At 38.6% G+C, this 115343-nt stretch carries 109 protein-coding genes (1 of these 109 running past the window's edge); 67 read left to right on the plus strand and 42 right to left on the minus strand.

The window, feature by feature from the left end; genetic code table 11:
* The first annotated feature begins 116 nt into the window (after nt 1-116).
* Complete coding sequence (locus VB715_RS16070) at nt 117-467, plus strand: hypothetical protein (protein ID WP_323302231.1); 351 nt, start codon at nt 117-119, stop codon at nt 465-467.
* A 69-nt stretch (nt 468-536) separates the two neighbouring features.
* Here the strand turns inward: VB715_RS16070 and clpB are convergent, their stop codons facing one another.
* From clpB to VB715_RS16105, 7 genes are all read right to left on the minus strand, one after another.
* Entirely contained in the window at nt 537-3203 is a 2667-nt protein-coding gene (gene clpB / locus VB715_RS16075; RefSeq protein WP_323302232.1) for an ATP-dependent chaperone ClpB, read from the minus strand.
* Nucleotides 3204-3416: 213 nt separating this feature from the next.
* A complete protein-coding gene (locus tag VB715_RS16080; RefSeq protein ID WP_323302233.1) occupies nt 3417-4043 on the minus strand; it encodes a sulfotransferase in 627 nt (208 codons plus the stop codon).
* Nucleotides 4030-5649 (minus strand): tetratricopeptide repeat protein, encoded by a 1620-nt coding sequence (locus VB715_RS16085; protein ID WP_323302234.1) that lies wholly within the window; start codon nt 5647-5649, stop codon nt 4030-4032. Before VB715_RS16085 ends, VB715_RS16080 begins: the two co-directional genes overlap by 14 nt.
* 188 nt (nt 5650-5837) lie before the next feature.
* Nucleotides 5838-5930 (minus strand): element excision factor XisH family protein, encoded by a 93-nt coding sequence (locus VB715_RS16090; protein ID WP_323302344.1) that lies wholly within the window; start codon nt 5928-5930, stop codon nt 5838-5840.
* A gap of 18 nt (nt 5931-5948) precedes the next feature.
* Nucleotides 5949-6407 (minus strand): PEP-CTERM sorting domain-containing protein, encoded by a 459-nt coding sequence (locus VB715_RS16095; RefSeq protein ID WP_323302235.1) that lies wholly within the window; start codon nt 6405-6407, stop codon nt 5949-5951.
* A complete protein-coding gene (locus VB715_RS16100; RefSeq protein WP_323302236.1) occupies nt 6343-6525 on the minus strand; it encodes a hypothetical protein in 183 nt (60 codons plus the stop codon). Before VB715_RS16100 ends, VB715_RS16095 begins: the two co-directional genes overlap by 65 nt.
* 180 nt (nt 6526-6705) lie before the next feature.
* A complete protein-coding gene (locus VB715_RS16105; RefSeq protein ID WP_323302237.1) occupies nt 6706-6861 on the minus strand; it encodes a hypothetical protein in 156 nt (51 codons plus the stop codon).
* 168 nt (nt 6862-7029) lie between these two features.
* Between VB715_RS16105 and VB715_RS16110 the strand changes: the two genes are divergently transcribed.
* The 3 genes from VB715_RS16110 (at nt 7030) to VB715_RS16120 (ending at nt 9062) form a co-directional block, all read left to right on the plus strand.
* The gene (locus tag VB715_RS16110; RefSeq protein ID WP_323302345.1) at nt 7030-7191 is read left to right on the plus strand and encodes a DUF433 domain-containing protein; all 162 of its coding nucleotides are present in this window, start codon (nt 7030-7032) and stop codon (nt 7189-7191) included.
* Nucleotides 7172-7372 carry a hypothetical protein gene (locus VB715_RS16115; RefSeq protein WP_323302238.1) on the plus strand — a complete coding sequence of 67 codons (201 nt, stop codon included), beginning with the start codon at nt 7172-7174 and terminating at the stop codon, nt 7370-7372. The genes VB715_RS16110 and VB715_RS16115 overlap by 20 nt, the downstream gene beginning before the upstream one ends.
* Nucleotides 7373-7640: 268 nt before the next feature.
* Nucleotides 7641-9062, plus strand: coding sequence for an LCP family protein (locus VB715_RS16120; protein ID WP_323302239.1), 1422 nt, complete (start codon nt 7641-7643; stop codon nt 9060-9062).
* Here the strand turns inward: VB715_RS16120 and VB715_RS16125 are convergent.
* Nucleotides 9056-9493, minus strand: coding sequence for a Bdr protein (locus VB715_RS16125; RefSeq protein ID WP_323302240.1), 438 nt, complete (start codon nt 9491-9493; stop codon nt 9056-9058). The two genes, VB715_RS16120 and VB715_RS16125, sit on opposite strands and share 7 nt — an antisense overlap.
* Before the next feature lie 39 nt (nt 9494-9532).
* Nucleotides 9533-10993 carry a DASH family cryptochrome gene (locus VB715_RS16130; protein ID WP_323302241.1) on the minus strand — a complete coding sequence of 487 codons (1461 nt, stop codon included), beginning with the start codon at nt 10991-10993 and terminating at the stop codon, nt 9533-9535.
* Between the two features lie 47 nt (nt 10994-11040).
* Between VB715_RS16130 and VB715_RS16135 the strand changes: the two genes are divergently transcribed.
* Nucleotides 11041-12540, plus strand: a complete 1500-nt coding sequence (locus VB715_RS16135; RefSeq protein WP_323302242.1) for an NAD(P)/FAD-dependent oxidoreductase — start codon at nt 11041-11043, stop codon at nt 12538-12540.
* A 131-nt stretch (nt 12541-12671) separates the two neighbouring features.
* Nucleotides 12672-12824, plus strand: coding sequence for a hypothetical protein (locus VB715_RS16140; RefSeq protein ID WP_323302243.1), 153 nt, complete (start codon nt 12672-12674; stop codon nt 12822-12824).
* Here VB715_RS16140 and argJ read toward each other — a convergent pair.
* From argJ to VB715_RS16155, 3 genes are all read right to left on the minus strand, one after another.
* Nucleotides 12817-14061, minus strand: coding sequence for a bifunctional ornithine acetyltransferase/N-acetylglutamate synthase (argJ, locus tag VB715_RS16145; RefSeq protein ID WP_323302244.1), 1245 nt, complete (start codon nt 14059-14061; stop codon nt 12817-12819). The two genes, VB715_RS16140 and argJ, sit on opposite strands and share 8 nt — an antisense overlap.
* Before the next feature lie 127 nt (nt 14062-14188).
* Entirely contained in the window at nt 14189-14989 is an 801-nt protein-coding gene (locus VB715_RS16150; protein ID WP_323302245.1) for a YwqG family protein, read from the minus strand.
* A gap of 191 nt (nt 14990-15180) precedes the next feature.
* Entirely contained in the window at nt 15181-17421 is a 2241-nt protein-coding gene (locus VB715_RS16155) for an MASE1 domain-containing protein (RefSeq protein ID WP_323302246.1), read from the minus strand.
* Nucleotides 17422-17615: 194 nt separating this feature from the next.
* On the opposite strand from VB715_RS16155, the gene VB715_RS16160 reads away from it, so the two are divergent.
* From VB715_RS16160 to VB715_RS16190, 7 genes are all read left to right on the plus strand, one after another.
* A complete protein-coding gene (locus VB715_RS16160) occupies nt 17616-18248 on the plus strand; it encodes a response regulator transcription factor (RefSeq protein WP_323302247.1) in 633 nt (210 codons plus the stop codon).
* Nucleotides 18249-18342: 94 nt separating this feature from the next.
* A complete protein-coding gene (locus VB715_RS16165; RefSeq protein WP_323302248.1) occupies nt 18343-19809 on the plus strand; it encodes a hypothetical protein in 1467 nt (488 codons plus the stop codon).
* Nucleotides 19810-19890: 81 nt separating this feature from the next.
* Nucleotides 19891-20961, plus strand: coding sequence for a hypothetical protein (locus VB715_RS16170; RefSeq protein ID WP_323302249.1), 1071 nt, complete (start codon nt 19891-19893; stop codon nt 20959-20961).
* Nucleotides 20962-20983: 22 nt separating this feature from the next.
* Nucleotides 20984-21808, plus strand: coding sequence for a glycosyltransferase family 2 protein (locus tag VB715_RS16175; protein ID WP_323302250.1), 825 nt, complete (start codon nt 20984-20986; stop codon nt 21806-21808).
* Between the two features lie 83 nt (nt 21809-21891).
* Complete coding sequence (locus VB715_RS16180) at nt 21892-22725, plus strand: FkbM family methyltransferase (protein ID WP_323302251.1); 834 nt, start codon at nt 21892-21894, stop codon at nt 22723-22725.
* A 46-nt stretch (nt 22726-22771) separates the two neighbouring features.
* Nucleotides 22772-23743, plus strand: coding sequence for a glycosyltransferase (locus tag VB715_RS16185; protein ID WP_323302252.1), 972 nt, complete (start codon nt 22772-22774; stop codon nt 23741-23743).
* A gap of 19 nt (nt 23744-23762) precedes the next feature.
* Nucleotides 23763-24398, plus strand: coding sequence for a cyclase family protein (locus tag VB715_RS16190; protein ID WP_323302253.1), 636 nt, complete (start codon nt 23763-23765; stop codon nt 24396-24398).
* A 15-nt stretch (nt 24399-24413) separates the two neighbouring features.
* Here VB715_RS16190 and VB715_RS16195 read toward each other — a convergent pair whose 3' ends face one another.
* The 4 genes from VB715_RS16195 to VB715_RS16210 are packed head-to-tail and all read right to left on the minus strand — an operon-like array spanning nt 24414 to nt 27721.
* Nucleotides 24414-25256 (minus strand): 6-hydroxymethylpterin diphosphokinase MptE-like protein, encoded by an 843-nt coding sequence (locus VB715_RS16195; protein WP_323302254.1) that lies wholly within the window; start codon nt 25254-25256, stop codon nt 24414-24416.
* Between the two features lie 38 nt (nt 25257-25294).
* On the minus strand, nt 25295-26032 hold the full coding sequence (locus tag VB715_RS16200; protein ID WP_323302255.1) for an SDR family oxidoreductase: 738 nt from the start codon (nt 26030-26032) through the stop codon (nt 25295-25297).
* Nucleotides 26029-26988, minus strand: a complete 960-nt coding sequence (locus tag VB715_RS16205) for a phosphoglycerate dehydrogenase (RefSeq protein ID WP_323302256.1) — start codon at nt 26986-26988, stop codon at nt 26029-26031. Before VB715_RS16205 ends, VB715_RS16200 begins: the two co-directional genes overlap by 4 nt.
* Before the next feature lie 37 nt (nt 26989-27025).
* Nucleotides 27026-27721, minus strand: coding sequence for a cytidylyltransferase domain-containing protein (locus VB715_RS16210; RefSeq protein ID WP_323302257.1), 696 nt, complete (start codon nt 27719-27721; stop codon nt 27026-27028).
* Nucleotides 27722-28017: 296 nt separating this feature from the next.
* Between VB715_RS16210 and VB715_RS16215 the strand changes: the two genes are divergently transcribed.
* The 4 genes from VB715_RS16215 to VB715_RS16230 all read left to right on the plus strand — a co-directional run bounded on the left by VB715_RS16215 (nt 28018) and on the right by VB715_RS16230 (nt 31559).
* Nucleotides 28018-28497: a hypothetical protein gene (locus VB715_RS16215; protein WP_323302258.1), complete on the plus strand. Its 480-nt coding sequence runs from the start codon at nt 28018-28020 to the stop codon at nt 28495-28497.
* A 15-nt stretch (nt 28498-28512) separates the two neighbouring features.
* On the plus strand, nt 28513-30006 hold the full coding sequence (gene pap, locus VB715_RS16220) for a polyphosphate:AMP phosphotransferase (protein WP_323302259.1): 1494 nt from the start codon (nt 28513-28515) through the stop codon (nt 30004-30006).
* A gap of 276 nt (nt 30007-30282) precedes the next feature.
* Nucleotides 30283-30933 carry a PEP-CTERM sorting domain-containing protein gene (locus VB715_RS16225; RefSeq protein ID WP_323302260.1) on the plus strand — a complete coding sequence of 217 codons (651 nt, stop codon included), beginning with the start codon at nt 30283-30285 and terminating at the stop codon, nt 30931-30933.
* Nucleotides 30934-31133: 200 nt separating this feature from the next.
* Entirely contained in the window at nt 31134-31559 is a 426-nt protein-coding gene (locus VB715_RS16230) for a DUF29 family protein (RefSeq protein ID WP_323302261.1), read from the plus strand.
* Between the two features lie 41 nt (nt 31560-31600).
* Here VB715_RS16230 and VB715_RS16235 read toward each other — a convergent pair whose 3' ends face one another.
* Nucleotides 31601-32161, minus strand: coding sequence for a Uma2 family endonuclease (locus VB715_RS16235; protein WP_323302262.1), 561 nt, complete (start codon nt 32159-32161; stop codon nt 31601-31603).
* A gap of 99 nt (nt 32162-32260) precedes the next feature.
* Here VB715_RS16235 and leuC point away from each other — a divergent pair, with 99 nt between their 5' ends.
* Nucleotides 32261-33664, plus strand: coding sequence for a 3-isopropylmalate dehydratase large subunit (gene leuC / locus VB715_RS16240; RefSeq protein ID WP_323302263.1), 1404 nt, complete (start codon nt 32261-32263; stop codon nt 33662-33664).
* Between the two features lie 295 nt (nt 33665-33959).
* Here the strand turns inward: leuC and acsF are convergent, their stop codons facing one another.
* Nucleotides 33960-35036 carry a magnesium-protoporphyrin IX monomethyl ester (oxidative) cyclase gene (gene acsF / locus VB715_RS16245; RefSeq protein WP_323302264.1) on the minus strand — a complete coding sequence of 359 codons (1077 nt, stop codon included), beginning with the start codon at nt 35034-35036 and terminating at the stop codon, nt 33960-33962.
* A 322-nt stretch (nt 35037-35358) separates the two neighbouring features.
* Between acsF and VB715_RS16250 the strand changes: the two genes are divergently transcribed.
* From VB715_RS16250 to rsmG, 7 genes are all read left to right on the plus strand, one after another.
* The gene (locus VB715_RS16250) at nt 35359-36210 is read left to right on the plus strand and encodes an MBL fold metallo-hydrolase (protein WP_323302346.1); all 852 of its coding nucleotides are present in this window, start codon (nt 35359-35361) and stop codon (nt 36208-36210) included.
* A 38-nt stretch (nt 36211-36248) separates the two neighbouring features.
* Complete coding sequence (locus VB715_RS16255) at nt 36249-36890, plus strand: cofactor assembly of complex C subunit B (protein ID WP_323302265.1); 642 nt, start codon at nt 36249-36251, stop codon at nt 36888-36890.
* 72 nt (nt 36891-36962) lie between these two features.
* Nucleotides 36963-37577 carry a gamma-glutamylcyclotransferase gene (locus VB715_RS16260; protein WP_323302266.1) on the plus strand — a complete coding sequence of 205 codons (615 nt, stop codon included), beginning with the start codon at nt 36963-36965 and terminating at the stop codon, nt 37575-37577.
* A gap of 14 nt (nt 37578-37591) precedes the next feature.
* Nucleotides 37592-38206: an SDR family NAD(P)-dependent oxidoreductase gene (locus VB715_RS16265; protein ID WP_323302267.1), complete on the plus strand. Its 615-nt coding sequence runs from the start codon at nt 37592-37594 to the stop codon at nt 38204-38206.
* A 356-nt stretch (nt 38207-38562) separates the two neighbouring features.
* A complete protein-coding gene (locus VB715_RS16270) occupies nt 38563-39114 on the plus strand; it encodes a DoxX family protein (RefSeq protein WP_323302268.1) in 552 nt (183 codons plus the stop codon).
* Nucleotides 39115-39363: 249 nt separating this feature from the next.
* On the plus strand, nt 39364-42207 hold the full coding sequence (locus VB715_RS16275) for a cation-translocating P-type ATPase (protein ID WP_323302269.1): 2844 nt from the start codon (nt 39364-39366) through the stop codon (nt 42205-42207).
* Between the two features lie 24 nt (nt 42208-42231).
* Nucleotides 42232-42960 (plus strand): 16S rRNA (guanine(527)-N(7))-methyltransferase RsmG, encoded by a 729-nt coding sequence (rsmG, locus tag VB715_RS16280; RefSeq protein WP_323302270.1) that lies wholly within the window; start codon nt 42232-42234, stop codon nt 42958-42960.
* A 32-nt stretch (nt 42961-42992) separates the two neighbouring features.
* Here rsmG and VB715_RS16285 read toward each other — a convergent pair whose 3' ends face one another.
* The 3 genes from VB715_RS16285 to VB715_RS16295 all read right to left on the minus strand — a co-directional run bounded on the left by VB715_RS16285 (nt 42993) and on the right by VB715_RS16295 (nt 46212).
* On the minus strand, nt 42993-43595 hold the full coding sequence (locus tag VB715_RS16285) for a DUF3782 domain-containing protein (protein WP_323302271.1): 603 nt from the start codon (nt 43593-43595) through the stop codon (nt 42993-42995).
* A gap of 386 nt (nt 43596-43981) precedes the next feature.
* Nucleotides 43982-45067, minus strand: coding sequence for an alanine/ornithine racemase family PLP-dependent enzyme (locus tag VB715_RS16290; protein WP_323302272.1), 1086 nt, complete (start codon nt 45065-45067; stop codon nt 43982-43984).
* 23 nt (nt 45068-45090) lie between these two features.
* A complete protein-coding gene (locus VB715_RS16295; RefSeq protein ID WP_323302273.1) occupies nt 45091-46212 on the minus strand; it encodes a DUF1611 domain-containing protein in 1122 nt (373 codons plus the stop codon).
* A gap of 284 nt (nt 46213-46496) precedes the next feature.
* Between VB715_RS16295 and VB715_RS16300 the strand changes: the two genes are divergently transcribed.
* Both VB715_RS16300 and VB715_RS16305 read left to right on the plus strand, forming a co-directional pair.
* On the plus strand, nt 46497-47096 hold the full coding sequence (locus VB715_RS16300) for a DUF1517 domain-containing protein (protein WP_323302274.1): 600 nt from the start codon (nt 46497-46499) through the stop codon (nt 47094-47096).
* Nucleotides 47097-47108: 12 nt separating this feature from the next.
* Nucleotides 47109-47966 carry a hypothetical protein gene (locus tag VB715_RS16305; RefSeq protein WP_323302275.1) on the plus strand — a complete coding sequence of 286 codons (858 nt, stop codon included), beginning with the start codon at nt 47109-47111 and terminating at the stop codon, nt 47964-47966.
* A 57-nt stretch (nt 47967-48023) separates the two neighbouring features.
* Here the strand turns inward: VB715_RS16305 and msrP are convergent, their stop codons facing one another.
* The gene (gene msrP, locus VB715_RS16310; protein WP_323302276.1) at nt 48024-49007 is read right to left on the minus strand and encodes a protein-methionine-sulfoxide reductase catalytic subunit MsrP; all 984 of its coding nucleotides are present in this window, start codon (nt 49005-49007) and stop codon (nt 48024-48026) included.
* An 82-nt stretch (nt 49008-49089) separates the two neighbouring features.
* Nucleotides 49090-49341, minus strand: coding sequence for a hypothetical protein (locus VB715_RS16315; RefSeq protein ID WP_323302277.1), 252 nt, complete (start codon nt 49339-49341; stop codon nt 49090-49092).
* 593 nt (nt 49342-49934) lie between these two features.
* Between VB715_RS16315 and VB715_RS16320 the strand changes: the two genes are divergently transcribed.
* Together VB715_RS16320 and hisD are read left to right on the plus strand one after the other, a co-directional pair.
* Entirely contained in the window at nt 49935-52010 is a 2076-nt protein-coding gene (locus VB715_RS16320) for a DICT sensory domain-containing protein (RefSeq protein ID WP_323302278.1), read from the plus strand.
* 149 nt (nt 52011-52159) lie between these two features.
* Nucleotides 52160-53464 (plus strand): histidinol dehydrogenase, encoded by a 1305-nt coding sequence (hisD, locus tag VB715_RS16325; RefSeq protein WP_323302279.1) that lies wholly within the window; start codon nt 52160-52162, stop codon nt 53462-53464.
* Between the two features lie 99 nt (nt 53465-53563).
* Here hisD and VB715_RS16330 read toward each other — a convergent pair whose 3' ends face one another.
* Together VB715_RS16330 and ispG are read right to left on the minus strand one after the other, a co-directional pair.
* A complete protein-coding gene (locus VB715_RS16330) occupies nt 53564-54646 on the minus strand; it encodes a hypothetical protein (RefSeq protein ID WP_323302280.1) in 1083 nt (360 codons plus the stop codon).
* 706 nt (nt 54647-55352) lie between these two features.
* A complete protein-coding gene (gene ispG / locus VB715_RS16335) occupies nt 55353-56561 on the minus strand; it encodes a (E)-4-hydroxy-3-methylbut-2-enyl-diphosphate synthase (protein WP_323302281.1) in 1209 nt (402 codons plus the stop codon).
* A 156-nt stretch (nt 56562-56717) separates the two neighbouring features.
* On the opposite strand from ispG, the gene VB715_RS16340 reads away from it, so the two are divergent.
* Nucleotides 56718-56990, plus strand: coding sequence for a PepSY domain-containing protein (locus tag VB715_RS16340; RefSeq protein ID WP_323302282.1), 273 nt, complete (start codon nt 56718-56720; stop codon nt 56988-56990).
* A gap of 41 nt (nt 56991-57031) precedes the next feature.
* On the opposite strand, the gene VB715_RS16345 is transcribed toward VB715_RS16340, so the two are convergent.
* Both VB715_RS16345 and VB715_RS16350 read right to left on the minus strand, forming a co-directional pair.
* On the minus strand, nt 57032-58114 hold the full coding sequence (locus VB715_RS16345; RefSeq protein ID WP_323302283.1) for a class I fructose-bisphosphate aldolase: 1083 nt from the start codon (nt 58112-58114) through the stop codon (nt 57032-57034).
* Nucleotides 58115-58380: 266 nt separating this feature from the next.
* The gene (locus tag VB715_RS16350; protein WP_323302284.1) at nt 58381-59337 is read right to left on the minus strand and encodes an MBL fold metallo-hydrolase; all 957 of its coding nucleotides are present in this window, start codon (nt 59335-59337) and stop codon (nt 58381-58383) included.
* A gap of 112 nt (nt 59338-59449) precedes the next feature.
* Between VB715_RS16350 and VB715_RS16355 the strand changes: the two genes are divergently transcribed.
* From VB715_RS16355 to larE, 3 genes are all read left to right on the plus strand, one after another.
* A complete protein-coding gene (locus VB715_RS16355) occupies nt 59450-60223 on the plus strand; it encodes an ABC transporter permease (RefSeq protein ID WP_323302285.1) in 774 nt (257 codons plus the stop codon).
* A 106-nt stretch (nt 60224-60329) separates the two neighbouring features.
* On the plus strand, nt 60330-61655 hold the full coding sequence (locus VB715_RS16360; protein WP_323302286.1) for a HAMP domain-containing sensor histidine kinase: 1326 nt from the start codon (nt 60330-60332) through the stop codon (nt 61653-61655).
* 50 nt (nt 61656-61705) lie between these two features.
* Nucleotides 61706-62530, plus strand: coding sequence for an ATP-dependent sacrificial sulfur transferase LarE (larE, locus tag VB715_RS16365; protein WP_323302287.1), 825 nt, complete (start codon nt 61706-61708; stop codon nt 62528-62530).
* Nucleotides 62531-62901: 371 nt separating this feature from the next.
* Here larE and acnB read toward each other — a convergent pair whose 3' ends face one another.
* Nucleotides 62902-65511 carry a bifunctional aconitate hydratase 2/2-methylisocitrate dehydratase gene (gene acnB / locus VB715_RS16370; protein WP_323302288.1) on the minus strand — a complete coding sequence of 870 codons (2610 nt, stop codon included), beginning with the start codon at nt 65509-65511 and terminating at the stop codon, nt 62902-62904.
* Nucleotides 65512-65715: 204 nt separating this feature from the next.
* Here acnB and VB715_RS21980 point away from each other — a divergent pair, with 204 nt between their 5' ends.
* The 7 genes from VB715_RS21980 (at nt 65716) to VB715_RS16400 (ending at nt 71169) form a co-directional block, all read left to right on the plus strand.
* On the plus strand, nt 65716-65895 hold the full coding sequence (locus VB715_RS21980; RefSeq protein ID WP_416336949.1) for a DUF6888 family protein: 180 nt from the start codon (nt 65716-65718) through the stop codon (nt 65893-65895).
* The gene (locus VB715_RS16375; RefSeq protein WP_323302289.1) at nt 65888-66130 is read left to right on the plus strand and encodes a DUF6887 family protein; all 243 of its coding nucleotides are present in this window, start codon (nt 65888-65890) and stop codon (nt 66128-66130) included. The genes VB715_RS21980 and VB715_RS16375 overlap by 8 nt, the downstream gene beginning before the upstream one ends.
* A 12-nt stretch (nt 66131-66142) precedes the next feature.
* Complete coding sequence (locus VB715_RS16380) at nt 66143-66403, plus strand: hypothetical protein (protein ID WP_323302290.1); 261 nt, start codon at nt 66143-66145, stop codon at nt 66401-66403.
* A gap of 138 nt (nt 66404-66541) precedes the next feature.
* Nucleotides 66542-66823, plus strand: coding sequence for a hypothetical protein (locus tag VB715_RS16385; protein WP_323302291.1), 282 nt, complete (start codon nt 66542-66544; stop codon nt 66821-66823).
* Nucleotides 66824-66922: 99 nt separating this feature from the next.
* Nucleotides 66923-68185 (plus strand): exonuclease subunit SbcD, encoded by a 1263-nt coding sequence (sbcD, locus tag VB715_RS16390; RefSeq protein ID WP_323302292.1) that lies wholly within the window; start codon nt 66923-66925, stop codon nt 68183-68185.
* Between the two features lie 19 nt (nt 68186-68204).
* Nucleotides 68205-68615 carry a hypothetical protein gene (locus tag VB715_RS16395; protein ID WP_323302293.1) on the plus strand — a complete coding sequence of 137 codons (411 nt, stop codon included), beginning with the start codon at nt 68205-68207 and terminating at the stop codon, nt 68613-68615.
* Between the two features lie 148 nt (nt 68616-68763).
* Nucleotides 68764-71169: a GH116 family glycosyl hydrolase gene (locus VB715_RS16400; protein ID WP_323302294.1), complete on the plus strand. Its 2406-nt coding sequence runs from the start codon at nt 68764-68766 to the stop codon at nt 71167-71169.
* Between the two features lie 250 nt (nt 71170-71419).
* Here VB715_RS16400 and VB715_RS16405 read toward each other — a convergent pair whose 3' ends face one another.
* Entirely contained in the window at nt 71420-71563 is a 144-nt protein-coding gene (locus VB715_RS16405) for a hypothetical protein (protein WP_323302295.1), read from the minus strand.
* 154 nt (nt 71564-71717) lie between these two features.
* Nucleotides 71718-73085, minus strand: coding sequence for a guanitoxin biosynthesis MATE family efflux transporter GntT (gene gntT / locus VB715_RS16410; RefSeq protein ID WP_323302296.1), 1368 nt, complete (start codon nt 73083-73085; stop codon nt 71718-71720).
* A 226-nt stretch (nt 73086-73311) separates the two neighbouring features.
* On the opposite strand from gntT, the gene rpmH reads away from it, so the two are divergent.
* From rpmH to VB715_RS16445, 7 genes are all read left to right on the plus strand, one after another.
* Entirely contained in the window at nt 73312-73449 is a 138-nt protein-coding gene (rpmH, locus tag VB715_RS16415; protein WP_323291868.1) for a 50S ribosomal protein L34, read from the plus strand.
* Nucleotides 73450-73504: 55 nt separating this feature from the next.
* The gene (rnpA, locus tag VB715_RS16420) at nt 73505-73888 is read left to right on the plus strand and encodes a ribonuclease P protein component (RefSeq protein WP_323302297.1); all 384 of its coding nucleotides are present in this window, start codon (nt 73505-73507) and stop codon (nt 73886-73888) included.
* Nucleotides 73860-74252: a PH domain-containing protein gene (locus tag VB715_RS16425; protein WP_323302298.1), complete on the plus strand. Its 393-nt coding sequence runs from the start codon at nt 73860-73862 to the stop codon at nt 74250-74252. Before rnpA ends, VB715_RS16425 begins: the two co-directional genes overlap by 29 nt.
* A gap of 218 nt (nt 74253-74470) precedes the next feature.
* Nucleotides 74471-75487, plus strand: coding sequence for an adenosyl-hopene transferase HpnH (hpnH, locus tag VB715_RS16430; protein ID WP_323302299.1), 1017 nt, complete (start codon nt 74471-74473; stop codon nt 75485-75487).
* 112 nt (nt 75488-75599) lie between these two features.
* Entirely contained in the window at nt 75600-76196 is a 597-nt protein-coding gene (locus tag VB715_RS16435) for a Uma2 family endonuclease (protein WP_323302300.1), read from the plus strand.
* 22 nt (nt 76197-76218) lie between these two features.
* Nucleotides 76219-78375, plus strand: a complete 2157-nt coding sequence (locus VB715_RS16440) for a Tex family protein (protein ID WP_323302301.1) — start codon at nt 76219-76221, stop codon at nt 78373-78375.
* Between the two features lie 93 nt (nt 78376-78468).
* Nucleotides 78469-78699, plus strand: a complete 231-nt coding sequence (locus VB715_RS16445; protein ID WP_323302302.1) for an EF-hand domain-containing protein — start codon at nt 78469-78471, stop codon at nt 78697-78699.
* Here the strand turns inward: VB715_RS16445 and VB715_RS16450 are convergent.
* Complete coding sequence (locus tag VB715_RS16450; RefSeq protein WP_323302347.1) at nt 78685-78999, minus strand: hypothetical protein; 315 nt, start codon at nt 78997-78999, stop codon at nt 78685-78687. The genes VB715_RS16445 and VB715_RS16450 overlap by 15 nt on opposite strands.
* 2 nt (nt 79000-79001) lie before the next feature.
* On the minus strand, nt 79002-79178 hold the full coding sequence (locus VB715_RS16455; protein WP_323302303.1) for a hypothetical protein: 177 nt from the start codon (nt 79176-79178) through the stop codon (nt 79002-79004).
* Between the two features lie 299 nt (nt 79179-79477).
* On the opposite strand from VB715_RS16455, the gene aspS reads away from it, so the two are divergent.
* The 10 genes from aspS to VB715_RS16505 all read left to right on the plus strand — a co-directional run bounded on the left by aspS (nt 79478) and on the right by VB715_RS16505 (nt 92793).
* Nucleotides 79478-81274, plus strand: coding sequence for an aspartate--tRNA ligase (gene aspS / locus VB715_RS16460; RefSeq protein WP_323302304.1), 1797 nt, complete (start codon nt 79478-79480; stop codon nt 81272-81274).
* Nucleotides 81275-81348: 74 nt separating this feature from the next.
* On the plus strand, nt 81349-82530 hold the full coding sequence (locus VB715_RS16465; protein ID WP_323302305.1) for an 8-amino-7-oxononanoate synthase: 1182 nt from the start codon (nt 81349-81351) through the stop codon (nt 82528-82530).
* The gene (locus tag VB715_RS16470) at nt 82520-83215 is read left to right on the plus strand and encodes an alpha/beta hydrolase (protein ID WP_323302306.1); all 696 of its coding nucleotides are present in this window, start codon (nt 82520-82522) and stop codon (nt 83213-83215) included. Before VB715_RS16465 ends, VB715_RS16470 begins: the two co-directional genes overlap by 11 nt.
* A complete protein-coding gene (locus tag VB715_RS16475) occupies nt 83202-84020 on the plus strand; it encodes a methyltransferase domain-containing protein (RefSeq protein ID WP_323302307.1) in 819 nt (272 codons plus the stop codon). Before VB715_RS16470 ends, VB715_RS16475 begins: the two co-directional genes overlap by 14 nt.
* Nucleotides 84021-84186: 166 nt before the next feature.
* Nucleotides 84187-84474, plus strand: coding sequence for a hypothetical protein (locus VB715_RS16480; protein ID WP_323302308.1), 288 nt, complete (start codon nt 84187-84189; stop codon nt 84472-84474).
* Between the two features lie 247 nt (nt 84475-84721).
* A complete protein-coding gene (locus VB715_RS16485; RefSeq protein ID WP_124971481.1) occupies nt 84722-84925 on the plus strand; it encodes a hypothetical protein in 204 nt (67 codons plus the stop codon).
* Nucleotides 84915-85193, plus strand: coding sequence for a type II toxin-antitoxin system RelE/ParE family toxin (locus VB715_RS16490; protein WP_323302309.1), 279 nt, complete (start codon nt 84915-84917; stop codon nt 85191-85193). The genes VB715_RS16485 and VB715_RS16490 overlap by 11 nt, the downstream gene beginning before the upstream one ends.
* Before the next feature lie 111 nt (nt 85194-85304).
* Nucleotides 85305-88265 carry an aminomethyl-transferring glycine dehydrogenase gene (gcvP, locus tag VB715_RS16495; RefSeq protein WP_323302310.1) on the plus strand — a complete coding sequence of 987 codons (2961 nt, stop codon included), beginning with the start codon at nt 85305-85307 and terminating at the stop codon, nt 88263-88265.
* Nucleotides 88266-88411: 146 nt separating this feature from the next.
* The gene (locus VB715_RS16500) at nt 88412-89803 is read left to right on the plus strand and encodes a serine/threonine-protein kinase (protein WP_323302311.1); all 1392 of its coding nucleotides are present in this window, start codon (nt 88412-88414) and stop codon (nt 89801-89803) included.
* A gap of 257 nt (nt 89804-90060) precedes the next feature.
* Entirely contained in the window at nt 90061-92793 is a 2733-nt protein-coding gene (locus VB715_RS16505) for a glycoside hydrolase family 10 protein (RefSeq protein WP_323302312.1), read from the plus strand.
* 37 nt (nt 92794-92830) lie between these two features.
* On the opposite strand, the gene VB715_RS16510 is transcribed toward VB715_RS16505, so the two are convergent.
* Both VB715_RS16510 and VB715_RS16515 read right to left on the minus strand, forming a co-directional pair.
* Entirely contained in the window at nt 92831-93541 is a 711-nt protein-coding gene (locus VB715_RS16510) for a YdcF family protein (RefSeq protein WP_323302313.1), read from the minus strand.
* A gap of 10 nt (nt 93542-93551) precedes the next feature.
* Nucleotides 93552-94211, minus strand: a complete 660-nt coding sequence (locus VB715_RS16515; RefSeq protein ID WP_323302314.1) for a DUF2301 domain-containing membrane protein — start codon at nt 94209-94211, stop codon at nt 93552-93554.
* Nucleotides 94212-94609: 398 nt separating this feature from the next.
* On the opposite strand from VB715_RS16515, the gene VB715_RS16520 reads away from it, so the two are divergent.
* Nucleotides 94610-95290 (plus strand): COP23 domain-containing protein, encoded by a 681-nt coding sequence (locus VB715_RS16520; RefSeq protein WP_323302315.1) that lies wholly within the window; start codon nt 94610-94612, stop codon nt 95288-95290.
* Nucleotides 95291-95429: 139 nt separating this feature from the next.
* Here VB715_RS16520 and VB715_RS16525 read toward each other — a convergent pair whose 3' ends face one another.
* Together VB715_RS16525 and VB715_RS16530 are read right to left on the minus strand one after the other, a co-directional pair.
* Nucleotides 95430-98594, minus strand: coding sequence for an efflux RND transporter permease subunit (locus VB715_RS16525; RefSeq protein ID WP_323302316.1), 3165 nt, complete (start codon nt 98592-98594; stop codon nt 95430-95432).
* 110 nt (nt 98595-98704) lie between these two features.
* Nucleotides 98705-99382: a cobalt transporter gene (locus VB715_RS16530; protein WP_323302317.1), complete on the minus strand. Its 678-nt coding sequence runs from the start codon at nt 99380-99382 to the stop codon at nt 98705-98707.
* 130 nt (nt 99383-99512) lie between these two features.
* Between VB715_RS16530 and rppA the strand changes: the two genes are divergently transcribed.
* Both rppA and rppB read left to right on the plus strand, forming a co-directional pair.
* A complete protein-coding gene (gene rppA / locus VB715_RS16535) occupies nt 99513-100214 on the plus strand; it encodes a two-component system response regulator RppA (protein WP_323302318.1) in 702 nt (233 codons plus the stop codon).
* A gap of 28 nt (nt 100215-100242) precedes the next feature.
* Nucleotides 100243-101625 (plus strand): two-component system sensor histidine kinase RppB, encoded by a 1383-nt coding sequence (gene rppB, locus VB715_RS16540; RefSeq protein WP_323302319.1) that lies wholly within the window; start codon nt 100243-100245, stop codon nt 101623-101625.
* Here rppB and VB715_RS16545 read toward each other — a convergent pair.
* The gene (locus tag VB715_RS16545; RefSeq protein WP_323302320.1) at nt 101622-103442 is read right to left on the minus strand and encodes an alpha/beta hydrolase; all 1821 of its coding nucleotides are present in this window, start codon (nt 103440-103442) and stop codon (nt 101622-101624) included. The genes rppB and VB715_RS16545 overlap by 4 nt on opposite strands.
* Nucleotides 103443-103682: 240 nt before the next feature.
* On the opposite strand from VB715_RS16545, the gene VB715_RS16550 reads away from it, so the two are divergent.
* Nucleotides 103683-105044, plus strand: a complete 1362-nt coding sequence (locus VB715_RS16550) for an ABC transporter substrate-binding protein (protein ID WP_323302321.1) — start codon at nt 103683-103685, stop codon at nt 105042-105044.
* 2 nt (nt 105045-105046) lie between these two features.
* Nucleotides 105047-107005 carry a SpoIIE family protein phosphatase gene (locus tag VB715_RS16555; protein ID WP_323302322.1) on the plus strand — a complete coding sequence of 653 codons (1959 nt, stop codon included), beginning with the start codon at nt 105047-105049 and terminating at the stop codon, nt 107003-107005.
* A 1-nt stretch (nt 107006) separates the two neighbouring features.
* Here the strand turns inward: VB715_RS16555 and VB715_RS16560 are convergent, their stop codons facing one another.
* Together VB715_RS16560 and VB715_RS16565 are read right to left on the minus strand one after the other, a co-directional pair.
* The gene (locus tag VB715_RS16560) at nt 107007-107360 is read right to left on the minus strand and encodes a slr1659 superfamily regulator (RefSeq protein WP_323302323.1); all 354 of its coding nucleotides are present in this window, start codon (nt 107358-107360) and stop codon (nt 107007-107009) included.
* Between the two features lie 52 nt (nt 107361-107412).
* Complete coding sequence (locus tag VB715_RS16565) at nt 107413-108015, minus strand: DUF6272 family protein (protein ID WP_323302324.1); 603 nt, start codon at nt 108013-108015, stop codon at nt 107413-107415.
* A 258-nt stretch (nt 108016-108273) separates the two neighbouring features.
* On the opposite strand from VB715_RS16565, the gene VB715_RS16570 reads away from it, so the two are divergent.
* The 4 genes from VB715_RS16570 (at nt 108274) to VB715_RS16585 (ending at nt 111615) form a co-directional block, all read left to right on the plus strand.
* Nucleotides 108274-109149, plus strand: a complete 876-nt coding sequence (locus tag VB715_RS16570; protein ID WP_323302325.1) for a 6-carboxytetrahydropterin synthase — start codon at nt 108274-108276, stop codon at nt 109147-109149.
* 236 nt (nt 109150-109385) lie between these two features.
* Nucleotides 109386-109796 carry a CAAD domain-containing protein gene (locus tag VB715_RS16575; protein WP_323302326.1) on the plus strand — a complete coding sequence of 137 codons (411 nt, stop codon included), beginning with the start codon at nt 109386-109388 and terminating at the stop codon, nt 109794-109796.
* Between the two features lie 114 nt (nt 109797-109910).
* Nucleotides 109911-110453, plus strand: coding sequence for an EF-hand domain-containing protein (locus VB715_RS16580; RefSeq protein WP_323302327.1), 543 nt, complete (start codon nt 109911-109913; stop codon nt 110451-110453).
* A gap of 70 nt (nt 110454-110523) precedes the next feature.
* Nucleotides 110524-111615 (plus strand): glycosyl transferase, encoded by a 1092-nt coding sequence (locus VB715_RS16585; RefSeq protein ID WP_323302328.1) that lies wholly within the window; start codon nt 110524-110526, stop codon nt 111613-111615.
* Between the two features lie 61 nt (nt 111616-111676).
* On the opposite strand, the gene VB715_RS16590 is transcribed toward VB715_RS16585, so the two are convergent.
* The 3 genes from VB715_RS16590 to VB715_RS16600 form a co-directional block, all read right to left on the minus strand.
* A complete protein-coding gene (locus VB715_RS16590) occupies nt 111677-113371 on the minus strand; it encodes a mechanosensitive ion channel family protein (RefSeq protein ID WP_323302329.1) in 1695 nt (564 codons plus the stop codon).
* A gap of 425 nt (nt 113372-113796) precedes the next feature.
* Nucleotides 113797-114018: a DUF6887 family protein gene (locus tag VB715_RS16595; RefSeq protein ID WP_323302330.1), complete on the minus strand. Its 222-nt coding sequence runs from the start codon at nt 114016-114018 to the stop codon at nt 113797-113799.
* Entirely contained in the window at nt 114002-114214 is a 213-nt protein-coding gene (locus VB715_RS16600; protein ID WP_416336950.1) for a DUF6888 family protein, read from the minus strand. Before VB715_RS16600 ends, VB715_RS16595 begins: the two co-directional genes overlap by 17 nt.
* 91 nt (nt 114215-114305) lie before the next feature.
* On the opposite strand from VB715_RS16600, the gene pheT reads away from it, so the two are divergent.
* Nucleotides 114306-115343 carry the 5' portion of a phenylalanine--tRNA ligase subunit beta gene (gene pheT, locus VB715_RS16605; RefSeq protein ID WP_323302332.1) on the plus strand. 1404 nt of this gene lie beyond the right edge of the window, so the window shows 1038 of its 2442 coding nt (coding positions 1-1038); its start codon is at nt 114306-114308; its stop codon lies beyond the right edge, outside the window.

The raw sequence follows: 115343 nt of genomic DNA on the forward strand, positions 1-115343 counted from the left end.
TCTAGAAGTTTTCTTGTTTCTGTATTTAATTCTCTAATAAATCGCATAAACTTTCTGATTTTAAACTACAGTTTATAGTTTATATTATTTTGTTTGATCTGTGTAATTAATTTTGTGTGTCTACTTATGGTATTGTGGTTGCTAGTAGTCGAGGATTTAGAGTTGCTCATTTCTTTACTGGAGAAACCGTAAAGGCACAAAATAGTCTCGTTGAAAAAGGGTTTGGATATATTCATGAAGTTCGTTATTCATTAGAATGGCTGGTTCAAGAACATTTACCCAAATCTATTCCTTATAGTGATGTTGAAGAGAGAATAAAAGCCTCCAGAAAAATCAATCGAAGAGTTTGGAATAAACTTAGTTATAATTGTGAACATTGGGCCAGAGAAATGTTTACAGGTCAACCTGAATGTACACAACTTAAACAATGGAAAGAAGAAATAAGAAATAAGAAAAATAAACAGTAGGGTGTTCATTTTCCTCATAATTATAGTTTAGAGTCTTGTAAGGTGGGCAATGCCCACCCTAGGATAAGTTTAAGGGGAAACTACCTCAACCTCTACCGTAGAAACATCTTCATCTTGCTTCTTATCAAACAATAAATTATTCTCTTTACAATCTATTAAAATGGTATCTCCAGCAGCAAAAGTCATCTCTAATATTTTGGTAGCGATAGGATTTTCTAATTTCCGTTGAATGGCCCGTTTTAAAGGTCTGGCCCCATATACGGGATCATAACCAGAATTGACGATATAATCAAGGGCAGCATCAGTTAATTCTAAACTAATACTTTGTTCCTCTAATAACCGTTCAATACGCTTAATTTGCAACGTAACAATGCGTCTTAACTGATCTTTCTTGAGGGTATGGAAGATAATTAAATCATCAATACGGTTCAAAAATTCAGGACGGAAATGTTTACGCAATGCTTGTAAAACTTTCTTTTGCATTTCCTCATAATTATCGTCATCCCCTGCTAAATTTAAGATATATTCACTACCAATATTACTGGTCATGACAATAATAGAATTACGAAAATCTACAACCCGACCTTGAGAGTCCGTAATACGCCCATCGTCAAGCACTTGTAATAAAATGTTAAAAACATCAATATGGGCCTTTTCTACCTCATCCAAGAGGATAACAGAATAGGGACGACGACGCACCGCTTCTGATAATTGTCCCCCTTGATCGTAACCCACATAACCAGGAGGGGCCCCAATTAACCGCGAAACGGCATGTTTTTCCATGTATTCTGACATATCTATGCGAATCATGGCATCTGGTGAGTCAAAGAGGAATGAAGCTAAGGCCCGCGCTAATTCTGTTTTTCCCACTCCTGTCGGCCCCATGAACAAAAAGGAACCAATGGGACGAGAGGGGTCTTTCATACCGGCCCTAGCGCGACGTATCGCAGCAGCAACCGCAGCAACCGCTTCTTCTTGACCAATAACTTGTTGATGTAAATGACCTTCTAATTCGAGGAGTTTTTGCCGTTCTGACCCTAATAATCGATTAATAGGAATACCAGACCATCCTGCTACAATTTCCGCAATATCTGACTCGGTTACTTGTTCTCTAAGGAGGGTTTGTCCTTGAGATTGAATATCAATTAATTTGCTTTCTTTTGCTTCTAATTCCCTCTGTAATACTTCTAATTTACCATACTTTAATTGGGCCGCTTTATTAAGATCATAGGCCCGTTCTGCTTGTTCAATTTGTACCCTTAAATGTTCTTCTTCTTCTTTGAGGGAATTAATATCTTCTAGCATTTGCTTTTCAGCTTGCCATTGTGATCCTAAACTTTCATGAATAGCTTCTAATTCTTTGATTTCTTGGGCAATTTTTTCTAACCTTTCTTTAGAAGATTTATCTATCATTAAACCTTGTCTTTTTTCTTCCCCTTCTAAGGAAAGTTTTTCCATTTGTAGCTGCATCAAACGACGATCTACATCTTCTAATTCCACAGGTTTAGAAGTAATTTCCATCTTTAATTTGGCCGCAGCTTCATCAACAAGATCGATCGCCTTATCCGGTAAAAATCGATCAGTAATATAACGATCAGAAAGGTTAGCAGCAGCAACTAAAGCGGAGTCCGTAATTTTCACCCCATGATGGACTTCATAACGTTCTTTCAGTCCCCTTAAAATAGAGATGGTATCTTCCACAGTAGGTTGCTTAACATATACCTGCTGAAAACGCCGTTCTAGGGCAGGATCTTTCTCAATATGCTTGCGATACTCATCCAGGGTCGTTGCACCGATACAGCGCAATTCTCCCCGTGCTAACATAGGTTTTAAGAGGTTCCCCGCATCCATAGAACCCCCTTCCCGTGAACCGGCCCCAACAACGGTATGGACTTCATCGATAAAGAGGATGATATGACCTTCCGAGTTGGTCACTTCCCGCATGACGGTTCGTAGACGTTCTTCAAATTCTCCCCGATATTTGGCCCCTGCGATCAAACTTCCCATGTCTAAGGAGATTAATTGCCGATTTTTCAGTGATTCTGGGACATCAGCATTTATAATACGTTGGGCCAACCCTTCGGCGATCGCAGTTTTACCGACCCCTGGTTCTCCAATTAATACAGGATTATTCTTAGAACGACGGGATAAAACCTGAATAACGCGACGTATCTCCTCATCACGCCCAATTACAGGATCTAGCTTACCTTGTTTTGCTGCTTCGGTGAGATCTCGGCCATACTTTTCTAAGGCTTCATAACGGTCTTCTTGATCGGGTTCCGTCACTTTTTGGGTTCCGCGAACCGCTTTAATTTCCTGTTCCAAGTCTTGGGGATCAAGGTTAAAGGTTCGTAAACAACGCCGTCCAAGGCGATCATCTTCAGCAAACCCGATCCAAAGATGTTCCACAGAGATATATTTATCGCCCCAACTTTCACGGGAAGCTTCAGCCCGATCCAGCATAACATCTAAACTACGGCCCAAATATAACTGATCAATACTAACAAATTTAGCTTGTCGATTGGTAAAGGCTTCTATTTGCTGTTGCAACCGAGGGATATCAATATTTGCCTTTTCTAAAATCCGCAAAGTTAAGCCTTTTTCTTGTTCAAGAAGGGCCAGCATGACGTGTTCTGCTTCTAGGGTTTGATTTTTGAAGCGACGGGCCACATCTTGAGATTTTACGATAGCATCCCAGGCTTGTTCGGTAAATTTATTAGAATCGGTTGGTTGCATTAGTGGCTAAATAAATCCCTCAATGTAATAGCAATTCCCAAGAATAGTATATCAATGTTACCAGTCACCAGTAAGCAGTAGGTTTTTTCCTTGAAATTGGGAATCCTAAGTATAAGGAACACCCTCATACTGCTGTTTATGACTAACTTCGACAAAAAAAGCCTCAGTGAACGGGATATCTGTCTGCTCGATTTAGCGGAAAATCACGCACCTTTATGCTAACGAATTGGAAAAATTTAGGCGTTCTAACAAAGGTTGTAAAGTGTCTTCATAGCGTCGCCAACGTTCAACGGATCTTTTGTAGATGGGTTGTCTGACTTGAGTAACACTAGCAGTACGCACAAGACGTTCTGTTTTATGGAAATTTAAACAAGCATCATCCCACTCTAAACCAATAAACTCTAAAAGTCGTCGGGTTTGTCCCACTTGATCAGCCACAGTTTCCTCGTAGTCAATTTCTAACATGGGAATAGGCAGATTTTGCCGCCAATGCTCCATAATACGCCCATATTCATTAATCCTTTCAGCAATATGGGTCAAATCAAATGCCCAACGCAAAACCTTAAACTGAGTTATCCAACAAGATACCGCCACATCACGCACATCACGACGACAATGGATAATCTTAGCATTGGGGAAAATTGTTACCAACCAACCAAGAAGGCTATAGTTATCGGGCATTTTATCGACAATACGCTGATATTGAGAGCTATTAAGGCCCGCTTTTTCTGCTAAAGCTTGTAACTGGGCTAAATGCCAATCCGCTAAAGGATGAATTTCGGCGGTAGAAAGTTGAGAAAGACAGTCCCAAATGGAGGGAATGGTATTAGTTGCCATCATTGCAGGTAAATGATGAAAGAAAGCCTTGAGTTGCAAAGTTGCGTTCTCCTACACCAAAGACAAGGGGATGACTGGCTAAAATTTGCTCGGTTAAGGTTGTGCCACTGCGAGGCATTCCGACGACGAAAACAGGAACTTGAGAAGAATTGCCCATTTCTTGAGTGCGTTGGAAGAAATCCCGATTAAAATGGGCGATCATTTGATCAATATAATTGTGGTATTCTTGGGGGTCATAGTCCCAACCCCGTGCTTGTTTATGGATAGTGTGTAGTTTATTCGCATTAATCGTATGATGTGCTGCTAAATCATAATTTTTACAGCCATCGTAGTAATGAGCAAGACCAAAATGCAGAGAAGCTTTAGCCCCGTCTTTTACCCATTTTGTTGTTAACAAATGCTCCATTTTTTGCCCGTCTTCTTCGGATAATTTGCCTCGTAAATTTTGGGCAAGATTGACTAAGGCAGGAATACAATTAGGATTGATCTCAAGTGCTTCTCGGTTGACTTCATTGGCTGATTCCACGTCTCCAGCAGAAGCTAAAATATTACCTAATTGGGCAAGAATGCTGGTATCTTCGGGTTTAAGGGTGACTGCTTGCTGTGCAGATTCAATGGCTTCTTCTGCGTTGCCATCTTCCCAAAATGCTTGACTTAAACCTAGATGAGCTTGGCAATGATCAGGATGTTGTTGGAGAAGGTCTTGATAGCGGATAATGGCAGTTGTAAAGTCGCCTAATTCCACTAAGGTACTCGCCAAGGCGCAAAGGGTGTCAATGTGTTTTGGTTCGAGGGCTAAAGCTTGTTCATACCACATTTTGGCTTGGGGAAAATCACTCACTTCTTGCCAAACTTGACCAATTAGGGTACAAAGTTGCGCTGATTCGGGATTAAGCTCATAAGCTTTGTCATAGGCTTCCATTGCTTCTTCTAGTTGCTCTAAGGTGCGCCAGAGAGTCCCTAAGTTAATCCAGTTAATACTATTACTCGGAGCTTTTTCTGTTGCTTTTTGGCAATAGTCTAAAGCCTTTTCCGGTTGGCCAATCTGTAGTAGAGTTACGCCATAATTCCCCATTGCATAGGGTAAATCAGGACTTAAGGTTAAGGCTTGTTCATAAGCTGCGATCGCTTGACGAATTTTCCCTAATTCTCGCAGTGCGTCGGCTTGGTAAGCGTAAAGTTGGGCATGGTTAGGAGCAATCGCTAAAGCTTGATTATAGGTGTCTAAGGCTTGATTATAGTCTTCTAGGGTAAAATAAGCACTTCCCAAGGTGATTAAAGCGTTGAGGTAGTCAGGGCGCAATTTTAAGGCTTTTTCACAGGCGGCGATCGCGTCTTTTGGGTTATGATTTTGTAGATAAGCTGCCCCTAAATTACAAAGATAAATGGGTTCTTTGCGATTGAGTTTTTTAGCCCTTATAAAGAGTTTAATGGCTTTTTCTGGTTCTCCCTGTTGCAATGCGACCAATGCTGCCAAATTAATCGCCCCATCATGGTTAGGGTTAATCTTTAAGAGTTGATCAGCGATCTGATTGGCTTCTATCAGATAACCTGTGCGTAAATAATTAAAACCGTTTTCTAAGAGAAGATTAGGGGGAGGGGTAAGCATGATAATAATTTTAATGACGGTTTGAATAAATCGAAACTCAAAAAAACGGCCCTCCGATATTTGTGGTGATTAGCAAAACTCATCTAAAAGAGGGCGAAAGCTTTTCGCCCCTACAATTAATCACTTTTCACATAATGTAGGGGTTAACGGCGTTAACCCAAAAGGTAACAGTATGAACATTTTACACCTTAATAAAGGAAGAACCCTTTAATCCTTAAAGGGTCATCCGTAATCAGCCAATTCTCTCTTTCTAATCCTTTTCTCACTGCATTGTGAAAAATATCTTTAGTTCAAGAAAACTACTTTTGATCCCTGTTTTCTGCATTTTTACCCTTTCGTTTAGATAAACCGCCCAAAAGTAACAAACTTCCTAACCCTAACAGCGTGGAAGGTTCAGGGGTGCTTTGAGTTCCCACCGGCTCCCAGTTAACGATTTCACCTTGCTCAGTCGTAGAAAGTCCTGATAAAAGACTGGTACTCCCCAAAGTGCTAAGACTATCAAAAACCGCTTGTACTGATCCCATACCATAGCGCACAAAGGTTAAGATCGGATCGGTTTCTGCTCCCTGATCCGAGCTAATAAACCAGCGATCTGCCTGTTGGAACACAGCATCCCCACTACTGGTGGCTTCAATAATAGTATTGCTGTCAGAACCTAATTCACCACCATACAACACCTCAACCCCTTGACTGCTACCAGTGGTATTGAGTGGTATTGGTAAAGGTTGCCAGTATGCGTGCAGTAGGACTCGATCCATCAAAGAAATAGTCAAGACTGGTATTAATGCCACCAATATCAACAGGGGCGATCGTATTGAGGAAAGTTCCTGTTCCAGTGGTTGTCTGATCCACTTGGGCGTTGGGCTGGTTGAACAAAGTTCCATTGACACGAATCCCCGCAAAGCGATCAAAAGCATCTGTAAAACTGCCACCCCCAGTAATGAGGACAGCCTCACCAATTCCATAAGCAGGATCAATTGTCGTTGTGCCACCTGGAGCAACAACTAGGGAGGCCGAGGCGTTGTTAATTCCTTGGTAACTGGAGAAACTACTACCTCACACAGCATTGCCAGTAGTCACAGCAAGGGGTAAACCGACGGTTGCCGCTTTAGCGGGGAGTGCTGCCATTCCTAAAGCCATCCCTGCACCAGCAACGGCAGCGACTACTTTGGGGGCGAGTCTTAGTTTCTGAAAAGCTTGGTTTTTGAGCATGATAATCCTTAAGTTTTTATTTTGAAGCAAGAATAACGAATAAACAGTGTAATTCTACCCCCCCCCGTTGATTTTGTCAACATATTGACGATTTTCGGCATAATCACTTATGAGAAGTCAATAGAGGAGTTTGAAACGGAAAAAGCTTGTACGTTTAACAAAAATATTATGGGAGGTACAGCTTGTATTCGAGGGATGAGAATACCTGTTTCTTTGGTAGTTAATTTGATAGCTAATGGCATGAGTTTTGAGGAAATTATTACAGAATATTCTGATTTGGAAGGGGAGGATATTCGTCAATCTCTACAATATGCTGCATACCTTTTTTAATCACTTTGAGTTATTAGCAGATGCACCCAATGGAGTGCAGAAGTTAAGAGAGTTAATTTTACAGTTAGCGGTACAGGGTAAGTTAGTTCCCCAGGATGAAAATGATGAACCTGCTGCTATTTTATTAGAGACAATTAAGACCGAGAAAAACTCACAGAAACCGCCATTCATCAACTATTAACAGCCTAAAATATTCAAACCTTGTTGCCTAGGGGTAAACGGCCGTTTACCCCTAAACTTGCATTCCCCATCACCTCATGCCCCGATCCCCGTCTTTTCAAAAATAAGTTACAGTAAAGTTTAGTTAAGTTATCCCACTTATGGCATAATTTGCCGAATAGGGTTCATTGTCCGACCCCAAAGCCAGTTAAAGCCATAGTACCCTTAAGATAGCGTTTTCGGACGAGATCCCCAGGGACAAAAACGACATTACAGGTGTGAGGAAAGCTGTGTCAGTTAAAAAAAGCCATCCTAAAAATCTCTCCCCCAAAAAATCCCCTACCAAAAAGAAGCCCAAGGGTGTCAGTTGGATGTTACTGGGTTTAGGGTTAACAAGCGTTTCTTTCGCTTCAGCAGCGACGGGCGCATTTTTGGCCGTTTCTTTGTCAGCAACCCCCCTTAAACAAGGTTCCCTGACAGCAGAGGAAGCAAAAGTCTTTAGTCAAGATGATGCGATCGCCTATAAAAGTTTACGTCTTCCTGAATTAAATCGCCCCGTTAATGTATTAGTATTGGGGACAAAAGTTTTAACCTCAGATCTTGAAGAAAAAGTCACAGAAGATGTGGGTTATCATGCCTTAGTTAACTCCTTTAAAGGGTTATCTGATACCATGCTTCTCCTCAGATTTGATCCCCTTGACAAAAAGCTAACAGTATTATCAATTCCTAGGGATACTCAAGCTAAAATTAATGAAAAAATCAAAAAAATTAATGAAGCTAACTATGACGGTGGCCCTGCATTAACAGCAGAAGTGGTTAGCGAATTATTAGAAGGAGTTCCCATTGATCGTTATGTTAGAGTCAATGTGCAAGGAGTTGAGAAAGTAATTGATGCTTTGGGAGGGGTCAAAGTTTATGTTCCCAAAGATATGAAATATAAGGATGATAGTCAACATCTTTATATTGATCTGAAGCAAGGGGAACAACATTTAGGCGGGACAAAAGCAGTTGAATTTTTACGTTTTCGTTACGATCAATATGGGGATATTGGACGAGTACAACGGCAACAAATGTTTATGAGAGCTTTAGTTGAACAGGCATTGAAACCCCAAACATTATTAAAAATGCCGGAAATTTTTTCGATTATTAGTGCTTATATTGACACCAATTTAAGCGTCGAGGAATTAGTCGCTTTATCGGGTTTTGCCTCTCAAACAAAACGATCTAATATGCAAATGTTGATGCTTCCCGGCCAATTTAGTGGAGATGGTAGACACGAAATTAGTTATTGGTTGCCTAACCATAATCAAATTCAAAATATGGTAGCTACCTATTTTGATCAAGGCCAAGCTAATCTAGAGCTTGAAGAAACGGATGCTACTCGTTTAAGAATTGCCATTCAAAACAGCACAGAAGATCCAGAAGTAGCTCGTAATATGGTTCGTTATTTACGAGAGGCTGGTTATCGTCGGATATTTATTAGCGATCAATGGTCAGAACCTGTGCAAACTACCCGCATTTTAGCACAAAATGGTGATGATTTGGGTGCAGCAAATTTACGGGCCGATTTAGGTATGGGTGAAGTATTAGTAGAAAGTACCGGAAATTTAGCTTCTGATATTACTATTGTTTTAGGGAAAGACTGGCAGCAAAAATATCCTAGTTCTTCAGTTCCCTTTAAGGAAACTTCGACAAAGACTCGCTATCAATGAGGAAAATTAGGAAAAAATAACTTAACGGCCCCTGTCCCAATAGCTAAAACAAAGCCCACAACAACCGAACGATTAATAAATTCTTGAGTGTCTAAGCGTTTGCCAATTCCCTCTACTTTAGCATCTAATGTTTTGACATCCCCTGTTAAAGAAATTACGTCTTTTTGGAGGTGATCAACTTTCTCATCAAGTATTTCAAATTTTGCATCAAACTTCTCATCAAGCTTATCTAGTTTAGTTTCAAATTTGTTTTCAAGCTGCTCAAATTTAGTTTCAAATTTGTCATCAAGCTGCTCAAATTTTGCCTCAACTTTGTTTTCAAGCTGCTCAAATTTATCCTCAAATTTGTCATCAAGCTTATCTAATTTACTGTTAATTTGCCCTAAAATTTCTTCTAGAGAGTAAGTGACGGTTATCGGAGTTTGACTCATGATATGACATTCCTATTTAGGTATAAAATTTGTCTGATTTTAGGAACAAGCCTGATTATAAACTTTTTCATTAGCCTTGACTGATGTAAAAAAGTCTACAATTGGACGGGGATAATTAACCCCAATAATTACATTATAGCGTTTTTGTTCTTCTGGGGATAGTTGCCAAGGTTCATGAATTTTATCTCCTGGAATGGCTTTTAATTCTGGCAACCAATGTTTTAAATAGTCACCTTTAGGATCATAATCTTTTGATTGTTTGGTAATATTAAAATAGCGAAATCCTCTGGCATCATTACCTACTCCTGCCGTATAATTCCAGTTACCATAATTACTACAAACATCATAATCAATTAATAATGACTCAAACCATTCTGCCCCCATTATCCAATTAATTCCTAAGTTTTTAGTCAAGAAACTAGCAACATTTTGTCTACCTCTGTTTGACATAAATCCTGTGGCGGATAATTCTCTCATATTGGCATCAACTAAAGGATAACCTGTCTTTCCTTCTTGCCATAATCTGAATCTTTCTGAGTCTTCTTTCCAAGGTATTTCTAATCCTTGTAACCCTGATGGATAAAATATTTTATTACCATGTTTGGCACAAATAAACCGGAAATAATCACGCCAAAGTAATTCAAAAATGAGCCAATAAGTTGAATTATTTTTAACTCTTTCTTCTTCATATTTTTGTACTTCTTCGTAAATATAACGAGGGGACAGACAACCCTTTGCTAACCAAGGAGATAATTTAGAAGAATAGTCTGTCCCTAACATTCCATTTCTGGTTTCTTTGTAATTTTTAAGACAATTATTATCCCAAAAATAGTTATTTACCCGTTTAATACCTTCAGTTTCTCCTCCTTTAAAATTCAAGACACTTCTGGTATCAAAAATAGAATTTTGTAAGCCTAATTCTTCAATACTTGGAATTTTACCTAAATCTATTTCAGGTAATTTTGGTAATGTTTTAGGTGTGGGAAAGGTAGGATTTATAGTAGAATTTTTTTCTACTTTTTTACGAAAATTGGTAAAGAGTTCAGGAATTTGATCAACTTTAAATGGTAAATTATCCCAATGATATAAGGTTGAACCCCAAAACCCTTGAAACTTAACCCCAAGACTTGATAAGTTTTGCTGCAAAGCTTTTTCTATGTTGATTTCTTCTGCGGTAACTTCTTGATGAAAATAAACAGTATCAATAGATAATTCTTTCACTAATTGCGGGATTATGTTTTCAGGATATCCTTTTCTAATAATTAAATCACTACCAGCTTTTTGTAGAGATTTTTTTAAATTGTCAAGACTTTCCAATAAAAATTTACCTCGAAAATTGCCTGTTTTTGGAAAGCCACAAGAAGTCGTTTGAAATTGTCTAGTATCAAAACAATAAAAAGGAATAATTAGGGCTTTTTCTTGAATTGCTTGACCTAAGGCTTCATGATCGTGAATTCGTAAATCATTACGATACCAAATTAAAATAGTTTTGTTAGACATAATAAAAGTTATAAGGTATTTTTTGCAATTTAGGATAACATTTGACAGTGTATAAAATCCATTATATAATATTATATCTAGTAATATTTGAAATATTTTTAAAAATAGCCATGAATTATCAAGTAGAATCTAGTAAAAGTGAGCATATTTATGATGTTGTAATTGTTGGTGCTGGCCCGGTAGGTTTGGGGATAGCTTTAGGACTAAAAAAACGAGGTGTTGATAATATTTTAGTTATTGATCAAACCCGTGAATTTCGCCAAGTCGGACAAGTTATTGATCTGCTACCTAATGGGTTAAAAGCTATTAAATATCTCGATCCTATTGCTTATGATAGAGTTAAAGAAGCGAGGTTTGATATCTCAGGATCTAAGCAAGAAAATCAGAAAGATAATTCAAGATTTTGGCATAATAGAAATCTACAAGGAGAGATTATACGTTCCATTCCTTTAAGGTTTGAAGACTGGTTTAAGCAATACGGTGAAGGTCGAATTTCTATTCGTTGGTATGATTTACAAACAACCCTCAGAAAAATGTTACCAACAGAATCAGTTAAAGCTAATCATCGTTGTATTAGTATAGAGGAAAATGCTGATTTTATAACCGTTAATTGTGCTTCAGACACAAGCATTGAGAATAATCCCTTTGCTAATTGGAACCTAGAAAAATCAGCAAAAAAAAGCAATAATTCAGGGGATACTCAAGTAGAGAAAATCACACAAAATCAAAAAATTAAAGCAAAAATTATTATTGGATCTGATGGAATTAATTCAACAATTCGCAACCAAATTTACGCCCATACAGAACTAGAAAAATGGTCAAAACCAGAATATTCTGGATGGACAGGAATTAGTTGTTTTTCTATTGACAATGTTCCTGATTCAATTATAAAAGAACTGGCAGAAAAATATCTCAAAGACAATAAAATTGTTAGTATTATTAGCGATACCAAGAAAAGTAAAAGCACAGAAAATATAGAAGCTAGAATTATCTTAATACGTCATCAATATAATTCTATGGGATTTTTATTTCATGGAACTCTAGATTTAAAATTAGTTCAAGAACAACCCAATGAATTTATTATTAAATATTTGGTTGAAATAGTAGAAAAATCAGATTATCCTGACAGTATTGCCCAGCTAATAAGATTAACTCCACTTGATAAAATTATTAATCGTCCCTATTATATTCATTCTGCAAATATTCCTGTTGAAAACCAAATTTTGTGGACGAAAGGACGTATTATATTAGTAGGAGATGCTGCCCACGGAATGCCACCTTTTGCTGCACAAGGAGCAAATCAAGGGTTTGAAGATGCTGCAATAGTTACTACTTTAATCAATAAAATTGTTAAAAATAATGATTTAGATAATCAAACAATAATCACCAAAGAATTTGCAAAATATGAAGAAATTCGCCGTCCTTTTATGGTTAAAATGCAAACAGCAACAATGAATAATCAAAAGTGGTCAAAACAGCAATGGGATGATTATCAAACAATGGTTTATAGTCGTGATTTTGAAAATTTTTGTAATAGCATTTCTTAAGATTTTTTAGACCAGGACAACCTCCCCCAAAAGCATGAAAATACTTTCATCTGTTATGGGGAGGTGACAAATTAAATTCTCTTGTTTGAATAGAAATAGCTCGAATCTCGCCTAGTCTGAGGAGTGCTATTATGCTTTATCGACCCCTAAAACTAACAATTATTGCCGCTACAGTTTTTGTTTGGATGAGACTGCTTTTAGGAACAGCAGCCGTCATCAACGACCCTAATCAAAGCTTTATAGATCATCAAACCATTGCCAGCCAAACAACTCAAATTAGGTAGTATATTCGGCGTTGATTTTAACATAATCGTAGCTTAAATCACAACCCCAAGCGATGCCAGTTCCCGAACCATTGCCAATACAAACTGATATCAATACGGTATCCTCTTTGAGGTAAGCACCGGCCGCCGCTTGTTTCATATAATTACTAGCAGCTTGACGATCAAAAGGTAGGGGTTGACCATTTTCCATCATAATAAAATCCCCCAATTTAATCTGGAGATCTTCTTGATGAAAGGTAACACCGGCCCGGCCCGCAGCACCCGCAATTCTTCCCCAGTTGGGATCACGACCAAAAATGGCTGATTTTACCAAAGATGACCCCGCGATAGTCTTAGCAATGCGTCGCGCGGCCTCATCATCAGGGGCCCCCGATACTTGCACTTCCACTAAACAGGTGGCCCCTTCTCCATCTCTGGCGATCGCCTTAGCCAAATATTGACAAACCTCTGTTAACATGGCTTGTAATTTTTGAGCATTTTTACTGCCCATTTCCGTAATAGCTGCGGTACGGGATTGACCATTAGCCAAAGCAATTAAACTATCATTGGTACTGGTATCCCCATCTACCGTAATTTGATTAAAACTTTGGTTAGCCGCTTGGGTTAACATTTGTTGCCACAACACGGTAGAAACCGCCGCATCACAGGTGACAAAGGATAACATAGTAGCCATATTAGGGTGAATCATCCCCGACCCCTTAGCAATGCCTCCAATGCGGACAGGACGGTCATCCATTATGGTTTCTAGGGCGATAGATTTGGGGACTAAATCTGTGGTTATAATCGCTTTAGCGGCCGCTGCGCCCCCATCTTCTGAGAGACGTTCTACTAACTGGGGAATACCGGCCTTTAACGCATCCATCTTGATCCGTTGCCCGATCACTCCTGTAGAGGCTAAAAGCACTGAGTCAGGGGATATATTGAGGGTTTGGGCCAAAAGTTCCGCACTTTCCACCGCATCCTTCCATCCTTGTTGCCCTGTGGCCGCATTTGCTTGACCGGCATTACAAAGGATCGCCCTCGCACTGGCTTTTTTTTGCAGACGTTGACGACAATAGTCCACACAAGCAGCCCTTACCTGAGAAGTGGTAAACACCCCTGCGGCGATCGCGTCTATTTCTGAAACAATCAAGGCTAAATCCGGCGATCCTGATGGTTTTAATCCGGCCGCCATTCCTGCTGCTTTAAACCCCTTGGGGGCTGTAATACCGCCTGTAATCTCTTGCCAGTCCGTCATACTTGTTACCTATGGGAGCAAATGCCATAATTGATTGTATCAAGGGTTGACCCTTCCATATCTTAAGTGCCTAAACAAAATTAATTGCACGGTGGGCATTTCCCACAATAACTTCTTATTACATTTTTTAGCAACAATCATAATAATAAATAACCCGACTAAAATCTAACTTTTTTAGGGCAGAAGGTTGAATAAAAAAGTTACCAACTCCTGCATCTCCCCACATAATATCAGCCTCGTCATCCGACCTCATTTGGAATAATAATTCATAGGGTTCTGTATCTTCATCCAAGTCCATTCTAGGATCATCTTGAGTAAAAAAGGGATAACCTCCTAATTTATGTTCTTCTCCATCATAAAATTCTAAATATTCATCTGCTAAGTCACAAAAATCTAAGCCTTCTCTTGACTCATCAGCAAACTCTTCAATTAAATTTTCCAAGCGATAATCACAGCCACTTATGGGTTCATGTTTTTGTTCAAATATCAAGGAAAAACTGCCGATAAAAGGCAAAAATGTTTCCAAATCGTCGATGTTTGGTAAAAAGCTAAAGTCTGTAATTAACTTACTTTCATCAAACTCAATTTTATCAAAATAAAGTACCCGAAAATGAGCTTGATTAGTCATATCTTCATCATCAAACCCATATAAATCATGATGACTATCAATATAAAATTGTAGGATTCCTTCTTTGGGAAATCCTTCTAAAAGTAAGGTATCAGAAAAATTTATTTGAGCTAATAAAACTAAGGGTTGTCCTTGAGGATTTTTAGGATAATCTAAGGTTTTGGGAAAATAGGGATATCCTCCAAATTTACTTTCCCATAGGGTTAAATCATGACTAAAAGAAGGTTTGATTTTTAGATAAGATTTAACCGTTGCTTCAAGCTCTTTTCTCAGGGGTTCTAGTTGGTTAGGGAGTTTCATGATTGCTTAAGGAATAGAAAATATCTTAATCTTTAAGGTGACTGTTATGTTTATTATTTTACATCATGACTTCTTTTAGGGAATTTTTAAGGTTTAATTAACTTCTCGGTTTTATCTAACAATAAACCTAATTAAAAGCTACAGTTGTTAAAGAAAAATTGATTCTCGACTCTCCTTTTCCTGTTTAATTATTACTTTGAGCCCACGGCTGAGGGTTGACTTATAGCGATGGGTAATGTAAACCAAAACTGACAACCCTTTCCTGGGGTACTATCAACCCCAATCTGGCCCCCATGAGCTTCAATAATCTGGCGACATTGGTAAGATCCTAACCCAATTCCTGTCCTGCGTCTATCATGTAAACTACGAAGATACAATTTAAACAATTGCTCACATTGTTGTTGTCCCATCCCAATGCCATTATCACTTAACCGACAGCAAATCATTCCTTGCTCAACCGTCGCTTCAATGGTTAACTGAATACCAGGAGGATTATGTTTCAAAGAATTGGCTAAAAGCTGATCGAATACTTGATGTAATTGTTCAGCATCGCCATAAATTTGGGGTAAATCATCAGAAATCATCGGCGTTAAAGTCGCTTTATTTTCTCCTAATAACGGCTCCCAATCTTGAGTCAGTTTATCAATAAAATCTTTTAAGGATAGGGGTTGACAATGTACCACTAATTGTCTTTGTTCTGAAAAATGATCTTCTGATAGGGCATTAATTAAAGCCAATTGGCGATCGCTACTATTAATCATCCGTTCCAAAATACAACGGGAGAGCATTAAACTCTCCCCAGGGCGATGTTGTAAATTTTTTAATAACATTAACAGTCCCATAATAGAAGTGCGTAAATCATGGGAAACCGCTTGTAAAAAAACGGCTTTCATCTCATGTAATTGCTGAACTTCTTGCATTTTCTCTTGTAATTGACTTGTGCGTTCTTCTACTTGTTTTTCTAAGTTACAATTGAGTTGTTGCACTTGTTGATAAAGTTGTGCTTGACTCATGGCAATCATCACTTGACCGGCCAATTGTTCTAACAATCTTACTTCTTGTTTCTGCCAATGACGTACTCCTGAACATTGATGGGCCACTAATAATCCTAGGGGTTTCCCTTCTAGATGTAAAGGCACTACCAAGGCCGCTTTAATCTGATAACGTTGGATATATTGTTCCACCCCTGATGATAAATTTAACTGAGTAATATCATCAGTAATAAAGGTTTGCGCCTGAGTAAATAAAGAAGGTAAATCTGTTAATAAATCATCCCTAGCACTGCCCCCCAATAAACTAGGGTAATCAGAAAATACTGATTCCGCCACCACTTCAATGCGTCCCCCATCTTGCCAAGAAGCGATAAACACCCGATCAGCGTGCATTAATTGACGGATTTCTTCGACTGTTGTTTGAAAAATCTGGTCTAAATCCAAAGATTGACGAATTCGCAAAGCCACTTCAGCTAAAAGGCGATCGCGTTCTAAAGTCACTCTTAACTGTTTTTCAACCAGTTGCCGTTCTGCTACTGCCGCTGATAATAGTAAGGCCGTTGCACTGACAATAATAATAAACATTTGTAATAATAGCGTCGCCTGGGGCAAATTAGCCGTTTGCATCACAAAAGGGCCAACCCCTTGACTGGTTCCAGCGATCGCCAACAATGAGACAAAAAGACTGCCTAAAACCGCCCCCCAAGTTTGGAAACGAATAGCAGCCCAAACCACGATAGGGAAGGGTAAATATTCCAAGTATTGAGCATTACTTAAGCCTCCATCTAAGAGATTAGCCGCTTTCCCGTGGTAGTCAAACACCAGCCAACCTAACCCCAGTAAGAGACTACTACAAATGGCTACTTCTATAATGCGCTCTCGGTTGTGTTGACGGAATAAAGCCCCATGGGCCAGTTGTAGACGCAAGAGAAAAGGGGTGATGACCAAAATTCCGCTACAATCTCCGAGCCATAACATCCACCATTGTTGGCCAAGATTTTCCCAAGTCAAATACCCCATCAACAACCGAGAGACTGCATCAAGAGTTCCGTTGAACAAAGAGGCTCCCACTCCTGCCAATAAGATTAAAGCAGTTACATCTTGAATTCTAGTGAGGCGGGGAGAAAACTTAAACCAGCGCAGTAACTTCAGCCCCATTAAGCCAGCAAGGGTACTCCCTGCGGCCGAACTGAGGGCTAGTCCGAAACTGGCTCCCAGACTTAACATTAAAAGGGCATCGCCGAGAAAAATACCAAGCCAAATCTCCTCTCCATAGATTAATAGGGCGGTTAAGGCAATTCCGGCCGGAAGCCATAACGGAGACACTTCTGCTCCGAGTCCCATTCCCCACTGAGCTAAACCCCCCCCACACCAGTAAGCGAGGGTAACAAGAGCGAGGTTGACCCACTTGGACGAAAATTGATGACGGTCTAAGGTCATAAGATTAAACATCTCACTCTAACTAAAGAGTGCCTAACTTGAGAATTGTTTTACCTCCCCTAGATGGGTGAATTTAAGCATAACTCAGAGATTCTCTGAAGATCTGCCCTCAAAAATTACTGATTTTTTTTAGTTTTTGGGACAGGATTACAGGAACAGGCTAAAGTAATAACATCAATACTCATTCAGGAACAATGCGTATCTTAATTGTAGAAGACGATCCCTTGATGCAGTTAGGCTTAGAGCAAGCTCTGAGCGAATATCCTGACTTTGAAATCGTGGGACAAGCTGAAGACGGCTATACTGGGGTACAGAAGGCGTTGGAACTGAAACCAGATTTAGTGGTCATGGATATTGGTTTACCGCGCTTAGATGGCATTGCGGCCACGAAACAAATTAAGGAAAAGTTGCCGAATACTCATGTGGTAATGTTAACCTCTCATACGTTACAAACGGAGGTAGTGGCAGCTTTATCTAGTGGGGCTGATGCTTATTGTATTAAGGGGGCCAGTTTAGAGCGGTTATTAGCGGCGATCGAAGCGGCCCAAGATGGGGCCACTTATCTTGATCCACAAATTGCTAGATTAGTATTAGATAATCTTAAACCGCCTACCCCAGAAGTTAATCAAAATATTAGTTTACTTTCTGAACGAGAGTTAGAGGTTTTAAAGTTAATTGTTGAAGGAAAAAGTAACAATGAAATTGCTGAACACTTATATCTTAGTACCAATACCATTAAAACCCATGTGAGAGGTATTATGAATAAATTGGCGGTTGATGATCGAGTACAAGCTGCGGTTATTGCTTTGCGTTCTGGACTGGTATAGTCACCCTTCAATTAACTTAACAGCTAAATTCGCCCATAACCATCATTGAAATAGATTAAAATATGTATAATATTAAGGAATTTTTGGTAAAATAATGATGTTTGAAGACTTTTCTTTTCCCAAAAAAGGACAAGCCGAAGCGTTTTGGCTATCACAGAAGATTTTAGGTGAAGTGAATTCAAGGTTCAACTACTACTTCAGTGAATTGATTTACAGAGTTAAATTTTCAGATTCTTTGAGTCCTAAAAAACATATTTTAAGAAATCTTAATGGGGACATATTAATTAAGATCATTATATTTTTAATTAAGATAAAAACCCCAAAAAATATTACAGATAAATTTGATTTTGTCATCAACCCATCATTTTGTACTTTTGCTCGTAAGCCAGAACAAGAATTACTCTGTAATCTTCTAGAACTACTCCTTCAGGAAGATTTTAAAATATGTGTAATTTTTAGAGATGAGATAATACCCAGAACTATTAAAAAAAAGCTTATCAATACAAACATCCAAAACCTTTCATTTATTAATCCCGAAGATGACATTGAATCTCACAATAAGAAAATATTAAAATTTATCTCTAAAATAATAGCAAAGCTAGATTATAATTATATTGCTAATTTACTTGCTCAACATAAGATACATCTACAACTTTCTTCTGATTTACTGCAAACTAAAATTTATACCATGTTGGCTTGGTTTTGGGTTGCTAGAAAAATTGAATTTGATATAGCAATTTTGCGAGTTGAGTGGGAAACTTATTCATTCCCAATTAAAGAAACAGCAAGATGGAGAGGTAAAAGAACTATAGCTTTCCAACATGGAGTTATTAGTCACACATTAGATGTTCCTGTTACTGTCAGCCGATTTCTTACATTTGGTGAACAGTCAGCTAAGTTTTTACAAGTATTGAATCAAGAGTTTTCTAGTATAACTGGACAGACCAATATTTGTAATGACTTCAGAGTTTGTGGAGCAATTATTGATGACATTAAAATTCAGACGAATAATTTTGAAAAACGGACTATTTTAATTCTTGATCAATCTGTGGATAGAGCAGTTAAGTTTAACGGACTAAATTCTCAAATCAAAGCTCTTGAAATTCTACTTGAGAAGTTACTTATTCAGGCAGATATAGATAAAGTAATTATTAGACCTCATCCAGAAGCTAAAATTTCTGATTTTTGGATTTGTTGTAAAAATAACTATCCAGAAAAATTGGAACTTTCACATTCTCAATTTAAACTTGAGATGGATATTAATCGGAGTTCTGTAGCGATTGGTTTATTTAGCGGAGCTTTGGCCATTGCTGCTGCTAGTGGTTTGCCTAGTTATTGGCTTAGAACTCCCGATTGTTACCATACCCCTGATTTAAGTTGCTTTGACGAGTTTGCTCTTTCCGAAAATCAAATTTTAGAAGATATTAAACAAATAATGTCCTCAGAAATGCTATATTTGAAAAGGCAAGAAAGTACATTAAAAGTAAGTAAAGTATACTATAATGAAAACAAAAAAATAAGTTTAAATAGAAATTTTTTGAATCTTTTTTTAGAAAATTAAATTCTGAATTTTCTGAGAAACATCTTCAAAAGCAAAAGTTACAATCTTAGTCAACTATTACTGAGTAATACCAAAATCACAATGATTACTGTCTTAACCCTTTGTTCAGCCAATTATTTAGCACAAGCGAAAACTCTAGGGGATTCACTATTGTTTCATAATCCTAGCTATAAGTTTGTGATTGGATTAGTGGATAGAATTGATGATAAGCTAGATTCTTATTATTGGGAACCTTATGAGCTAATCGAGTTAGAGCAGATAGGAATTCCCGAACTTGATAAGATGAGCGATAGGTATAATATTGTAGAACTTAATACAGCGGTCAAACCATTCTACATGGAATATCTTTATCAGCGTGATCCTAATATTGAATCGGTGATTTATTTAGATCCTGATATTTTTATTTACAATGATTTCAAAGATTTAGAAAATAAATTAAAGTCATACAATATCATCATAACACCCCATAGCTTTACGATGGATAATGCTGATATCAATATTTACTATGAGAAAATAATGCTCAGAACAGGGTTATATAACTTGGGATTTATAGCAACAGCAAGAAGCGAAGAAACATTTAGATTGTTAAACTGGTGGAAAAAAAGACTTGAAAAATATTGCTTTTATCAACCTGGTTCTGGATTATTTGTTGATCAAATTTGGGGAAACTTTATTCCTTTATATTTTGAGAAAGTTTACATTGAAAAGAACCCTGGTTATAATGTATGCTACTGGAATTTCTTTGAAAGAAGTCTTAGTTATTCAGACGATCAATATTGGGTTAATAGTGAAACAAAATTAACCTTTTTTCACTTTAGTGGATATAATCCATTAAAATCGGATAAAGTAGCAAGTAGAGGTTACTTAATACCAGAAAATTTTCAAGAAAAAGTTAAGCTTATCTATGAGAATTATAGACAAAAATTATTAGATAACAATTATGAAAACTTAATCAGACTAGAATGTTATTTCATCACAGAACAACAGAGGAGAAAGCTAGAGAAAACTAGACAGAAAGAAAATCAATTAAGTCAGGGAGAAAAATTTAATAAAAACCTCAAGGAAAACTTTAAACAACTTGTTTCTGGTCTTCCTAATCCCATGAAAAAAGTGTTAAAAAAAGTCAACACCCTAATTTTGGATAGTCTGTAATTGTCACTAAAACTTAATTATCATGAATGAAAAACCATTAATTTCTGTGATCCTTTGTAACTATAATTATGGTAAGTTTATTGGAGAAGCGATTGATAGTGTATTAGCTCAAACTTATCCAAACTTTGAGCTAGTTATCGTCGATGATGGTTCAACAGATGATTCTAAAAAAGTAATTAACTCCTATAAAGATCATCGTATTCAGACAGTTTTTAAAGAAAATGGTGGACAAGCTTCTGCATTTAATGAGGGGTTTACTTTAGCGAAAGGGGAGATTATTTCTTTCCTAGATAGTGATGATTGGTGGAAACCAGAAAAACTAGAAATAATTGTTAAATGGCACAATTTTCTAGAAGGACGTTATGCAATACTTCAACATGGACTTGAGATCTGGTCAGATGGAAAAACAAAGCCATATAAGTTAGTTTTGCCAACAGGAGACTGCTTTGAAGAAATGAAAAGAACCAAAAATATTGATTTCTTTGTTCCGACATCAGGACTTTCTTTTCCTAAAAGTATCCTTGAAAAAATTTTTCCTCTACCAACAGAATTTCGGATTTGTGCAGACGCTTATATAATGAGAACAGCCTTTGTATTTGGTCTAGTTTACTCAATTCCTGATTACTTAAGTTTCTACCGAAAACATAACAACACAACTTTCAAAAATAAAAAATTTGACCATCAAGAATTCTTTAAAACCATTCTTTTTCCCAAACTTTATGAATTCTATAAGAATCAAGAACTTGATTATCCCCCTAATTTATTTGAAAAACAATTTAAACATCAGAAAAAAACCAGAAAAGTTGACCAATTACTTCAGAGAATAAAACTAATGTTGCAAGTTTAAATTAGCCCTTATCCAAAAATCTAGAAAAAATAGAGATAAATATGTTTCAATTGTAAAGTAAGATCAAAACAATAGAGGTTATCATGCAATTTTCAGAGGAAACATTATTAGCGACCTATCCCTTTAAAAGTTCTAACCCTTTTTTAGTGGATGTAGGGGCGCATCAAGGGACTGTATCGACTCTTTTTGCCAAAAAAGGTTGGCAAGTGTTAGCCTTTGAACCAGAAGCCAAAAATAGGGCAGTATTTGAGCAAAAACTCAAAAGATTTGAACAAGTAACTTGTATTCCTAAAGCGGTTTCCAATATTGGGGGGGAGAAAGTTCCCTTCTATGTTAGTAATGAACACTACGGAATTCATTCTCTCAAACCTTGGCACGATACCCATCAATTAGCTTATGAAGTTGATACGGTAAGACTCGATGATGCTTTAGCAGAACAGCAAATTTCCTCGGTAACACTGCTTAAGATAGACATAGAAGGGGCTGATTTTTTTGCCCTAAAAGGGTTTGATTTTCAGAACTATTTTCCTGAACTGGTAATGACTGAGTTTATGGATGAGCGAACACAACCTAATTTTAGTTACACTCATCATGATGTCGCTTTGTATATGAAAGAACGGGGCTACACTACGTTTATTTCTGAATGGCAAGCTATCAAAGAATATGGTCGAGAAGGGGTAAAAACTGACCCCCATGTTTGGATTCAATGTCTTCCTTATCCGCTTGATCATCAACCAGCATGGGGTAATCTAATATTTGTCCCCGATGGTGAGCAAGAAAAATTTCAAGTCACTTTAGACACTTATTTAAAGGAACTACGCCAATTACAAAAAGCTCAGAAAATCACTCAACTGCGCCAAAATATCAAAAATATTCCTGGGGTTCAACGCTTATATAATTTCATCAAAGGTCGTTAACTGTCAAAATAGTAGAAACCGTGAGCATCCATTAAGGATTAAGAAAATGTCTAAAGTATCTATCGTCATTCGCTGTTACAATGAAGAACAACATATTGGTCGATTACTTAGCGGTTTGATACAGCAAACAACCCAAGATTTAGAGATTATTGTGGTTGACTCTGGTTCCACAGATAGCACTGTTTCAATTGCCTCTCGTTATCCCATCAAACTATTATCAATTAAGCCGGAAGATTTTTCTTTTGGACGGGCCCTTAATTTGGGGTGTCAAGCAGCAACAGGAGAATTTATTGTCATTGTCAGCGCGCACGTTTATCCTGAATATCAAGACTGGTTAGAAAAATTAATTGCCCCTTTTGATGATCCCGATATTGCCCTAACCTATGGAAAACAAAGAGGAAATGAAACCACAAAATATGCAGAACAACAAATTTTTATGACTTGGTTTCCTGATCATCAAACTATTGTTGATCAAACTCATGCTTTTTGTAATAATGCTAATGCTGCTATTCGGCGATCGCTTTGGAAACAAATTCCCTATGATGAAAGTTTAACAGGATTGGAAGATTTAGATTGGGCTAAAAAAGCGATTTCTTTAGGATATCGTATTACTTATGTCCCCGAAGCAGAAATTATTCATGTTCATGATGAAACCCCTAAACGGATTTATAATCGTTACCGTCGAGAAGCGATCGCTCTTAAAAATATCTATCCCCAAGAACATTTTTATTTTCGGGATTTCTTGCGTTTATTTATCACAAACTTAATTAGTGATTATTTTCATGCTTGGCATGATAGAGTATTGCTAGAAAATTTTTTTTCAATTCCCATCTTTCGGTTAATGCAATTTTGGGGAACTTATCAAGGGTTTACACAACAAGGAAATATTAATATTAAACTTAAGGAAACTTTTTATTATCCTCGTCGTTTATCTCGTCAAAATAAGTCATCCCAATTGGATAATAACCGTCCAACAATTGACTATTCTAATCAGTCAAAACCCCTAGAAAAAATTTAGTAATCTAAGGAGAATAATTTTGCCTAACTATATTGATGTTTCCGTGCCTGTTTCCCCTGAATTACCCAGTTGGCCAGGTAGTCCCCCTGTTAAGTTTAGCCGTGATTTAGATTTAGAAAAAGGGGATATTGCCAATGACACCAGTATTCAGTTTAGTGTCCATACAGGAACCCATATTGATGCTCCTTTACATTTTGTTAAAGGGGGAAATAGTGTCGATCAAGTATCTTTAGAGATATTAATTGGTAAAGTTTATGTGGCTGATTTATCTACCGTTGATGTGATTACAACGGAAACCCTTGAAGGGTTAGACTTACCCACGGGAATTGAGCGGTTATTATTGAAGACCAAAAACTCCCAATTATGGGAGAATAAAGTGAGAGAGTTTAACCGTGATTTTGTGGCAATTACCGCCGATGCAGCCCAATGGTTAGTGAATCAAGGCATTAAATTAGTTGGCATTGATTATCTGTCCATTCAACGCTTTTATGATGGGCCAGAAACTCACCAAATTTTATTACAATCATCTGTGGTTATTATCGAAGGACTAAACTTAACTAATGTGTCTGCGGGAGTCTATGAATTAATCTGTTTACCCATTAAATTAGCCGGAGTAGAAGGTGCGCCAGCTAGAGTAATTTTACAAAAAATTTGAATCACTATGGAGTCTTTATTTTTTATTACACATACTTAAGGCTTCTTCATAGGAAATCTTCGGAAAAATGTCTAATTTCCCGTCAACTGTGGCATCATAAATAATGCGGCCAGAACGTTCATAATTAAATTTAGCGATTCGATAGGACAATTCCGAGCCTTCTAAATCAGGTAATTGCCATTCCTTATTAGCAAAATAATTAGGACTAAAATGATTCATATCATCCCCTTTTAATGTTTGCTTTTCATTGGGTTTTCCAACAGCTTTAAAATTATGATCTACCCCAATTAAAAAAACTTGCTTAAAGCCCATATAAAAAGCAATTTGCATTGCGACATAAGTCACTGTATAGCCTTCGTTAATTTTCTGGGCAATATTAGATGAAAAATGACAAGTTGATGAGGTGAGAACAAAATAAAGATTGTCGGGAATGTTTAAGGAATTTTCTTGCTTTTTGCGATATTCACAAAAGGATTTAAAAGAGAGAAATGAAGGACAAGAAAGGGCAGTAAAATTGTTAACACTTTGTTCAATCACTAAAGGATTAACAGACACATGATAACTTAAGTTTAAATTGACTTTTTCAAAGATTAAATAAATCTTATTAAGTCCAAAAGTATGAACCTCTTTTAAAGGATTAAGATCCATTTGATTGAGGGATGGGCCATTACCAATAATAAAACAACTTTCTCCTCGATGACAATTTTTAAATTGTTGTAACCGTTTAGAGTGTTTTAGGTACCATTCATAATACTCTGCTCTTTCAATTCCATAATCGTAAACATCATGGCTATAATTAAGGGCTAATCTTACTCTCTCTTTGAGGGGTTCAAGGCTTTTGCTTAATATGGTATTCATGGGTTAATCTTTGCTTGGTTGGTTAATAATAATAAACTTTATTCTGTACTTAATCTAATGGTTGCTCCTCCATCTACAACTAAAGTTTGACCTGTCATAAATGAAGACATTTCATGACTAATTAAAAAGAAGATTCCTTGAGCAATTTCTGAGGGTTTCCCTACTCTACCAATCACCGTTTTAGCCGCTAATTGATTCATTAACTCATCCACATTATTGCCTGAAAGATGACCCCTTTCTAACCCAGATTTTAACATGGGAGTATCCACAGCCCCTGGTAAAATTGCATTGACGCGGATCTGATCTTTCGCCCATTCAATGGCTAAAGCACGGGTAAACGCCACTAACCCCCCCTTACTCGCAGCATAGGCCGCAATATTGGCCGAGGTGGCGATCGCATGAACAGAACTCACATTGACCAAACTCCCCTGACTGGCTTTTAATAAGGGATAGGCCGCTTTAGCGAATAAAAATGCTGACCGCAAATTCACCGTCATCACCTGATCCCATTCTGTCACATCCATCTCAACCAGAGGTTTACAAATTTGCACGGCTGCATTATTGATTAACCCGTCTACTCTATCAAGTTTCTGCACCACTGACGCAATTTGAGTCTCATCAGAGACATCCGTTATTATATAATCATCAATATCGGTCAATTGGACATTTTTTTGACGATCTACCCCAATTACTAACCATCCTTGATGGGTAAAATATTGGGCCGTTGCTTGGCCAATACCTCCCGCGACTCCGGTAATTAAAACAACAGGTTTCATGAGTTTTCCTCAGCAGCGCGTTTTAAATCTCGCACTAAATTATCAATGGCAATTTGATTAACTCGTAGCACAGCTTCTCTGGTATTAGAACCGTTATGACTGCCCATAATTACCTGTTCATAGTTTACCAAAGGATTCTCGGTGGTCATGGGTTCCGACTCAAAAACATCGAGGGCGGCTTTAGCTATTTTACCACTATCTAAGGCAGAGATGAGAGCTTTTTCATCTACAATGGGGCCGCGAGCAACATTCACTAACCATGTGCCATCTTTCATCAGGTTAAATGCTTTTTCATTCAACAAATGATGGTTTTCTGGGGTTAAATTGCAGGCTAAAACAATACAGTCTGCTTCTTGAAATAATTCGTCTAAATCAACTTGTTTTAAGTTAATTTCTTGACATAATTTTTCATCAATTGGGCGCACATCATAACCTAATAAATTCATACCCATGACATGAAACCGACGAGCGATCGCCGCTCCAATACTACCCACCCCAATAATACCCGCAACCTTACCCCGTAAAGAAGTGCCTTGAATTTTTAGCCAGTTTCCTTGACGGACTGCTGCATCAATTTTATGTAATTGTCGTGCCAGTAATAGGGTATAACTAAGAGCGACATCGGCTACTTCATCCCCAAAAACATTGGGGGTATTTGAAGTATAAATTCCTAAATTTTTAGCGGCTTTTAAATCAATAGCATCGACTCCAATACCCCATTTAGCTAAGACTTTTAATTTGCCTTTTTTACCGATTTCTAACACTTTCGCACTAAAGGGATCATCACCAGCAATCACACCATCAAAATCAGCAATAATTTGACAAAGTTCCTCTTCACTAAGTTGTTGAACAATGTTGGGAGTGACAACTTCAAGATTTTCCAGTTTAAAGCGTTCTTGACAGCTATCAATCGAGGCCAACATGGGGGGACAAGTAATCAGAATTTTCCAAGTCATCTGAGTTATAATTGTTTAATTGGATTATTTTTTATTGTTAATCATTAGTGGCTTTTTGTCTAGTCTGATAGAGTAATTCCGCAATCCGAAAATCTACCTCTTCATCTATGTCCCAAGCTTCATCTCGTTCAATTTCAATCATGAGAGGTTTATAACCAATCCGATTTTTTCTCTCTTCTAAGATAGTTTTAGTAAAGATATAGAGATTAGAATTCTCTTCATAAACTGGGGGTAGATCTTGGGTTCTTAGTAAAACATTTGGATCATGATTCATCGCTTTACCCTCTGCATCATATAAGCGGGTTTGTAAACGAGTTACCCCAAATAAACTATCATAGTCAGGACTTTTAAAAAATAAATCAATTGCTTTAGAAATCGTTGTCGATTTTAATAAAGGGTTAGTGCTGTGGGTTTGTAAATAATAATCTGCGGGAACTTGCGCCACAGAATTCAGTAAAACATCATTCATGGGAGTCATTCCAGATCTTAAATGTTCGGGACGTAAAATAACTTTTACTGCAGGAAAATTTTGCTGAGCATCTTCAATTATATTTGGACTATCCGTATCAATACAAACTTGAGTAATCTGAGGACAGTTGAGTAAACTTTCAACCACATAATGATAAAGGGGTTTTCCCGCAAAAAGACGGTAATTTTTGCCAATGACTCGCTCACTAGAGTGACGCATGGGAACAAAAGCGACAATCGTTGGTTGTGGTGAATTAGCAGCCATAATGAAAATTTAATGCTTATAATTAATTCCTTTAGCATACACCCTAGAGGTCTGCTTTGAACCAGATTAACTTTGAAAAGTCTCAAGGGTTTAGGGCTTTTTACCTAATTTCTCATGTTTTGTCTAACCAAACTTTAGAAGTGGTATGATTATAGTTAATAGCCAATATTGGTTCCTGATAATCGAGAAAATCTTAATTTTTATTAAGAAAAATTAATTTACTTCACTAAAATTTTGCTTGATTTACAATCTGGGAAAATTAGTCAAATCGAAGGATAAGATAGAGGAATAAAATTATGCCTAAACCCACCCAAGCCCATATTACTCGTTCTCTGAAGCGCAAACAATCAACCCTATTAAGAGAAAAAACAAAAAATCAAATAGAATATTACATGGGAGCTAAACTGATTGAAGTGGGAATAAATCCCAAATCAGCTATTTATCGATGGTCCTTGGAAATGGAAGGGGAGCAAGAAATTTGGACTTATAGTGCTTATTGGGGCCAGTCAAAAGAGCAAATGTTGTCGGGACAATTTCCCCTCACAGGTACTGATTTAATTAATTGTGCCAGAGCGAATGCTGAACAAGGTATTGAAACCACGGCCAAGCTCTGTGGTTACGGTGAGGATATTGAACAGTTAAAAATAGCTTTAAAACAAGCAGGAGAACAAATGGGAATCACCCTCAACTCTCTGGGAGATTTATTAGAAGGACCTAAAAACCCCATGGGAAGACCGAGTATTGAAGTCGCACCTAATACCAATTCCTCTTTGTAATTGATTCGGAAAATAATGTTAGATACCCTTGATCTTAAATTAACCCTTGATAAAGAAACTTATCAGTCTCAAATAGAAGCATTGATGCGACAGTTGCGATCGCTACAAAAAGACTGTTGGGATAATAAGCTTCCTGTCGTCATTGTTTTAGAAGGTTGGGCCGCTGCGGGGAAGGGTAAGTTATTAGAGAAAACCATTGGTTATATGGACCCCCGTGGGTTTGCGGTTCATCCCATTTTAGCCGCAACAGAACATGAGACAAAATATCCTTTTCTCTGGCGATTTTGGCATAAATTACCCCCAAAAGGTAGCATCGGTATTTTTTATCATAGTTGGTACACCCATGTTTTAGAAGATCGTTTATTTGAAAGGGTGACAGATGGGGGTGTTTCCCTGTTAATGCGCGATATTAATGCCTTTGAACGTCAGTTAGTAGATGACGGCGTTGCGATCGCTAAATTTTGGATTCATTTGAGTCGTAAAGAGATGAAAAAGCGACTGAAAAAATATGAGTCTGATGAATTAGAATCATGGCGAGTCCGTAAGGAAGATTGGCAACAGGCCAAACGGTATAATGAATATGCGGCTTTGGCTGAGGAAATGTTAACCTATACCAGTACGGGTCATGCTCCTTGGACGTTGGTAGAAGGGGACTGTCAATACTGGGCGAGAGTTAAAGTATTATCCCAGATAGTTGCTACCATTACCCAAGCGTTAGACCGTCTAAAACTCCCGAAAACCGATATTCCGGCCCTACCCCCACAAACGGAATTACAACCCACAGAACCGGATTTTTTAGAGAAGGTAGACTTGAGTTTGCATCTCCCTAAAGAAGATTACAAACAACGGTTAGGGGAAGCGCAAATCAAACTGCGACAGTTGCAATTAAAGATTTTTAAAGAAAAGGTTCCCGTTTTAGTCTTATTTGAAGGTTGGGACGCAGCCGGTAAGGGAGGGGCAATTAAACGTCTTACTGATACTTTAGACCCCAGAAGTTATAAAGTCAATGCTTTTGCTGCTCCAACTTTTGAGGAGCAACAATATCATTATTTATGGCGATTTTGGCGACATATTCCGGGAGGGGGAACCATTGGCATTTTTGATCGTAGTTGGTATGGACGGGTATTAGTTGAAAGAATTGAAGGGTTTGCGTCTGAGTTAGACTGGAGACAATCTTATAAGGAAATTAATGAGTTTGAGATCCAATTAACTAGCGCAGGATATGTATTAGTTAAATTTTGGTTACATATTAGTTATGAAGAACAATTAAGACGGTTTGAAGAGAGAAAAGATAGCCATTTTAAAGGTTATAAATTAACGGATGAAGATTGGCGAAATCGGGAAAAATGGCCTCTATATTATGTGGCAGTCAATCAAATGGTTGCTCGTACCAGTACCCCTTCTGCACCTTGGTCTATTGTACCCGGAAATGATAAATATTATGCCCGTGTTCATGTTTTAGAAACGGTCATTAATGCCATTGAAGCTGAGTTAAAACGACGCAATTAATTAGTCGTAGGGGCATAATATATTATGCCCCTACTTGTTTCGAATGCTATCTTAACTTTAATTGCCCGTAAATTTACTGAGATCGAACTCAAGTTGTGTAGTCTTGCTCACCCGACTTCTTTGAAAAACAGACTCTCTTTAAGGATTTTTAACCATTAATTGTTCTAAATGACCTTGACTTTTCCGAAAATGTAAGCATAGTATAAACTATGTAATTTTACTGATGAACTTCATCAGTAATCTAAACAGTCGTTAACAATCATACATGAGGAGTCTATGAACCTTACACTCAAAACCCTGACAGCAGTAGCTTCTGGCTCCATTGCCGCCTCAACCATGGGCGGTATAGCTGAAGCTGCTCAACTGAACGCTAACATGGGCTTTACTGGATTTGGTACTGGTACCACCTTTGTGGGGCCCAACTTGGCAGCAGCTACCTCTATCGACTTTCCCGCACTAAATGTTGTTAACCTTAACACTCCCACCTACCAAGCACCTGGTAGTTCAGTGCTACCTAACGACTTTTATGATGCTTCTAGTGGTGGTACTGCTGGAGCTTTCCAGGTTAATCTCGCTTCTATAGTGGTTATCAATAACGATCCCTTAAACCTATCTGCTGCTTTACCTTTCTCAGTTGACTTTACCGCAGGGGGAAATCCTGCAACCTTCACAGCTAGCAGCTTCTTTCGTAGCTCTGCTAATAGCAACTCCCTTGATTTGTTCTTCTTAGGCACAATCACTGGTACAGGCTTTGATGATTCTAATGCTAGTCTTAGCTTTGCCTTCACCACTGTTGGCGGTATTGTAAACTACTCTGCAACTCTAGCTTCCCCTCCTGATATTGTTCCTACTCCTGAACCTACCACCATTGTTGGTTTATTAGCTGTGGGTGCTGCTAGTTTAGCGAGTCGTCGTCGTAAGTCCTAGTTTTAGTTGCCTATAATTCTTTTGTTTATAATTAACATTAAGATAATCCTAGAGTAGACAGTATGCACTCTAGGGTTTTTGCTTAAAAAAATGCTAAGTTTTTCATCTTAATGATCCACAATGGCGGTTTGTGTAATTAATTTTGTGTGCTTACTTAAGAAAAAAATAGTTTAAAATTTAAACAAATAGGGTTAAAAATTATGGAAGAATTACTAGAACTCAAAGAGAAATTGTTAAAGGGAGATCTGCAAGGATCATTGCTTATTGTTGAAGAATTGGAAGAAATGAGCAAAGACGACAAAATTAGTAATATTATTAGTTATGCTGTTGTTTTGTTAATTCATTTAATAAAACAAACAGTTGAAAAGCGAACGACTCATTCTTGGGATGTTTCTATTCGTAATGCGGTGCGACAAATTAAACGAAAGAATAAACGCCGCAAAGCAGGAGGATATTATTTATCTTCAGAAGAGTTAAAATTAGCCTTAATTGAAGCTTATCCAGAAGCCATTGATGGGGCATCCTTAGAAGTAGAAAAAGGACGTTATCAACCTCAACAATTAGAAAAAATGATTGATCAAGAAACATTAATTAATCAAGGTATGTCTTTAATTTTATCTGATTAAACCCCTAGAGTTCAAATGAGGTTAACCTACCTACAAATGTTTTAATTATCCATTTTCAAATAATCAAAAACTTCTTCAACCGTTAAATTAACAGGAATATTATCTAATACAGGTAAAACCTGATCTCCCTTGAATAATTGGGGTTGTTGTTCAGGCAAAAAAATCAAAATACTATGATCATCAGGATCAATAAACCAACCTAATTTACAGCCTTTTTGTAAACAGTGAAGAATATTGCCAATTACTTTGTTTGGACGTTGTTCAGGAGATAAGATTTCAATCGTCCAGTCAGGAGATAGATTAAAATTATCAGGAACTTCTCCCTGTTGATTAAAAGGAATATTTGACCAATAAAATACCGCAAGATCAGGAACAATGGAACGTCCCGCAAAACTACATCTTAATTCAGGGAAAGCATAAGCTATTTTTCCATCTTCTGTAACTTGATTAATCACCGAGCAAAGCTTACCTTGTAGTCTACTATGTCTCCCTTTTGGCATCGGTTTATGAATAATTTCCCCATTAATATATTCCCTGGCCGGTTTTGTTTCAGGCAGTTGCAAAAATTCTTCTAAAGTAATTTGAGGAGAAGCAATAACCATAATCGTAAATTAGTTAACCTAGCTTAATTTTCATTTTAATCCTGAAAAAGCTACCATAAAGGCTATGTAAACAATTATCTCCACAAATACTTTACCTCCATGAGCAAAGGAACCCTCTTCGATAAAGTCTGGAATGCCCATACCGTCAAAATCTTACCATCAGGACAAACCCAGCTTTTTATTGGACTACATTTGATCCATGAAGTCACCAGTCCCCAAGCATTTGCCATGTTGCGAGAAAGAGGACTCAAAGTATTATATCCCGATCGCACTGTTGCTACAGTTGATCATATTGTCCCCACAGAAAACCAGGCCCGTCCTTTTGCTGATACCCTAGCAGAAGAGATGATGCAGTCCTTAGAAAATAGTGCCAAAGAATACGGCATTCGCTTCTATAACATTGGGTCAGGAAATCAAGGCATTGTCCATGTGATCGCCCCGGAACAAGGACTAACCCAACCAGGAATGACCATTGCTTGTGGAGACTCCCATACTTCGACTCATGGGGCCTTTGGAGCGATCGCCTTTGGTATTGGAACCTCTCAAGTTAGAGATGTTTTAGCCTCCCAAACCCTAGCACTAGGGAAACTAAAAGTCCGTAAAATTGAGGTAAATGGGGCGTTACCCCCTGGAGTTTATGCCAAAGATGTCGTCCTTCATATCATCCGTAAATTAGGGGTTAAAGGGGGCGTAGGATACGCTTACGAATACGCCGGAACCACCTTTGCAGCGATGTCTATGGAAGAACGGATGACAGTTTGTAATATGTCCATTGAAGGGGGGGCCAGATGTGGCTATATTAACCCCGATGATGTTACCTTTGAATACTTGAAAGGACGGGACTTTGCCCCCCAAGGAGAAGACTGGGAGCAAGCGGTTACTTGGTGGCGTAGTATGGCTTCTGATGCGGATGCAGAATATGATGATATTGTCCGTTTTGATGCGTCTGAAATCGAACCGACCATCACCTGGGGTATCACTCCCGGCCAGGGTATTGGAGTGAGTGAAAGTATTCCGACTCCTGACAGTTTACCCGAAGGCGATCGCGCGATCGCCCAAGAAGCTTATGAATATATGCAGTTATCTCCAGGAACCCCCATAAAAGGAACCAAGGTGGATGTCTGCTTTATTGGCAGTTGTACCAATGGACGTATTAGCGACTTACGGGAAGCGGCCAAAGTTGTGCAAGGCCATCATGTGGCCCCAGGAGTCAAAGCTTTTGTGGTTCCTGGTTCAGAACGAGTCAAAGTTCAAGCAGAAGCAGAAGGGTTAGATAAAATTTTTGAGGCCGCGGGGTTTGAATGGCGTGAGGCCGGATGTTCTATGTGTTTGGCCATGAACCCGGATAAGTTACAGGGCGATCAAATCAGTGCCTCTTCTTCTAATCGTAACTTTAAAGGTCGTCAAGGGTCATCTACCGGACGGACTTTGTTAATGAGTCCGGCCATGGTAGTTGCTGCGGCAGTTAATGGCAAAGTCTCTGATATTCGTGAGTTAAACTAACCTTAGGGTGGGCATTGCCCACCTTATATGGCTTATATTCTGACTTCTGCCTCAGTTATCACAAGGTACGACAATTTGTCGATCGCCTCTCTATCTTCTGTGGCGATCGCACGAAATAACCTTTTGAGAAGCTCTCCTTTCATTTTGCCTCTCAGTATCCGAATCTACAGTACAAGGACCTAATTAATACAAATGTATGGTATTGACTTGAGCATAGCATATTAGGGGTAAGTTCAACAACGACAAATAAAAAACCCGCCGTAGCGGGTCATTAAAACGTAAACTAACTCAAAACTTAACGGACAGTTCCAATTAACTGATCAACCCGAATCGGTTTCATGAAATACAGTTTTATAAATTGCACCCCATTGGAAACAAATGCAGGTAATTTCTGCAAGAATTTTAAGGGAGCAGGACTGTTAGAAGCGTCAACTTCCCGTAATTTTTCGTTATTTTTGATGCAGACTTCTAAGGTTTCGTAAAAGGCAGGATTTTCCACATCTAACATCACAGGAAAAACACGACCCGCCGTTTCATTGGTCTTCTCAATGACATATTTATCATAATCACGGGCATCTAAGCCAATAGAGGCATAAAAATCAGACCGTTGAATATCATTAAGATACATCGTCGCAAAGACGGACAACAGGAAGAAACGACACCAGAGACGGGCTTTCCAATCATTTAAAATAGCAGGACTAGCCTTCATGATGGCATCAAAAAAGTCTCCATGACGGTTTTCATCCTGACACCAGTTTTCAAAGAAGTTGAAAATAGGATAGAGTGTGTTTTCAGGATGTTGTTCTAAATGACGGTAAATGGTGATATAACGCCAGTAACCAATCTTTTCTGATAAATAGGTCGCGTAGAAGATAAACTTAGGCTGGAAGAAGGTATATTTGCGACTCTTGGTTAAAAAGCCTAGGTCTAAAGAGAGGTTAAAATCCGATAAAGCTTTGTTGAGGAAACCAGCATGACGAGCCTCATCACGGGACATCAGGTTAAAACACTCAGCTAAGACAGGACTTCTGTCTTTTAAGCGTCTTCCCATTTCTTTGTAAAGCAGAAACCCAGAAAACTCGGCAGTACAAGACCTTTCTAAAAATTCCACAAACAAGCGACGGGTATCCCCATCAATATGATCCCATGACTGGGCAAATTCCTCAGAACGGACAAAATGATGACGGTTATAGTCAGTGCGAAATTCTTCGAGAATGGCAAGTAATTCCTCTTCGTTGACTGAAATATCCATTTTTGCCATCGCTTCAAAGTCGGTGGTGTAGAAGCGAGGGGTGAGGATGGTTTCTTTGGCAGGAACTTTAATACCTGGACGTAGTTCCTCAAATTCAGGTTTTTGAAGGGTATTGACCATAGCTTGTTTTAAAGAGATTTTTTTTGAATCAATCGATGACTCGTGCAACTCACTGGGTAACAAACTGTTACCGTTTTCAGCAGGGATCTACGAGGCTTGAATCACAGTCTACCAGGCTCTATGTCATTAGTGATCCCCCTTTTTATTAAGAGTTACAACATATTGTCAATTTATGTTAAAAAAGTTGTCAATTAATAAGTTAATAATGTATGTGTTAGCTGATTCATTGGAAAAATGACGGGAATTTTAGGCCCATTTGGGTCAAGATCTTGATATCCTAAAGATCAGTTCGATGGAATTAACCGCGTCCTGCGGAAGTTTTATGTCTACCATCTGCGATCGCTTTGAGATAAAATTTTGGGGAGTTCGAGGCAGTATCCCCTGTCCAGGGACAGAAACCGTTCGTTATGGGGGCAATACCTCCTGTGTGGAAATGCGGGTTGGCCGAGAAAGGTTAATTTTTGATGGGGGAACGGGACTACGGCTTTTAGGGAAGTCTATGTTGTCGGAAATGCCTATTACTGGTCATTTATTTTTTACCCATTCTCATTGGGATCATATTCAAGGTTTCCCCTTTTTTGCCCCTGCTTTTATCCCTGGTAATAAGTTTCATATTTATGGTTTACCAGCACCAAATGGGGCAACGATTAAACAGCGTCTACATGATCAAATGTTACACCCTAATTTTCCCGTTCCTTTGCAAATTATGCAAGCGAATTTAGAATTTTATGATATCGAAGCCAGGGAAAATATTAAAATTGGCAATGTGACGGTAGAAACGGGAAAATTAAATCATCCTGGGGAAGCTTTAGGCTATCGTGTAAGTTGTCAAAATTTAACGGCAGTTTATATGACAGATACGGAACATTTTCCCGATCATTTGGATGAAAATGTGATCTATTTAGCCAGAAATGCTGATGTCTTGATTATTGATACAACTTACACAGATGAAGAATATTATGATCCGAAATTTAGTAAAGTAGGATGGGGTCATTCTACTTGGCAAGAAGCGGTTAAAGTGGCTAAAGCTGCTCAGGTCAAAAAATTAGTTTTATTTCATCATGATCCTGCCCATAATGATGATTTTTTAGATGATATAAAAAAACAAGTTAAAGGAGTGTTTACCAAGGCGATTTTAGCGAAAGAAGGGGCTGTAATTGATTTAAAAAGCTAAAAATTAGATAGACTATCAGAAACTGTTCCCGAATTAAAATGAAATCAGATCCTAATCGAATCTTAAAATTAATTCCCCTTTTTGCTGGCAGTTTAGGCGGCATTTTATTACTCATTAACCGCTTCACAACCTTACAATTAACTGAGTCTCAAGCCAGATCTGACGTATTAGGAGTAATCTTAAGTGGGGTGTTAATATTAGTAGGATTAATTTGGCAACAAATCCAACCGCGATCGCCTGATGCTGTTACCCTAATGGGAGAGGAAGGGATAGAATTTGACCCCAACCTATCTGATGTTATCAAAACCGAACTCGCTTGGGCCTCCCATCTGGTATTAACTAATACCGTTACTCAAGCTTTTGTCCTGTATTATGAGGATAAAGTGTTACTTCGTCGGGGCATTTTAGGGAAAAACCCTCAAGTCACTCCTGGCAAAATTTTGCAACGGGTTTTGGAAACCCAAAAGCCTGTTTATCTGGTTAATTTAACTCTTTATCCAGGCAAAATAGAGTTTGATTACTTACCCGAAAATACTCAAGGGGTTATCTGTCAACCATTGGGAAAAAATGGGGTAATGATTTTAGGGGCCAATGTTCCCCGCAGTTATACCAAACAAGATGAAAACTGGATCGAAGGAATTGCTGATAAACTGGCCTTAACCTTAGAAACTTTCAGTTAGATTGTAACAATAACTCCCATTACGGGAACGTTAAACTCAGAGCTGTCTCTTGATGCTTATCCCAAAAAAACCATGAGTCAAACCCCGAATTCCCCGACTTTTATTGCCACTGATTCAGGCAAAGCAATCACTTCCTCTCATCATCAAGGCAGTCATTGGCAACCCCAGGAAACCTCAGAATCCTCATTTTATTATTTTGCCTATGGTTCCTGTATGTGTCCTGTAGACCTAAAGCGGACATTTGGGGAGAATACCCATGATTATGTCATAGGAACGGGAATTTTACCAGGGTATCGCTTGGGGTTTTATCGTCGTTCCCTACGGCGTAACTGTGGGGCGTTAGATGTGGTTCCTGATGTTAATGCTAAGGTAGAAGGGGTATTGTATCAGCTTCCTTGGCGGTTTAGCACAGGCTTGGACGAACGGGAAGAAGTCCCCCATAATGGTTATCGTCGTGAGATGGTCACAATTTATAGTCAGGGTAAAGTTTATCAAGATGTGAGGACTTATGTGGTCATTGATAAATTACCTCAAGAGTTAGCTCCCAATGATTGGTATTTTAATGTCGTGTTAAGGGGAGCTATTACCTGCGGACTTTCTGAAGAATATTGTTGGAATTTATTTAATCATATGTATCAATTACAATTACAACAAAATCAGATGATTTCTTTGGATAAGTCTGCTTAAGTTTAAGGTAAATAATGGCAGCAAATTCAGGACAAAAAGTCGTATTAATTACTGGGGCATCCAGTGGCATTGGAGAAGCGATCACCCGTCGTTTAGCCAAGGAAAAATATCGCCTCGTGATTTGCGCCCGTCGTCAAGAAAAGTTAGATAAATTAAGTACAGAACTACAAGAAATAGGCGGTGAAGTATTAGCAAAGCGGGTCGATTTACGTCAAGAAGCTGATATTATTAACTTGTTTGAAGCCATCCGTCAGCAATGGGGTGGGGTTGATATTTTAATTAATAACGCAGGTTTGGGTCATCGAGAAACTTTAATGACAGGCAAGACAGAAGCGTGGCGAGAGATGCTAGATATAAATGTTTTAGCCTTATGTATTTGTACTCGTGAAGCGATTAAAGATATGAGTGATCGCAATAGTAATGGTCATATTATTCATATTAATTCAATGTCGGGTCATCGAGTACCTTTATTCAGTGGGGTTTATGCAGCGAGTAAATATGCGGTCACGGCCTTAACTGAAGGGTTGAGACAAGAGTTAAGAGAAGCGAATAAAAACATAAGGATTTCTTCAATTAGTCCTGGGGGCTCTCCCGTACTTGTGGTGATAAGTAAAGCTTATAATTCGTAGGGTGGGTTAGACGCGGCTATGATTTTGATGAAAAACTAATAAGTTTTAATCCGCGTCGTAACCCACCATCTTAAGTATTGTAGCTGATTATACATTTTATACCAAGATGTCGGGAGAGCCGTTTTTTAGGAGCGAACGGCTGTTCGCCCCTACTTATATTTAAGAAACTTGTTAAAATGTTAACAAAGATTAATAATAGACTCAGGTTAGTTCGTTTAACTCTAAGTCATTAGTCTTGTAAAGTCTTACTAAGCAAGGAATCCAGCCGATTAACGACTTTTCCTTTTCTGAGAGACTATATACAGAGCTTAATTAAGTTTTGTAAAATGAGTTACATTTTTTTACATCTTGTCATCATGAATACCCAATTACGTTCAAATCTTTTGACCCTTTTGTTGAAACCCAATGTCAACCCTAATTTTGCCTCTCAAACTGCCTGGGCGATTTTGCGGGCAGTGGTAGGCTTAATTATGATCCATAATGGATTAGATAAACTGGGAAACATTGAAAGTTTTGCTGAAGCTTATGTGTCCTATATTGGACTACCCTTTCCCATTTTCTTTAGTTACGTTGCCGCCTATACTGAGTTAATTGGTGCGCCTTTGGTTGCCCTCGGTTTATTCACCCGTCCGGCTGCTTTTGGGTTATTATCAACCATGATGGTGGCCATGTATCATCATATTTTAGTAGCGGGTTTTAGCATTCCTTACTTAGAACTTTCTGCCATTTATGCCGCTTGTTTTCTGTTCTTTTGCGTTAATGGGGCTGGCTTATTTTCAACCGATGCCTTAATTTTAAATTGGTTGGATAGTAATGCCTTAACTCAGAAAGCAAAACAAATTATGTTGTTAGAAAAATCCTATCAACAGACAACAGTGAAGGAAGACAAAGCAAAACAACTTAAGTAAGTATTAAGGAAGTCGGTAGAGATATCTAATTAAATATCTCTACCATCTAGTCGGGTGGACATTTCCCACCAAAATGCGACAAATAGGCACTTATTACATATTGAACCTTAACCTTAAATAACCTTAAGGATGTCTAAAGATTTAATCAAGAAAAATAAAGACTTTACGTTTTACTGCTAAGGGTGCAACACTTGAGAAAGTTAACAGTAAAATGAGAAATAGTAGACTCATCACAAACGATCTCCACCTGTGACTCCATCCTATTCTTCCCATACCCTGCCCCGACAGCAACAAGCTTGGCATACTTATTCTCCCCAAAAAACCCTAGAATTGTTAGAAACCACTCTTCAAACAGGGTTAAATGCGGAAACAGTTAGCCAACGTCAACAACATTATGGCCCCAACGAAATAGAAGAAACAGCAGGCCGTAGTAATTGGGAAATTCTCCTCGATCAGTTTACTAACATCATGTTAATTATGCTGATCGTGGTAGCAATTATTTCCGGTATTTTAGATGTAGTGGAATTGCAGAAAAATGGCATAACTGAAGGGGTAATACCCTTTAAAGATACTATTGCTATTTTTTTAATTGTGATTTTAAATGGACTTTTAGGCTATTTACAAGAAACTCGCGCCGAAAAAGCTTTAGCCGCTTTAAAACGTTTATCCTCTCCCAAAGTTCAAGTCATTCGAGACGGAAAACGCCTCGAAGTCGATGCTCCTCAATTAGTTCCTGGGGATATTATTTTAGTAGAAGCAGGGGATCAACTTTGTGCGGATGGCCAAATTTTAGAAGCCTCTAACCTGCAAATTCGAGAGTCGGCCTTAACGGGAGAGGCCCAGTCCGTCAATAAATATCCCTTGACAGAAGCATTAGAAGAAGATACCCCCATTGGCGATCGCCGTAACATGGTGTTTACAGGAACAGAAGTGATCCAAGGTAGGGGTAGAGTGGTCGTTACCAACACAGGAATGACCACAGAACTGGGCAAAATAGCCGAAATGTTACAGTCCGTAGAAAGTGAACCCACCCCTCTACAGCGACGCATGAGTCACTTAGGGAATGTTTTAGTTAGTGGTTCCCTGATTTTTGTGGCCTTAGTAGTGGTTGGAGGGGTAATTAAGGGAGGATGGGGACTTTTACAAGATTTAGTCGAAATTTCCCTGAGTATGGCCGTAGCGGTAGTTCCTGAAGGTTTACCTGCGGTGATCACTGTTACCTTAGCGTTGGGAACCCAACGCATGGTAAAACGCCACGCTTTGATCCGCAAACTGCCCGCAGTAGAAACTTTGGGGTCAGTAAATGTGATCTGTTCTGATAAAACCGGAACCCTCACCCAAAATAAAATGGTGGTGCAAGAGGTAGAAACCCTTGAGGGGAATTGTCGCGTCACAGGGACAGGATATGAACCCCTAGGGGACTTTATTAAGGGGGATAATCAGACTGTTAAAATTAACAATTATGGCGAGTTACAAGCCTTATTATTCACGGGTGTGCTATGTAATGATGCCCATTTGTCCCAAAAAGAAGGGGACTGGGCCATTATGGGTGATCCAACGGAAGGGGCCTTATTAGCATTATCAGGAAAAGCAGGGTTACAACAATCAACTTTAGAAAATCAATATGAAAGGGTAGCAGAGTTTCCCTTTTCCTCAGAACGAAAGCGCATGAGTACCATTTGTGAGTGGTCAGAAACAGGTAATCACTGGCCAAGTTGGCAACTACGTCAAAATCATGCTTATGCGATGTTTACCAAGGGTTCCCCTGAATTAATTTTAGAAAGATGTCAGTCCTATCAATTAGGAGAACAAATATATCCCCTCACCGAAGAACAGAGAAAGCAGGTATTGGACGGGAATAATGCCATGGCCAAACGGGCCTTACGGGTGTTAGGGTTCGCCTATAAACCCCTAGAACACATTCCCGACACAGATGCAGAAACCAGCGAACAGGGGTTAATTTGGTTAGGATTAGTGGGCATGATGGATGCACCCAGGCCAGAAGTCCGCGCGGCCGTGGCGAAATGTCGGGCCGCGGGTATTCGTCCCATTGTGATCACGGGAGATCATCAGTTAACGGCCCAGGCGATCGCACAACAGTTAGGTATTGTCGAAGAAGGGGATCATTTTCTCACAGGACGGGAGTTAGAACGAATGTCCCAACCGGAGTTAGAACAAGAAGTTGAAAGGGTTAGTGTTTATGCTCGTGTCTCTCCTGAACATAAATTACGCATTGTCAGGGCCTTACAAAAACAGGGCAAATTCGTCGCTATGACGGGAGATGGGGTCAATGATGCTCCGGCCCTGAAACAAGCGGATATTGGCATTGCGATGGGTATTACTGGGACGGATGTGAGTAAGGAGGCCAGTGATATGGTATTGCTGGATGATAATTTTGCCACCATTGTCGCTGCAACGGAGGAGGGACGGGTGGTTTATAGCAATATTCGTCACTTTATTAAGTATATTTTGGGCAGTAATGTGGGGGAAGTTATTACGATTGCAGCGGCCCCAATTATGGGACTTTCTGGAATTCCTTTAATTCCCTTACAAATTCTGTGGATGAATTTAGTAACGGATGGTTTACCTGCTTTAGCGTTAGCGGTTGAACCTGCTGATCCTCATATTATGGAACGTCCCCCTTTTAATCCTGATGAAAGCATTTTTGCACGAGGTTTAGGGTCTTATATTGTGCGTATTGGCATCATTTTTGCCATTATTACAATTACTTTAATGGCCTGGGCCTTTAATGATTCTCAAAAGCCTGGCCATGACCCTGAAAGTTGGAAAACGATGGTTTTTACGACTTTATGTATTGCTCAAATGGGCCATGCGATCGCGGCTCGTTCAACAACCCGTTTAGCCATTGAGATGAACCCTTTTTCTAATATTTATCTTTGGGGAGCAGTCATTGTTACGACCATTCTACAATTGATGTTAGTTTATGTTGCACCCTTACGGGATTTCTTTAATACAACGGTGTTGACAAGAGAACAATTAGTTATCTGTTTATTATTTAGTAGTTTGATGTTTGTTTGGGTAGAATTTGAAAAAATTCTCTTACGTCTCTATCGTAAATTTGTTCAAAAATAAGTCGGGAAAATAATCAGTAAATTAATGCAGTTACCAACATTTCAGGAAATTTGGCAAGATAGTTTACAATGGCAACCAACTCAAACACAATTAGACCAATGGGAGCAGTTATATCAAGAAATAATCTTAATTAATCGTCAAATTAATTTAACTCGTATTACGGAACCTCAAGACTTTTGGGAAAAACACCTTTGGGACTCTTTAGCTGGAGTTATCGGGCTAGATTTTTTGCGATATAAAGATTCATTAAAAGTGATTGACATTGGTACAGGAGGTGGTTTTCCTGGTCTTCCTATTGCCATTAGTTTTCCTCATTGGCAGTTTACATTACTTGATTCTACTCGCAAAAAAATCAATGTAATTAACTTATTTTTAGAAGCCTTAAAATTAAAAAATTGTACCACATTTATCGGCCGAGCAGAAGATGTTGGACATTTACCAGAGCATAGAGAAATGTATGATTTAGCCTTAATTCGTGCAGTGGGGGAACCCTCTGTTTGTGCTGAATATGTATTACCCTTTCTCAAACTAGGAGGAATAGGAGTATTATATCGGGGAAATTGGCAAACGGAAGAAGAATTAAACTTAAAAGCAGCCTTGAAACAATTAGGGGGAAAATTTATCTTAGTTAAACAGTTTAACACTCCTTTAACTCAAAGTATACGTCACTTTATTTATGTTAAAAAAGTAGCAGAAACCCCTTATCAATTTCCTCGTCCCGTTGGTATTCCAAAACAACAACCTTTAGGCTAAAGAAGCGATCAATCTTATTTTTATAGATCCCACTACCAAACTTTTGGTTGAAACTCAGCACTGTTAAGAATAGCGACATTTTCTCCCGCTTGTGCCAACACAAATAAACCTTGACGATAAGCATATTTATCTGCACCTTCTTCTATTTCTATCCCTGCCACCGCCCCATATACTTGCTTGTCGTTATACTCAGGGAAGAATTGTCGAAATTCTCTTAAATCATCGATCAATTCTTTAACATCATCCACACCTAAACTACTTTTAACTTCCACTACTAAAACATGGTTTTCATTGGTTACTAAGACATCAATTTCTAAACTTTTACCATCCAGACGTTTTTTGACTCGTTGACTAACTTGATGAACGGGAATACCTCTATTTAAAAATAAGGTTTCACAAGCAGGAGCCACCATATTTTCCACAAAACGACCCCATTTACCACCTAAAGCCCCTATTTGTTTACTAACTTTTTTAACTTCCTTGCTAGTCTCTTGAATTTGGCGATCAGTTTCTTGAATTTGGCGATCAGTTTCTTGAAAGCGTCTTTCTGTTTTTTGAAAGCGTCGCTCTGTTTCTTTTTGGGCTGTTGCTAATTCAGCTAATAATTGCCATACATCATCTGCGGTGGTTGACATAATTTTTCTTGTTGCAAGCTTTTTAGTTCATTCATTATATCTGGTTTATGTTTCAGACCGCGCGGTTTAAGTTTCTAGTTCAACACCTAACAGTTGATCTATATTAAACCCGCGTAGGCGGGTTTTGTCTGTATAGCTTAACCCTTAAGGGTTGAAGCGGGGTCAACGGCCGTTGACCCCTAGGAAAACCTATTTTTAAAATGAGTCCCGAAAATTCATAAGTTTTGCTAAACTTGCCATGAGATTTTCCTCAAAAAAATAATGATAAACCTCTTAAATATAAAGGATATGTCTAATTATGTCTAACTGACAACAAGGGGGGAAAATGTTATTTCTTATAGTTTTGGACGCAAGCATTGCGCCCCTACGAAAACGTATTTTAAAGCTTAAACGGCCACGGGACTATTAGAATGTATGAATTGCTTTTTAATAAAAGGAGAAGTCATCGCTGCGAGAAGGCTACCGTAATCCATGTTAAAATTCACTTCATCTCCTACTTGTAAATTTTGGTTTTTGCTGTCGAGAATAAGATGATCGCTACTAGAGCCTAATATTTCTAGTTTATTATGAGATTGCAAACCAGATACTAGAATATCCTGCCTTCCCAAAGCAATAATCGCTCTTTGGCGAATTCCTCGATCTGCGAAACTAGGAATATTTCCAAAAGCATCTTGACAGATATCTCCAAATGGTAGAGATGGCTTGATCTTGGACTCAATAACTTCGGCAATGAGTTGGAAAGCATGGGTATGTAAACCGGGAATGGCTTTTCTATTAACAGTTTCGCAACCCAAAAAAATTGATTCACCCAAACGAAGATTATTAATCTTACCCACATCTTGAGTCGATTTATACCAGTCATAATTTGCCGAATTTCCACCAGAAATTATGTCTAAACTAATCTGAAACTCTTTTTCAATCATCTCAACCAATTCAGATAGTTTATTCATATTGGCATTATCTGGTTTGACTCCACCATAACAAGCTAAATTGCAGCCAATACCAACAATTTTTATATGGGATAAAGAAAGGGTTTCCCTCATAAATTGAGAAAGATCTCCAGGAAGTATTCCTTCACGCAAATCACCCAATTCCACCATCAAAATTACCTGATGATATTTATTATATGCCCTTGCATAATAGGAAAGTTCCTTAAGAGTTTCTATCTCAGTATTGAGGCTAATATCTACAGTTTTAACAATAGATTCAGCCCGACTTAAAGGAGTACGTAGCAGAACAAACTTAGTTAATATCCCCGCATTTTTCATTTTTTGAATGTTTTCAATACGAGAATCTGCAATAAATTTCACTCCCCCTTGAATCATTGCCTTAACAATAGAAGGCTCTCCTAATACTGCTTTAGAAACTCCCATTAAAGAAATCCCTTTTTGCCCATAAAGTTTTGATAATATTCGAGCATTATCCTGTATTTGGGATAGGGCAATTTCTATCCTTGGCATGAACGATTTCATTGATTTTTTCTAGACAATTATGTCTACCTCTTGGCCAAGACAGGAAGTTTTTCTACATTTTCCTGCTTGATTTTTTGACTAAGTTTCGGAAAATGATGGGCTAAAGTTTGAACAAGTTTTTGACATCCATGACTCAACACATCGGTTGTTGGTAACTTAAACTGCTTTTCATAATCTTCTATGATGGTCAAAATTTCTTCGTTTGCGAGGTTTTCATGGCTTAAGGTAATCGCCATTACACTAGATTGAGAAATCGCTTCAATCAGTTGAATTTCACTCTCAACAGTAGGCATGATTAAATGCGGAAAATCACACCGAAATTCTCTCCCAGGTGGGTGCTGAAGAATAATTCCATCAGGCATACTTCCTTTTAAGATACCCAGAGAACTCATAAAAGCGGGATGACTAACAGCACTTTGTCCCTCAACTAAAATGATGTCAGGACTTTCTTTCTCAAACGCTTGAATAACAGAGTTTTCGATTTCACCAATCACAAACTGGGAAATAAGCGCATCGATAGAAACACCATATCTTGCTCCTTGCATCAAGCTAGTTTGACCTGTTGCTACTAGAATTGACTTTATGCCAAGATTATTTAAAGCCTTATTAAGTTCTATCGCGGTGGTCATTTTTCCGCAAGCACAATCGGTACCAAGTATGGCGATGACAGGAATATTTACCTTAGATATTTGACCCGTAAAGACGTGCAAATCTTCTAATTTGGGCGGTTTTCTAATGTCTTTAATTTCGATATTATGCTTGTCAGCCATATTGACAAACTCTTGATCTTCGGAGAAAAACTCATGAAGACCATTAATGATATCCATGCCTTTTTCCATAGCTTCTAAGATGAGAAACCTCTCTTCTGGGGATAGACAAGCTTCTAAGGGAGCCTTTCCATAAATATAACAGTTTGGCATCTCTGAAAGTTTAGCCAAAGCCTCATCTAAATTGGCAAAAATAGGAATACCATTCTTTTTTCCTCCTAATTCTTTCCCTGCATCTTTGCCAGCTAAGGAACTATCGATCACCCCAACAATTGTATAAATTTCAGAGTGACGAATCAAGCCTGCGGCAGTTTTTCCGTCTACTAAACCAAATTGATTTTCACAGTAAACTAAAGCTGTTTTTTTGAAAATTGTCATTCAGTGAATTTCCTATAATTTATTCTCAAAGATTAAATTTGTATTTATTTGCTGTAATTGTAACTTACCTTACACTGAAATAAAACTGAATGTTCTCAAAACTTAACTGTGCAAAATCTTAAACTAAGGATTCAATATTTTGTAAAATTTTTCAGACTCCATGAGACTATCAAATAGGATTTTCAATGGCTATAAAAATGGGTTTATTTAATAAAAAACAACGCAATGGATTATTTTGACTTGTTTTGGGTTACATTATAATGAGAGCTTTTCAAGCATAAATTATGAGTTCTTGGCGCGATCGCATTAACAAATTCACCGGAAAAACTCGTTTTGTGGTCTGTCGTATTTTCCTACACCTTGCAGGAGATGAGATTGCTCCCGTCTTAGGAGTCTTAAACCATGCAGCGCGAGAAGCTATCGATGCAGAAGGAGATTTGCAGGTACTCGGAGAGGGTTTAGTTGAAATTTGTCAAAATCTTCTACAAATGAGCCTTTACTGGCAATCTGCCGCCAATGAGGGGGATGTTTTTTGGGAGGAGGGAGAAGCAGGAGACTATGTTACTGAACTGTTTACCGACTCGGCCCAACGTTACCTCAGTGCAGTTATTACTGAAGATGAGGAGGACAACACCCCTTTATCTTTCCCTGTTACCCGTAATTTAGTGGTGATGATCACCGTTGCTGTAACCGGAGAAGTACCAGAATTAGAAACAAACTTGGCCGATAGAAACGCCTTAGAAGACGGTTTAAAAGCCTTAATTAACCTGCATTATCAAAACCGTTTACAAGGGATTCAAGTTCATTATTCCCCGGCGCAATTTGGGGATGAACTAACCAACGATCAATTATTACTCAATTTTTCAGAACTGATTCCTTTATAACTCATTAAGCCTATGATTCGCAAATTGATTGCTATTTTCTTATCCCTAGCACTCTGCTGGACTACCGTGGCCTGTAGTTCTCCCACCTCAACCCAGTCTCAATCTTCTAATAATACTAGCGCGAGTGTTACTCCCCCAAATCAAGTCAAAGAGGGCCGTTACCCTGTTCAACAAGCGGAATATGATGATACAGAGGGAACTTATACCCTAATGTTGCTCAATACTCCCCCAGGAAAACCCCCCACTTACCGCACCCAGAATTTACAAATGGCCAGACTGACTGAGGAACAGGTAAAAAATGGGGAAAGCACCTATTTAGAGGTGACGGGAGAGCAAGCAGTCATGCACCTGACAGAAGACTTCAAAATAGAATATGTTCATAATGTCACAGAAACCCAAACTAACCCCCAAACCGGACAACCTCAAACCGTTGTCGTGCGTCGGGAGTCTAATTTTTGGGCCCCCTTTGCGGGTGCATTAGCGGGTCAAGCATTGGGGAGTTTATTATTTACCCCACAATACTATTTTCCTCCCATGTATCAACCAGGGGGAATAATGAGAGGTTATGGAGGTTATGGGAATACCTATACCCAAGCGAGTCAAAGCTATCAAAGTAAATATAACGCGCCTCCCCCAGCCGTGAAAAATAAGCAAACCTTACGGACAACGGGAAATCTTAACCGCTCTTCTTCAAGTTCCGCAACCTCTCGTCAAAAATCATCTCCCAACGCCCCTAAGTCTAGTGGTTCTGGGTTTGGTAGTAGTAATTTGAAAAATTCAGGAACCTCTCGCTCTAATGTTCAAAGAAATTCAGGGTTTGGTAGTAGTAAGGGTTCCAGTTCTCGTTCTCGCAGTTCTCGAAGACGTTAAACAAAAATCATCAAAATAACCGAATGGCGCAATCATGCGCCATTTTTTTGAGGATATCTAACCGTACAAATTCGCAACATAGTCTCCGTAGCCATTGTAAGGTAGGGTTTCCTTAATGTCCCAAGAGAGGCCTGGCCCTTGACTAATAAACTTTTCAGTCGCTTGTGACCAACGGGGGTGAGGTTTATCCGGGTTAACATTGGCCTCAAAATCATACTCATTCGGATCAATGGTATTCCAATAAGTTGCTGGTTTTTCCGCCATAAATTCAATTTTAACCAGGGATTTGGCCCCTTTAAACCCATATTTCCAAGGAATTACCATCCGTAACGGTGCGCCATGTTGTTTCGGTAAATCATGGCCATAGATTCCTAGAGCAAAAAAAGCTAACTCATTAGCCATTTCTTCAATGCGTAACCCTTCTTGATAGGGCCAAGGTAAAGTTCCCAGATGAAAACCAGGGCCAGTGGTAATTTCTGGATCATAAAAAGACGTAAATCTGACAAATTTGGCTTGACTGGTAGGTTCAACCGCTTGCATTAGGGCCTTCATGGGGAACCCAACCCAAGGTAATACCATTGACCAAGCTTCGACACAACGAAAGCGATAAATTCTTTCTTCTAGGGGAAATTTCCGTTTAAGATCGTCTAAATCATAGGTTTGAGGATTTTTGACTAATCCCATCACTTCAACTTTCCAATTCTCTATGGGTAATTTTTGAGCTTTCAGCCAAATATTTTTCGTGCCACCAAACTCATAAAAATTGTTATATTGTCCAGCTAAAATCTCTTTAGTGATGGGACGATCAACTTGATTAAAAACGGGAGAGGGTTGAATCTTTGAAAGTTTGGGAAGTTGGAGACTATTTTCTAAAGCTGTTTGAGAGGAGGATTTTTGACAACCACTTAAGGGAATTAAACTGGCTGCAATTCCTGTCCCAATTAAACTTTTTAGAAAGCGACGACGGTTATAATAAACCGTCTCAGGAGTGCTTTGGTTTTCACTAATTTTCCAAGACGGAGGAACACGAATTAAAGTCATTGCCCAAAAATCGACTTAAGCCAGATAAAATCATTGATACGCTTTGGATCTTAACAAATTCCTGGCAGAAAATCCCTATGGCCTAGGGATTAGTTTCTATAACCGTATTGGTTGCAGGAGGAGGGGACAAAATGGGTTGACTAGATAGACTCATGAGGTTATTGAAAGAATAAATCCAAAATAAGAGAGATAAAGGAACGCCGAAAACAATGGTTAGAAAGGTAGTCATCCCTTGAGAGGTTATCTCTTTAGGAAAGTTAATCTTAATGAGAGAAAGCGAGATTTTGTAAGTTTTCGGTGGGCTGACTTGGTGACTATCTATAATGTTTTTCATCGATTTATATGATTAAATTATACAAGAAAAATAAATATGGTTTCTGGTTAAGTTAAAACGCATTTAAAATGGTTTTTAGTCAGTTAAAAAACGAAGATGGACTGGAATACATCTTTTTTATTGGGTTTTATCAATAGTCATTTTAAAAACACAACAGTTTATTAATTGCGATAAATAGACAATTATTAAAATAAATCACAAAGGTAAAAACCTGGTAAATTGATAATGTCCTTCTTAAAGGGGAGGGGCTTTTTCATTCACCGACTCGACTGGCTGATGCAAAATTGCTCAAATTGTTCAGTTTCGTTCTATGGTGAAGTTCCGCCTTGCACCACCAATCAAAGATTAAATTATGCTCTCTTGGCCTAATGAAATCAAGGTAACATACAATATTAAGACTGTGAGCTATTAGGTAATCATCAAAAATAAACAAGAGAGACGGACAGCTTTTTTGTAGGATAGAGGTTAAGGAGAAATCACAACTCACCTTAGTACAGAACTCACCGTTTCGCCCGTGATGATTAGCCCCAAGATGCTCGTCAGATGGGCAGTAAACATCGATTTTGCCAGGAGATCTCGGAAAAAAATCATTGATGAGTAGATCAAAATCGGTTTTAACACAACTGTTGCAACTGCTTCCCCATTGGCGGCCGCAAATGTACTTTAAGGCTTCTTTGACAGCATTGTCCCATGCCATGGAAGATCAGGTACTCGCCGGCTCTGATGAGCCATTAGTGATTGCCAGTTTTCAACGGGAACGGTTTTATCGTCAAGAAGCCCAGCGATATCGACGAATTGCCCAAAAAAGCGAGCAAGTTTATGTTTTAGCGGCACCAGAAACCAACTTTAAAAATTGTTCTGATGTCTATGAAACCATCGCCTTTGAGCCAACCGATAGCCTAACTCAAGAATGGCATTTAATCGTCATCGGCCTCAATTATGCTAGCTGTTTAATTTGTCAAGAGCGAACCGCGGCCGCTAAAGAAGAAACCAGTTCAGCAATGGATAATAGTCGCCGTTTTGAAGGAATTTGGACTTTTGATCGCCAGGTAAGCCAACAGGCCGCTAATATTGTACTAGAACGGATTCAAGACTATCGTCCTGAACTTAAGTCAAAAATTCAACAAGCGCGTCAAATCTATCTCCCCTCAGAAGTCTTGGCCCAAAACGTGCAGCAACTTCAGTCTGAAGAGGCAGATAACCGTAATTGGGATACCTCTAATAACAATCCTGATCCCTTTGTACAACGTTTAGTTACCTATCTTCAGGCGGGTCAATATAAACTGATCAAAGCTAACCATTCTCTTGCTATCAAAGAACATAAAGAACGGTTAATTAATTCGGTGACAACGGCCATCCGACGTTCCCTTAATCCTGATGAAATTTTACAAGTTGCGGTGCAGAAATTGGGGGAAGGATTAGAGGTATGTCGTTGTTTGGTCTATCGTTGTCAAGAAACCGATGCAACCGCTATCATTCAACACGAATTTATTAATGCGGGTATTTCCTCAATTCAGGGACAAACTTGGCCATTAAAAAATAATCCTCTGTTTAAGGAAGTAGTCGCTTTACGGGATGCTTTAACCATTGATAATGCTATTAGCGATCCGCGAATTACTAAACTATTAGAGCAACAAAATCAACCCGAAGACGTTTTACAAACCCTCGTCAAAAGTTGTTCAATTTTGTCTTGGATGTTGGTTCCTATTCTCTATCAAGGTAGATTGATGGGAATGTTGGAATTACACCATTGTGGTCCAGATCCCATGCTCTGGAAAGAAGAAGATGTGGCCTTAGTTAATGCGATCGCCACCCAAATTGGAGTCGCTCTGATTCAAGCAGAAGCTTACGCTAATCTTCAAGATCTTAACGAACAATTAGAAGCACTTGATCGCACTCGCTCGAATTTAGTGGCGATTACAGGTCATGAATTACGCACTCCTTTGTCTACTATTCAAGTCTGTTTAGAAAGTTTGGCTACCGAACCGGATATGTCCCCTGAGTTACGTCAAGTGATGCTGAGTGCCGCCCTACAAGATGCGGAACGAATGCGAAAATTGGTCCAAGATTTCTTGACCCTTTCTCAATTAGAAAGTGGACGGGTGCAATGGAATGTGGAACCCTTAAATCTTCAAGAATGTGTGGAATTATCTTTAAGCAATGTTCGGGCCCGTCATAAAGACAACCCCTTGCCCCAAATTGAAAACCTCGTTACAGATGAATTGCCTCTCATTCAAGCAGATGGAGAATGGTTAGTAGAAGTGTTGGCCAAATTATTAGACAATGCTTGTAAATTTACCAGTCAAGAGGGCAAAGTGACTATTCAAGTTAGTCGCAATAGTCCTGAACATTTAGAAGTCACCGTGGCTGATACAGGCAGAGGGATTGAACCAAAACGCTTGGAAACGGTCTTTGATCGCTTTTATCAAGAAGAAGGGGCCTTACGTCGCAGTGCGGGGGGAACGGGTCTAGGGTTAGCGATTTCTCGTCAAATTGTTCATGGTTGGGGCGGACAAATTTGGGCAGAATCTTTAGGGAAAGATCATGGAAGTCAGTTTCATTTTACAGTGCCAATTTATCTTGATCAAATTCCTCGTCAAAAAGAGAGACAAAAGCCATCTTCTCCCTCTTTATCCCCAAAAAAAAGTCGCCCAAAACGGTCAAATTAATCCTAAGTTACATTCATTGTGGACGCAGGTTCCTTGCTCCCCTACAGTGAGATAAATTCCGTTTTTGTAGGGGCGCATGGCATACGCCCTTTATTCTCCGTCCGAATACAATAGAAAAAAGCACCGACCGACCTATCAGGAGAGAAATAGTGGTCAGAATTCTCAAACTTGCTCAAATGACATCAAGGGATCTCGCCACCTTAAAGCGACGGGCCGAATTGGATATCGATCAAGTCCTTCCCATTGCTCAAGAAGTGATTACGGCGATCGCTAAAAGCGGTGATGAAGGGGTGGTTCACTATGCCCGTAAATTTGATTATGAGGGAGCAACGGCCCAGAATATCAAAGTCACTGCGGCAGAATTTGCTCAAGCGCAACACCTCATTGAACCTGATGTTAAATTAGCAGTAGAACAGGCTTTCCGTAACATTAAAGAAGTCCATCAACGGCAAATGCCAGAAGAAATGAACCTGGCGGAAATTGATACAGGGATTTTTGCTGGCGAAAAAATCACCCCTATTCCTCGTGTGGGGTTATATGTTCCCAGAGGAAAAGGGGCCTTTCCTTCCATGATGTTAATGTTAACCATTCCTGCGATGGTGGCCGGGGTGGAAAAAATTGTGGTTTGTACCCCATCGGATAAACAAGGAAACGTCGAACCTGTTTCTCTAGTGGTGGCCCAAATGGCCGGGGTGACGGAGGTTTATAAATTAGGGGGTGTTCAAGCTTTGGCGGCCATGGCTTTAGGAACGCAAACTGTACCAAAAGTAGATAAATTAACGGGCCCTTGTAGTATTTATGGGGCAGCGGCCAAGCGTATTTTATTTGGGACGGTGGATGTGGGTTTACCTGCGGGTCCCAGTGAGTCAATCATCTTAGCAGATGAAACCACCAACCCCCAGTTAGCGGCCCTAGATTTATTGATTGAAGCTGAACATGGGCCAGACTCTGCGGCTTTATTAGTTACCCATAGTGAAACCGTGGCGCAAAAAGCTAGTCAATATGCCTCGGATTATTTACAAAAACTTCCTCAATGGCGACGGGAATTTTGTGAGGCAGGGTTAGGAGCTTATGGGGGAATTATTCTTACGTCCAGTTTACAGGAATCCCTGGATTTTATTAATGAATATGCCCCTGAACATTTAGAAATTTTGGTGGAAGATCCCTTACGATTAGTGGGTAAGGTGAAAAATGCCGGGGAAATTTTACTCGGAAAATATACCCCTTCTTCAGCAGCGACTTATGCGATCGGCGTTAATGCTGTTTTACCGACGGGAGGGTTTGCTCGTTCCTATTCCGCAGTTTCTGTTTATGATTTTCTCAAACGTTCTACTGTCGCTTATTTAACATCAGAAGGGTTTGATCGTGTTAAACAAACGACCCAAATCTTAGCCAATTATGAAGAGTTTCCCGCTCATGGCATGGCCATAGAAGAACGAGAACAGTTATTGTAACTTGGGTGAATTCTTGATTCAGAAGAGAAAAAGTCAAATTAGGAGTCAAAAAAACTTGTAACTGAACGACTCCTAATTAATCTTAAACTCAAGCATTAACTATTTTTTTGCCGATTGTTTTTTGTATCGAATCGCAATTCCTGCTAATCCCATTGTTAGTAACCCATTCACTAAACTTGGTTCAGGAATAGTAGGGACTCCAGTGGTTGTCCCTGTACCAGTGGCTGTCCCTGTCCCTGTACCAGTGGCTGTCCCTGTCCCTGTACCAGTGGCTGTCCCTGTCCCTGTACTAGTGGCTGTCCCTGTACCAGTACCAGTACCAGTACCAGTACCAGTACCAGTACCAGTACCAGTGCCTGTCCCTGTACCTGTAGCAGTGCCTGTACCTGTAGAAGTGCCTGTCCCTGTACCACTGGTTGTTGGTGGGACATCAGTTGCCGGACCAAACAGGATATTCCCGACAACATAGAAAATGTTATTATCGAAAAATTCCGAGGCTGGGGTATCTGGAAAAGTGAGAGGGTTAGAGCCACCTGATTGGCCAAAATAACCGATAGGTTCAAATCCTCCATCGGGTTGCATTATGGAGGAAAGAGTAAGCATAAAATCGGGGTCTGTATCCGTACCAGGAATCTCCCCATCTACGTTAGTAGTAGGAATTGTGACATTACCAGGAGCTAAGGCATCAACCCCCCCTGTATTCTCAATAAATAATTTGTCCCCCTCGGTTGTGTACGAGACTCCCAAACGGTAGCTTTTATTAGTATCAAAAGAAGTAAGAGGAATGCGATCTTGGAATTCTAAATAAACAAAGTCTTTATAGATGAAAGTGTTGGCTGTTAAAGGCCCAATTGTTATGGGTACGTCGAAAATTGGAATACCAGAACTTGGATCACCAGGAACAACCTCCCAAATCTGCACCTGATGATCGCTGTCTAATGCTAGATTTCCATTATTATCACTTCCGCCAGCATAAACACCTAAGGCAATTATGTGATCATTATCACCAACAGTATTTCCTAACTGAAATTCATAACCGAAGGTCACATCGACATTGGCATCATTTGCACCTCCCGTAAATTCATAACCGAGAGTAGCTGCACTAGCATTGACTGCACTACCGAAGCTTAAAACAACACCTAAAGATAGGGTTGAGAGCCATTTCTTTCCACAAATACTCATGATTTTTATATTGAAAACTGAATCCGTTAAACTCATCCTATCAAGGGGTTTTTAACTTAAATCTGTGGTAAAAGTTAAAAAAAATAACTGTATTTTTTGAGATATAATTGGTGATTATTAGCAACAATTTTGTGATAATTTTTAAGCTAAAAATATAAATATATATAAACCGAGAAATTAGTCAACAAAACTGTTTTATTTATTGATATTTGCTTATAGTAAATTCTAAAAGCTTAAAGATTGAACACTTTTAGTTACAATCTGTCTAACTTGTTAACTTACTGTTACAATGTGGAGATTTCAGTCAGAGCAGTTAGATTCTCAGAAATCTGAGCTTAATTTCAATAAATTTTAAGTTTGTCCATCAATCATAAATCTCTCAAAATTGTCAATCCGCTTCTATCAAAGACATACAGAGCTTTAGACCAAGATTTTTCCCCCTTGCTCTTTCCAATTTTCCTTAATCAGCGATTAACTAAAAATTGACTGGGTTTACCTTAATAATTAAGTTTTGTACAAAAAAGACCAAATTTGTCACGTTATATTGAGTAATATTGTCTAATAATTCAATTTCTTATGTCTTTGTGATGAAGTTTCTTTGCGAGATTTTGATAGGGAATAATATACCGCCACGGATTAGACAAAAGTAGGGGACGAACGGCCGTTCGCCCCCGACAAGAACTTAAACGATTAAGGAAAAATAAATTTAAGGTTCAACCCAGCGGCCATCCGCTTTAATTAATTCAATTAATTCTTGAACCCCTTGGTCTTCAGGTACTTTTTTAATTTCTTCCCGTCCCCGATACAAGGAAATATAACCCGCTTGCTTACCTACATAACCATAGTCAGCATCGGCCATTTCTCCAGGGCCATTAACAATACATCCCATAACAGCAATATCTAACCCTGTGAGATGTTTCGTCGCTTCTCGTACCTTATGTAATACTTCTTCCAAATTAAACAAAGTACGACCACAAGAAGGACAGGCTACATATTCCACCATGGTTTTACGCAGTCCCAGAGCCTGAAGAATACTATAACAAACCGGGATTTCTTTTTCCGGGGCCTCCGTTAAAGAAACGCGAATTGTATCCCCAATTCCTTCCGCTAAAAGGGTTCCAATTCCTGCCGTAGACTTAATTCGGCCATATTCTCCGTCTCCTGCTTCTGTTACCCCTAAATGTAGGGGATAATCCATGCCTAACTCATCCATCCGTTTGACCATGAGGCGGTAGGCCGCTAACATGACAGGAACACGGGATGCTTTCATGGAGATCACAATATTATAAAAATTGAGAGATTCACAAATGCGGATGAATTCTAAGGCAGATTCTACCATCCCTTCGGGGGTATCTCCATAAGTAAATAACATCCTTTCTGCCAAAGAACCATGATTAACCCCAATTCTCATGGCTTTTCCTTGATCTCGCAGGGAAATAACCAAAGGTTCTAGGGTTTCGCGGATTTTATCACCAATTTCTTTAAATTCTGCCTGGGTGTATTCGCTACGGGTAGGACTGGGTTTCTCAAAGACATATAATCCTGGGTTAATGCGGACTTTATCGACGTGCTTGGCCACTTCTAGGGCAATTTTTAGGCCATTATGATGCACATCCGCCACGAGGGGAACGGGTTGATAAACTTGGGCTAATTTTGCTTTAATTTCTGCTAAGGCTTTAGCATGGGCCATACTGGGAACTGTTACCCGCACAATTTCGCAACCAATTTCATGTAAGCGACGAATGGCGGCCACTGACCCATCAATATCTAGGGTATCCTCATTAATCATGGATTGTACCACCACGGGATGACCTCCCCCAATGGTGACATCTGCCACTTTGACGGGACGGGTTTGGCGACGGTGAATGGTGGTATCAAATTCAGGGGTGGTTTTGGGGGTTTCCAGGGTTTGCATGGTGGACTGATAGTAAGATGATTGGGTAGCAAATTTATCCAAGTTTTATTTTAAGGGACTTTGTGAGTATTATTAGGGAAAATGGATGTTTACGTAGGGGCGAACGGCCGTTCGCCCCTACAAGGGATTTAAAAAATACAATATTTGTCGGATTCAATGATTAATAAAAGACGCTTACGCCATCTTCATTATACCCTTGCTCCTTTGATGATCTTTCCTTTACTATTAACTGCGATTACCGGGTCATTATTTCAAGTAGCAGAATTGACAGGGAATGCTCGAAAATTTTCCTGGTTATTAGCTCTTCATCGGGGTAAATTTGGGATAATTGATTTACAAATAATTTATCCTTTTTTAAATGCTTTCGGGATTTTGATGTTGGGGGTTACAGGTATTTTTATGTGGTTACAAGTTAGACGAAAAACATAAACCAAAGGGACATAAAGTCCCTTTAACCCTAACAGTTTTGTTTAAGCAATGGTAATTTGAGAAGAAAGATAAACATCTTGAATTAGATGGAAAAGTTTCACCCCTTCTTCTAAAGGACGCTGGAAGGTTTTTCTACCAGAAATTAAGCCACAACCTCCGGCCCGTTTATTAATAACTGCCGTGCGAACTGCTTCAGCAAAATCGTTTTTACCCGATGCACCACCGGAGTTAATTAATCCACTTCTTCCTGCATAACAATTTAACACTTGATAGCGGGTTAAATCAATAGGATGATCGCTACTTAATTCTGTGTAAACTTTCTCATCGGTTCTCCCATATTTTTGATTACTCGCTTTAGCAACTGCTTCATATCCATGATTACATTCAGGTAGTTTTTGCTTAATAATATCTGCTTCTATTGTTACCCCTAAATGGTTCGCTTGTCCCGTTAAATCAGCAGCTAAATGATAGTCCTTATCTTGTTTAAATATATCATTCCGCAGATAACACCATAATACCGTAGCCATACCCAATTCATGGGCCCGCGCAAAGGCTTTACTGACTTCTTGAATTTGACGATTTGATTCTGATGATCCAAAGTAAATGGTAGCACCGACTGCTACTGCACCAAGGTTCCAAGCTTGCTCTACACTGGCAAACATAATTTGGTCGGCGGTGTTAGGATAAGTGAGTAATTCACTATGGTTTAATTTGACTAAAAATGGGATACGATGGGCATATTTTCGGGACATCATTCCTAATACCCCTAATGTAGTTGCTAGTGCATTACATCCTCCTTCTATGGCTAATTTAATGATGTTTTCTGGGTCAAAATAAATGGGGTTAGGAGCAAAAGAAGCAGCCGCAGAATGTTCAATTCCTTGGTCAACGGGTAGAATAGAAATGTATCCCGTATTGGCTAATCTTCCCGTTGAATAGATTTGCTGAAGACTCCGTAAAACTTGAGCGTTGCGATCGCTTTGTGCAAAAATACGATCAATAAAGTCATTTCCTGGTAAATGTACCAAAGATTGGGGAACTTTGGCTTTGTAGGTGAGCAGATTTTCTGCTTCTTCTCCTAGGTAAGATTCTATGCTTCCTGGTTTAAAAAGTGTAGCAGTCATAAGAGTATTCTAAGATTGAGTTCTTAACTGTTATTATATCATTGTGCTTTTTTAAAATGGTTAATTTTTCTTTCTATAGATTGATTTAAGAAAGTAATTTGAGTATTAATTTTAGGTCAATTTTTATTATCTGTTTATCTTCTCAATACCCATGATTTCGACTTTATCCCCCATGTTTAAAAATTTATCCCATTCTGACTCTGGAATTCTTGTATTCACACTAAATGGGCTTAATAATATTAAGCCCTTACTATATTATTCCTATGCTAATTTCCCAAAGTAATTTGTTGATAAGCGGCCTTCAAATTACTCCCATAAAGGGCTTGAAATTTATAATCTTTGTAAGCATCAGGAATTTTTGAAGCACTATTAATCGCCTGTTCTTCTGGTATTTTCTTCTCCTTCCAAGTCATTGCTAAGGTTTCTAATTTGTCTAGATAAGTTTTAAGGCTATCTAATCCACGACTATCAGTAATCGGCCCATGACCAGGGACGAATTTAACATCATTATAATCCTTTTTTAAGGTAATTAATGTTTTTTGCCATTGTCGAATATTGCCATCAGTAATATAGGGAAACCTTTTATTAAATAAAATATCTCCGGTAAACATTACTTTAGCATCAGGAATATAAGCAAGTAAATCTGTTCCCATTGTATGGCCTTCGGCCGTTTCTAGAATTACCTGGCGATTGCCTAACCAAATTGACCCATTTTCGTTCATAATGATACTTGGTAGTTGCGGATTAGGATCATATTCTAGATTTTTTTCTAACATAAATTGACGAATCGGCCCCCGTCCAATAATGGGAATTCCTTGAGCAACTGCCGCAGAATTCCCCCCTGTATGATCAAAATGAAAGTGAGTATTTAGAACATAGCGAATTGGTTTATCTGTAAGGGTTTTAACTGTATTTAAAAGTAAATCTCCTAACCCTTTGGTTTGAAAAGGATCAATTACTAAAACTCCATCATCTCCAATAATAATACCTCCATTACACACGGCTGCATTCGGTTGATCATTAGGAAAATCTGTATCAGCAACTAAAGCATAAATTCCTGTCCCCACTTCTGCTAGGGTTAATTGAGAAGTGGATAGAGTTACAGCAGGTTGAGAGGGAGAAGATTGAGCCATACCTTGGGTTTGCCATCCAATCAGACAAACACCTGTAATCAAGGTTAGCATAGCCAAAATGAGCCATTGCTTGATTTTGTATCTTTTCATAACAATTTAAGCAGAGATTTTGCAAATTTCTTGTACGATTATGATATCAGAAAGCCTCCTCTGGGGAATAATAAGAAAGTAAACCTTAGTTACTCAAGAGAATCATAGTAAGATGAACTTAGTCAGAATCTGGGTAATTGCGACTAATGGATTTCGAGAAGTAATCCGTGATCGCATCCTCTATGTTATTGGTTTTTTTGGAGTTGTTTTAGCCTTGTCTTTACGCTTACTGCCAGAAATTTCTGTCGGGGCAGATGGTAAAATTTTTCTCGATGTAGGATTAGGAATGACTGCTTTTTTAGGAGCCATTGTCGCCATTTTTGTGGGAACGGGATTAATTAATAAAGAGATTGAAAAAAGAACCGTTTTAGTGTTAATTCCTAAACCCATTAGTCGCAGTGAATTAATCCTTGGTAAACATTTGGGTTTATGCGCGGTACTTGCTGTGATGATTGCCATCATGACATTGCTTTATTTTGGTTTATTGAGTTGGTCAAAAATCACATTTTCCCCCCTTAGCTTATTAATTTCTCAATTATATTTATTGTTAGAATTGGCATTGTTGACGGCTGTTTCTATTACCTTTGGTACTTTTACTAGCTCAATTTTGGCCACTCTTTTGAGTTTCGGAATCTATTTCATTGGACATCTAAGTAGTGATTTACTAAAGTTGGCTATGATTAGCAAAAATCCCAGTATTACTGCTCTGACAGAAAGTATTTATTTAATCGTTCCCAACCTAGAAAGATTGAATCTTAGAAATACAGCAGTCTATGGAATTCTCCCCAACAGTTTAGAGTTAGCAATGAATGCTCTCTATGGGATAGTTTATATTATCCTTCTTCTAGCAATTTCTAGTTTCATTTTTTCCCGCCGACAATTTTAAATGTTGCTTTTTATGACCTTTTTTCAGAAATAAATTCCTCTAGAGGAATTTACCTGTATACTGAGTCAATGGGGGCATTAGTGGATTAACCAGGACAAAAAAGCTCGTGGGAACCTTAGCAAGTCAATATTCAGGCATCTTTAAACAACAGAGAAAGCTGTCTCATCAAACGGGTAACTATGATGGACAGAAAGAATTCCTAGGCTCAATTTATCATCTTTTAAATTCTGGGGCAAATCCCCAGGAAGTCATGGCCAAAATTTTAGCCATCATTGGCCAAAAATACAGCATAGATAATGCAATTTTATTACGCATTGAATCATCTCTATGCCACATTTATCAGGCTTGGGCAGTGACAGAAAAGAGTTTGCTTGAAAGGTTACTCCATAATGAATGGCTACAGTTATTCCATTGTGCCGCCCAACAGCAAGTTTACCAGTTTTGTCAAGCCGATGCTATTACTACTCAATCTTTAGAGCTTACCCCATTAACAATTTTTGAGGAGGAAGATAATTTTCATTGTTGTATTTTAAGTGTTCCCGTGTATTTGAGTGAACAATTATTTGGGTATTTAATATTAGTAACTCAAGAAGCAACTCGTACGTTTACTTTAGAAGAAATTGAAACCTTAGAAATTGTGACAGATCAAATAGCGATCGTCATCCAAAACCGTCAATTACAAGAGCGTTTAAAGCAGTTAGAATTAGAAAATCAAAGACTACAATCTATTCATCAAGATAAAAAAGATTATCTCTCTCACATGAGTCATGAGTTACGCACACCTTTAGCGGGTATTTTAGGCTTTTCTAAGATGCTTAAAGAAGAACTTTATGGCCCCTTAAATGACAAGCAAAAACAGTATGTTCATGGAATTAGGGTATCAGGCGAACATTTATTGTCCCTTGTTAATGACTTTTTAGATCTCTCTAAAATTGAAGCGGAAAAAGAAGAAATATTTTTAGAAACTGTGGCGGTTGAAGATATTTGTTTGGCAGCAATTTCTATGGTTCAAGCCAAAGCAAATGAACAAGCACTTGACCTAATTATTGATATAGCGGATAACATTGATTTTTGTACCGTTGATCAAAGAAGAATTAAACAAATTCTGCTTAATTTACTTTCTAATGCCATTAAATTTACAGAAAAAGGTTCGGTGACATTACAAGTCAAACGAACTCAAAATAATCTGATTTTTTGTGTAATTGATACAGGAATTGGACTAAAAGAGGCAGATCAACAAAAACTATTTCAACCCTTTCAACAAATTCATAATCACCTCAGTCGCAAACATAAAGGAACAGGGTTAGGATTAGCATTATCTCGCAAATTAGCACAATTACATGGGGGAGATCTCACCTTAACCTCTGAATTTGGCAAGGGGAGTTGTTTCACCCTTGAATTACCCATTCAAGTTGATAGTCAGATCAGTTAAGGGTTTGTTAAAATAGAAATAAATCCTTAAAATTTGAGCTTGACAATAAAATGCTTACGGAAAAACTCAGCCAATTAAAAGCAATTTTTCAACCAATGGAACAGGTATTAATTGCCTATTCTGGGGGTATCGATAGCACTTTAGTCGCCAAAATTGCTTATGATGTTTTAGGCGATCGCGCGTTAGCAATTACGGCTGTGTCCCCGTCATTATTACCCGAAGAATTAGAAGAAGCCAAAATTCAAGCCGCCACCATTGGCATTCTCCATGAGTTAGTCCATACTCGTGAAATGGATAACCCCAGCTACACCGCAAACCCTGTTAACCGTTGTTATTTTTGCAAAAGTGAACTCCATGACACCCTGAAACCCCTCGCCTTAAAACGAGGCTATCCCTATGTGGTAGATGGGGTTAACGCTGATGACTTACAAGACTATCGCCCCGGTATACAAGCGGCTAAGGAAAGAGGGGCGCGATCGCCGTTAGCAGAAGTCGGTATCACAAAATCCGAAGTTCGTCAACTCTCCCAAGCTTTGGGTTTACCTTGGTGGGATAAACCAGCCCAACCCTGTTTAAGTTCCCGTTTTCCCTATGGTGAAGAAATTACGGTGGCGAAACTGCAAAGGGTAGGACGAGCCGAAATTTATCTGCGTAACCTAGGTTATCACAATTTAAGGGTGCGTTCTCAGGGAGACACAGCCAAAATTGAATTACCCCCAGAGGTAATCAAAGATTTTGTTATTACGGCTAATTTACCCCAATTGGTGACCAAGTTTCAAAAATTAGGCTTTATTTATGTCACCCTTGATTTAGAAGGGTATCGTAGTGGTAAATTAAATCAAGAAATTTTGGGGAAAGATAGAGCCAATGTTTAGACGAAAAAGTTAGCTATAACATCTTAAAGATTCTAAGCGATATACTCCTTATGCTAATTTTAGGGGATAGATTAATTATAGGCGATCGCACTGAGATAAATATTCAGTAATAATATGCTCTAAGTCCTTAGCATAAGATTCAATAGCATATAAAACAAGTAAACTTTTCGTCTAGGATTACCATTTTTAGACCAATATTTTGACGTGAAAAGCCATATTTTCATCTATCAGGATAATATTCTCCACTGGCTAGAGTAATCCAGTTATGACCTTCTGATTTATAATCAGAAAAATAGGTATTAAAATTTGACATCTTTATTTGATTAAAAATTGAGCTTGAAAAGGTGGGCATTGCCCACCCTACCATCTTCTTAACTCAAAACTCCCACAGGAATGCCTAAAATATCCTCAATCTTGGGCATTTCATCTAAGGGAATAACCCGTCCTTCATCTTCAAATCCTTCAATTTCATTGAAGTTGAGATAACGGTATAATTCACCTGCAAAGGGATCAATTTTTTGGGTGACAATCTCCATGTATTCCTCAACAGTGGGGATTTTTCCTAATAAGGCACAAACGGCAGCTAATTCCGCAGAACCGAGGTAAACTCTGGCCCCTTTACCCATACGATTATTAAAGTTACGGGTAGAGGTAGAAAATACGGTCGCATTGTCTTCTACACGCGCTTGGTTGCCCATACATAGGGAACATCCAGGCATTTCTGTTCGCGCACCAGATGCGGCAAAAGTACCATAAACCCCTTCTTCTCGTAGCTGTTTTTCATCCATTCGGGTTGGGGGACATATCCATAAAACAGATTTAATGCGTCCGGCCCCTTCTAAGATTTTAGCAGCAGCACGATAATGTCCAATATTCGTCATACAGGAACCTATGAACACTTCATCAACTTTGTCCCCGGCACATTCGGACATCAATTTAACATTATCAGGGTCATTTGGTGCAGCAACAATCGGTTCTTTAATCTCACTTAAATTGACTTCGATGATGTCTGCATATTCTGCGGTTTCATCCCCTTCCATTAATACGGGATTTTTTAACCATTGTTCCATTTTTGCTGCACGACGCATCAAAGTCCGAGAATCTTTATATCCTCGTGCAACCATATTTTTGATTAGGGCAATATTGGATTGCAAATATTCCGCAATAGTCTCTTTTCCTAACTTAATTGTTGACCCTGCACAAGACCTTTCTGCCGTTGCATCGGTTAATTCAAAAGCTTGTTCAACTTTTAAATTAGGTAAACCTTCCATTTCCATAATACGGCCATTGAAAACATTAATTTTGTTCTCTTTGGCAACAGTTAATTTACCTTCTTGCATAGCAACCCAAGGAATAGCATTAACAATATCCCGTAATGTCACCCCTGGTTGTAATTCTCCAGTAAACTTAACTAATACTGATTCTGGCATATCTAAGGGCATAACCCCTAATGCTGCGGCAAATGCGACTAAACCCGAACCTGCGGGGAAGGAAATACCCAAGGGGAAGCGAGTATGGGAGTCACCCCCAGTTCCTACAGTATCGGGTAATAACATCCGGTTTAACCAAGAATGGATGATACCATCCCCAGGACGCAAAGCTACCCCTCCACGAGTCGAGAAAAAGTCGGGTAACTCGTGATGAGTTTTGATGTCTACGGGTTTGGGATAAGCAGCAGTATGACAGAAACTTTGTAGGGTTAAGTCTGCATTGAACCCTAAACAAGCGAGTTCTTTTAATTCGTCACGGGTCATGGGGCCTGTGGTATCCTGAGAACCAACAGTCGTCATGATGGGTTCGCAAGAAGTCCCAGGTCTGACCCCAGGTAAACCGCAAGCTTTACCGACCATTTTTTGCGCTAAGGTAAACCCTTTATGGGTGTCTTCAGGAATACTAGGACGGACAAAAATCGTACTAGGTTCGAGTCCTAAAGCATGACGGGTTTTATCGGTTAAACCGCGTCCAATGAGTAAAGGAATGCGTCCACCGGCCCGAACTTCGTCTAGAATAGTGTCAGGTTTGGTGGTGAAAGTAGCAATTAATTCTCCTGCTTCATTGGTAATTTCTCCTTTGTAGGGATAGATGATGATAACGTCACCCGTTTCCATCTCCGAGACATCGCATTCGATAGGAAATGCACCGGAGTCTTCAGCAGTATTGAAGAAAATAGGGGCAATTTTTCCGCCTATAATGTATCCTCCTGACCGTTTATTAGGGACAAAAGGAATATCATTGCCAATATGCCATAAAACCGAGTTGATAGCAGATTTACGGGAGGAACCAGTCCCTACCACATCCCCAACATAAGCCACAGGATAGCCTTTATCTTTGACTCTGGCAATGGTTTCTATCCCTTCTGGCATTAGGGATTCTAACATAGCTAAGGCATGGAGGGGAATATCAGGTCTTGTGGTAGCATGGGGGGCAGGGGATAGGTCATCGGTGTTGGTTTCCCCAGGTACTTTAAAGACTGTGACGATGATTTTTTCGGGGACTTTGGGTTTATTGATGAACCATGCAGCTTCGGCCCATGCGTCAACCACTTGTTTTGCGAATGGGTTCGTTTCAGATAATTCTAAAACCTCATTGAAAACATCAAAAACTAACAGGGTTTTGCTTAATGCAGTTGCTGCGGTAGATGCGAGGGTACTATCAGAAGATTTGAGTAAGTCTACTAAAGATTGTACGTTATAGCCTCCCATCATGGTTCCTAAAAGGTCTACGGCCCCTTGACGAGAGATGAGGGGACAAGTTATCTCACCCTTAGCAATACCTGTCAAAAACCCTGCTTTAACGTAGGCCGCTTCATCCACACCAGGGGGAACTCTATCCCGTAATAACATCAAAAGTTCTTCTTTGAGTTCTTTGGGGGGATTTTTTAACATTTCGCATAGTTGCGATGTTTGTTCTGCGGTTAAAGGGAGGGGAGGAATACCAAGTTTTGCTCTTTCTGCTGCGTGTTTGTGATAGTTTTCTAACATTCAGTGATTCTCCTGCTGTGTACTTCTTGCTGTTGCGATGGAAACTGTTTAGGGTATCACTCTTAAGGGTATCAAGTTTATTTGGTAATAGTGTGGAGGGTTTTGTTAAGTTTATGGGAAAGGGGTGTTAGGATTGGTTGATGCTTCTTGAAGATTTGATATACTTTAAGGGTACAACTATCATTCTTTTTAGGGGTTTGACCTATTCCCACACAAGCACAAGTTTGGCAATGTTATCGGTTGTGTATTTGGGCAACTAAATTATATTTACCTATCTATTTAATTCGTCTAGATGAACGCACAGGATACATTATTTTTATTGCTGGCGAAGAAATTTTAATCGAAATTTATCCTAATGGTAATTGGAGGTATGCTGATGACTGAACCTGATTTTAACACTATGAATCTCAAAAAGTTGAGACAATATATCTTATCTCATCGAGAAGATAACGAAGCGTTTTATACTTTTGTTGATCGAGTTGATAAGGAAAAAAACTGGATAAATAATCCGCCTCTAGATTCAATAGAAGATATGAATAATTATCCAGATTTTTTAGAGAAGATTAAAAAAGATAAAGGGAGAAAGACTCCTGAGCATTTAGGTGATTTTTCTTCTTAGAGACAATCTGTTTTGCGTAAGCGACGCAATGCAGTTTATCATCATAATCTTATTTGTAAAGAGTATAAACTACCCCAAGAAGAAGGATGTAATCCTTCAGATAGAAATAAACGTCATGATGGGACTTTTAGTAATACGAGAGATCGTATTTATGAGATTTTAAGGTATTTGGGATTGAAACCAAAATTAGTGATGGAGAGGATTATTGGCAATTCAGAAAATTGGCTCTCCCGACATCTTGGTATAAAATGTATAATCAGCTACAATACTTAAGATGGTGGGTTACGACGCGGATTAAAACTTATTAGTTTTTCATCAAAATCATAGCCGCGTCTAACCCACCCTACGAATTATAAGCTTTACTTATCACCACAAGTACGGGAGAGCCATTATTAAAGTTGAAAATACACAATGAAAAAAATTATCGGTTTTGTCGCTGTCAGTTTAGTTACTTTTTCATCCATTACTATTCAATCGCAAAATAACGCTGCTTTTGCTTCATCCTCAACTATTCCACCAAATCCAAAATGTAATATAAAAGGGAATATTTCAGTAAGTACAGGCAAAAAACTTTATCATATTCCCGGACAACAAGATTACGAAAAAACTGTAATATCAACAGATAAAGGTGAAAGATGGTTCTGTAGCGAAGAAGAAGCTAGAAAAGCTGGATGGACTAAAGCACCTCGATAAAAGCTTGTAGGGTGGGCATTGCCCACCTTACGAATAGATGTATTAGAATCATAATAAGACTTAATTATTAAATTAAAATCAAATAACTTCTTATTGACCATGATTAAAATTCTTCACTTTTCTGATATTCACCTAGGTAGCGGTTTCTCCCATGGAAGAATTAACCCACAAACAGGTTTAAATACCCGTTTAGAAGACTTTATCAAGTCCTTAAGTTTATGTATTGATTGCGCTATTCAAGAAGCTGTAGATCTCGTTTTATTTGGGGGTGATGCCTTTCCTGATGCTACACCTCCCCCTTATATTCAGGAAGCATTTGCTTCTCAATTTCGACGCTTAGCTGATGCCAATATTCCTACCATTTTATTAGTGGGAAATCATGACCAACATTCTCAAGGAAATGGGGGCGCAAGTTTATGTATTTATCGAACTTTAGCCGTTCCTGGGTTTATTGTGGGAGATAAATTAGAAACCCATAGAATCTCTACAAAAAATGGGGGCATTCAAGTTATTACATTACCTTGGTTAACCCGTTCTATTTTATTAACTAAAGCGAAAACAGAAGGGTTATGTTTAGATGATGTTAATCAATTATTAATCGAAGCCCTCAGACCTGCTTTGGAGGCAGAAATCAGGCAGTTAGAACCAGAAACTCCAACCATTTTATTAGGACATTTAATGGTCAATAGGGCAAGATTTGGGGCTGAACAATTTCTGGCAGTTGGCCGAGGATTTACCATTCCTATTTCCTTATTAATTCGTCCTGAATTTGATTATGTGGCCTTAGGTCATGTGCATAAATACCAAAATTTGAATCCGAATAATAATCCCCCCATTATTTATCCTGGCAGTATTGAAAGAGTGGATTTTAGCGAAGAAAAAGAAGAGAAAGGCTATATTTTATTGAGGGTTAAAAAAGGTGAGGTTGATTGGCAATTTTGCCCCTTACCTGCCCGTCCTTTTTATACTATAAAAGTTGATATTTCTGATAGAGAAGATCCCCAAGATGCCTTATTAAAAGCCATTGCTAAAAAAAATATTGAGGAATCAGTTGTAAGATTAAATTATCAAATTCGGTCAGAACAATTAGACTTGGTTAATAGTGCAGTGATTCATGATGCGTTAAAAGCTGCCCATAGTTATACGATTCGTCCTGAATTAATTAGTCAATTAGCCCGTCCTCGTTTACCAGAATTAGGAATAGGAAAAAGTTTAGATCCTCTAGAAGCATTAAAAACATATCTTGATAATAAAGAAGATCTAAAAGAGCTTGTTAATGATATGTTGGAAGCGGCTCAATTATTATTAAATGGAGAGGAAGAAGAACAAGAATTAGAAGTCTTACAAGAGGAATTGTTTTAAAATCACTGAAATTGTTATCATGATTAACTTAAAAATATTAAGATTTTTTCTGCCACTTTTTTCTGCTGTTTTCCTGATCAATTATTCTTCGGAAAAACTTTTGAGTGAAAACTTAAATTCTGATGCTGTACTTAACAAGATAACTTTTGATATCTCTGCTATTTCTCCTGACGGTTTAATTGGCCCAATAGATGGGTTAAGAACGGTCAGTTATGAATTTTGTATTCCAGCAAATCCTCAATTTTTAGCAACAATACAAACCATTGATCCAACTGTCGATATTTATCGTAACAGTCCAGGAAGAATTAGGTGTCAAAATTATCAGTATCTTTGCATTGGCCATACTCATAATAGGCAATGGAAAGACATTTTATTGGCAATTTCTCAGTTAGATTATGTAGAAAAAATTAATGAATTTTATGGAGAATAGTTGAGCTTTATGATAATAATAAATAAAGAATTTATAAGTTGAGTTTAGGAACAAAATATAACTAAAGAGATCAGCGATCGCTGATGACAATAAAAGTTACAAAATTAACTTAACATAATTGTCTCCTGATGCCCTACAATATAAACCCATGAAGACTCTATTTTCTCTCCCAAACATCCCCTCTTGCGCGTGGAAGCATCCTATCGGTCAAGGATGGGATAACCCCTACACCGTGCGTTATGCTAGTAATTTAGATGATGGCCCCTGGCATGGAATGCCCCTCGGTGGGTTTGGGGCCGGTTGTATTGGCCGTTCCCCTCGCGGTGATTTTAACCTTTGGCATTTAGACGGGGGAGAACATATTTTTAAAAGTATCCCATCTTGTCAGTTTAGTATCTTTGAACAACTAGAAGATGGTACGGCCCAAGCTTATGCTTTATCGACGGAACCACCCACCGATAAAACTCTATCCCGTTGGGCCTGGTATCCCAAGGAAAAGGGAACTTACCATGCTCTTTATCCCTGTAGTTGGTATCAGTATGAAGGGGCTTTTCAATCAACCATAATTTGTGAACAATTTTCCCCTATTATTCCCAATAATTATCAAGAAACCAGTTATCCGTTAGGCATTTTTGAATGGACGGTTCGCAACCCTACGGATAAACCCATTACCCTCAGTATTATGTTAACTTGGCAAAATATTGTCGGGTGGTTTACTAATGCTATTAAATCTCCGGAAATTACGGTTAGGGATGATGGCAGTCCTGAGTATGAATATCAACCCAGATGGGGTCATAGTACAGGCAATTTTAATCAGTGGGTACAAGATAATTTTCGGGTCGGTTTCATTCTTAATCGTCTACAACCTCATGAAAGAGTTCAAGAGGGAGAAGGACAGATTTGTATTGCCAGTGTAACTAATCCTAGTGTTGAGGTTTTTTATCTGGGAAAATGGAATCCAAGCGGTGATGGTTCTGAGGTTTGGGACTATTTTGCCATGAATGGGTCATTGCCAGATCAAGAAGATGAAACACCGGCCGAACCGGGGGAACAAATTGCCGCAGCGATGGCAATTCGGTTTACCATTAAACCAGGTAGAACTAAGAAAATTCCCTTTATTTTAGCTTGGGATTTACCAGTCACAGAATTTGCCCCAGGTGTACAATATTTTCGCCGTTATACTGACTTTTTTGGTCGCAATGGACAGAATGGTTGGGCTATGATAAGAACGGCCTTAAAACATTCCGATGTGTGGCGAGATAAAATCGAAGAATGGCAGTCTCCTATTTTAAAACGGGATGATTTAGCCGACTGGTTTAAGATGGCTTTGTTTAATGAATTATACTTATTAACAGATGGGGGAACCCTATGGACAGCAGCATCGGAGAATGACCCAGTGGGACAATTTGGGGTCTTAGAATGCTTGGATTATCGTTGGTATGAAAGTCTCGATGTTAGATTATATGGATCATTTGGGTTGTTGATGTTATGGCCTCGTTTAGAAAAAGCCATAATGGAAGCATTTGCACGGGCAATTCCGAGTAGTGATGATACTATTCGGATTATTGGTTATAATCAGGCCGAAGGGTTACGGAAAACTAAGGGAGCAACCCCCCATGATTTAGGTGCGCCGAATGAGCATCCTTGGGAAAAAACCAACTATACCAGTTATCAAGATTGTAATCTTTGGAAGGATTTAGGGAGTGATTTTGTCTTACAAGTTTATCGTGATTTTGTGTTAACTGGGTCAACGGATATTGAGTTTTTATGGGAATGTTGGGCAGCGGTTCCAGAAACCCTAAATTACCTCAAAGAATTCGATTTAGATAATGATGGTATTCCCGAAAATTCTGGCGCACCAGATCAAACATTTGATGACTGGGAATTACGGGGTATTAGTGCTTATTGTGGCGGATTATGGATTGCTGCTTTAGAAGCGGCAATAAAAATAGGAGAAATCCTTTTAGAAACCCCTACTAATAATCCACAATTAGAACCAGAAAATTATCCCGAATCAATCCAAGAACACCTTACCAATTATCGTCATTGGTTACAACAATCACGCTCAATTTATCACCAAACTTTATGGAATGGACAATACTATAAATTAGACAGTGAAAGCGGTTCTGATGTGGTAATGGCAGATCAATTATCAGGTCAATTTTATGCCCGTTTATTAGCCTTACCAGATGTGGTTGAACAACCTTATGCACTTTCAGCTTTAAAAACCGTTTATGAGGCTTGTTTTTTGAAGTTTCAAAACGGAAAGTATGGGGCAGCAAATGGCATGAAACCCGATGGAACCCCAGAAGATCCAAATTCAACCCATCCCCAAGAAGTTTGGACAGGAATTAATTTTGGTTTGGCAGCGTTTCTGATACAAATGGGGATGAAAGATGAGGCGTTAAAATTAACTGAAGCAGTGGTTAAACAAGTGTATGAAAATGGTCTACAGTTTCGGACTCCTGAAGCAATCACCGCAGTGGGAACTTTTCGGGCCTGCCATTATTTACGCGCTATGGCAATTTGGGGGGTTTATTATCAATTATCATAAATATGTTCAAATTTAACTAACTATATAGTTTTAAATTAAATCTATATACAAATAAAAACCACCCTAGTTGCAGGGTGGAGGAGGTCATCTGGTACATCTGAGGAGGAAATCTCTGATGTAGGGAAAACTGAAATTGTTGTTACCCTTAATATCTCATGTTTGTTGCGGTTGAGACTTCATCTAGTTGGGTGAACTAACAGGTCAAAAATGAGGCGACAACGAGATAATTATCAAGAATTCATGACAGCAACTAGGCTTTTTTTTCTGTATGAATGCTATTGCCGAGAAGGGGATTAGAGAATTGCGTCCCTAATAAGTAATTGAAAAATAAACCTGTGGTACTCAGAAAGGCAAGAATAACAACGGTATCAAATATTACTCTTTTGATAGACATAGCTTCTCACTCCCGATTTCCTATCAATGTATTTCTCGTCCACATCTGCTAATATACGCTGAAACTTTGGGTAATTTCTTCATCCATCTTGGGTGTTTCCGTATCACCTAAACGGGTGATTTCAATGGCCGTTAGTAGGGGTGAACGACTGGCCCTAGGATGATTTCAAGGTTTTAGGGACTTTCACGCCTAATAAAATCGCTCTAGTTGCCATAAAACTAGACAAGGCCAACCACAGTAAATTACTATCATGACATCGCCAGGCAATCACAGCGATGGGAACAAACCCGAAAAAAGTTGACCCCAAGGCAGTATTGCGTAACATAACCCCTTCCGCTAATCCGATAAAATACCCATCTAAAATAAAGGCAATGGAACCAAAACCCAGTACAGGTAAGAGCCAAACAACATAAGCACTAAGATCGGGTAAAATTTCTTGATGATTGGTTAATAGACTAAATAAGGTTTCAGGAAATAGTACAAAAATACTGGCTGCACCTAGTCCAACAAAAAAGCTGATAATTCCTGATAATTTTAACAGAGGAATTAATTGATGATGGGTTCCTTGTCCTTTGAAATTACCGGCTAAAGATTCCGTCGCAAAAGCTAAACCATCTACTAAATAAACAGCTAGAGAAAATACTTGTAAAAGCACAGCATTTTCCGCTAAAACGAGGGTTCCCATGGCTGAACTAACACTGGTAAATAATGAAAAGGCAGACAATAAAACTAAGGTACGAATAAACAAATCTCGATTGAGCATTAAATTATCTTGTGCCTTCTCAAAATTCAGGTTTTTACTGACATTTTTTAGTTCAGTCCAGTTAACTTCTAATGCTACTAAAATTAGTCCGATAGCACACATTAAAATTTGACTGAGGGATGTCGCTAAACCTGCGCCGCCACTTTCCCAACCCCAGCGAATAATTAATAAATAGTCTAAGATAACATTGGCTCCATTGCCAATCAAAGACATTAGTAAAACTTTGCTGCTTTGTTCTTTCCCTAAAAACCAACCAATGATCACAAAATTAAGAAGAACGGCCGGCGCGCCCAAAATACGCAGATCATAGTAGGCATGAGCCGATGCTTTCACCGCAGGGGCAGCACTTATTAGAGTAAATCCTAGCCAACCTAAAGGGTATTGTAAAGCAAGAATTGTCACTCCTAAGATTAGGGCTAATAACCCATTTCTTAACAAGACTAATAAGACTTCTTCGTCGTTTTTTGCCCCGACACCATGAGCCGTTATTCCTGTGGTGCTAGTGCGTAAAAATCCTAAAGCCCGATAGAGATAATTAAATAAAATTGTCGCTAACGTGACTCCGGCTAAATGATGAATTTCTCCTAAATGCCCTAAGAAAGTTACACTCAGTAACCCCGATAAGGGAACCATCAAGTTAGATAGGATATTAATTAGGGATAACCGCAGAAAACGTAAGGAAAAAGACGGTAAATTGAGGATATTGAGTCCAAGATTTTTATTCAGCCCAAGAGAGGCTATTTTTAGCGGAGATTCCATCAAGTTTGCCTAAGTTAACAGTGAACTTAAAATATATTTTTATGATTTCTTTATTGAGTTTAATTTTAGCTTAAGGTGGCAGAAAAACGATAGCCTGTTTGCCCAGGTCAAAAAACTTGGGTCTGTCAGGTCATGGGGTTTACTTATCGGTAATTTAGGGATATAATTAGAGACTGTGTCTTTCAAGACCTAAGCGAAATGATAGCGTTGTCGGAGGAATAGATTTGTGACTCAGCGTACCCTAGGGGGAACCAAACGTAAGCAAAAAAGAACGTCAGGATTTCGGGCGCGGATGCGAGCGACTAATGGACGGAAAGTGATTCAAGCGCGGCGGAAAAAAGGACGGCATCGGCTATCGGTATAATGATCAAAACAATGATCAAATCGGTTCCCGTCGTCAAAGCCCCCCTTAAACTAGCGTGGGATTACCAAAACACAACCGCCTGAAGCAGCCCAAGGCGTTTCAGGCTGTTTACAGTCAAGGAAAACGGTATCAAAGTCATCATCTCGTCTTACGGGTTTTACCGCAAACAAACCCAGAAAATAAGACAATACCGACCCAATTTGGCATTGCCGTCAGTCAGAAGGTTAGTAAGAAAGCTGTCATCCGCAATCGTCTAAAACGTCAGATTAGGGCAGCAATTCGTGTTTTACTCCCTAGTGTTTCGCCAGGGTATCGCATAGTCATTGGCATTAAGCGTAATGGAATAGAGTGCAAATATGAACATTTTTTGCGAGAATTAAAAGAGTTGTTAATTAACGCTGAGATTATTCATGGGCATAAGAGAGAACACATTTTATGAAGGGCCCCCCCATATTGGGGATTTAATCATTAATATATTGCTAGGATTTACGGTGATCTGTTTACCCTTAACCATTGGAGCCATTGTACGAGCTATATGGTTACGGTATCGCATTACTGACCGTCGGATTTCTATTACTGGGGGTTGGATGGGACGCGATCGCACCGATATTATTTACGGCGAAATTGTTAAAATGGTAAAAATGCCCCGTGGTATTGGTTTATGGGGAGATATTGTTGTCACCCTCAGAGACAAAAGTCGCTTAGAAATGCGTGCAGTTCCCCAGTTTCGTGAAATATACGACTACATGGCTGAACGAGTCGCCGACAAAACGGGCAAATCCGTCGAGGCTATTACCAGCTAGTGCCGCTGCGCGGAAGTCAAAAGGCAAAAGGCAAAAGGCAAAAAGATGGATTAGTAAGGATTTGAGAATTTTGCAACTGGCGGGTTATTTTCGCCAACCTGCACTAGTTAAGGAATTGCCATAAAGTCAACCCATAACCCGTAGGATAATTATACCTATGGGTTATTTATTTTAGTAAAATATGCACTATACAGAAAATAAAAGGTGTGAAGAGATTTATGGCCGTTCAATTACGACAAGCACTGCAAGTAGGAACCTACATTATTAGTCAACGGTTAAGTGGTCGTCAACGCTTTCCTCTGGTGTTGATGTTGGAACCCTTATTCCGTTGTAATTTAGCTTGTTCGGGGTGTGGCAAAATTCAGCATCCCCCTGATATTTTAATGCGTAACCTCACCCCTGAAGAATGTTTTAAGGCAGTTGAGGAATGTGGAGTCCCTGTGGTGTCTATTCCTGGGGGAGAACCCTTGCTTCATCCCCAAATTGATGAAATTGTTCAAGGATTGGTAAAACGCAGAAAATTTGTTTATCTTTGTACCAATGCTATTCTTTTAGAAAAAAGTTTAGATAAGTTTGAACCCTCTCCCTATTTAACCTTTAGTGTTCATTTAGATGGGTTGCGGGAACATCATGATAAATGTGTTGACCGTCAAGGGGTATTTGATAAGGCAATTTCTGGCATTAAAGCAGCCAAAGCAAAAGGGTTTCGGGTAACAACAAATACAACGGTATTTGAAGGCACTGACCCTAAAGAAATGCAGGAGTTCTTTGATTTTCTGGAAACTTTGGGAACCGATGGCATGATGATTTCTCCTGGGTATAGCTATGAATGGGCCCCCAATCAAGATAATTTCTTGAAACGGGAACAGACTAAAGCTTTATTCAAAGAAATTTTAATGCCTTGGAAGCTCGGTAAAAAGCGTTGGAATTTTAATCATAATCCTCTCTTTTTAGATTTTCTCTTAGGGGAAAAGGATTATGAATGTACCCCTTGGGGAAGTCCTAGTTACAGTGTTTTGGGTTGGCAAAAACCCTGTTATCTTCTCAATGAAGGCCATTATCAAACCTTTAATGAGTTGATGACAGAAACCCAGTGGGAAAATTATGGAAATAAAAGCGAAAACCCGCAATGTGCTGACTGTATGGTACATTGTGGATATGAACCAACGGCGGCGGTTGATGCTATGAAACCAGCTAATATGGGACGCGCTTTGGGAAGTATTTTGAGTGCTTAATTAGGGAAAACTTACCCATAGATTCTATCTGTAGGGGTAATTCATGAATTACCCCTACAAGATCTATTAATATTCTAGACAAATCATTGCTTAAATTAATCCTTAATCTCCTATGACAACCACATCTATTTTAACCCTCAGTCTCGAAGATTTTCTAAATAAACCCAATATTGATGAATCTCCTGCTTGGGAATATATTAACGGTAAAATGTTACAAAAACCTATGCCCCAAACTCATCATAGCCGACTACAACTTAAATTAGCAACTGCTATTGAGTTAGTGGCTGAATCTAATCAAATTGCTCTTGCTTTTCCTGAATTACGTTGTACTTTTGGCGGTCGTTCTATTGTACCAGATATTGCCGTCATTCTCTGGGATAAAATACCTTTTAATGAAGCAGGAGAATCTGAAAATAGTTCTTTTTTCTCTGCACCTGACTGGACAATAGAAATCCTTTCTCCTAAGCAAAATTCAACCAAAGTCATCGATAATATTCTACATTGTTTAGAATATGGCAGTCAATTAGGATGGTTAATTGATCCTGATGAAAGATCAATTTTAGTGTTTCAACCTCAACAAACTCCCAAAATTTATAAGAGCAATTTATCAGAAAATGAAACGGCTCAGCAAACTTTACCTATTTTAGATACAATCGATCTTAGGATAACAGCCGAGCAATTTTTTGGCTGGCTAAAAATGAACCCCTAACCATTGATTTTGAGGAAAGATTATGATTGATTTTATTAAAATTATTGCGTCTGAATTATCCATTAAACCTCAACAAGTTAAAAATGCTCTTGACTTATTAATAGAAGGGGCAACTGTTCCCTTTATTGCTCGTTATCGGAAAGAAAAAACAGGTTCTCTTGATGAGATTCAGATCAGAGATATTGGAGAAAGTTATAATTATTTAACAGAATTAGAGAAAAGAAAAGAAACAATTCTAGCAGCAATTGAAGCACAAAATAAACTCACAGATGAACTAAAAAAACAGATAGAGTTTTGTTTGTCAAAAACGGAACTGGAAGACTTATATTTACCCTATAAACCCAAACGAAGAACCAAAGCAACAGTAGCAAGAGAAAAAGGATTAGAACCCTTAGCAGAATTAATAAAATCTCTTAATAATCCAACAGCAAAACCTTTATCCTTAGAAGTAGAAGCAAGTAAATATATTTCTGAAGAAACAGGAATTACAACCCTTGAAGAAGCACTTCAAGGTTCATCAGATATTTTAGCAGAAGAAATAGCAGAAAAAGCCAATTTAAGGGCTTATATTCGAGAGTATTTAATAAAAAATGGGGTCTTTACTTCTAAGATCAAAAATGATTATCCTGAAGGCACTACCAAATATGAAATGTATCGTAATTTTCAGGCAACTGTGACTAAAATAGCTCCTCATAACATCTTAGCATTGTTTCGGGGAGAAGCAGAAAAAGTCCTCTCTTTAGACATTGATTTTGATGAATCTTTGGTTATTGATTATTTAGCGTCTCAAGAAATTAAAACAAAAACTCCTCAAATTAAAGCATTTTACCAAGGAATGATTAAAGATGCTTTTAACCGTTTAATGAAGCCTTCCTTGCTCAGAGAAGTGCGTTCAGATCGCAAAGCTTGGGCAGATTTGGAATCCATTAAAACTTTTGAAATTAACTTAAGAGAATTACTCCTATCTTCCCCCGCAGGAATGAAACCAACTTTAGCAATTGATCCAGGATTTCGCACGGGTTGTAAGGTAGCAGTTTTATCAGAAACCGGAAGCTTTTTAGAGTATCAAGCTATCTTTCCCCATACGGAAGAAGGAAAACGCAAAGAAGCAGAAATAACCTTGAAAAATTTAATTAAAAAGTATAAAATAGAGTTAATTGCGATTGGTAATGGAACCGCTTCCCGTGAAACAGATCAATTTATCGCTGAGGTTATTAAACCCTTAGAAAATAAACCGATTCAAGTGATTGTTAATGAATCTGGGGCCTCTATTTATTCTGCAAGTGATGTGGCGAGAGAAGAATTTCCTGACTTAGATATTACCGTGAGAGGGGCCATTAGTATTGGTAGAAGATTACAAGATCCTTTAGCTGAATTAGTAAAGATTGATCCAAAATCTATTGGCGTTGGACAATATCAACATGATGTAGATCAAAAGTTATTAAAAAAGAACCTAGAGGAAACAGTAGAAAGTTGTGTTAACTATGTGGGAGTAGACTTAAATATGGCTTCTAAACAACTCTTAACCTTTGTATCGGGAATTACCCCAACTATTGCGAATAATATTGTGAGTTACCGTGAGCAAAATGGAGCCTTTAAGAACCGTAAAGAGTTATTAAAAGTTGCTAAATTAGGGGCAAAAGCGTTTGAACAAGCAGCAGGTTTTTTAAAAATTCGGGGAGGCAATAACCCCTTAGATAATACTGCAGTTCATCCTGAAAGTTATCCCGTAGTTGAAGCAATTATGAAACAATTAAATGTTCCTATATCCCAAATTACTGAAGCAAGTTCTCGTCTCAAATCTTTAAATCTTCAGTCCTTTGTTACGGATACCATTGGTTTACCAACCCTGCAAGATGTGATGGCAGAATTAGAAAAACCAGGCCGAGATCCGAGGGAAGAATTTCAATATGCAACCTTTAAAGAAGGAGTGACAGAAATTAGTGATTTAACTGAGGGAATGCTCTTAGAAGGAGTAATTACTAATGTAGTCAATTTTGGGGCATTTGTTGATATTGGGGTTCATCAAGAAGGGTTAATTCATATCTCTCAACTGGCAAATCATTTTGTGAGCGATCCCAAACAAGTTGTTAAGGTGGGGCAAGTGGTTAAGGTTAAAGTTTTAGAAGTAAATGAAAAGTTAAGACGCATTAGTTTATCAATGAAAGAAGTTAACTAAGTTAAAGTTATTTTTAAGAAAAATAACAATATATTCTCTGCCAGAATAGCTTCAGTTATAATTAATTGAGGTGAAGCATTAAATGGTGAAAAAATGAAAATTTCATTAAGTAAAAATCAACAAGAAGAGTTAAGAAAGTTTTTTAGAGAAGTTGATAAGGACAATAATGGTAAAATTGATCAACAAGAATTAAGACAATTATTAGAAACTGTCTGGGGACAAGCAGCAGAAATTGATATTACCTTAGCGATTCAATCAACTTTTAAAAAATTTGACCTTAATCAAGATGGTTTTATTTCCTTTGAAGAGTTATATATATCCTAATCTTTCCTCTGCCAAAGCTGTTGCTAACCCTTGGGGTAAGCTTTCTAGTTTCGCATTCGTTTCCGTTGCTGAAAAAGGGGAACTAAAGGTATAACAGGGATCACATTCTCCATCGTCATACACTTGAATAACCCATTTATCCGGCAAGTCTTTAACGGCAACCTCTACAATATACCACCATTTATCATCAATTTTACGTGAATTATTGATCATTAACCAGTCTTTTTCTTGGTTTGAGAGTTCCCATTCTTCCATCACAAATTTAATGGCTTTTTGTTCCGCATCAGATAAGGAAATTATCACTAATTTTCAACCTCATTGATTTTTTCAAATTCCCAGTGGTTAGCATCAATTTCACTTAACAATGCGTCAAGTTTTTGCTGCGCTTCTTCCCTGGATTTTGCTTTAATAGAAAAACAAGCACTGACAACAATGTCATAGAGTTTGTCAGGATTAAACGGTTGGATAACGTGTTTCATAGAACTCAAGAGTTAGGTCATAGGTTTGAGGGATGAACTATAACCCTAATATTTGCAATATTACGTTAGAGACTAATGATTTATCTATAAAATAAATATTAATATTCAACCTATATTTTCTGGTAATAATAATAATTAGAATAGAAATATTAACTTAATCTTAAAAAAAACCTATAGTAAGACATGACACGGTTATGGATTACAAAAATGCGAGATAATGGAGAGTACGTCTCAATTTTACCACCCGTAACGAGATATAATGCACCCCGCAGGACAATAACAATTTAGATTAAATTCAAATGCGAACTCATTATTGTAACGACTTAAAGGCAACGGATATTAAGAAAACTGTCACCCTATTTGGCTGGGTTGATCGCCGACGGGATCACGGAGGAGTGATCTTCATTGACTTGCGCGATCGCACGGGAATTGTGCAGATTGTCAGCGACCCTCAACGTACTCCTACATCTTACCCCATCGCTGAGACGTTGCGGAATGAATATGTGGTTAAAATTATCGGACGGGTGAGTTTGCGTCCCCCAGAGTCCCTTAATACGAAAATTGCGACGGGAGAAGTGGAAATATACGCTGAGTCTATTGAGTTGCTAAATGGGGTCAATAAACAACTACCTTTTGTCGTTTCTAGTTTAGAAGCAGAGTTGGTCAGAGAAGAAATTCGTCTCAAATATCGCTATTTAGACTTAAGACGCGATCGCATGGCCAAAAACTTACAATTACGTCATGCTGTTGTTAAAGCAATGCGTCGTTATCTCGAAGATGAACAGCAGTTTATGGAGATAGAAACCCCCATTCTCACCCGTTCTACTCCAGAGGGTGCGAGAGACTATTTAGTACCTTCCCGTGTTAACCCTGGACAATGGTATGCTTTGCCTCAGTCTCCTCAATTATTTAAGCAATTATTGATGGTTTCGGGATGCGACCGTTACTATCAAATTGCAAGATGTTTCCGTGACGAAGACTTACGGGCCGATAGACAGCCTGAATTTACCCAATTAGACATGGAAATGAGTTTTATGTCTGAGAATGAAATCTTGGAACTCAACGAAGGATTAGTTTGTCATATTTTTAAAACCGTCAAAAATATTGATTTACCTCGTCCTTTTCCTCGTCTTACTTATCAAGATTCGATGGAAAAATATGGAAATGACCGCCCAGATACAAGATTTGGATTAGAATTAGTTGACGTTTCTGATATTGTCCAAGATAGCGGTTTTAAAGTATTTTCTGGGGCGGTAAAAAGTGGGGGTAAAGTAAAAGTTTTACCGATTCCTAATGGCAATGATGCTATTTCCAATGTTCTCATTAAACCAGGAGGAGACTTATTCAAAGAAGCTACGGATGCTGGGGCGAAAGGGATCGCTTATATTCGGGTTAAAGACAACAATAAAATTGATACCATTGGGGCGATCAAAGATAATTTAACCGAAGAACAAACCGCAGAGTTATTAACGAGAACAGGGGCAAAACCTGGTCATCTTTTACTATTTGGGGCCGGAGATACGGACACAGTTAATAAGTCTTTATCTCGCCTAAGATTAGTCGTGGGACAGAAAATGAACTTAATTGATCCTGATAAAATTAACTTACTTTGGATCACTGAGTTTCCTATGTTTGAATGGAATGGAGATGAAAAACGTTTTGAAGCCCTTCATCATCCCTTCACAGCCCCTAATTTAGCAGATTTAGATGATTTAACAACTGCTAGAGCGCAAGCTTATGATTTAGTCTACAATGGGGTAGAAGTCGGGGGCGGAAGTCTACGGATTTATCAAAAAGATATCCAAGAAAAAGTGTTTTCTACCATTGGTTTATCCATTGAAGAAGCTTACAATAAATTCGGCTTTTTATTAGAAGCATTTGAATATGGAACGCCGCCCCATGGAGGAATTGCCTACGGGTTAGATCGGTTAGTTATGTTATTAGCAGGAGAAGACTCTATCCGTGATGTAATAGCCTTTCCCAAGACTCAGCAAGCAAGTTGTTTACTGACAGAAGCCCCCGCTTCGGTTGAAGGTAAACAGCTAAAAGAACTGCACGTTGCTTCAACTTATAAACCGAAAAAGAAAGAAGGTTAGAATATCAAAATATACCAAGTAGGGACGTTGTATACAACGTCCCTACACCAACAACAACTAACCATTAATGTTCTATGACTTGTTCCGTTGACAACAGTAATAAACTCGCATTTATTGATGATGCGCTCATCGAAAGAGCGAAAATGGGTCATCTGAGAACCTTGCAAAATATTATCCCACAAGATGCAGTTTTTGTTGTCAAAAATGGTCAAACTTTACTTAATTTTAGCTCTAATGATTACTTAGGACTTTCTAAACATCCTGCTCTAATCAAAGGGGCCCAAGACTATCTTAACCGATATGGAACGGGAGCGACAGCTTCTCGTTTAGTGGTAGGAACTTATGACATTCATCAACAATTAGAAGAGAAATTAGCTAAACTTTGCGGTAAAGAAGCAGCCTTGTTATTTAACACAGGATTTCAAGCCAATTCTACGATCATACCTTCATTAGTTGATCAAAAGTCTCTGGTATTATGCGATCGCCTGGTTCACAATAGCATCTTACAGGGAATTCTTCTCAGTGGGGCCCGTTGGACGCGCTATAAACACAATGATTTGGGTCATTTGAATACGTTACTTAAAAAAGCCATTTTTCAAGGCTACAATCGCATTTTAATTGCCACTGAGACAGTATTTAGTATGGAGGGAGATCAAAGTGATGTTGATAGTTTGATTGATTTATCTCAACAATATAATACACTGCTTTATTTGGATGATGCCCATGCTTTAGGTATCATGGGAGAGCAGGGAATGGGACTGACTGCCCATAAGCCAGGAATTGATATTAGTATTGCTACGTTTGGCAAAGCATTTGGATCTTTTGGTGCCTTTATTACTGCTTCTAAACAGATGTATGATTACCTAATTAATTGTTGTCCTGGTTTCATTTATACGACTGCTTTACCACCAGCAATTATTGGGTCAATTAATACAGCACTTGATTTAATTCCTACCTTAGAGAAAGAAAGAATCTATCTCAAAAAACAGGTTAATTATTTACAGAATAAACTTAGGAATTTAGGATATCAAGTTATTAATTCAGATGCTCCTATTATTCCCGTAATTATTGGAAATGAAACTAAAACCTTAAACCTATCACAATATTTGGAAAAAAATAACATCTTAGCAACCGCTATTCGACCCCCAACAGTTCCCCCAAATACTTCTAGAATTCGTTTTGTTTTATCAAGTCAGCATACAAAAGAACAGATTGATTATCTGATTGAAACACTTAAAAAATGCCATGAACATTAAAGGAGAAATTATCACTTATCATGGTTGGGGGTTTGATAAAAGTTGCTGGAATAATTGGCAAGAAACCTTATCAAAAGACTATCAATTTAAAGTTTTTGAGCGGGGATATTTTGGGGATGAAATTCTACACAAATTTGATAATGATGGGACTAATAAGATTATTTTTGCTCACTCCTATGGATTACATTTATGTCCCCAAGAACAATTAGAGAAAGCAGATTTGCTGATACTTTTTAGTAGTTTTGATTATTTTCATCCTTATCATGAAAAACAACAGAAACGCTCAAAATATGCCCTGGAATTGATGATTAATGAATTTCAAGAACATCCTCAAAAAGTATTAGAAGCATTTCATAAAAAATGTTTTTATCCCTTACCCTATATTCCCAATAATCATTCAATTATTCATTGGGATAAATTATCTCAAGATTTAATTGCTTTAGACTCATCTCAAATTAATTTAGAAATCCTCAAAAAAGTTCCAGAAATTTATATAATTCAAGGGACAAAAGATCGGATTCTTTCTCTATCTCATGCCCAAAAATTTGCTAAAAAATTAAGTAAGAATAGTCAATATTATGAAATTGAAGGAGTTGGTCATACCTTACCCTTCACGGATATGAAGTATTGTTTACCCATTGTTAATCAAGCATTAGGAGAAATCAAAAATCATGGGAAAACTTGAAATAATATCATCTTGTAAAAAAGAAAAAATTGCTGATAATTTTAGCAAAGGTGTTATCCATTATTTAGAACATTCTCAAGTACAAAAAGAATGTGCAAATAAGTTATTAAATATCATCAGAAACCTTAATAATTTAATTCCTGACGGGTCAATTTTAGAGATTGGGTGTGGTACAGGTTTTGTGACTCAAGGACTAATTAAACAGTTTTCTAACCGATTTCTAGATATTATAGATATATCCCCACAAATGTTAAACTACTGTCAAGAAAATCTAGAGATTTCTGATACACAAAGAGAATTAATTCAGTTTGAAGAAATAGATGGAGAGAAATTAGACAGAGAGAATAATACTTATGCTGCCATTATTAGTAGTTTTACTGTTCAATGGTTTCAGGATATTGTTCATAGTTTTAACCGTCTAATTAAAACACTGAAACCTGGGGGAATATTATTAGTTGCTTTTCCTAATGATCGCTGTTTTCCTGAATGGAAAAATGCTTGTGATGCGTTAAATTTACCTTTTACTAGAAATCAATTACCTAATCGAATAGAATTAATAAACAATCTATCAATAGAGAATATTAAAACCTATTTTTATGAAGATAAAATCACGATCAATTATACAAATTCGAGTGATTTTTTTAGAAGCATTAAAGTTATTGGTGCGGGACTTAATTTGAATGATAAAAAATTATCAATTCCTGAAATGAAACAATTAATCAATTATTGGAATAATCATAGTAATTTAGATGGTATTGAAGTAACTTATCATGTTACATTGTTAGTGATTACAAAAGTTTCGTAGGGTGGACAAGATACAATTATCACAGTAAAATATTAGTATTTGGTTAGTCTTATCCACGTTACCATTAAAAATTAGTTAATTATTGGAGTAAATATCAATTATGTGCCGAAAATTTATTGTAGTAACCATTCTGATCTCTTGTCTTTTCTTTTTTCCAAGCTTTTCAATGGATGTAATTGCTTTTGAGACACATAGTAACAACCTCAATTTATCCCTGAAATCGAGTGACACACAAGACAGAGAAATGAAAGCTGAGAAGTCTGAAAAAGAAGATAATAAACAATCCCAGAAAAAACAATGGCAGTTTACAGATACCCCACAAGAATTTCTCGAACAACAACCTAAGTCACAACGGATGGAGGAAATGAAAAGCCAAATAGAACAATCTAGTTCAGCTGTTCAAGGAACTGAGGAAAGTTCGACAATGTTAAATAAACAGAACTCAGAATTTTAGTTCAATGATCTTAACTAGATACTCATATTTTATATCATACATTCTATATTGCTTATGATAAAAGACCTGGGCTTAATGGTATTAAGCCCCTACATAAATCCTATTGTATGCTAACAAAATTTTTTAATCATGATCGATTTTTCGTCAATTTTGGGAATAAGTTTATATCTAAATATAATTCATATTGCAGATTATTATTACAATAGGTTAAAATTCATATATACTCTAAAGTCAAATGCGATCGCTTATGGAAACCCAAGAATTAAAAAACCTGATCAAAGAAAGCGTTAGAGAAGTTTTGAGAGAAGAAAGGTTATTATTATGTAATATGTTAATGCCTTACGTTAGTGATCAAGAACAACAGGAACTTGATACGGAACTAGGTAAACCCCAAGACTACGAAAACGAAGAACTAACCGATATGACTGACTGGCTAAAAAATGACCCTTAAATTTCGCAAAAATGCAGTCAAATTTCTGGAATCTCTTGATGAGAAAACAAGAGAAAAAATTCGTCAAAAAATAAAAATACTGGTTTATTCTGTTGATCATCAAGCAATTATCCCTTTTAATGATCTAGACATTAAGAAAATGAAAGGAAATTGGGAAGGGTTTTATCGGTTACGTATTGGTACAATTAGAGTTATATTTACCGTTGATTTAACATCAGGAAATATCGAAGTTTATAGGATTGGTTTTAGAGGTGATGTTTATCAATGAATGATCTTAGCTAATCTATCGACCAAATATTGCAAAGTATTGTTACAACAGATTACAATAGCTTGCCAAGACGACGTAAAACCCTAAAATAGCAAAACCCTAATAACCGATATGCCTAATTTGGATATTACCGCCAATCAAACTAAAACAAACGATAATAACCCCAATATTCTCGAAAATCTACTCACTTCTACTGACACCTTCGTTAAGCGACACATCGGCCCCAATAACGAAGAAATTGATATAATGCTCAAGGTTTTAGGATTTTCTACCCTAGACCAACTCATTGATGCCACTGTACCCCAAGCTATCCGCCTAAGTAAACCCCTGAATTTACCAGCAGCACAAAGCGAATACGCTGCATTAGCTCAATTAAAGTCAATTGCCTCCAAAAATCAGATATTTCGCTCCTATATCGGCATGGGCTATCATGACTGTATCACACCCCCCGTTATTCAACGTAATATATTAGAAAATCCAGGCTGGTATACTGCTTATACCCCATATCAAGCCGAAATTGCCCAAGGAAGGCTAGAAGCTCTCCTAAACTATCAAACTATGATAGTAGAGTTAACCGGACTTGAAATTGCTAACGCTTCCTTATTAGATGAAGGGACAGCCGCAGCAGAAGCCATGACCATGAGTTATGGTCTATGTAAGAACAAAAATGCTCATTCCTTCTTTGTTTCCCGTCATTGTCACCCCCAAACCATCGAAGTGATTAAAACGCGGGCGTATCCATTAGGAATTGATATTATTATCGGGGATCATCGCTTCTTTGAATTCGATACAGAGATATTTGGCGCATTATTACAATATCCTGCCACTGATGGCACAGTTTACGACTATCGCAGCTTTATCCAAACTGCCCATGACAAAGGTGCATTCGTTACCGTTGCGGCTGATATCTTAAGTTTAGCTTTACTCACACCCCCTGGTGAATTTGGGGCTGATATTGCTGTAGGAAGCACACAACGCTTCGGTGTACCCTTGGGATATGGTGGCCCTCATGCAGCCTATTTTGCTACGGGAGAAGCCTATAAACGGCAAATACCAGGGCGTATTGTCGGGGTGTCCAAAGATGCACAGGGTAAACCTGCCTTAAGATTAGCACTGCAAACCAGAGAACAACATATTCGCCGCGAAAAAGCCACCAGTAATATTTGTACTGCCCAGGTTTTATTAGCAGTTATTGCGGGAATGTATGGGGTTTATCATGGGCCAGAAGGCATTAAAAATATTGCTCAAAGAATACACCAATTAACCGTAATTTTAGCGGCAGGATTAAAAAGTCTTAACTACACAGTTAATGATGAACCCTTCTTTGATACCGTTAAGATTGGGGTGGGTGATGCCAGTGCTAAAGCCGTCATTCAAGCAGCCGCAACCCGTAAAATCAACTTACGACTATTAGATGAAGGTATCATCACTATTAGTTTAGATGAAACCACCACAGTCCATGATGTGATTGAATTATGGCAAATTTTCGCTGCAAAAGATAACTTACCTTTTAGCTTTGAAGAAATTGTCAATCAAGTTAAATTTGACTTTCCTATTTTCTTTAAACGTACCTCATCTTATCTAACTGATTCCGTTTTTAACTGCCATCATTCCGAAAGTGAATTACTGAGATATTTACATCAGTTAGAAAGCAAAGATTTAGCCTTAAATACCTCCATGATTCCCTTAGGATCATGTACTATGAAGTTAAACGCAGTAGCCGAAATGATGCCCGTAACTTGGCCCGAATTTGGTAAACTTCATCCTTTCGCCCCCTTATCTCAAACTGAAGGCTATCAAATGCTGTTTCAACAGTTAGAAAATTGGTTAGGAGAGATAACCGGATTTGATGGCATTTCTTTACAACCAAATGCAGGATCTCAGGGTGAATATGCCGGGTTACAAGTCATCCGTCAATACCATGAAAATCGGGAAGAAATTAATCGTAATATCTGTTTAATTCCTGAATCTGCTCATGGAACAAACCCCGCAAGTGCAGTTATGTGCGGGATGAAAGTCGTTTCTATTAAATGCGATGACGATGGTAATATTGATATAGAAGATTTAGCCAAAAAAGCAGAAAAACACGCTCAAAACTTAGGGGCCTTAATGGTAACATATCCTTCCACTCATGGCGTATTTGAAGAAGGAATTGTTGAGATTTGTGACATCATTCATCGTCATGGTGGACAAGTCTATATGGATGGTGCGAATATGAATGCTCAAGTCGGGTTATGTCGTCCCGCAGACTTTGGGGCCGATGTTTGCCATCTCAACTTACATAAAACCTTCTGTATTCCTCATGGTGGGGGTGGCCCAGGCATGGGGCCTATTGGGGTTAAATCTCATCTGATCCCCTTCTTACCCAGTACCAACGTAGAAAAATACACCAACCCAATTGATAACAATGGTAAACCAGATTCATCAATTGGGGCAATTTCCGCCGCCCCTTGGGGTAGTGCCAGCATCTTAGTCATTTCTTGGATGTATATAGCCATGATGGGGACGGAAGGGCTAACTGAAGCGACAAAAATTGCTATCCTCAACGCCAATTATATGGCCCATCGGTTGGCTGATTATTATCCTATTTTGTTTAAAGGATCATCTGATTGTGTGGCCCATGAATGTATCATTGATTTGCATCCTCTGAAAAAACGGGCCGGAGTGGAAGTCGAGGATATTGCTAAGCGGTTGATGGACTTTGGGTTTCATGCGCCAACAGTTTCCTGGCCTGTTATTGGTACCATGATGATAGAACCCACAGAAAGCGAAGATTTAGCCGAATTAGACCGTTTTTGTGAGGCAATGATTACAATTTACCATGAAGCAGATGCGATCGCCAATGGTCAAATTGATCCCAAAAATAACCCCTTAAAAAATGCGCCTCATACCGCACAAACTCTAATTTGTGATGAGTGGAATCATCCTTATTCTCGTGAAAAGGCAGCTTATCCGGCCCCTTGGACGAAGGAACATAAATTCTGGCCCGTTGTGGGACGTATTGATAATGCTTACGGGGACAGAAATTTAGTTTGTTCTTGTGAAGGAATGGACGCTTATAAGGAGGGTTAAAACCCTAGGGGTCAACGGCCGTTGACCCCTGCATAAATGATTAATTGCTATTAAGTTTATTCTGATGATTCTGATCATTTTTAATTCAGTTTGGGGAATACTTTAAATATCTTCTTAAATTTATTTAAGTGATGGGATATTTGAGTATGCTTAATCAAATCTTAAACTCTCGCTATCAAATTAAAGAGCAGTTAGGGAAAAATGTAGGACGAAAAACCTTTTTAGCCCAAGATCTCACTAATCAGAAATTAGTTGTTATTAAACTGTTATTCTTTAATGAAGAATTTGACTGGAAAAATTTAACTTTGTTTGAAAGAGAAGCATCGGTTTTAAAAAAGATTCAGCATCCTGCTATTCCTAAATATTTGGATTATTTTGATGTTGAATTTTCCGACAAAAAAGGGTTTGCTTTAGTTCAAACCTATATTGATGCTCAATCTTTAGCTGAACAAGTTACATCAGGAAGAAAATTTACCGAACTAGAAATCAAACAATTAGCACAAGCAATTTTAGACATTCTTGACTATTTACACAGTTATAATCCCCCGATTATCCATAGAGATATTAAACCGAGTAATCTTCTCTCAAATGATCGTTCAGGTAATCATATTGGACAAGTTTATTTAGTGGATTTTGGAGCAGTTCAAACTGTCGCTGCTCAACAGGATGAAACCTTAACAATTGTGGGAACTTATGGTTATATGCCTCCCGAACAATTTGGTAGAAGAACCCTTCCAGCCTCTGATCTTTATAGTTTAGGAGCAACCTTAATCTTTCTCTTGACAAATATTCATCCTGCGGATTTACCAACTCAAGAAGGACGAATACAATTTGAAGGGATTACAAATCAAATTACTCCGCAGTTTTCAAACTGGTTAATAAAACTGATTCAACCTAGTTTAGACAGTCGTTTCCTCTCGGCAAAACAAGCTTTAGAAGCTTTAAAATTTCCGATTAGAGAGAATAGTATTCAACCTGTTAATAAACCACCAGGAAGCCCCATAATTCTCACAAAAAGTGACGATAAAATACAGATCATGATTCCACCGATAGGCTTTGAACCTTCTTTAATTGCCATCATTTTATTTGGAATTGCTTGGAATAGTTTTATCTTCTTTTGGACAGGAGCAGCAATTTTTGCCCCCTTTCCTTTTAATATTATGGCCGTTTTATTTTCTTTACCTTTTTGGGGTGTAGGAATTTCTATGATTGGCGGAGTTTTATTTTGTCTATGGGGGCAAATTTATTTATTAATTGATCAAAAACAAATTAGACAGACTTATAAATTATTTGGCTTTAAATATGCTCATCCTAAACCGTCTCCTCGCCGAGAAATTCATCGTTTAGAAAGAACTGAAAAAACTCATAAAAGAGATTCTGATGGGGATCAAATAGAAGTTCCTGCTTCCTTAGCAATTTGGGGTGGACATCAAGAATATACATTAAAGTTATCTGATCCTGAGTTAGATTGGTTAGCTCATGAATTAAGTAACTGGTTAGATTTACCTATTAAAAAAAAGCATCATTACCATCAATAATTTACCAACATCCGTATCTTGAGTCAATTTTGTTAATTGGGTTAACATCAGTCTAAAACGTCCCAAAGCATAAATTTTGCAGAGTTATCAGTAGAGTTCCCAAAATTGAAGATTTATTAACATCCGATCAAAATTACTGAATATTTTTCATTGTCCTTTTCTGTTCCCTGGCCTCCCAGTGAACCGCCTGATGAATTTAAGATAGAATAATCAAAATTTGGGAAATCCTGACAAATCAGAAATGAGGAGAGAGTGTTGTGTTGAGGAAGACAAAGCCACAGAAAACAAAACTAAAAAAGAAAAAATTCCTAAGATCCCCTTTAAAACCCCTATTAGGACTCTTATCAGCCTTAATTCCCTTCACCCTCCTAATTTCTCCTGCTCAAGCCCTCTTAGGTAGAGTCGGAGTCGTCAAAAGTCCTGAAAACAGGCAACAATGGCCATCAATTCGTAATCGTCTCTTAGCCACAGGTGTCCAATTTTGTGTTATTGAATCCCAAAACTGGGGAACATCCCAAGATCTCAAGGATATTAGAGTCTTATTTTTACCCAACGTTGAACAAATTACCGGACTTCAAGTCGCGGCCTTGGAAAATTGGATGAAACAAGGTGGGCGAGTTATTGTCAGCGGCCCCACGGGAAACCTAGCAGAATCAGAAGTCAAAACTCAACTGCGATCGCTGTTGGGGGCCTATTGGGCTTATATTAACTCTAGTCCTTCAACCCTCAAATTACAAGAAACGACTCAATTGCCGTTCCTCAACCCCGCTAACCTCAGTGCTACCTTTATCGGTGGGGTGATTATTCCCAGTGACATCAACGCTCAACCCGCAGCAGTTTGGCTGACAGAAGGCAAACCCCCCGGTGTCGTGGTGAATGAGAATACCGTCTTTTTGGGTTGGCGTTGGGGATTCGATGGCGTTACCTCCGCCGCCTTTGATACCACCTGGCTGAAAACCGCCTTAAATCGCTATGGAATTAATGCCAATAATCAATTAGTAGTTGTTAATTCCATTGATATTCCCCCCTGTGATGCCAACGCCACTACTCCTAGAGAACCCTTTCCTATTTTACCGCCCGAATATATCCCCAACTCCGAAAAACCTCCCCAAACTCCCGTTACTCCTTTCCCTGACTCTTCCCTTCCTTCCCCAAATTTAAGAAGCGATCGCCCTCTCCAATCTTCTGATGATCCTGTCTTGTCTCCTCCCATTTCCGGCATTTCTTCCCAACAAGCCCAGGCTATGAGTCAAGAACTCCAAAACCTGATTGCCCGGTTTGAAAGCACTCTCCTCACTGCCCAAGCTAACGTTGTTCCGATGGCAGCCCTTTCCTCAGAGCAGTTAAAAAATACAACTCCACCTCACCTCAATTCCCCTCTCCATGAGTCTCAACAAGTCTTAAACGAGGCCAAACAAAGCTTAAAAGCCTTTCAACAACTGGTCAACCAACAACAGTATGATCAGGCTCGGCAACTCTGGTTAAAAGCTCGTCGCAGTCTCTGGGATAGCTACCCCGCAGAGCATCAATTTATGCAGCCGGAAGTCCGGGCGATGTGGTTAGATCGGGGTACCATTGTTAAAACCCGTTCCGAAGCAGATTTAGCGGTAATTTTTGACCGCATGGCTGAGGCGGGAATTAATACCGTTTTTATAGAAACTGTTAACGCTAGTTACCCCATTTATCCTAGTCGTGTCGCCCCTGAACAAAATCCCTTAACCCAAGGTTGGGACCCCCTGAGAGTGGCTATCAAATTAGCTCATGAAAGAAACATAGAAATTCATGCTTGGGTGTGGTTGTTTGCGGCGGCTAATCAAGGTCATAACAAAGTTTTAGGACAACCGGCCGATTATTTAGGGCCGGTTCTTTCTCGTAACCCTGATTGGGGAATTACTGACCAAGAGGGCAATTATTTTGATAAAGGGCCTCAATTTAAAAAAGCTTTTTTAGATCCCGCTAATCCCAGAGTTCAAGAATATTTATTGGCTTTGGTCGAAGAAATTGCTACCAATTATGATGTCGATGGTATTCAATTTGATTATATTCGTTATCCCTTTCAACAACCCCAAGTTAATCAAACCTTTGGCTATAGTAAATCTTCCCGTTATTTGTTTAAAGAAATGACAGGAGTTGACCCAATTGAAATTTCTCCAGGACACCCTTTATGGAATCAGTGGACAGGGTTTCGGATTCGTCAAATTGATAGTTTTGTCTCGACGGTTTCCAGTCGTCTTAAGGAGAAAAAACCTGATTTAATTCTCTCTGCTTCTGTGTTTCCTATTGAAAGAAATGATCGCTTATTTCGTCTTCAACAAAATTGGGAAGAATGGATGAGTCAAGGCTGGATCGATATGATTGTTTTAATGACTTATGCTCTGGATACGGGTAATCTAGAAGAGCGGACTCAAGCGGCTTTTGATGATAGTTTGCCGAAGTCTTCTTTGATTATTCCTGGACTCCGTTTATTGAAGGTTCCTGACCCAGTAACTATCGATCAATTACAATTAGTCCGTAATATGCCGATTGGGGGATTTTCTCTGTTTGCTACGGAAAACTTAACTCCTTCTCTACAAACTTTATTAAGCCGTTCTCAACCGCCTCAAACTCCCCAACCTTTGCCCTATCGTCAACCGTTTCAGGCAGCTTCTGGACGTTATCAAGCCTTACAAAAAGAATGGGGGTTTTTGTTAAGTCAACAGCAATTAATGATCCCGAAAGCGCATCTTAATGATTGGAGTCAACAAGAAACCCAATTATCCCAGGCTTTAGCGCAATTAGCCTCTCAACCTTCTCGCCAAAATTTAGCCACTGCTAGACGCACTTTAAGCCAGTTTCAGCGACAGTTTCCTAACTGGATGAATGAACAGAAACGCCTTCAGCCTTATCAAGTTCAAGTCTGGGAAAATCGTCTGGAAACTTTAGAAAAATTACTCGCTTATGGAGAAAGAAAAGTCATTCAAGAAGGAAGAGGAACCGTTAGTCAAAAATAAACCACAATAGAAAAGTTAATCGTGAGGCCTGAAGCCCTTAAGTTTTCTCGGTTTTCAGGTCAATTTCTAGCTGATTACGCCAAATTAATCGAGCATAACAGTAACCAATCGTTTCTAAAATGACAGATTTTGCCCCTGCACTGCTTTTCCACCATTGTTTGACATCATAATCACGGGAAGGATGGGCGATCGCTCCCACTTTGATCTCTGGTTCTAAAACTTGTTGAAAAATAAACCAGCTACGACGGGTATGGACATCATAAGAATAGAGATTAATGGCTTTGACCCCTAACTCTGACTGGGATAACCACTGTTTAACGGCGATCGCACTGGCGGCGGTTCGGTCAATTTTTACCACTGGTGTGGGAACAGCTACCACAGACTGAGGATCTAATCCCCAAGCGATGGCCGTGGCCGCCGCTAACTCAGCAAGGGTTTTGTAAGAACTGAACTGTTGACCCCGACTAATGGGGGTTCCTGTGGTGATCATTAGCTGATAATTTTTGGCTTTAAATTCTGCGACCGCCCCTTTAATGACTGCATCATTGACCCATCCTTCTAGCACCATAACATCGGCTTGAATGGGGCGGGAAACCCTCAAAAATGGCTGAATTGAGGTGGCGATCACTATCATTATTAGGGTAATGATACTCAACAGAATCACCCAACCGAGGGGGGTTAAGCTCCATTGGGGCTTATATTCCAGTATTCCCCAAAATTTTGGGGGGGGAAGTTGGGACACAGGCATTTTTTCAAGATTAAGAAACTGAAAGAGAACGCTGTTGCTTAAGATAGGTGAAGACTGATTTATCCCCAATATCAGAGGGAATCTCTTGACTCAATTTTCTTAAGGCAAAAATCATAAATAATCCGGCCCAACTTCCCAATAATACCTGTTCCAGCAGTAAGGGCAAAATTCCGCTTAAATGGCCCAGTAAAAGAAGGGGAAGCAAGGGGGTTAATAATTTGGTTTCGAGACGGTTAAAACAAAATGCCTCTTTAAAATAAATCCCCGTTAACGCCACAAAAATAAAGCCAATACCCAATAGGGTAAGAGGTTGATGATACACCGCCAAGGCTAAGGGTTCTTGACTATTCCTAGCGATGATCACTGCTGAAATCACCCCAATTCCCCAACAGAATTGTAACAGTCTATGAAGGGGAATTAAATAAATATGAATCGTGATTAAACTAATGGCAAGACCGAGACAAAATAGGCCAAATAACGGTGTCAGTAAATTTAAGATGAGGGGAGTTGCTCCCTGCCAGAGAATTAGTCCACTGCCCACAGCAAAGCTTAACGCCGCTAATAATAAACCCCCTCGATAAATCTTCACTCCCCGGCGATCTTCTGGGGTAATGGTAAATTGTCCAAATTGTCCTTGATAGACTTCTAATGGCTCTTGTATTGTATTCATCGTCATCTCTATTACCAACGGAATACTTCAATTTTATCGTGTTTTCTCAGAAACGATCTCAGAGTAAGATTGATTATAAACTTAGTCTTAAGTTTTTCAAGATTTTCTTCCATTTAAGATAGAATATTATGTTATATTTCGCAATCATTTTTAACGAAATACGAGAGAAAACAAGCAATTGTAAAATAATGCTATGATTGTTAGTTTTGAACAAAACTGAAGGGCTAGAATAATTATTATAGGAAGTAAGGCGCTAGGCAGAGAGAAACAATTTAGCGACCTAAAACGTGTGGTGTGAGGCAGTATCGAAGACCCTAAGCTAATTTAGCTAAGGGCAAATTAAAAAAATATAGCAGTTGCTATGACAACACTGCTTCTTACACTCTTTGGAGGTCAAAATGGTTAACAATTACGCTAAGGTTATTGCTGTAGGTGCGTTGGCTGCTGTTGGTGTACTCGGTGCTATTTCCGAAGCCCAAGCCCAACACTTTAAGTATCCTGAAACCAACATGGTAACTGAAGGATCTCCTAGTCCTATTGATTGGGATAGTAACCGAGCCGTTACTCCCCATGTTCAACAGAAAATGGTGTTTGCTTGTGAAGCTCAGGCAGATGGCACTTATGCCACCACAGCCAGAATGGTAGAACAAACCGTTGATCCTGATCACTATCCTGTTTACAGCGAAGAAGTGATGTATGAAAGCCCCACCGCTTTAGTCAACTGGTCAGCCACCTTGGATTCCGATCATCCCAAGGGTTCTTACACTCCCGAAAGCCGCTGTCAAGCTGTCAGTGCGCGTTTAACCAATCTCTCCTACGCCTATGGCCTAACCACCCCTGAGCAAGTTGCTCAAATCGGTGAAGCTAGTCTTGTCGGGACAGCTAACGGACAACGAGTCATCTTTATTTCTCAAGATCCTAAAGATGCCTCCACCCGTAATGTGATCTTCACATTGAAGCCAGACAACGCCGCCAGACTTGAAGCTCCCAAAGTTCTTACTCAGTTTCAAACTGGTATTGCTGGAAGTATTGGGGGTCCTGATCTTGCTCCTGGCGAACGTCCTCCCGTCCAAGAATAGGCCAATCTTGAGGGAAAGATCTGTTAATATTGATCACTCTTTCCCTTTTCTGCACTGGAGAGTAGGTATGATTCCTGCTCTCTGTTTTTTTGTCAAAGTCCCATACGACTGCGTTTATAGACAATCATAAAACAAAGGACTATAATTGCGACTTAACTAATACTTCAGGTTCCTCATTCACCTGGAAGTGCGTCTTAAAGTTGGCAGGTTTTTGTTTAGGCATCAACCACTTGCCAAACTTGGCATAGAGGGCCGGAATCACCAACAAAGTCAACGCCGTCGAAGTAATTAACCCACCCAAAACCACAATGGCCAATGGTTGTAAAATTTCATTTCCGGCTCCAGAGGCGATCGCCAAGGGAAACATACCCAAAGCTGAGGTAAGGGCAGTCATCAGGATAGCATTTACCCGTTCTAAGGAACCCTTAACAATCACCGCTTTAAGGGGCATTCCTTGGGCAAACTTGTTGTTATAGTTATCTACCAGCAATAAGCCATTGCGGACAGCCACCCCAAACAACGTAATAAACCCGATGAGAGAAGCGATGGAAATCACGCCCCCCGTCAGCGCAATCGAGATAATGCCCCCCACCAACGCCAAGGGTAGGTTAATCATGATGGCGATGGTTGCGGGAAGGGAGTTAACGGAGAAGAACATCAAGATGGCAATGATGATCGCCGCTAGAATGCTGTACACCAATAGGTTATTGGTGGCATTTTGTTCAGCTTCAAACTGTCCGCCATATTGAATAAAGTAGCCTTTTGGTAATTGTATCTTTTGGCGAATCGTCGCTTGAATATCGCCTACCACACTGCCCAAGTCACGCCCACCAACGTTAGCAGAAACCACAATTAAGCGTGAAACGTCTTCTCGATTCACCACATTCGCTCCCATACCGTACTCTACTTTGGCAACGGTACTCAAGGGAATAATTTGTCCCCTGGGGGTGGAGATAGGAAGGGCGCGAATGGCATCTAGACTATTGCGAGCCGATTCCTGTAATACAACGGTAATGTTGATAAGCTGCTGATTTTCAGCAATTTGCGAAACAACCTGACCATTGAGAGCCGTTTCCACAACATCTGAAATTGCCTCCATACTTAAACCATAGTTAGCGGCTGCCGCGCGATCATAGTGAATTTGTACCTGACGGATGGGTAGTTGGGGTTCAATCTGTAAATCTACAAGTCCTTTAATGGGTTTGATCGCATCGCGTACCTGTTCGCCCACCTTGCGGAGTTCGATCAAATCGGGGCCAAAGATTTTTACGGCGATCGCACTTCTAACCCCCGATAACACTTCATCCATACGGTGGGAAATAAATCCCCCAATATTGGGAGCTACTCCAGGCAACTTTAAGAAGGCTTCCCGTAGCTGTTTGACACTGGTTTCACGGTCTTTCAGGGCTAAATCACTCAATTCTACATCCACATGAGCCATGTTGACCCCTGCTCCGTCTGCATCCCCTGGGGCGCGTCCTGACCGTACCTGTACCCACTCATACAGATGATTATCCTTAAGGGAGTTATACAGAGCGATTCCTGCTCGGTTGGTCATCTCTAGAGATACCCCAGGAAATAACACCATCGAATTAACCATTGATTTTTCCTGAAATTCTGGTAAAAATACCCGTCCCAAACTCGGAACAATGGCAAAGGTAGCAACTAAAGCAGCCAAAGCGCAACAGAGAATGATTTTCGGCAATTTTAGAGATAAATTGAGTAAAGGACGATAAAGCCGTATGACTAAGCGAGAAATAAACGTCCCTTCTTGGGATAAGGTTTGATTGGCCAATAAAATGGCACACAGAGCAGGAGAAAGGGTCATGGCCACTAGGGTAGAGGCAGCAATAGAGAATAAATAAGCTAACCCCATAGGGGCAAAAATACGTCCCTCTACCCCCGTTAAACTAAAAATCGGGGCAAATACCACAATAATAATAACCGTGGAAAAAATTACCGCCAGTCTGACCTCAACAGAGGTGTCATAAACCACTTGAAAGGGATGTTTTGGGTTGCTTCTAGCTTGGTTGCTGCGGAGTCCCCGATAACAGTTTTCCATATCCACAATGGCATCATCCACCACCGAACCAATGGCCACCACTAACCCCCCTAGGGTCATGGTATTGATGCCCAAACCAAAGGCTTTCATGAACAATAAGCCAATGATTAAAGACAGAGGAATGGCACTGAGGGTTATTATTGCGGTGCGCCAGTTCATCAAAAACAGGAGCATAATCACCGAAACAATGATGATGCCTTGAATAAGAGAACCACTGACATTACGAATGGCAGAATCAATAAAATTAGCTTGACGAAAGGTTCTGGCAATTTGTACATCAGACGGAAAGCTAGGCTCTAAAGAAGCAATAACTTGTTCAACTGCCTGAGTAACTGTGGGTGTATCTACATCAGGCTGTTTATTGATCATCATTACTACCGCAGGTTGCCCATTTAAACTAGCATCTCCCCGTTTTAGGGCTGATCCTGTTTTGACCACTGCCACGTCTTTGAGTAAGATGGGTTTTCCGTTTTCAACTTTGACAACAGACTGCTGTAAATCTTCAATAGACTGTATTTGTCCTATTCCACGAATTAGCAGTTCTTGGCCTCCCCCAATGAGAAAGCCCCCTGGGGCGTTAGAATTAGCTCCTTTGGCCGCTTCGGTGACTTCTGTGAGGGAAACGTTGCGGGATCTTAGTTTTTGAGGATCAACTAAAACCTGTTCCTGTCGTTCATCTCCTCCATAAATCGTAACTTGAGAAACCCCTGGCACCGAGAGAATTTGATTACTGACGGTTCCTTCTACCAACTGACGTAACGCCATCATGGAGGTTTGTTCTTGGTTGTTGACAGTGAAGGCGTATTGTAAAATCGTGCCTAATGGGGAAACTAAAGGTGAAATTTCAGGGGGATGGGCATTTTCGGGGAATTGACTGCTAATCTGTTGTAGTCGTTCTGTGACTGCTTGTCGGGCTTTGTAAATGTCTGCATTTTGGTCAAATACCACTTGTACCATTGATAACCCGACTTTCGAGGAGGATCTCACCGTTGTCACTCCTGGTAAGCCATTAACCGCGCTTTCAATGGGGAGGGTAAGTTGAGACTCGACTTCTTCGGGGGCCAGTCCAGGGGCTTCTGTTTGAACATCTACTTGAGGAGGAGCAAATTCGGGAAACACATCTAAGGGCATTTGAGTAACATTAAAAACGCCCCAGAGGGTGATTAAAATAGCTCCAATAACAATTAACCATCGTTGGTTAATTGAACTTTTTATAATCTGATTAAGAATTGAATTAAGCATTGTTAAATCAGTCGGTGAGTATTATTAATCTTGAAGATGAGGAAAGCCACAGCAAAGCTGAGAACTTGATCAAAAGCTCTGTGTCGCTAACCTTGAATGTTTGTTAATGCTTATCTTCTATTGGATAAAGAGCCTTTCTTTTTCCCACCACTTCCTATAATGGCTAATGCTCCACCGACTAAAACTACTGCTCCCCCACCAATAGCAGCCATTGTAATAATGGGGAAACCATCTGATTTCTCTTCTGTTCCTTGGGATGATTCTTTAACCATATTCCCTGTATTATCATGACTATGGGGAATGCCTTGAGCATCTGCCTCAGCGTGGTTTAGCTCAGGTTCAGACGTTGTAATTGGTTCTGATGTTGGCTCAGTTTCAGCCGTTTTGGTTTTGCGAGACTCAGCATACAGAGATAAACTACCCTGAATAACAAGTTTTTCCCCAACTGACAATTCTTTCGTTACTTGAATTAGTTCGCCTTGGGTTGCCCCTGTGGTCACTTCCACTGGCTCATAATAATTTTCATACTGGACAAAGACAAGCTGCTTCCCGTCTGCGTCTACCAGGGCAGAAAAGGGAATCATCACCCCTACACCATCGGCGGCAGTTTGCTCAATAGGGGTGACAACAATGCCTAACATCTGATCGGTTTCGGCATTCATCTGTACTTTTTGAATGCCCCCCGTTGCTTGAAACTCATCTCCATGGCCCACATGGGAAAGGACAACGGTAGGCACACCGAGGGTTAAACTGAGACTAAGAAGACTAACGAGTGACAAGGCTTTCATAATAACTCCTCACAAAAAGCATGGCTGATCCAAAGTTTTTAATAGTCTGCCATAAAGCAGATGAAATCTAGATGAAATCAAAGTAATTTCAGTAGAATAAATTAGACTTGTAACAGTATTTTTTTGAACAATGCGAATTTTATTAGTAGAAGATGAAGAAGACTTAGGACTAGCCATAAAACAGGTTTTAGTCAGTGAAAAATATATTGTTGATTGGGTTGTAGATGGTGTAGAAGCTTGGCACTATCTAGAAAATGAATGGACAGACTACACTGTAGCCATTATTGATTGGCTGTTACCCAAGCTTTCAGGATTAGAATTATGTCAACGAATGAGATCCCATCAAAACCCCTTACCTGTGCTGATGTTAACCGCTTTAGGACAACCAGAAAACCGCATCACAGGATTAGATGCAGGGGCCGATGATTACTTGGTTAAACCCTTTGTTATGGAGGAGTTACTGGCACGATTGCGGGCATTACAAAGGCGATCACCCCAATTTCAGCCCCACACCCTAACCATCGGTCAATTTACCCTAGATGACGCTAATAACGTCCTCTGTGTCAACGTTACCCAACCCCCTCAAACCATTCCCTTAACGGTCAAAGAATTCCAAATTTTTGCTTACTTGATGAAATATCCCGATCGCATTATTTCAGGGAGTAAAATTCGTAATCAACTCTGGGATCTTGATGCAGAACCCATGAGTAACGTCGTTGCAGCACAAATGCGCTTAATACGGCGTAAATTAGCAAATTATAACTGTATTTGTCCCATTGAAACTATCCGAGGTCAAGGTTATCGCTTTAACTCAAATCTTGCCCTTGCTTGAACCTAATACAAAAGTTGCTCTTGAATGAATGAAAACCTCCCAATTATTTCGTCATAGTCGTCTGCGGTTAGCCTTTTGGTACACCTTGGTAATGGGGGTTATTTTAAGTTTATCGGGGTTGGGAATTTATCGTTCTTTAGTTCAGTCTAATTGGAAAGCAATGGAGAGGGAAATAGAATCAATTGCTGGGACACTTCACGATAGTTTAGAACCCATGTTACCTCCTTCAGAAAATCCGACAACGGTATTAAAGCGTATTTTGCCAGAATTGTGTTTAGTGGAACAACCTTGCAATGCTAATCCTAGCTTAATCGAAAGACATACTACAGGAATTAGCGATCGCAATACTTACTATATTCGTCTTTTTAATCATCAAGGCAAACTATTAGCTTTTTCTCCAAACCAACCAGCTAATCTGTCTCAAGCCTTAAATTCTAACCCCTGGCAAACCCTTACAAGTCAGGGTATTCGTTATCATCAATTTACGACTATTCTACACAGTGCCGATACTCATGAAGATGGTCATCAGAAGCGTCTTAATCCATCTTGGGGTTATTTACAACTAGGACGTACCTTAAAACCCTTTGATGCTGAAGTTAAGCGGATACAAGTTATTTTAATTATCGGGTTTCCCCTGGTTTTAGGGTTAGTTATCATCTCAAGTTGGTGGCTTTCAGGATTAGCTATGCAGCCTATTTATCAATCCTATCAGCAACAACAACAGTTTACAGCCAATGCTGCCCATGAATTGAGATCGCCTCTGGCTAGTCTTTTAGCAACAATAGAAACCGTTTTAAGGATACCACCCTCACAACCCCAAGATTTAACCAAGATGCTGCATACGTTAGAACGACAGGGACGACGCTTGAGCAATTTAGTGACCGATTTACTATTCTTAACCAGTCTCGAAGCACAATCATCATCTAAACCGTTTCAATCTTGTTGTTTAAATGACTTAGTAAGTGATTTGATCGAAGAATTTTCAGAACTTGCTACCATTGCTGATATTGACCTAATTGAGCAAATTCCTGATGAGCAAATTGATGTCTTAGGAGACGAGTCTCAACTATACCGTTTAGTTTCAAATTTAATAGGGAATGCTATTCAATATACCCCCACTGGGGGTCAGGTAGTGGTTAGCCTCATGGTAAAAGAACGCACTGCATTGATTAAGATTAAAGATACAGGTATTGGTATCTCTATCGAAGAACAGAATCGAATTTTTGAGCGATTTTACCGTGTTGATAGTGACCGCGCTCGAAAAACAGGAGGAACTGGCCTTGGTTTGTCCATTGCTCAGGCGATCGCCCATCATCATCAAGGTCATCTTACCGTTAAAAGTCAACTGAGGACAGGCAGTTTATTCACGATTCATCTACCGTGTTTAACCCGAACTCAGGTTTGCTCTTAACCCCATCGATCAAATTGTCCCGTGTGAGTATGAAGTAATCCCGTAAACAACTCATTGAGTTTTTCCGTACTAGATTCAGGTTTCATTAATTGCTGTCGTGCATCCACAAAATAGTGTTGGAAGTTCCCCATGGGTAATGAGGAGAAATCGGGTTTAAACGGGGTTAAAGAGACTTTTTGATGGCCTAGGGTTAGGACATTGAGCCAAGTATCTAAACTTGAGGGTAATTGAGTCCCAAAGCGGAACTTGAGGTTTTTTTCAGACCAAGACTCAATATAAGTCCCTGTCAAAAACCCTTGATAATCAGCCCCTTGGGGGGTCAACTGTTGAATAAAGGCCAAACTCACCCCTCTAACCACCTGACGTAAGGGTTCCGCTTTAATTCCCATCACTTCTCTGACTAAGGTATTTTGTCCCATCGCACTACCAGCACTACTAATATCCGTCACACTCATGTGAGTGGCCCCCACCGCTACCATGAGATACTTTTCCCCAGACAGTTGTTGAAAGGGTTTTAATTGATGGGGAATAGTGGGGGTAATGCCATCCTCAGAAGAGGATAAAACCAGGGTAGGAATGTTAATTTCAGATAAGTGATTACCAAATAACTCCCCAATAATAGGATTAAAGACAATAATTTGTTTAATACGATGATCTTTAAATTTTCGTTCACTGTAGGGCAGTTCCCCGGCCGCACATTGTAACCAATCCGCAGGCGATCGCCCTAGGGGTTCATTTTCCTGGCAAAAACGACGCAACGCTTTCAAATCTAAGGTTGCCCCCCCTAAAGCTAAGGCCGTATAACCCCCAAAAGAATGACCGATCATGCTCACTTGTTCGGTGTTAAATTTCCCCTGAAACTGGCCTTTTTGTTGCGTTAAAGTCGTTAATTGAGTCAAAACAAAACTAATATCTTGAGGGCGATCTACAAACTCGGCCGGTGGTAAAATTTGACTAAACTTCAGGCCAGTGGCGGTTTTAATTAAAGCATTAATATCACTCCCAGGATGTTCGACGGACACCACCGTGATGCCATAGGAAGCTAAATGACGGGCCAAATATCGTAAAAAACGGCGATCAGCAGCAAACCCGTGGGACATCACCACTAATGGCCCTTGAGTCTGTTTTGCATAATAAATATCAATAGGAATTGGGCGATCGCGGCTACGATCATTCAAGACTAAGGTTTCCGTCAACACCATTTGTTGTCCTGGGGCTGTGGGGTCAAAACGAGGGACAATGGGGTTTAAATTAGTTGTTTTTAAGGCTTTTTCTAACTGAGGGGCAATTAATTGACTTTGTAAAAAAGAAGCATTTAATTGAATTCCTAAACTGGCGGCTTTTGAGAGATCAATGGTGACAGTTTCTTGGGGATAAACTCGTAATAAATTAACCACGCTCAATTGACTTGTTTGTCTTAAGAGTAATTTTAAAGCCCCTTTTAGTTCCGCTGGGTTACTATTCGGTAAAACAGCAGTAATTTGATTTAATAATCTTTCTCCATCATCACTTTTAAACAGATCGTTCAAAAACTGTTCAGCAATCAAGGGATCAATGGTAAATTTCCTTTGTAAAATGTCTTTAACTTGAGGGGTTAATAAAAAGCTGTATGGTTTCAGTTCAGCAGATAACTCTCCTTTATCAGCAAACTTTTCTAAATCCTCAACCCTAATTTTATGGCGCAACGGGCCAATTTGTAACATTAATTGCTCTGCGGCCGATGCGGGAGTCATCCAAGATCCCAGAGACAATAATAGAGTAGAAACACCCCCTAGTAATTTAAACATCAAGGGTAAGGATTTTCTCAAAGATTTCATGAGTGCCAATGATAATAAGCGGTAGCCTTAATTTGCCCACTTTTTGGAGTCTAGTCAAGTTAACTAGAGTCTGTTTTCCTCTGTTCAGCATTAAGCATAAACTCAGTGGGACTCTTTCCTATAGTATTCCCAATCACAAGCATTAAGCTAGCAGTTGATTTTTACATTTTTTTATTAAGTTTACTTGACAAATTGCTTAATTATCTGGATCAGGACTTATTTTATCTGTAGGGGTAATTCATGAATTACCCCTACGAACCAAAATTCTCCGTTAAATCTCGGTTAATCAAGAGTAAAATATCAAAAAGAGACTCTGTTACCATAGCGATGAAATTAATCAGCAAATTCTTCGTTGTTTTTGCCACTTTACTTTGTATCTGTCTCCTCATTCATCCCAAGCTAGTCTATGCACAATCCCAGCAATTAATATATGCAGAACCCCAACCGATTAAGATTGGAATGTCAGCTGCTTTTACAGGGGCATCCCGTAGCCTAGGAATCGAACTTTATCAAGGTTCAATGGCTTATTTTGACTATATTAATCGTTCTGGGGGCATCAAGGGCCGTCCCATTGTCATTCAAGCCTATGATGATGGCTATAATCCCCTACCTGCTATCCAAAATACTACCCGTCTAATCGAAAAAGATCAAGTCTTTCTCTTGTTTAATTATCTGGGAACCCCGACAGTGACAAGAGTTTTACCTTTATTTATCAAGTATCAAAATAAGCCTATTTTTCTCTTTTTTCCTTTTACTGGGGCCCAATCCCATCGTCAATCTCCCTATAATCAATTTGTTTTTAATTTGAGGCCATCCTATCGAGAAGAAACGGCGGGGTTAGTCAAAAATTTCCTGAAAATTGGGCGTAAAAAAATTGCTGTCTTTTATCAAATTGATGCCTATGGGCGCAGTGGTTGGGATGGGGTGAAACGTCAGCTAAAAGCTGAGGGATTTAAGATTGTCGGTGAAGCAACTTATCGCAGAGGGACAGAATATCATAGCAGTTTTAAAGCTCAAGTAGATATCTTAAAAAAAGCAGAACCTGACGCAATTATTTCTATTGGAAGCTATCAAGCTTGTGCTGGTTTTATTCGGGATGCTAGAACTAGCAATTGGGATGTTCCTATCGCCAATCTTTCTTTTGTCGGCAGCGAAAGTTTACTGGATTTACTCTTAAAAACTTCTCGCAGTACAGGGATAGATTACACCCAAAATCTGATTAATTCCCAAGTGGTTCCCAGTTATGAAAATATTGCTTTACCAGGAGTTAAAGAATATCGGAATCTCAGGGATGCTTATCAACAAAAACCACCGCCAAATTTAGTCCCTGAACCCTATCAAAATCTCCCTTATAGTTTTGTGAGTTTTGAGGGATTTTTGAATGCTAAATTATTAGTCAAAATTCTGCAAGATTCACCTAATTTATCTGATCGAAAAAACTTAAAAACAACCCTTGAAAACATTCATGATTTTGATTTAGGTTTAGATGTTCCTGTGGAATTTAATGCTCAATCTCATCAAGGATTACATAAAATTTATTATATGACTGTTAAAGACAATCACTTTGTCCCAATTTTTAGTTGGAAACAGTGGTCAAAATGACGATGAAAATGTCAAAATTACTAAAAAAAGCCCTGATAGCAGCGGTCATCCTTTTCGCTATTATTGCCATTTTGACTTCCCTATTTTCAGTGTGGAATCTTAATACCTATTTGGTAGCAGAATATAAGAACAAAGGGATGTCCCTCACTCAATCGATTGCTCGTTCTAGCAGTCATCTTTTATTTAATAGTCCCTATGAAACGATTCAAGCATCTATTGATGATTATCTAGAAATTAATGGCATTGCTTATATCTTTGTTGAAGATGATCAAGGAGAAATTATTTCTCATACTTTTGTGCCGACAATTCCAGAAATTTTTGCTAATCATAATCTTTCAACGGTTAATCTTCTAGCAGAAGAATTGACAGAAACTCCCTTAATCCAAGATCTAGACATAGCTGGTTTTGGTCGAGTCATTGATATTCAGTCACCGATTTTGGCTGGGGTTAGTGGTCAAGTTCATGTTGGTTTATATTGGCAGTTAATTGAACATCAAATCCTAATAGCTACCCTTAAACAAGTTGCTATGATTGCCTTACTTTTTATCGGAATTAGTCTGATTACTTATGTTTTAGTAGGTAGTATTTCTCAGGATTTAAACTTACTAATTGAAGGAGTTAAAAGGGTTGAAAAAGGAGATTATGAATTCAATATAGCAGTCCGAGATCGCAATGAAATTGGACTATTAGCCTTGGCCTTTAATCGTATGGTAGCAACGGTTAGTGACTATGCTAAAAGTTTAGAAAATTCTCTCAAACAATTATCTGATATTAAGTATGCTTTGGATCAATCTTCCATTGTCAGTATTGCTGATCTCACTGGAATGATTACTTATGTTAATGATAAATTTTGTGAAATTTCTGGTTATTCCCAAGAAGAATTAATCTGTAATACCTATAATCTTGTTAATTCTAATTATCATGGAGTTGAATTTTATAATAAACTCTGGGAAACTATTACTCTTGGAGATATTTGGCGGGGAGAAATTAAAAATAAAACGAAAACAGGAACCTATTATTGGGTTGATACCACCATTGTTCCTTTTATGGATGAATTTGCCCATGTCTTTCAATACTTGGCGATTCAAACTGAAATTACAGACCGTAAAGAATTACAAGAAAAATTAGAAGCTAAGGTCAAGGAACGCACCAAACAATTAGCAATTGCTAATGAAGAAATTAGTTTGCTTAATAAACAATTAAAAGCAGAAAATATTCGGATTGGTGCGGAATTAGATGTGGCCCGTCAAATACAGCAATTAATTCTCCCTAAACCAGAAGAACTAGAAGGAATTCAAGGGTTAGAAATTGCCGGATTTATGGAACCAGCAGAAGAGGTAGGCGGAGATTATTACGATGTTCTTTATACTAATGATGTGGTAACAATTGGGATTGGAGATGTAACGGGTCATGGGTTAGAAAGTGGTCTTTTGATGGTGATGACTCAAACAGCAGTAAGGACTCTCAAAGAATTACAAAAAATCGATAGTGTAACTTTTTTAGCGACCCTTAACCGCGTGATTTATAAAAATATGCAGCGCATGAACTCAGACAAAAATCTGACCCTTTCTATTCTTAATTATTCCCAAGGAAGCATCAGTTTAAGCGGACAACATGAAGATGTCATTGTGGTACGGGCCTCCGGGGAAATTGAACTTGTTGATACAATGGATTTAGGTCTTCCTATTGGGTTAGATCAGGAAATTACTAATTTTATCGATCAGGTTACAATTGAGTTAAATTCTGGGGATGGAGTGGTTCTCTATACTGATGGAATTACAGAAGCAAGAGATATCAATAAAACTCATTATGGACTAGATAGACTGTGTGATATAATTCATCAAAATTGGCAATTTTCTGCCCAAGAAATTCAGCAAGCAGTGATTAAAAATGTCCATAGCCATATTGGAGAACAACGGGTGTTTGATGATATTACTTTGTTAGTGATTAAACAACAATAATTTAATTGATTTCTAGGGTTAAATTGGGTAACAATTTCTTCAAATTTTTTAAAGATTTTTTTTGCCAGGGCATTTCATCTGAACCTAAAATTACTAATTGAATCTGGTTATTATTTCTAAAACTTAGCACAAATTTTGATAACATACTGATGCCAGAACTATTTAAAAAAGAGAGTTCTTTAAGATCTAATGTTATTTGCTGGGAAGCGTTACTGGCAACATTTTCTAATAACTCAATGATCGGTTGGTATTCTTTCACTCCTTCTAGACTTAAGTCACCTTCAAACTTAATAATTGTTGTCTCATAATCACAGAAAATTCTGTAATCTTCACCTTTGATTTCTTGTTCTGTCATTGTCTTTCTTCTCCTTTTTTTACATGATGGTTACTGAGGAATAGAGAGCAAGCTAAATTTTGATGGTTGCCATAATTGTGACAAAAATACCATTATAATCATGTGGTTGTCTCTCAAATTTCCAACCTAGTTTAGCAGAATAATCATTAATCATGGTCAGAAAACCGAGTCCCGATGTATCAGAATCTTGATTTTCAAGACTTTTTTCAATCCTAGTAAGATATAACTCATCTGGATCGGATTCTAGGACTTCATTAATTAAATTTTTCAGAGGTTTTATGTCTGATTCACTGACTCGATTAATCGTCATAATAACCACTGTCAATTCTTCAGTTGTTTGAGGAGAATCTAGAAAATAAATGCCAAATTTTACTTTATCTTGGGTATGAGCATCATTGTAACGCATGGCATTTTCTATTAACTCATTAGCCACATAACTAACAATCGCTTTACTTTCTTTAATCCGTTGTTTGTCCTGATTATTGTCTTCATCAACCGGAATAAAAGATGAACAATAATCTGCGACAAAATAGGCTGATAAGCGATTATTTCTCCAGCGTTTTTTAAGAGCAATTGAACTCGGAGAAAAAATTAATTCTAAGGAACCCTGATGTAAGGAAAGCTGCTCGGTAAAGTCTCCAAAAACTTCAATCATGATTTTTGTTAATGACAATAACTAACCAGAAAATAAAAGACATAAATGCTTATTTAGTTTAACATTAATCCCCTAGGACAGATTAATTATGTAAGATTTCCTGTCTATTATTGATTATGCCCATTGTTTGGCAAAGATTTAGCATCTCTAAAAAACTTCTTCAGGATCAAGGGTTTCACAAAAATGCCTCGAAACCGTTTATCCTGGAAAAAAGGGAAGTTCATCTAACTTTACAAAACCCAATTTTCAACCATCGCTATGCAATGTATTATCAACCGTCGCGCTCAATTCTCAGCGAGTCACCGCTATTGGTTGCCAGAATGGGAAGAAGCCAAAAATAAACGACAATTTGGGGCTAGTAGTCGTTTTCCTGGTCATGGACATAATTATGTCTTATTTGTCTCCCTATTAGGTGAAATAGACGAGTATGGCATGGTAGAAAACCTCTCCACCGTCAAAGGAGTTATTAAAGACGCAGTTACCAGTCAACTCGACTGTGCTTACCTTAACGACGTTTGGGCAGAATTTCAAACCACCCTACCCACCACGGAAAACATTGCCAGAGTTATCTGGCAACGGTTAGCCCCCCATTTACCCCTCGTCAAGATTCAACTATTTGAACATCCCCAAATGTGGGCCGAATATCAAGGAAATGCCATGAAAGCGACTTTAACCATTCAAACCCATTTTAGTGCAGCCCATCGTCTGGCCCTGCCTCACCTCAGTTTAGAACAAAACACCGAAATTTATGGCAAATGCGCCCGTATCAATGGCCATGGTCATAATTATCATTTAGAAGTGTCCGTAAGCGGCGAAATTGACTCCCGTACGGGAATGTTGGTGGATTTAGAGGATTTACAAAGCATTGTTAACGATTATGTCGTAGAACCCTTTGATCACAGCTTTTTAAATAAAGATATCCCCTATTTTGCCCAAGTGGTTCCCACTGCTGAAAATATTGCCCTACACATTGCCCAACTACTGCAGCAACCCATTGCTAACCTGGGGGCCCAACTTGAAAAAGTTAAATTAATCGAAAGTCCTAATAATTCTTGTGAGATTTATTGTGGGCAGTTGACTCAACCTCAAGCAACCCCATCCCAAACAGAACCTACTTTATTGTCCATTCATTAACTAATGTAACGTTATTGTACTTAAATCCCTAGACTTGATTGAACTGGCCCTAGGAAACATCCTGGGGCTATAAACTTGAATAGGAGTGTTAATAGTTGCCTGACTGAAACGATCTACGCCTCAAAGGTGTCTGATAAGATGGGCAGAAGCTAGAAGGTCTACTAACATATAGTGTGATTGTCTTCTCGCCCTTAAACAACCTCCAAATCTTAGATTGCGATAAGGATAGATCAAAGATGGAATCTAATGTTCAACAACAAACAACGCCCAAAGACTTGAGTGGCGAAGCACCAGGGACAATGACGACAAAGCCTTCTCTTGGGGATCAACCCTGGCAAGAATGGCTGACTCCCGTTGTGGATATCCTCGCTAAAGTTCCCGAATATGTCGGACAATTTTTTAGTGAGTATAAACAACCCTTAACTACTCTTGGCCTCTTACTTTTGGCGATTATTAGCGTCAAAATTATCGTTGCCGTTTTGGGTGCGATCGATGATATTCCGCTGTTAGCTCCTCTCTTACAAATTGTAGGATTAGCTTATACGGCTTGGTTTGTCTGGCGTTATCTCTGGAAAGCCTCTAACCGTAAAGAGTTATTGGCTGAATTTGATGCTTTAAAAAATCAAATGTTTGGTGATAACGGCTAATTCTAATAAGGTTTTGTGCCTTTTAAAATCCCTCCGGCTATTATAGTACGGAGGATTTTTGTATTTAAGGTAAACTGCTGTAAAATAGCTATGTTATCTCTAAATTAGACCAAAATGCTTAGCCAACTTAGACAACAAAAACTAACTCATTTTTTTCATATTTTAGATCGTAATAATGACGGCGTACTGAGTCCTGAAGATTTTAGTCAAGCTGTTAATGAAATTACTAATCTGAGAGGCTGGAAATTGGGATCGCCTGAGTATGAAGAACTCCATTTTTTCTGGACGGGTTTTAGTAGTCGTTTGCAAGTTTGGTCTGATCGCAATGGCGATGGAAAAATCACCCAAGCTGAATGGTTATGGTATTTGGAACAAATGCTAGATAAGTTTGAAGCTCACTATATTAAACAGGGTTTGATTAATATTACCCTAAAAACTATGGATTTTTCTCAAGATGATAAGATCAGTTTAGATGAATTTAAACGATTTTATCAAATCTATGAAATTGCCGATCAAGAAGCTAATCAGACTTTTGTAAAGTTAGACTTAAATCAAGATGGCTATCTGACAAAAGATGAATTAAATATCTTACTTAATGAGTTTTTCTATAGTGAAGATTTTGAGGCTCCTGGTAATTGGTTTTGGGGAAAATATTAATTGATTATTCTTGAATAACTGCTATAATTTATGGGTATAAATAGTTAGAAAATCTTTGCCCTTTAAGCAAATGACTTCCTTAATCAATCATTCTCGTCCGATCCTTTATTTAGCAGCCACTGGCCATGGTTTTGGTCATGCTGTGCGAATTTCTACCGTAGCTGCTGCTATCCAAAAATTGAATCCTGAGATCTTGTTAATTCTCGCTACAACTGCCCCCAGATGGTTATTAGAATCCTATATTCCAGGAGATTTTATTTACCGTCCGAGAGCTTTTGATGTGGGGGTAATTCAATCAGATAGTTTTAAAATGGATAAACCAGCAACCCTAGAAAAAATGCAGGAAATTTATAAAAAACGGAATGCCTTAATTGCGGGAGAAGTTAACTTTATTAAAACCAATAAAGTTAACCTTATTTTAGCAGATATTCCTCCTTTAATGGCTCCCATTGCTAAATTGGCCGGCATTCCTTGTTGGATGATGAGTAATTTTGGTTGGGATTTTATTTATCAAGCTTGGGGGGAAGAATTTGATGATATTGTTACTTGGATCAAAGACTGTTATCAACAATGCGATCGCTTATTTCGTCTCCCAATGGCGGAACCCATGAACGCTTTTAATTCTATTATTGATGTGGGTTTAACTGGGGGAACTCCTCGTTATTCTCCTGAAGAATTAAAAACTAACTTTAAGCTAAATGTTGCCCAAGATAAAACCATTTTATTAACCTTTGGTGGCTTAGGTTTAGACCAAATTCCTTATCAAAATTTAGCTCAATTTTCTGACTGGCAATTTATTACTTTTGATCGCCAAGCTCCTGATTTACCTAATATCATAAAAATTAGTGAACCTTTATTGCGTCCTGTAGATTTTATGCCAATATGTGGACGAGTAATTTCTAAACCTGGTTTTAGTACCTTTTCAGAGACAATGCGTTTAGATTTTCCTATTGTATCCTTAACTAGAGATGATTTTGCTGAGGCTGCTTTATTATTAGAAGGTATTGAAAATTATGCTGATCATCAAATTATTAATACCGAGACTTTTTATCAAGGAAATTGGGAATTTTTAAATCAGTCCCCTCACCCGCCAAAAATTGGTAAAATTTTACGAAAAGATGGAGCAGAAATGATTGCACAAGCTGTAGTAGATTTTTTTTAGGATTGTCGAAAAAATCTCAGTAGCTATCTATAAAAAACCTAGTTTCTTTTTAAATTTTAGCTTATTCTATGGATTTTTTGAATTTAACTTGGAATTGAGAAGATTGATAATCTTTGGCTAAGTAAGCGTCAGGAATCGTAGTATGATTACCATCTCGTAATTGTAAATATTCAGGGGAAAGAATTTCAATCCCTGCTTCATTACAACAATCTTGAATATTTTCGTATAAATGGGAATAAATATACATCATTTTATTCGGATTTTTCGTGTATGCATTTAAGGTATAACTGACATAAGAATCATCAAATCCTTCCTGGATAATAAAGGGTTCAGGTTGTGCTAAAATTTCTGTTGTTTTTAATGCTGCTTTAATTAAAGTTGAGTAAATTTTGCGCCAAGGAACATCATAACCTAAAGTTATGGTAACATTTAATAATACCCCTTGAGTTTTGTTATTGATTCCCATATTATAGTTAGTGACTTGACTACTTAAAATTTGAGTATTAGAAAAGGTGATGACTTCTTTATGAAAAGTCATCAATCGAGTCACTAACATATTAGTTGCGATAACTTCTCCTCTAATATCATTGATTTTAATATAGTCCCCTAGTCTAAATGATCGAGTATAAATTAAAACAATTCCTGCTAATAAATTAGAAATTGTTCCTGATGATCCTAAAGAAATTAAAGCCCCGATAAATATGGTAATTCCTTTGATAGCAGGAGAGTTAAACCCAGGTAAGTAAGGGGTAATTGCCATCACAGTAATCATGATAATTAACCCATTAATTAACCGTTTAGTCGGTTTATGCCATTCTGGATAAAAGCCTGAAAATTCAAGATTGCCATTTTTGATTTCTTCAAAGACTAAATTGATGACTTTAATCAAAAAGTAACCAATACTCCCAATAAATAAAATCATAAATAAATCAGGTAAATAATCAACAATTTTGTTGCCAATAAAATTAAATTCATTCTCAATAATACTAATTATTTTTTTGCTTATATCTTTGGTTTTTGGAAAGATTTTTAATGCTAAAATGCCATAGGAAATAAATAATAACCAATTAAGGGTAATTAATAGTAAAGAATAGAACAAAGAACCAATAAAATTAATGATTTTGCTCAGTAAAGTTTGTTGTTCAATACTAGGGATTATATTGTTTATGATTTGCTCAAGTTTCTGAAATAGTTTTTTATAAATTTTATGACGTAAATCACTTTTTAGCCAAACATAAAAATAAATAGAAAATGCCGTTAACAGGATGAATTTTAAGCAACTAAAGAGAAAAGTGCTTAAACTATTATCTACCCGATACTTTTGCACAGTTTGTTGAATAATCTGAAGATGTTGTTCAGCTAATTTTTGCTGCATAATACCTGTTTTATTAGCATCTTCAGGAGTCACTGAATTTAAAATTTTATCCCCGATTATTATATCTAAATAATCTCCCGTCCTTATAATCTTAATATCTTCAACATTGAGATTATAATTTTTAGCAAACTCTTGAATATTTTGTGAGACATAAACTGCCCTTAATTCGGGAGAAAAGCTACCCGCAGGACTATCAATTGAAAAAAGTTTTTGTCCATCCAAAATAACATTAGTTTCTGCTGGTTTTTCTCTAGTATTACCTGGAGCATCTTCTGACAAACTAATTTGAGAAAATCCCCAAAAATCCAGAAAAAAGATACTAAATAAAATAATAAATCCAATAATAATTAATTGCTTGGTAAATTTTAACCATTTTTCCATAGAATTCTAAATCCCCTATTTCTAACAATAATTGTTTATAGCAACTAGAGGCTTAATCCTAGCTTTTCTAGTTTAAGTAAAGCCATAAAAAAAATATTTAATTTTTCCAAAATTTCAGCCACTTAGAGTAAGTTGTTTAAAATAGGTAATCAAGTAAAAAAAATTAAATAAAACTAATAGACCAGCATTATCTGTAGGGTCAATTCATGAATTGACCCTACCAAAACTCTCCTAAGTAGGTGGTTACAAATAAATGTAGGGTGGTCATTGCCCACCCTAATGCTTATCTATAGCTTATTGCAAGCATTGCCCACCCTACAGGTTTTATTTGTTTAATTATACCGACCTAATTATATGTCGTAACGCACCGATTTAGATAGATTATTTCGTCTAACTTTTGTATCAAATTGCTTTTTTAACCTGAACTAATTACTTTGTTCAATACGCTTTTTAATCGCTGTTTCCATAATATGAATATTTGCTTCAATAGGAGTACCATCAGGCATTGTTACCGCAGGATACCAAGTCGCTTCCTCATCAGGGGTACGACGTTGATAAAGCATTTGTAACGCTTCAAGATCATCACGATGAGCTAAAGCATAGGCAATTAATTCTTTATTCGTCATTTCTTCAAAATTCGGTTTCATTTAAAAATCTCCATTGTCCATTAGGAAGTACAACAATTTGCAGTTCTTCCCCTGCAAAAATAAAAACAACTTGTGTTTCGGGATCATAACGGAATAATTGAATGTCTCGATAAGTATTAGACAACATCTGACAGACACGCAAAGACCCTTGAGCTTGTTCGTTAGTAGGATTAATGGCTTTTTTATAGTCTGGAATTTGTTTGGCTTAATTATAAATCAACTTTACTGAATATAATGATCACGGTAAACTAAGATCTGGTCACCGATCGCAACTAAAATATTAAACCATGAAGATTTCCGTTAACTGGCTACGGGAACTCGTTAACGTCACCCTCACCCCTGAAGAATTAGCCGATATTTTAACCATCGCGGGGCTAGAAGTCGAAGAAATAGAAGATCGCCGTCAATGGGCCGATGGGGTTGTGATCGGTAAAATCACAGATCGCCAACCTCACCCCAACGCCGATAAATTAAGCGTCTGTCAAGTGGATATTGGCGCAGAAACCCCCTTAAATATCGTTTGCGGGGCCCCCAACGCGAAAGCCGATATTTATGTGGCCGTCGCCACTATGGGAACCTATTTACCCAAAATTGACCTAAAAATCAAACCGGCCAAACTGCGGGGCGTTAAGTCAGAAGGCATGATCTGTTCCTTAGCAGAAGTGGGTTTAACCAAAGAATCTGCCGGAATTCATATTTTTGACGAGGATAACCTAAAATTAGGGGCAGATGCTCGGCCCTTCCTGGGTTTAGATGATGTAATCTTGGACATTTACCCCACCGCTAACCGGGCCGACGCGATGAGTATGATCGGGGTAGCGAGAGAAGTGGCTGCCTTAACCGGAGGGGAATTAAACTTACCCCAACCCGCCAAAACTCCCTTACCCAAAAAACAGACTTATCCTCTAACAATAACCGTTCTTGAAAAAAATGCTTGTCCTGCTTACATTGGAACCGTCATTGAAGGGGTAAAAATCGCCCCCTCTCCTGAATGGTTAAAAAAGCGACTTGAAGCGGCCGGTGTCCGTCCTATTAACAATGTAGTAGACATTACTAACTTAATTTTGTTGGAATGGGGGCAACCCCTTCACGCTTTTGATCTGCAACGCTTAGAAACCGTTGCAGGAAACAAAAAATCCTTAACCGTAGGGGTCAGATTTTCCCAAGAAAAGGAAACCTTAAAAACCCTTGACGGCCAAGACAGAACCCTGAAACCTGTTAACCTATTGATTACCGCTAATGATACCCCTGTAGCGATCGCCGGAGTTATGGGAGGAGAGGAAACAGAAGTCTATGAAGGAACCAAAAACATCCTCTTAGAAGCA

The organism is Crocosphaera sp. UHCC 0190 (assembly GCF_034932065.1).
GTDB lineage: Bacteria > Cyanobacteriota > Cyanobacteriia > Cyanobacteriales > Microcystaceae > UHCC-0190.

Bases quoted from the DNA above. Each gene is read 5' to 3' on its own strand.
- VB715_RS16470 (WP_323302306.1), top strand. From the start codon at position 82,520: ATGAACATTAAAGGAGAAATTATCACTTATCATGGTTGGGGGTTTGAT.
- VB715_RS16545 (WP_323302320.1), bottom strand. From the start codon at position 103,442: ATGAAATCTTTGAGAAAATCCTTACCCTTGATGTTTAAATTACTAGGG.
- VB715_RS16530 (WP_323302317.1), bottom strand. From the start codon at position 99,382: ATGAAAGCCTTGTCACTCGTTAGTCTTCTTAGTCTCAGTTTAACCCTC.
- clpB (WP_323302232.1), bottom strand. From the start codon at position 3,203: ATGCAACCAACCGATTCTAATAAATTTACCGAACAAGCCTGGGATGCT.
- VB715_RS16490 (WP_323302309.1), top strand. From the start codon at position 84,915: ATGACCCTTAAATTTCGCAAAAATGCAGTCAAATTTCTGGAATCTCTT.
- gntT (WP_323302296.1), bottom strand. From the start codon at position 73,085: ATGGAATCTCCGCTAAAAATAGCCTCTCTTGGGCTGAATAAAAATCTT.
- gcvP (WP_323302310.1), top strand. From the start codon at position 85,305: ATGCCTAATTTGGATATTACCGCCAATCAAACTAAAACAAACGATAAT.
- VB715_RS16130 (WP_323302241.1), bottom strand. From the start codon at position 10,993: ATGTCTAACAAAACTATTTTAATTTGGTATCGTAATGATTTACGAATT.
- VB715_RS16080 (WP_323302233.1), bottom strand. From the start codon at position 4,043: ATGATGGCAACTAATACCATTCCCTCCATTTGGGACTGTCTTTCTCAA.
- VB715_RS16550 (WP_323302321.1), top strand. From the start codon at position 103,683: ATGAATTACCCCTACGAACCAAAATTCTCCGTTAAATCTCGGTTAATC.
- msrP (WP_323302276.1), bottom strand. From the start codon at position 49,007: ATGACTTTAATTCGTGTTCCTCCGTCTTGGAAAATTAGTGAAAACCAA.
- VB715_RS16165 (WP_323302248.1), top strand. From the start codon at position 18,343: ATGATGTTTGAAGACTTTTCTTTTCCCAAAAAAGGACAAGCCGAAGCG.
- VB715_RS16260 (WP_323302266.1), top strand. From the start codon at position 36,963: ATGAGTCAAACCCCGAATTCCCCGACTTTTATTGCCACTGATTCAGGC.
- VB715_RS16515 (WP_323302314.1), bottom strand. From the start codon at position 94,211: ATGAATACAATACAAGAGCCATTAGAAGTCTATCAAGGACAATTTGGA.
- VB715_RS16485 (WP_124971481.1), top strand. From the start codon at position 84,722: ATGGAAACCCAAGAATTAAAAAACCTGATCAAAGAAAGCGTTAGAGAA.
- VB715_RS16440 (WP_323302301.1), top strand. From the start codon at position 76,219: ATGATTGATTTTATTAAAATTATTGCGTCTGAATTATCCATTAAACCT.
- VB715_RS16230 (WP_323302261.1), top strand. From the start codon at position 31,134: ATGGAAGAATTACTAGAACTCAAAGAGAAATTGTTAAAGGGAGATCTG.
- VB715_RS16385 (WP_323302291.1), top strand. From the start codon at position 66,542: ATGAAAAAAATTATCGGTTTTGTCGCTGTCAGTTTAGTTACTTTTTCA.
- VB715_RS16355 (WP_323302285.1), top strand. From the start codon at position 59,450: ATGAACTTAGTCAGAATCTGGGTAATTGCGACTAATGGATTTCGAGAA.
- ispG (WP_323302281.1), bottom strand. From the start codon at position 56,561: ATGCAAACCCTGGAAACCCCCAAAACCACCCCTGAATTTGATACCACC.
- VB715_RS16555 (WP_323302322.1), top strand. From the start codon at position 105,047: ATGAAAATGTCAAAATTACTAAAAAAAGCCCTGATAGCAGCGGTCATC.
- acnB (WP_323302288.1), bottom strand. From the start codon at position 65,511: ATGTTAGAAAACTATCACAAACACGCAGCAGAAAGAGCAAAACTTGGT.
- VB715_RS16480 (WP_323302308.1), top strand. From the start codon at position 84,187: ATGGATGTAATTGCTTTTGAGACACATAGTAACAACCTCAATTTATCC.
- VB715_RS16225 (WP_323302260.1), top strand. From the start codon at position 30,283: ATGAACCTTACACTCAAAACCCTGACAGCAGTAGCTTCTGGCTCCATT.
- VB715_RS16290 (WP_323302272.1), bottom strand. From the start codon at position 45,067: ATGAAATCGTTCATGCCAAGGATAGAAATTGCCCTATCCCAAATACAG.
- leuC (WP_323302263.1), top strand. From the start codon at position 32,261: ATGAGCAAAGGAACCCTCTTCGATAAAGTCTGGAATGCCCATACCGTC.
- VB715_RS16375 (WP_323302289.1), top strand. From the start codon at position 65,888: ATGACTGAACCTGATTTTAACACTATGAATCTCAAAAAGTTGAGACAA.
- VB715_RS16455 (WP_323302303.1), bottom strand. From the start codon at position 79,178: ATGAAACACGTTATCCAACCGTTTAATCCTGACAAACTCTATGACATT.
- VB715_RS16180 (WP_323302251.1), top strand. From the start codon at position 21,892: ATGCAATTTTCAGAGGAAACATTATTAGCGACCTATCCCTTTAAAAGT.
- VB715_RS16265 (WP_323302267.1), top strand. From the start codon at position 37,592: ATGGCAGCAAATTCAGGACAAAAAGTCGTATTAATTACTGGGGCATCC.
- VB715_RS16445 (WP_323302302.1), top strand. From the start codon at position 78,469: ATGAAAATTTCATTAAGTAAAAATCAACAAGAAGAGTTAAGAAAGTTT.
- VB715_RS16330 (WP_323302280.1), bottom strand. From the start codon at position 54,646: ATGAGTATTTGTGGAAAGAAATGGCTCTCAACCCTATCTTTAGGTGTT.
- aspS (WP_323302304.1), top strand. From the start codon at position 79,478: ATGCGAACTCATTATTGTAACGACTTAAAGGCAACGGATATTAAGAAA.
- VB715_RS16320 (WP_323302278.1), top strand. From the start codon at position 49,935: ATGAGTAGATCAAAATCGGTTTTAACACAACTGTTGCAACTGCTTCCC.
- VB715_RS16195 (WP_323302254.1), bottom strand. From the start codon at position 25,256: ATGAATACCATATTAAGCAAAAGCCTTGAACCCCTCAAAGAGAGAGTA.
- VB715_RS16585 (WP_323302328.1), top strand. From the start codon at position 110,524: ATGACTTCCTTAATCAATCATTCTCGTCCGATCCTTTATTTAGCAGCC.
- VB715_RS16110 (WP_323302345.1), top strand. From the start codon at position 7,030: ATGGGAGGTACAGCTTGTATTCGAGGGATGAGAATACCTGTTTCTTTG.
- rppA (WP_323302318.1), top strand. From the start codon at position 99,513: ATGCGAATTTTATTAGTAGAAGATGAAGAAGACTTAGGACTAGCCATA.
- VB715_RS16405 (WP_323302295.1), bottom strand. From the start codon at position 71,563: ATGTCTATCAAAAGAGTAATATTTGATACCGTTGTTATTCTTGCCTTT.
- VB715_RS16475 (WP_323302307.1), top strand. From the start codon at position 83,202: ATGGGAAAACTTGAAATAATATCATCTTGTAAAAAAGAAAAAATTGCT.
- VB715_RS16590 (WP_323302329.1), bottom strand. From the start codon at position 113,371: ATGGAAAAATGGTTAAAATTTACCAAGCAATTAATTATTATTGGATTT.
- acsF (WP_323302264.1), bottom strand. From the start codon at position 35,036: ATGGTCAATACCCTTCAAAAACCTGAATTTGAGGAACTACGTCCAGGT.
- VB715_RS16575 (WP_323302326.1), top strand. From the start codon at position 109,386: ATGGAATCTAATGTTCAACAACAAACAACGCCCAAAGACTTGAGTGGC.
- VB715_RS16400 (WP_323302294.1), top strand. From the start codon at position 68,764: ATGAAGACTCTATTTTCTCTCCCAAACATCCCCTCTTGCGCGTGGAAG.
- VB715_RS16565 (WP_323302324.1), bottom strand. From the start codon at position 108,015: ATGATTGAAGTTTTTGGAGACTTTACCGAGCAGCTTTCCTTACATCAG.
- VB715_RS16300 (WP_323302274.1), top strand. From the start codon at position 46,497: ATGAGTTCTTGGCGCGATCGCATTAACAAATTCACCGGAAAAACTCGT.
- VB715_RS16315 (WP_323302277.1), bottom strand. From the start codon at position 49,341: ATGAAAAACATTATAGATAGTCACCAAGTCAGCCCACCGAAAACTTAC.
- sbcD (WP_323302292.1), top strand. From the start codon at position 66,923: ATGATTAAAATTCTTCACTTTTCTGATATTCACCTAGGTAGCGGTTTC.
- VB715_RS16395 (WP_323302293.1), top strand. From the start codon at position 68,205: ATGATTAACTTAAAAATATTAAGATTTTTTCTGCCACTTTTTTCTGCT.
- VB715_RS16425 (WP_323302298.1), top strand. From the start codon at position 73,860: ATGGGCATAAGAGAGAACACATTTTATGAAGGGCCCCCCCATATTGGG.
- VB715_RS16160 (WP_323302247.1), top strand. From the start codon at position 17,616: ATGCGTATCTTAATTGTAGAAGACGATCCCTTGATGCAGTTAGGCTTA.
- VB715_RS16525 (WP_323302316.1), bottom strand. From the start codon at position 98,594: ATGCTTAATTCAATTCTTAATCAGATTATAAAAAGTTCAATTAACCAA.
- hpnH (WP_323302299.1), top strand. From the start codon at position 74,471: ATGGCCGTTCAATTACGACAAGCACTGCAAGTAGGAACCTACATTATT.
- VB715_RS16085 (WP_323302234.1), bottom strand. From the start codon at position 5,649: ATGCTTACCCCTCCCCCTAATCTTCTCTTAGAAAACGGTTTTAATTAT.
- larE (WP_323302287.1), top strand. From the start codon at position 61,706: ATGCTTACGGAAAAACTCAGCCAATTAAAAGCAATTTTTCAACCAATG.
- VB715_RS16210 (WP_323302257.1), bottom strand. From the start codon at position 27,721: ATGGCTGCTAATTCACCACAACCAACGATTGTCGCTTTTGTTCCCATG.
- VB715_RS16345 (WP_323302283.1), bottom strand. From the start codon at position 58,114: ATGACTGCTACACTTTTTAAACCAGGAAGCATAGAATCTTACCTAGGA.
- VB715_RS16435 (WP_323302300.1), top strand. From the start codon at position 75,600: ATGACAACCACATCTATTTTAACCCTCAGTCTCGAAGATTTTCTAAAT.
- VB715_RS16185 (WP_323302252.1), top strand. From the start codon at position 22,772: ATGTCTAAAGTATCTATCGTCATTCGCTGTTACAATGAAGAACAACAT.
- VB715_RS16350 (WP_323302284.1), bottom strand. From the start codon at position 59,337: ATGAAAAGATACAAAATCAAGCAATGGCTCATTTTGGCTATGCTAACC.
- VB715_RS16595 (WP_323302330.1), bottom strand. From the start codon at position 114,018: ATGAAACCGAATTTTGAAGAAATGACGAATAAAGAATTAATTGCCTAT.
- VB715_RS16465 (WP_323302305.1), top strand. From the start codon at position 81,349: ATGACTTGTTCCGTTGACAACAGTAATAAACTCGCATTTATTGATGAT.
- VB715_RS16215 (WP_323302258.1), top strand. From the start codon at position 28,018: ATGCCTAAACCCACCCAAGCCCATATTACTCGTTCTCTGAAGCGCAAA.
- argJ (WP_323302244.1), bottom strand. From the start codon at position 14,061: ATGACGGACTGGCAAGAGATTACAGGCGGTATTACAGCCCCCAAGGGG.
- VB715_RS16500 (WP_323302311.1), top strand. From the start codon at position 88,412: ATGCTTAATCAAATCTTAAACTCTCGCTATCAAATTAAAGAGCAGTTA.
- VB715_RS16170 (WP_323302249.1), top strand. From the start codon at position 19,891: ATGATTACTGTCTTAACCCTTTGTTCAGCCAATTATTTAGCACAAGCG.
- VB715_RS16305 (WP_323302275.1), top strand. From the start codon at position 47,109: ATGATTCGCAAATTGATTGCTATTTTCTTATCCCTAGCACTCTGCTGG.
- VB715_RS16235 (WP_323302262.1), bottom strand. From the start codon at position 32,161: ATGGTTATTGCTTCTCCTCAAATTACTTTAGAAGAATTTTTGCAACTG.
- VB715_RS16340 (WP_323302282.1), top strand. From the start codon at position 56,718: ATGATTAATAAAAGACGCTTACGCCATCTTCATTATACCCTTGCTCCT.
- VB715_RS16580 (WP_323302327.1), top strand. From the start codon at position 109,911: ATGCTTAGCCAACTTAGACAACAAAAACTAACTCATTTTTTTCATATT.
- VB715_RS16295 (WP_323302273.1), bottom strand. From the start codon at position 46,212: ATGACAATTTTCAAAAAAACAGCTTTAGTTTACTGTGAAAATCAATTT.
- VB715_RS16125 (WP_323302240.1), bottom strand. From the start codon at position 9,493: ATGAGTCAAACTCCGATAACCGTCACTTACTCTCTAGAAGAAATTTTA.
- VB715_RS16150 (WP_323302245.1), bottom strand. From the start codon at position 14,989: ATGAAACTCCCTAACCAACTAGAACCCCTGAGAAAAGAGCTTGAAGCA.
- VB715_RS16285 (WP_323302271.1), bottom strand. From the start codon at position 43,595: ATGTCAACCACCGCAGATGATGTATGGCAATTATTAGCTGAATTAGCA.
- rppB (WP_323302319.1), top strand. From the start codon at position 100,243: ATGAAAACCTCCCAATTATTTCGTCATAGTCGTCTGCGGTTAGCCTTT.
- VB715_RS16510 (WP_323302313.1), bottom strand. From the start codon at position 93,541: ATGCCTGTGTCCCAACTTCCCCCCCCAAAATTTTGGGGAATACTGGAA.
- VB715_RS16270 (WP_323302268.1), top strand. From the start codon at position 38,563: ATGAATACCCAATTACGTTCAAATCTTTTGACCCTTTTGTTGAAACCC.
- VB715_RS16095 (WP_323302235.1), bottom strand. From the start codon at position 6,407: ATGGATCGAGTCCTACTGCACGCATACTGGCAACCTTTACCAATACCA.
- VB715_RS16250 (WP_323302346.1), top strand. From the start codon at position 35,359: ATGTCTACCATCTGCGATCGCTTTGAGATAAAATTTTGGGGAGTTCGA.
- VB715_RS16255 (WP_323302265.1), top strand. From the start codon at position 36,249: ATGAAATCAGATCCTAATCGAATCTTAAAATTAATTCCCCTTTTTGCT.
- VB715_RS16105 (WP_323302237.1), bottom strand. From the start codon at position 6,861: ATGCTCAAAAACCAAGCTTTTCAGAAACTAAGACTCGCCCCCAAAGTA.
- pap (WP_323302259.1), top strand. From the start codon at position 28,513: ATGTTAGATACCCTTGATCTTAAATTAACCCTTGATAAAGAAACTTAT.
- VB715_RS16115 (WP_323302238.1), top strand. From the start codon at position 7,172: ATGCTGCATACCTTTTTTAATCACTTTGAGTTATTAGCAGATGCACCC.
- VB715_RS16200 (WP_323302255.1), bottom strand. From the start codon at position 26,032: ATGAAACCTGTTGTTTTAATTACCGGAGTCGCGGGAGGTATTGGCCAA.
- VB715_RS16205 (WP_323302256.1), bottom strand. From the start codon at position 26,988: ATGACTTGGAAAATTCTGATTACTTGTCCCCCCATGTTGGCCTCGATT.
- rsmG (WP_323302270.1), top strand. From the start codon at position 42,232: ATGCAGTTACCAACATTTCAGGAAATTTGGCAAGATAGTTTACAATGG.
- VB715_RS16155 (WP_323302246.1), bottom strand. From the start codon at position 17,421: ATGACCTTAGACCGTCATCAATTTTCGTCCAAGTGGGTCAACCTCGCT.
- VB715_RS16175 (WP_323302250.1), top strand. From the start codon at position 20,984: ATGAATGAAAAACCATTAATTTCTGTGATCCTTTGTAACTATAATTAT.
- VB715_RS16140 (WP_323302243.1), top strand. From the start codon at position 12,672: ATGCTTTATCGACCCCTAAAACTAACAATTATTGCCGCTACAGTTTTT.
- VB715_RS16560 (WP_323302323.1), bottom strand. From the start codon at position 107,360: ATGACAGAACAAGAAATCAAAGGTGAAGATTACAGAATTTTCTGTGAT.
- VB715_RS16570 (WP_323302325.1), top strand. From the start codon at position 108,274: ATGCAATGTATTATCAACCGTCGCGCTCAATTCTCAGCGAGTCACCGC.
- VB715_RS16520 (WP_323302315.1), top strand. From the start codon at position 94,610: ATGGTTAACAATTACGCTAAGGTTATTGCTGTAGGTGCGTTGGCTGCT.